The sequence below is a fragment of the Pantoea sp. B566 genome (assembly GCF_024793925.1).
GTDB lineage: Bacteria > Pseudomonadota > Gammaproteobacteria > Enterobacterales > Enterobacteriaceae > Pantoea > Pantoea ananatis.
The window spans coordinates 1,382,493-1,496,830 of record NZ_JANUQL010000003.1; the positions used below are offsets into that span (position 1 = coordinate 1,382,493).

At 54.8% G+C, this 114,338-nt stretch carries 105 protein-coding genes, 6 tRNA genes and 2 other RNA genes (1 of these 113 only partly in view); 51 read left to right on the plus strand and 62 right to left on the minus strand.

Annotation, left to right across the window (positions count from 1 at the left end):
- The 9 genes from NYE92_RS08030 to NYE92_RS08070 form a co-directional block, all read right to left on the minus strand.
- Positions 1-573: the 5' portion of a fimbrial protein gene (locus NYE92_RS08030; RefSeq protein ID WP_217268014.1), read on the minus strand. It extends 6 nt beyond the left edge of the window; 573 of the gene's 579 nt are visible here — the first part of the coding sequence; it begins with the start codon at positions 571-573; its stop codon lies beyond the left edge, outside the window.
- Positions 574-631: 58 nt separating this feature from the next.
- Entirely contained in the window at positions 632-1,381 is a 750-nt protein-coding gene (locus tag NYE92_RS08035; protein WP_013026601.1) for a molecular chaperone, read from the minus strand.
- A gap of 57 nt (positions 1,382-1,438) precedes the next feature.
- Positions 1,439-3,913, minus strand: coding sequence for a fimbria/pilus outer membrane usher protein (locus NYE92_RS08040; protein WP_259018847.1), 2,475 nt, complete (start codon positions 3,911-3,913; stop codon positions 1,439-1,441).
- 42 nt (positions 3,914-3,955) lie between these two features.
- On the minus strand, positions 3,956-4,492 hold the full coding sequence (locus tag NYE92_RS08045) for a fimbrial protein (protein ID WP_014605327.1): 537 nt from the start codon (positions 4,490-4,492) through the stop codon (positions 3,956-3,958).
- Positions 4,493-4,567: 75 nt separating this feature from the next.
- A complete protein-coding gene (locus NYE92_RS08050; protein WP_013026604.1) occupies positions 4,568-5,143 on the minus strand; it encodes a fimbrial protein in 576 nt (191 codons plus the stop codon).
- Between the two features lie 1,023 nt (positions 5,144-6,166).
- Positions 6,167-6,535 carry a hypothetical protein gene (locus NYE92_RS08055; RefSeq protein ID WP_015699796.1) on the minus strand — a complete coding sequence of 123 codons (369 nt, stop codon included), beginning with the start codon at positions 6,533-6,535 and terminating at the stop codon, positions 6,167-6,169.
- A gap of 56 nt (positions 6,536-6,591) precedes the next feature.
- On the minus strand, positions 6,592-7,125 hold the full coding sequence (locus NYE92_RS08060; protein WP_014594232.1) for an RES family NAD+ phosphorylase: 534 nt from the start codon (positions 7,123-7,125) through the stop codon (positions 6,592-6,594).
- Between the two features lie 321 nt (positions 7,126-7,446).
- Positions 7,447-7,776, minus strand: a complete 330-nt coding sequence (locus NYE92_RS08065; RefSeq protein ID WP_015699794.1) for an STN domain-containing protein — start codon at positions 7,774-7,776, stop codon at positions 7,447-7,449.
- Positions 7,777-8,158: 382 nt separating this feature from the next.
- Positions 8,159-8,398 (minus strand): hypothetical protein, encoded by a 240-nt coding sequence (locus NYE92_RS08070; protein ID WP_013026608.1) that lies wholly within the window; start codon positions 8,396-8,398, stop codon positions 8,159-8,161.
- Between the two features lie 265 nt (positions 8,399-8,663).
- On the opposite strand from NYE92_RS08070, the gene NYE92_RS08075 reads away from it, so the two are divergent.
- The gene (locus NYE92_RS08075) at positions 8,664-9,884 is read left to right on the plus strand and encodes an MFS transporter (protein ID WP_072404082.1); all 1,221 of its coding nucleotides are present in this window, start codon (positions 8,664-8,666) and stop codon (positions 9,882-9,884) included.
- A 32-nt stretch (positions 9,885-9,916) separates the two neighbouring features.
- Here NYE92_RS08075 and NYE92_RS08080 read toward each other — a convergent pair whose 3' ends face one another.
- The 5 genes from NYE92_RS08080 to NYE92_RS08100 all read right to left on the minus strand — a co-directional run bounded on the left by NYE92_RS08080 (position 9,917) and on the right by NYE92_RS08100 (position 13,864).
- Positions 9,917-10,792 carry an SMP-30/gluconolactonase/LRE family protein gene (locus tag NYE92_RS08080; protein ID WP_014605323.1) on the minus strand — a complete coding sequence of 292 codons (876 nt, stop codon included), beginning with the start codon at positions 10,790-10,792 and terminating at the stop codon, positions 9,917-9,919.
- Between the two features lie 467 nt (positions 10,793-11,259).
- Positions 11,260-11,541, minus strand: a complete 282-nt coding sequence (locus tag NYE92_RS08085; protein ID WP_014605322.1) for a lipoprotein — start codon at positions 11,539-11,541, stop codon at positions 11,260-11,262.
- Positions 11,542-11,799: 258 nt separating this feature from the next.
- The gene (locus NYE92_RS08090; protein ID WP_013026612.1) at positions 11,800-12,609 is read right to left on the minus strand and encodes a hypothetical protein; all 810 of its coding nucleotides are present in this window, start codon (positions 12,607-12,609) and stop codon (positions 11,800-11,802) included.
- 9 nt (positions 12,610-12,618) lie between these two features.
- Entirely contained in the window at positions 12,619-13,071 is a 453-nt protein-coding gene (locus tag NYE92_RS08095; protein ID WP_064374155.1) for a universal stress protein, read from the minus strand.
- Between the two features lie 7 nt (positions 13,072-13,078).
- Entirely contained in the window at positions 13,079-13,864 is a 786-nt protein-coding gene (locus tag NYE92_RS08100) for an IclR family transcriptional regulator (protein WP_013026614.1), read from the minus strand.
- Between the two features lie 150 nt (positions 13,865-14,014).
- On the opposite strand from NYE92_RS08100, the gene NYE92_RS08105 reads away from it, so the two are divergent.
- The 3 genes from NYE92_RS08105 (at position 14,015) to ypdK (ending at position 16,921) form a co-directional block, all read left to right on the plus strand.
- Entirely contained in the window at positions 14,015-15,616 is a 1,602-nt protein-coding gene (locus tag NYE92_RS08105; RefSeq protein ID WP_064374156.1) for an MFS transporter, read from the plus strand.
- A gap of 6 nt (positions 15,617-15,622) precedes the next feature.
- Entirely contained in the window at positions 15,623-16,651 is a 1,029-nt protein-coding gene (locus NYE92_RS08110) for an HlyD family secretion protein (RefSeq protein ID WP_014605319.1), read from the plus strand.
- 198 nt (positions 16,652-16,849) lie between these two features.
- On the plus strand, positions 16,850-16,921 hold the full coding sequence (gene ypdK / locus NYE92_RS08115) for a membrane protein YpdK (protein WP_006120362.1): 72 nt from the start codon (positions 16,850-16,852) through the stop codon (positions 16,919-16,921).
- A 50-nt stretch (positions 16,922-16,971) separates the two neighbouring features.
- Here ypdK and alaC read toward each other — a convergent pair whose 3' ends face one another.
- Together alaC and NYE92_RS08125 are read right to left on the minus strand one after the other, a co-directional pair.
- Positions 16,972-18,207 carry an alanine transaminase gene (gene alaC / locus NYE92_RS08120; RefSeq protein WP_013026618.1) on the minus strand — a complete coding sequence of 412 codons (1,236 nt, stop codon included), beginning with the start codon at positions 18,205-18,207 and terminating at the stop codon, positions 16,972-16,974.
- 117 nt (positions 18,208-18,324) lie between these two features.
- Complete coding sequence (locus NYE92_RS08125; protein WP_064374157.1) at positions 18,325-18,849, minus strand: GNAT family N-acetyltransferase; 525 nt, start codon at positions 18,847-18,849, stop codon at positions 18,325-18,327.
- A gap of 265 nt (positions 18,850-19,114) precedes the next feature.
- Here NYE92_RS08125 and NYE92_RS08130 point away from each other — a divergent pair, with 265 nt between their 5' ends.
- Positions 19,115-20,785 (plus strand): sensor histidine kinase, encoded by a 1,671-nt coding sequence (locus NYE92_RS08130; RefSeq protein WP_026021025.1) that lies wholly within the window; start codon positions 19,115-19,117, stop codon positions 20,783-20,785.
- Positions 20,782-21,510 (plus strand): LytTR family DNA-binding domain-containing protein, encoded by a 729-nt coding sequence (locus tag NYE92_RS08135; RefSeq protein ID WP_013026621.1) that lies wholly within the window; start codon positions 20,782-20,784, stop codon positions 21,508-21,510. The genes NYE92_RS08130 and NYE92_RS08135 overlap by 4 nt, the downstream gene beginning before the upstream one ends.
- 53 nt (positions 21,511-21,563) lie before the next feature.
- Here the strand turns inward: NYE92_RS08135 and glk are convergent, their stop codons facing one another.
- Both glk and NYE92_RS08145 read right to left on the minus strand, forming a co-directional pair.
- The gene (gene glk, locus NYE92_RS08140; RefSeq protein ID WP_014594240.1) at positions 21,564-22,529 is read right to left on the minus strand and encodes a glucokinase; all 966 of its coding nucleotides are present in this window, start codon (positions 22,527-22,529) and stop codon (positions 21,564-21,566) included.
- Positions 22,530-22,691: 162 nt separating this feature from the next.
- Positions 22,692-24,344 carry a thiamine pyrophosphate-binding protein gene (locus NYE92_RS08145; RefSeq protein WP_064374158.1) on the minus strand — a complete coding sequence of 551 codons (1,653 nt, stop codon included), beginning with the start codon at positions 24,342-24,344 and terminating at the stop codon, positions 22,692-22,694.
- Between the two features lie 219 nt (positions 24,345-24,563).
- On the opposite strand from NYE92_RS08145, the gene mgrA reads away from it, so the two are divergent.
- Together mgrA and NYE92_RS08155 are read left to right on the plus strand one after the other, a co-directional pair.
- The gene (mgrA, locus tag NYE92_RS08150; protein ID WP_259018850.1) at positions 24,564-25,553 is read left to right on the plus strand and encodes an L-glyceraldehyde 3-phosphate reductase; all 990 of its coding nucleotides are present in this window, start codon (positions 24,564-24,566) and stop codon (positions 25,551-25,553) included.
- Between the two features lie 152 nt (positions 25,554-25,705).
- Entirely contained in the window at positions 25,706-26,068 is a 363-nt protein-coding gene (locus tag NYE92_RS08155) for a DUF2502 domain-containing protein (RefSeq protein ID WP_064374160.1), read from the plus strand.
- Positions 26,069-26,124: 56 nt separating this feature from the next.
- On the opposite strand, the gene NYE92_RS08160 is transcribed toward NYE92_RS08155, so the two are convergent.
- Both NYE92_RS08160 and NYE92_RS08165 read right to left on the minus strand, forming a co-directional pair.
- On the minus strand, positions 26,125-26,802 hold the full coding sequence (locus NYE92_RS08160) for an O-methyltransferase (RefSeq protein ID WP_019106046.1): 678 nt from the start codon (positions 26,800-26,802) through the stop codon (positions 26,125-26,127).
- 117 nt (positions 26,803-26,919) lie between these two features.
- Positions 26,920-28,161: an Nramp family divalent metal transporter gene (locus NYE92_RS08165; RefSeq protein ID WP_013026627.1), complete on the minus strand. Its 1,242-nt coding sequence runs from the start codon at positions 28,159-28,161 to the stop codon at positions 26,920-26,922.
- 361 nt (positions 28,162-28,522) lie between these two features.
- Between NYE92_RS08165 and NYE92_RS08170 the strand changes: the two genes are divergently transcribed.
- Both NYE92_RS08170 and NYE92_RS08175 read left to right on the plus strand, forming a co-directional pair.
- A complete protein-coding gene (locus tag NYE92_RS08170; protein WP_014594244.1) occupies positions 28,523-29,713 on the plus strand; it encodes a NupC/NupG family nucleoside CNT transporter in 1,191 nt (396 codons plus the stop codon).
- Positions 29,714-29,938: 225 nt separating this feature from the next.
- Complete coding sequence (locus NYE92_RS08175; RefSeq protein WP_259018851.1) at positions 29,939-30,700, plus strand: nucleotidyltransferase domain-containing protein; 762 nt, start codon at positions 29,939-29,941, stop codon at positions 30,698-30,700.
- 143 nt (positions 30,701-30,843) lie between these two features.
- Here the strand turns inward: NYE92_RS08175 and NYE92_RS08180 are convergent.
- Positions 30,844-30,919: transfer RNA gene (locus NYE92_RS08180), tRNA-Ala, on the minus strand.
- A gap of 46 nt (positions 30,920-30,965) precedes the next feature.
- Positions 30,966-31,041 (minus strand) — tRNA-Ala (locus tag NYE92_RS08185).
- A gap of 360 nt (positions 31,042-31,401) precedes the next feature.
- Between NYE92_RS08185 and NYE92_RS08190 the strand changes: the two genes are divergently transcribed.
- Entirely contained in the window at positions 31,402-32,190 is a 789-nt protein-coding gene (locus tag NYE92_RS08190; RefSeq protein WP_013026630.1) for a formate/nitrite transporter family protein, read from the plus strand.
- A gap of 112 nt (positions 32,191-32,302) precedes the next feature.
- Positions 32,303-32,656 carry a YfeC-like transcriptional regulator gene (locus NYE92_RS08195; RefSeq protein WP_024471562.1) on the plus strand — a complete coding sequence of 118 codons (354 nt, stop codon included), beginning with the start codon at positions 32,303-32,305 and terminating at the stop codon, positions 32,654-32,656.
- 125 nt (positions 32,657-32,781) lie between these two features.
- On the opposite strand, the gene gltX is transcribed toward NYE92_RS08195, so the two are convergent.
- Positions 32,782-34,200, minus strand: coding sequence for a glutamate--tRNA ligase (gene gltX, locus NYE92_RS08200; RefSeq protein ID WP_029569055.1), 1,419 nt, complete (start codon positions 34,198-34,200; stop codon positions 32,782-32,784).
- A 270-nt stretch (positions 34,201-34,470) separates the two neighbouring features.
- Here gltX and NYE92_RS08205 point away from each other — a divergent pair.
- From NYE92_RS08205 to NYE92_RS08235, 7 genes are all read left to right on the plus strand, one after another.
- Positions 34,471-34,546: transfer RNA gene (locus NYE92_RS08205), tRNA-Val, on the plus strand.
- A gap of 47 nt (positions 34,547-34,593) precedes the next feature.
- Positions 34,594-34,669 (plus strand) — tRNA-Val (locus NYE92_RS08210).
- A 47-nt stretch (positions 34,670-34,716) separates the two neighbouring features.
- Positions 34,717-34,792 (plus strand) — tRNA-Val (locus tag NYE92_RS08215).
- A 4-nt stretch (positions 34,793-34,796) separates the two neighbouring features.
- A tRNA-Lys gene (locus NYE92_RS08220) sits at positions 34,797-34,872 on the plus strand.
- 31 nt (positions 34,873-34,903) lie between these two features.
- A non-coding RNA gene (locus NYE92_RS08225) (RtT sRNA) lies at positions 34,904-35,035 on the plus strand.
- A gap of 43 nt (positions 35,036-35,078) precedes the next feature.
- Positions 35,079-35,210, plus strand: a non-coding RNA gene (locus tag NYE92_RS08230) — RtT sRNA.
- A gap of 119 nt (positions 35,211-35,329) precedes the next feature.
- Entirely contained in the window at positions 35,330-35,680 is a 351-nt protein-coding gene (locus NYE92_RS08235; protein WP_013026633.1) for a FlxA-like family protein, read from the plus strand.
- Here the strand turns inward: NYE92_RS08235 and NYE92_RS08240 are convergent.
- Positions 35,677-36,597 (minus strand): LysR family transcriptional regulator, encoded by a 921-nt coding sequence (locus NYE92_RS08240; protein ID WP_015699782.1) that lies wholly within the window; start codon positions 36,595-36,597, stop codon positions 35,677-35,679. The genes NYE92_RS08235 and NYE92_RS08240 overlap by 4 nt on opposite strands.
- 95 nt (positions 36,598-36,692) lie before the next feature.
- Between NYE92_RS08240 and NYE92_RS08245 the strand changes: the two genes are divergently transcribed.
- On the plus strand, positions 36,693-37,700 hold the full coding sequence (locus NYE92_RS08245) for a bile acid:sodium symporter family protein (RefSeq protein WP_013026635.1): 1,008 nt from the start codon (positions 36,693-36,695) through the stop codon (positions 37,698-37,700).
- Positions 37,701-37,755: 55 nt separating this feature from the next.
- Here the strand turns inward: NYE92_RS08245 and NYE92_RS08250 are convergent, their stop codons facing one another.
- The 3 genes from NYE92_RS08250 to zipA all read right to left on the minus strand — a co-directional run bounded on the left by NYE92_RS08250 (position 37,756) and on the right by zipA (position 41,060).
- On the minus strand, positions 37,756-37,974 hold the full coding sequence (locus tag NYE92_RS08250) for a DUF3820 family protein (RefSeq protein ID WP_013026636.1): 219 nt from the start codon (positions 37,972-37,974) through the stop codon (positions 37,756-37,758).
- A 1-nt stretch (position 37,975) separates the two neighbouring features.
- The gene (gene ligA / locus NYE92_RS08255; protein WP_014594249.1) at positions 37,976-39,994 is read right to left on the minus strand and encodes an NAD-dependent DNA ligase LigA; all 2,019 of its coding nucleotides are present in this window, start codon (positions 39,992-39,994) and stop codon (positions 37,976-37,978) included.
- Positions 39,995-40,061: 67 nt separating this feature from the next.
- A complete protein-coding gene (gene zipA, locus NYE92_RS08260) occupies positions 40,062-41,060 on the minus strand; it encodes a cell division protein ZipA (RefSeq protein ID WP_014594250.1) in 999 nt (332 codons plus the stop codon).
- Positions 41,061-41,278: 218 nt separating this feature from the next.
- Between zipA and cysZ the strand changes: the two genes are divergently transcribed.
- The 5 genes from cysZ (at position 41,279) to crr (ending at position 46,231) form a co-directional block, all read left to right on the plus strand.
- The gene (gene cysZ / locus NYE92_RS08265) at positions 41,279-42,040 is read left to right on the plus strand and encodes a sulfate transporter CysZ (protein WP_013026639.1); all 762 of its coding nucleotides are present in this window, start codon (positions 41,279-41,281) and stop codon (positions 42,038-42,040) included.
- Positions 42,041-42,185: 145 nt separating this feature from the next.
- Positions 42,186-43,154, plus strand: coding sequence for a cysteine synthase A (gene cysK, locus NYE92_RS08270; protein WP_013026640.1), 969 nt, complete (start codon positions 42,186-42,188; stop codon positions 43,152-43,154).
- Positions 43,155-43,542: 388 nt separating this feature from the next.
- Complete coding sequence (gene ptsH / locus NYE92_RS08275) at positions 43,543-43,800, plus strand: phosphocarrier protein Hpr (protein ID WP_003848868.1); 258 nt, start codon at positions 43,543-43,545, stop codon at positions 43,798-43,800.
- A 160-nt stretch (positions 43,801-43,960) separates the two neighbouring features.
- Entirely contained in the window at positions 43,961-45,688 is a 1,728-nt protein-coding gene (ptsI, locus tag NYE92_RS08280) for a phosphoenolpyruvate-protein phosphotransferase PtsI (protein WP_013026641.1), read from the plus strand.
- 42 nt (positions 45,689-45,730) lie between these two features.
- Entirely contained in the window at positions 45,731-46,231 is a 501-nt protein-coding gene (crr, locus tag NYE92_RS08285) for a PTS glucose transporter subunit IIA (RefSeq protein WP_013026642.1), read from the plus strand.
- Positions 46,232-46,280: 49 nt separating this feature from the next.
- Here the strand turns inward: crr and NYE92_RS08290 are convergent, their stop codons facing one another.
- The 10 genes from NYE92_RS08290 to NYE92_RS08335 all read right to left on the minus strand — a co-directional run bounded on the left by NYE92_RS08290 (position 46,281) and on the right by NYE92_RS08335 (position 55,062).
- Complete coding sequence (locus NYE92_RS08290; protein WP_013026643.1) at positions 46,281-47,633, minus strand: ATP-binding protein; 1,353 nt, start codon at positions 47,631-47,633, stop codon at positions 46,281-46,283.
- Positions 47,630-48,310 carry a response regulator transcription factor gene (locus tag NYE92_RS08295; protein WP_013026644.1) on the minus strand — a complete coding sequence of 227 codons (681 nt, stop codon included), beginning with the start codon at positions 48,308-48,310 and terminating at the stop codon, positions 47,630-47,632. Before NYE92_RS08295 ends, NYE92_RS08290 begins: the two co-directional genes overlap by 4 nt.
- 179 nt (positions 48,311-48,489) lie before the next feature.
- Positions 48,490-49,371 carry a cysteine synthase CysM gene (gene cysM, locus NYE92_RS08300; protein WP_028725107.1) on the minus strand — a complete coding sequence of 294 codons (882 nt, stop codon included), beginning with the start codon at positions 49,369-49,371 and terminating at the stop codon, positions 48,490-48,492.
- A 118-nt stretch (positions 49,372-49,489) separates the two neighbouring features.
- Positions 49,490-50,578: a sulfate/thiosulfate ABC transporter ATP-binding protein CysA gene (cysA, locus tag NYE92_RS08305; RefSeq protein WP_013026646.1), complete on the minus strand. Its 1,089-nt coding sequence runs from the start codon at positions 50,576-50,578 to the stop codon at positions 49,490-49,492.
- A complete protein-coding gene (cysW, locus tag NYE92_RS08310) occupies positions 50,568-51,443 on the minus strand; it encodes a sulfate/thiosulfate ABC transporter permease CysW (RefSeq protein WP_013026647.1) in 876 nt (291 codons plus the stop codon). The genes cysA and cysW overlap by 11 nt, the downstream gene beginning before the upstream one ends.
- On the minus strand, positions 51,443-52,276 hold the full coding sequence (gene cysT, locus NYE92_RS08315; protein WP_014594252.1) for a sulfate/thiosulfate ABC transporter permease CysT: 834 nt from the start codon (positions 52,274-52,276) through the stop codon (positions 51,443-51,445). The genes cysW and cysT overlap by 1 nt, the downstream gene beginning before the upstream one ends.
- Positions 52,277-52,278: 2 nt before the next feature.
- Complete coding sequence (locus tag NYE92_RS08320; protein ID WP_015699780.1) at positions 52,279-53,292, minus strand: sulfate ABC transporter substrate-binding protein; 1,014 nt, start codon at positions 53,290-53,292, stop codon at positions 52,279-52,281.
- Between the two features lie 207 nt (positions 53,293-53,499).
- Positions 53,500-54,120: an RpoE-regulated lipoprotein gene (locus NYE92_RS08325; RefSeq protein ID WP_015699779.1), complete on the minus strand. Its 621-nt coding sequence runs from the start codon at positions 54,118-54,120 to the stop codon at positions 53,500-53,502.
- A 65-nt stretch (positions 54,121-54,185) separates the two neighbouring features.
- On the minus strand, positions 54,186-54,647 hold the full coding sequence (locus NYE92_RS08330) for a DUF2919 family protein (RefSeq protein WP_109706557.1): 462 nt from the start codon (positions 54,645-54,647) through the stop codon (positions 54,186-54,188).
- Positions 54,637-55,062 carry a GNAT family acetyltransferase gene (locus NYE92_RS08335; protein WP_006117810.1) on the minus strand — a complete coding sequence of 142 codons (426 nt, stop codon included), beginning with the start codon at positions 55,060-55,062 and terminating at the stop codon, positions 54,637-54,639. The genes NYE92_RS08330 and NYE92_RS08335 overlap by 11 nt, the downstream gene beginning before the upstream one ends.
- A 209-nt stretch (positions 55,063-55,271) precedes the next feature.
- Between NYE92_RS08335 and amiA the strand changes: the two genes are divergently transcribed.
- Positions 55,272-56,117 (plus strand): N-acetylmuramoyl-L-alanine amidase AmiA, encoded by an 846-nt coding sequence (gene amiA, locus NYE92_RS08340; protein WP_029568366.1) that lies wholly within the window; start codon positions 55,272-55,274, stop codon positions 56,115-56,117.
- A 48-nt stretch (positions 56,118-56,165) separates the two neighbouring features.
- Complete coding sequence (hemF, locus tag NYE92_RS08345; RefSeq protein WP_013026653.1) at positions 56,166-57,080, plus strand: oxygen-dependent coproporphyrinogen oxidase; 915 nt, start codon at positions 56,166-56,168, stop codon at positions 57,078-57,080.
- 98 nt (positions 57,081-57,178) lie between these two features.
- Here hemF and maeB read toward each other — a convergent pair whose 3' ends face one another.
- Positions 57,179-59,458, minus strand: a complete 2,280-nt coding sequence (maeB, locus tag NYE92_RS08350; RefSeq protein ID WP_013026654.1) for an NADP-dependent oxaloacetate-decarboxylating malate dehydrogenase — start codon at positions 59,456-59,458, stop codon at positions 57,179-57,181.
- 360 nt (positions 59,459-59,818) lie between these two features.
- Between maeB and tal the strand changes: the two genes are divergently transcribed.
- Positions 59,819-60,769, plus strand: coding sequence for a transaldolase (tal, locus tag NYE92_RS08355; RefSeq protein ID WP_014594257.1), 951 nt, complete (start codon positions 59,819-59,821; stop codon positions 60,767-60,769).
- A gap of 63 nt (positions 60,770-60,832) precedes the next feature.
- Entirely contained in the window at positions 60,833-62,833 is a 2,001-nt protein-coding gene (tkt, locus tag NYE92_RS08360) for a transketolase (protein ID WP_019106053.1), read from the plus strand.
- Positions 62,834-63,055: 222 nt separating this feature from the next.
- Here the strand turns inward: tkt and NYE92_RS08365 are convergent, their stop codons facing one another.
- The gene (locus tag NYE92_RS08365) at positions 63,056-64,417 is read right to left on the minus strand and encodes a 2-hydroxycarboxylate transporter family protein (protein ID WP_014594259.1); all 1,362 of its coding nucleotides are present in this window, start codon (positions 64,415-64,417) and stop codon (positions 63,056-63,058) included.
- Positions 64,418-64,722: 305 nt separating this feature from the next.
- Between NYE92_RS08365 and NYE92_RS08370 the strand changes: the two genes are divergently transcribed.
- From NYE92_RS08370 to ampH, 3 genes are all read left to right on the plus strand, one after another.
- Positions 64,723-66,360, plus strand: a complete 1,638-nt coding sequence (locus NYE92_RS08370) for a sensor histidine kinase (protein WP_042677250.1) — start codon at positions 64,723-64,725, stop codon at positions 66,358-66,360.
- Positions 66,350-67,036 (plus strand): response regulator, encoded by a 687-nt coding sequence (locus NYE92_RS08375; RefSeq protein ID WP_013026659.1) that lies wholly within the window; start codon positions 66,350-66,352, stop codon positions 67,034-67,036. Before NYE92_RS08370 ends, NYE92_RS08375 begins: the two co-directional genes overlap by 11 nt.
- Positions 67,037-67,248: 212 nt before the next feature.
- Entirely contained in the window at positions 67,249-68,412 is a 1,164-nt protein-coding gene (gene ampH / locus NYE92_RS08380) for a D-alanyl-D-alanine-carboxypeptidase/endopeptidase AmpH (RefSeq protein ID WP_014594262.1), read from the plus strand.
- On the opposite strand, the gene NYE92_RS08385 is transcribed toward ampH, so the two are convergent.
- Entirely contained in the window at positions 68,409-69,476 is a 1,068-nt protein-coding gene (locus tag NYE92_RS08385) for a DUF1176 domain-containing protein (RefSeq protein WP_014605307.1), read from the minus strand. The two genes, ampH and NYE92_RS08385, sit on opposite strands and share 4 nt — an antisense overlap.
- Before the next feature lie 489 nt (positions 69,477-69,965).
- Here NYE92_RS08385 and NYE92_RS08390 point away from each other — a divergent pair, with 489 nt between their 5' ends.
- The 8 genes from NYE92_RS08390 to NYE92_RS08425 are packed head-to-tail and all read left to right on the plus strand — an operon-like array spanning position 69,966 to position 77,886.
- Positions 69,966-70,796 (plus strand): DeoR/GlpR family DNA-binding transcription regulator, encoded by an 831-nt coding sequence (locus NYE92_RS08390; RefSeq protein ID WP_013026662.1) that lies wholly within the window; start codon positions 69,966-69,968, stop codon positions 70,794-70,796.
- Positions 70,797-70,807: 11 nt separating this feature from the next.
- Complete coding sequence (locus NYE92_RS08395) at positions 70,808-71,788, plus strand: substrate-binding domain-containing protein (protein ID WP_259018853.1); 981 nt, start codon at positions 70,808-70,810, stop codon at positions 71,786-71,788.
- A 2-nt stretch (positions 71,789-71,790) separates the two neighbouring features.
- A complete protein-coding gene (locus NYE92_RS08400; protein WP_013026664.1) occupies positions 71,791-73,296 on the plus strand; it encodes a sugar ABC transporter ATP-binding protein in 1,506 nt (501 codons plus the stop codon).
- Positions 73,289-74,278, plus strand: coding sequence for an ABC transporter permease (locus tag NYE92_RS08405; RefSeq protein WP_024471243.1), 990 nt, complete (start codon positions 73,289-73,291; stop codon positions 74,276-74,278). The genes NYE92_RS08400 and NYE92_RS08405 overlap by 8 nt, the downstream gene beginning before the upstream one ends.
- Before the next feature lie 14 nt (positions 74,279-74,292).
- Entirely contained in the window at positions 74,293-75,345 is a 1,053-nt protein-coding gene (locus NYE92_RS08410) for an ABC transporter permease (protein ID WP_259018854.1), read from the plus strand.
- On the plus strand, positions 75,345-76,037 hold the full coding sequence (alsE, locus tag NYE92_RS08415) for a D-allulose 6-phosphate 3-epimerase (protein WP_015699768.1): 693 nt from the start codon (positions 75,345-75,347) through the stop codon (positions 76,035-76,037). Before NYE92_RS08410 ends, alsE begins: the two co-directional genes overlap by 1 nt.
- Complete coding sequence (gene alsK / locus NYE92_RS08420) at positions 76,034-76,930, plus strand: allose kinase (RefSeq protein ID WP_259018855.1); 897 nt, start codon at positions 76,034-76,036, stop codon at positions 76,928-76,930. Before alsE ends, alsK begins: the two co-directional genes overlap by 4 nt.
- On the plus strand, positions 76,927-77,886 hold the full coding sequence (locus NYE92_RS08425) for a ribokinase (RefSeq protein ID WP_015699767.1): 960 nt from the start codon (positions 76,927-76,929) through the stop codon (positions 77,884-77,886). The genes alsK and NYE92_RS08425 overlap by 4 nt, the downstream gene beginning before the upstream one ends.
- 44 nt (positions 77,887-77,930) lie before the next feature.
- Here the strand turns inward: NYE92_RS08425 and nudK are convergent, their stop codons facing one another.
- The 3 genes from nudK to NYE92_RS08440 form a co-directional block, all read right to left on the minus strand.
- Positions 77,931-78,509, minus strand: coding sequence for a GDP-mannose pyrophosphatase NudK (gene nudK / locus NYE92_RS08430; protein WP_013026669.1), 579 nt, complete (start codon positions 78,507-78,509; stop codon positions 77,931-77,933).
- A gap of 155 nt (positions 78,510-78,664) precedes the next feature.
- Entirely contained in the window at positions 78,665-80,137 is a 1,473-nt protein-coding gene (ansP, locus tag NYE92_RS08435) for an L-asparagine permease (RefSeq protein ID WP_014605303.1), read from the minus strand.
- 272 nt (positions 80,138-80,409) lie between these two features.
- Positions 80,410-80,682 carry a DUF1471 domain-containing protein gene (locus NYE92_RS08440; protein ID WP_013026671.1) on the minus strand — a complete coding sequence of 91 codons (273 nt, stop codon included), beginning with the start codon at positions 80,680-80,682 and terminating at the stop codon, positions 80,410-80,412.
- Between the two features lie 253 nt (positions 80,683-80,935).
- Here NYE92_RS08440 and narQ point away from each other — a divergent pair, with 253 nt between their 5' ends.
- The 3 genes from narQ to acrD all read left to right on the plus strand — a co-directional run bounded on the left by narQ (position 80,936) and on the right by acrD (position 86,728).
- Entirely contained in the window at positions 80,936-82,624 is a 1,689-nt protein-coding gene (gene narQ / locus NYE92_RS08445; RefSeq protein ID WP_259018856.1) for a nitrate/nitrite two-component system sensor histidine kinase NarQ, read from the plus strand.
- A 189-nt stretch (positions 82,625-82,813) separates the two neighbouring features.
- The gene (locus NYE92_RS08450; protein ID WP_259018857.1) at positions 82,814-83,446 is read left to right on the plus strand and encodes a response regulator; all 633 of its coding nucleotides are present in this window, start codon (positions 82,814-82,816) and stop codon (positions 83,444-83,446) included.
- A gap of 165 nt (positions 83,447-83,611) precedes the next feature.
- A complete protein-coding gene (gene acrD / locus NYE92_RS08455; RefSeq protein WP_014605301.1) occupies positions 83,612-86,728 on the plus strand; it encodes a multidrug efflux RND transporter permease AcrD in 3,117 nt (1,038 codons plus the stop codon).
- A gap of 129 nt (positions 86,729-86,857) precedes the next feature.
- Here the strand turns inward: acrD and ypfM are convergent, their stop codons facing one another.
- Entirely contained in the window at positions 86,858-86,992 is a 135-nt protein-coding gene (gene ypfM, locus NYE92_RS23260) for a protein YpfM (protein ID WP_022623485.1), read from the minus strand.
- A gap of 312 nt (positions 86,993-87,304) precedes the next feature.
- Between ypfM and NYE92_RS08460 the strand changes: the two genes are divergently transcribed.
- The 3 genes from NYE92_RS08460 to NYE92_RS08470 are packed head-to-tail and all read left to right on the plus strand — an operon-like array spanning position 87,305 to position 89,013.
- The gene (locus NYE92_RS08460) at positions 87,305-87,673 is read left to right on the plus strand and encodes an ArsC family reductase (RefSeq protein WP_014594275.1); all 369 of its coding nucleotides are present in this window, start codon (positions 87,305-87,307) and stop codon (positions 87,671-87,673) included.
- 1 nt (position 87,674) lies between these two features.
- Positions 87,675-88,802, plus strand: a complete 1,128-nt coding sequence (dapE, locus tag NYE92_RS08465) for a succinyl-diaminopimelate desuccinylase (protein ID WP_259018858.1) — start codon at positions 87,675-87,677, stop codon at positions 88,800-88,802.
- Positions 88,803-88,824: 22 nt separating this feature from the next.
- On the plus strand, positions 88,825-89,013 hold the full coding sequence (locus tag NYE92_RS08470; RefSeq protein WP_013026677.1) for a YpfN family protein: 189 nt from the start codon (positions 88,825-88,827) through the stop codon (positions 89,011-89,013).
- 35 nt (positions 89,014-89,048) lie between these two features.
- On the opposite strand, the gene ypfH is transcribed toward NYE92_RS08470, so the two are convergent.
- From ypfH to dapA, 6 genes are all read right to left on the minus strand, one after another.
- A complete protein-coding gene (gene ypfH / locus NYE92_RS08475) occupies positions 89,049-89,729 on the minus strand; it encodes an esterase (protein WP_014605298.1) in 681 nt (226 codons plus the stop codon).
- A 73-nt stretch (positions 89,730-89,802) separates the two neighbouring features.
- Complete coding sequence (locus tag NYE92_RS08480) at positions 89,803-91,770, minus strand: tRNA(Met) cytidine acetyltransferase TmcA (protein ID WP_078829249.1); 1,968 nt, start codon at positions 91,768-91,770, stop codon at positions 89,803-89,805.
- Positions 91,767-92,633, minus strand: coding sequence for a neutral zinc metallopeptidase (locus NYE92_RS08485; protein WP_013026680.1), 867 nt, complete (start codon positions 92,631-92,633; stop codon positions 91,767-91,769). The genes NYE92_RS08480 and NYE92_RS08485 overlap by 4 nt, the downstream gene beginning before the upstream one ends.
- Positions 92,634-92,764: 131 nt before the next feature.
- A complete protein-coding gene (purC, locus tag NYE92_RS08490) occupies positions 92,765-93,478 on the minus strand; it encodes a phosphoribosylaminoimidazolesuccinocarboxamide synthase (protein WP_014605296.1) in 714 nt (237 codons plus the stop codon).
- 146 nt (positions 93,479-93,624) lie between these two features.
- The gene (gene bamC / locus NYE92_RS08495; protein WP_259018859.1) at positions 93,625-94,656 is read right to left on the minus strand and encodes an outer membrane protein assembly factor BamC; all 1,032 of its coding nucleotides are present in this window, start codon (positions 94,654-94,656) and stop codon (positions 93,625-93,627) included.
- Between the two features lie 14 nt (positions 94,657-94,670).
- Complete coding sequence (gene dapA / locus NYE92_RS08500; RefSeq protein WP_014594282.1) at positions 94,671-95,549, minus strand: 4-hydroxy-tetrahydrodipicolinate synthase; 879 nt, start codon at positions 95,547-95,549, stop codon at positions 94,671-94,673.
- Between the two features lie 143 nt (positions 95,550-95,692).
- On the opposite strand from dapA, the gene NYE92_RS08505 reads away from it, so the two are divergent.
- Together NYE92_RS08505 and bcp are read left to right on the plus strand one after the other, a co-directional pair.
- Positions 95,693-96,274, plus strand: coding sequence for a glycine cleavage system transcriptional repressor (locus NYE92_RS08505; protein ID WP_089517136.1), 582 nt, complete (start codon positions 95,693-95,695; stop codon positions 96,272-96,274).
- A 142-nt stretch (positions 96,275-96,416) separates the two neighbouring features.
- Positions 96,417-96,884, plus strand: coding sequence for a thioredoxin-dependent thiol peroxidase (bcp, locus tag NYE92_RS08510; RefSeq protein ID WP_014605294.1), 468 nt, complete (start codon positions 96,417-96,419; stop codon positions 96,882-96,884).
- Between the two features lie 37 nt (positions 96,885-96,921).
- Here the strand turns inward: bcp and NYE92_RS08515 are convergent, their stop codons facing one another.
- The 3 genes from NYE92_RS08515 to NYE92_RS08525 all read right to left on the minus strand — a co-directional run bounded on the left by NYE92_RS08515 (position 96,922) and on the right by NYE92_RS08525 (position 101,601).
- On the minus strand, positions 96,922-97,992 hold the full coding sequence (locus tag NYE92_RS08515; protein WP_013026686.1) for an AI-2E family transporter: 1,071 nt from the start codon (positions 97,990-97,992) through the stop codon (positions 96,922-96,924).
- Between the two features lie 242 nt (positions 97,993-98,234).
- Complete coding sequence (locus NYE92_RS08520) at positions 98,235-100,190, minus strand: glycoside hydrolase family 127 protein (protein WP_259018861.1); 1,956 nt, start codon at positions 100,188-100,190, stop codon at positions 98,235-98,237.
- Between the two features lie 10 nt (positions 100,191-100,200).
- On the minus strand, positions 100,201-101,601 hold the full coding sequence (locus NYE92_RS08525; RefSeq protein WP_064352285.1) for an MFS transporter: 1,401 nt from the start codon (positions 101,599-101,601) through the stop codon (positions 100,201-100,203).
- Between the two features lie 248 nt (positions 101,602-101,849).
- Between NYE92_RS08525 and NYE92_RS08530 the strand changes: the two genes are divergently transcribed.
- Positions 101,850-102,668 (plus strand): AraC family transcriptional regulator, encoded by an 819-nt coding sequence (locus tag NYE92_RS08530; protein ID WP_259018862.1) that lies wholly within the window; start codon positions 101,850-101,852, stop codon positions 102,666-102,668.
- Positions 102,669-102,720: 52 nt separating this feature from the next.
- Here the strand turns inward: NYE92_RS08530 and NYE92_RS08535 are convergent, their stop codons facing one another.
- The 7 genes from NYE92_RS08535 to NYE92_RS08565 form a co-directional block, all read right to left on the minus strand.
- Positions 102,721-104,301, minus strand: coding sequence for a sensor domain-containing diguanylate cyclase (locus NYE92_RS08535; RefSeq protein WP_105078826.1), 1,581 nt, complete (start codon positions 104,299-104,301; stop codon positions 102,721-102,723).
- 155 nt (positions 104,302-104,456) lie between these two features.
- Positions 104,457-105,287, minus strand: a complete 831-nt coding sequence (locus NYE92_RS08540; RefSeq protein WP_028715449.1) for a phosphodiesterase — start codon at positions 105,285-105,287, stop codon at positions 104,457-104,459.
- Between the two features lie 11 nt (positions 105,288-105,298).
- On the minus strand, positions 105,299-106,285 hold the full coding sequence (locus NYE92_RS08545) for an ABC transporter ATP-binding protein (RefSeq protein WP_110015587.1): 987 nt from the start codon (positions 106,283-106,285) through the stop codon (positions 105,299-105,301).
- Entirely contained in the window at positions 106,282-107,097 is an 816-nt protein-coding gene (locus NYE92_RS08550; RefSeq protein WP_013026694.1) for an ABC transporter permease, read from the minus strand. Before NYE92_RS08550 ends, NYE92_RS08545 begins: the two co-directional genes overlap by 4 nt.
- A complete protein-coding gene (locus NYE92_RS08555; RefSeq protein ID WP_110015588.1) occupies positions 107,094-107,975 on the minus strand; it encodes an ABC transporter permease in 882 nt (293 codons plus the stop codon). Before NYE92_RS08555 ends, NYE92_RS08550 begins: the two co-directional genes overlap by 4 nt.
- Positions 107,975-108,997, minus strand: a complete 1,023-nt coding sequence (locus NYE92_RS08560; RefSeq protein ID WP_014605289.1) for an ABC transporter substrate-binding protein — start codon at positions 108,995-108,997, stop codon at positions 107,975-107,977. The genes NYE92_RS08555 and NYE92_RS08560 overlap by 1 nt, the downstream gene beginning before the upstream one ends.
- Complete coding sequence (locus tag NYE92_RS08565) at positions 108,981-110,006, minus strand: substrate-binding domain-containing protein (protein WP_013026697.1); 1,026 nt, start codon at positions 110,004-110,006, stop codon at positions 108,981-108,983. The genes NYE92_RS08560 and NYE92_RS08565 overlap by 17 nt, the downstream gene beginning before the upstream one ends.
- 352 nt (positions 110,007-110,358) lie before the next feature.
- Between NYE92_RS08565 and NYE92_RS08570 the strand changes: the two genes are divergently transcribed.
- Positions 110,359-111,822, plus strand: coding sequence for a M48 family metallopeptidase (locus NYE92_RS08570; RefSeq protein ID WP_014594290.1), 1,464 nt, complete (start codon positions 110,359-110,361; stop codon positions 111,820-111,822).
- A 5-nt stretch (positions 111,823-111,827) separates the two neighbouring features.
- The gene (gene arsC / locus NYE92_RS08575) at positions 111,828-112,175 is read left to right on the plus strand and encodes an arsenate reductase (glutaredoxin) (protein WP_013026699.1); all 348 of its coding nucleotides are present in this window, start codon (positions 111,828-111,830) and stop codon (positions 112,173-112,175) included.
- Here the strand turns inward: arsC and hda are convergent.
- Complete coding sequence (gene hda / locus NYE92_RS08580; protein ID WP_014594292.1) at positions 112,172-112,948, minus strand: DnaA inactivator Hda; 777 nt, start codon at positions 112,946-112,948, stop codon at positions 112,172-112,174. The genes arsC and hda overlap by 4 nt on opposite strands.
- A gap of 32 nt (positions 112,949-112,980) precedes the next feature.
- Positions 112,981-114,264: a uracil permease gene (gene uraA / locus NYE92_RS08585; RefSeq protein ID WP_029568381.1), complete on the minus strand. Its 1,284-nt coding sequence runs from the start codon at positions 114,262-114,264 to the stop codon at positions 112,981-112,983.
- Positions 114,265-114,338 lie beyond the last annotated feature (74 nt).

Consider the following 114,338-nt stretch of genomic DNA (forward strand, 5'->3'; position numbering starts at 1 on the left):
GTACTCCATGCCAATGTTGATAACGGCCTGCCACTCGCCCGCTTCCAGCGGATCGCGGTTACGCCAGAGCTGTGCTTTGAGTACCAGGTCATTGCGCCCCTCGGCAAGCGGAACGGGTTGGCTTAACAGGCCGGGAATCAGGAGGTTACCCAAAGGATCCTCCATGCGCAGAGAAAGACCGGATGCGCCTTTTATGCTGAAAAATCGCGCATCATCATTGGCCCTGTCGCCGAGGAGACGCAGTCTGACCGAGCGCTGATCGGCGAGCCATAACCTGTGGCGCAGGTCCTGTGGGGTGCCAGAATGCCGGGCGCCGCTGGGACAGTGATCCAGTACGAGATGAATATCCACGGGCACAGTGACATCGCCTGTCTTGTTTAACGCCGCCAACGCAACAGGGCTGAGCGTAATATGCTGAACCTGAGATTCCGGCATTAATACACAGGGCGAGGTGATCAATGAGCCTGAGGCCTGCAACATTCCTCTTAGCGTATTTTCCCACCGGGCTTCCCGTCCGTGAGCTCGCGGGAACGTGGATATCAGCGGCACTGCGATCAGGGTTATTGCCATCATGTGTTTCCATCCGACATAGAGTTCAGACGCTCGCACTATCACTATTCTGTCTCCTTCTTCAGTGCTGAGTGACAGCCACGGGATCGGCCCGACATACCGAGCCCTGGCAGAGAAAGGGCAGAACAGGTTTTCCACCAAAATCATTAATGGTGATAATTTGCGGATCGCGGGAAACCGAGGACTTCACCGTCTCGCTCGACATCGGGGCGATCATGACGGGCACAAAGCTTTTCTCAACAGCACGGTTGCCTTTACTGATGATCCCCAGCAACGTCATGTAATAAGGTGTTGGGTTCTCCACGCGGAAACCGCCTTTCACTTTGTGCAGGACTAACTGATCATCATGGCGGCTGAAGCGCTCAGGGGTGATGCTGGCTGGTCGATAGAACAGTTTGATTCGGGTCTGCAGGGCCAGTTGCAACACGTTGGCGCGGTCGCTGCGCGGCGGAATTTCCCGGACGCTGAAATAAAACACACTTTCCCTGTCCTGCGGCAGCGAGGCGGAAGAGGGCAACGCGGTAATGCGAATGACGCTCTTTGCGCCCGGCTCCACGCGCTGCACGGGCGGCGTGACCCTGAGATAGTTGGTGAGCTTATTGCCCTGTGCATCTTCCAGCCAGGCCTGAGCCAGATAGGGCTCTTTCTGATTGTCGTTGCTGATATTCAGGATGAGATTTTTTTCGCCTCCGTTAAAAATGGCGCGCGTGCGATCAAGGGCAATGGCGGCCTGCGCTGTTTGCCCTGCCAACGTCGCCAGCACACTCGTTATCAACAGTAATGCCCACCTATCCTTGCGTCTTTTCATCATCTCGTTTGCACCTTGTATACGTTTGCTTTCAGATCCCAGACAGGCTGCATGGGAAGGTTACTCGCAGGGCAGCAGCAGTTGACTGTCGGGGATGAGTGACGGAAGCGTTGTCCGGCACTGTGCCTTGTCGCCCCAGAACAGCGTCAGCACCTCGTCGGGTTTAACCCCTGAAATCCAGGCTAAGCCCCCTTCACTCACCATGCCTAACTCCTGATCTTTTGCATTGCGCACGCTGGCCCCGAAAGGAGGAAAAGTGCCGTCAGCCATCGCGACAGTCGCCACGACTTTCGCACCCTTGAGCACGTCAAAACGGCGGAAACCAATCGCCCCTTCGGTCAGTGAAACTTCCGCAACGGGCGCGCTACTGATTTCGATGTCATCCGGCAACCGATTCACATCTACCTTGACCGTGGCGCGATAGTAGCCGGGTACGGAGGGTTCTACGGCCAGGCCAAATCGGTTGGTCATGCCATTACGGCCCACCGGCACATTCGCCACGCCATCGGTGCTGACCAACACTCGGGTGCCTCCTCTGACGCTGCTGCCATGGAGCGCGCCCCCTTCGCTGGTCGCTGTCAGGCCGCCGCTAATCGACAAGCCCGCTGAGGTATAGCCGTTCTGCTGCCAGCCCAGATTGGCGGTGATGTCTGCAGCCGTTCCTGTGTGGCTGTACAGCCCGCTCGCCTGGGTCGTGATGCTCTCGCTTTTTCCGCTTCGCGTTCCGGCCGACAGGCGATAACTGTCACCGTTTTCCAGGCGTTCATACCATCCTGCGGTTTGGCTGTAAGTCTGTTGACTCCAGTTGCCGTTGTAGCTGGCCGTCCCCTGACCAAAAGGAACACTTATCGTTAGCCAGAGCGCATCATCCTTACGGCCGTAATCGCGCGTTCGCACGGCGGAAACGGTGGCGGACAGATTGCGCCAACGGTTCAGATCGAAATAACGACTGGCAGAAAGGCTGTAACGGTCGGCACGCGGGCGATCCCAGTACGTCTGGTGAGACCAGCTCAGGTAGGCAGAAAGGTTGAGATCCGTAAAACTTTTGCTCGCCGTAACGGTATAAAGTTCTTTACTGCTGCCCGTTACGCCATTGCGATAGCGCGCGTCAAGGTACTCCGTCATGGTCATGTAATTGCGTTCGGAAAAACGGTAGCCCGCAAAGGTCAAATCGCTGTTGAAGTCGTCAAAGCGCTTTGAATAACTCAAACGGTAGGAACGGCCCTGTAAATGTCCCCTGTCCGGTAACGATGTTGCAGACTGGGTGATATCCGCTGAGAGCGCACCAAACCGGTAAAGATCACGAGCCACACCAATGGCCAGACTGTGATAGTCCGCAGAGAAAATACTCCCGCCATACAGTGACCAACTGTTAGCCACGCCCCATGATATTTCGGCGGTGCCAAATGTCGGCCCTTGCACATGGTGGTGGAAATCGGAGGGTCGCCCGGTGGCCAGCTTGTAACGCACCTGGCCCGGCCGGGTCAGATAGGGCACGGTGGCGGTGGTGACCTGAAAGTGTTGTACGCTACCGTCCTGCTCTTCCACCTTTACGTCCAGTTGCCCACTCACCGCACTGCTGAGTTCCTGCACGCGGAACGGTCCTGCCGCCACCATGGTTTCGTAAATGATCCGTCCCTGCTGGCTGATGATGACTTTGGCATTGGTGCGTGCAATGCCGCTCACCTCCGGCGCGTAGCCGCGCAGCCTGGGGGGCAGCTGGCTTTCATCGCTGACCAATGACGCGCCGGTGAAGCGCCATGTATCAAAAATATCCGATCGAAGATAATCCTCACCCAGGGTGAGTTTTGCCATAAGCGACGGCAGCGCGCGATAAAGGTAAAAGCGACTCCAGTCGATACGTTGGGTCGTGCCACCGCTGGAGCCGCCGGTCTTGTTGTAGTTAGCCTGCCAGTCGCCTCGCAAACGCCAGGGGCCGCTGTTTGCACCGAGCGTACCGGTGGCACTGGCTCGCTGTGACTGACTGCCGTGTACCGGACGGGTGAAGCTGGTATTGATGTTATAATCCAGCATTACCCCCGGTACGCCATTCTCCCAGCGTGAAGGCGGCAGCCAGGTGGCATCCTGATATTCGAGCCAGGCCTGGGGTACCGAAATATAGAGCGACGAGGTTGAAAGATCGCCGCGCAGCCTGACACCGTCCAGCGCGGAAAAATCAGCGCAGTCGTCATTATGGTCAAAGCTTATCTTTGCCAGCGCATCGTGCTTAAGACCGAGTAACTCAACCTGCTGAGGCGTCAGACAGGCCTGCACTTCTTCGGCACCTTTCTTCTCTTTAAACACCACCTCCTGTTCAATGATATTCCGCTCATTCAACCGAAGTGTGAGACTATAGGTACCCGGCATGATGTAACCCGCACGGGCGAAACGGGATAAATCAATATTATTTCGATCTTCGGCATCAAGAATGTCAGTATTAAATTCAACAGCGCGTGTATCGCCGCAATAACCCGACATCGTTATTAAAACGCTAAAAAAAAGACAATATCGATGTAATAGTTGTGGTTTACCCATTTACGTTATCTTTTGTTATAGCGAATCGTGCAAGAAAGGGATTTACTGATAACTCAGCATAAAACGTATTGCACCCGCCCAGTCGCCTTCTATATAGAATTTTCCATCCGGAACCACCTGCATAACATAATCAAACTGATGTTCATTCTGACTCAGGACAACGCTGTGCATAGGTATGCCCGGCAATGCCTGCTCGCCGTCACTGTCAGTCACTTTGAGTGCAATCCCTTTGGCCTCGCCCCTCAGCGAAAATAAAGAGGGCGCGTGAGAAACCGCCTCACCTGAAAAGGTGAACGCTATGCTTCGCCATTTATCTTCATCTCTAAGATCACAATTCACTAAGCGAATGGAAAATCGTTTTTCATTGAGCCCATTATTATTCTCTACGATATGCGGCGTAAGTGAATCGAACACAAATTCTTGCCAGACATCTTCAGTATGAATATTGCACGCCGATGTCAGAATCTGACCATTAACGTAAACACGGCCCTGCCCCTCATCTTTAATCGGGGACGCCTGGACAGTGAAATGGCAAATAAAAAAGATGAATAGCGTCAAACGCAAATAAACAATATGCATCCTGTTTATGCCTGTAGATAACTCCCCTACCCGGTCATGAGCTGACCGGGTAGGGGAAACGTTTGTGATCAGCTCTTAGTCATACGCCAACGTAAAGTCAGCAATCGAGGTAAACTCACCGGATTTAATCGCATTATTGTCGTCCAGTCCCTGCAGATAGGCAGAGAATGCCAACGTATTATTGCCTTCAATTAAGGTACGGGCTTCACTGGAACCGCCAACGGGAATAATTGCGCTGGACGCGTCGGTGATCACCACGCCCGCACCGGATGCGGTGCCCATAATGCCGAACTTATTATTATCTGTGGAGCCATCGGATTTTACTGCAGCCGTTCCACCGAAGGTCACTTTCACCGTTGGCGAGGTGATAACAGTGTTACCATTGCCATCGTCGGTGCTGTTCATGCGGCAGTTTTCCAGATCAATAGTGAAAACTTTTGGGCTGGATGTTCCTTGATCTTCTAGCTGTCGAGCTGAAATCTGGCCCAGTTCAACAGTTTGTTTTTCGCTGTCACTCCCGATGGAACATGCAGCATCAATGATATGACCATGGAAAGTGATTTTTCCCTGTCCCTGATTGGCCGCATGCGCACCTGTTGCGCCCATTCCCAGAGCAAGCATCAAAACCACTGCAACTTTATTAATTTTCATACCTATTTAATCCCGTTAATTGATTAATGCAATAACAAATAAATATCATCAAACAGATCAATATCTATTTAACAAATATTTATACATTTAACAAAAGCATAGAAATTAATTAAAAACACACCTTAAAACTGGCAAAGCCAATTATGCATTGGAGTTTTTGATTTACAAACAAAATAAAGAAATTAAATGTATATACGATCTTTAATACTAATTTAATCTTGCCGCAAAGTAGATAAAACCAGATAAATTTAAACTATAGTTTATTATCTCATTAAAGTGTAAAAATGTAGAATTAAAGATCGAAAAGTAAAATACATCAGAGTTACATATTAAGTGAGACGAATATTCTTAAGGGCATCTGCTTTCTTCTCAAAGTGATAACATTCCCAATATAGATTCGTGCGCGCACAGCACGCGTTCGTTATGATGACGCCCATGTCAAAAAATTATGACTTGATACAAACCACACGGTTAATAATTATTCCGGATAATATTATCCTTTTTCGAAATTATTTCATTGCACCTGACCTCCGCTTGTGAAAAATCCGATCGTTTCCAGCTCCGCCAGCGGCATTTTACCTGCGGATGTGATTTTAAGGCGTACCCTGCGCCGGGCACATTGCATGATGCCGCGGTTGGCGAAAGGCCGGTTTTATGACGACATAGTAAAGCCCCCAAACCACATTGATTCGTTAAAAACATTCATAAATAAAAAAATAGTTTCTGAGGGGCATGTTTACAGTCTGGCAGGAAAATGCCGGTTAAAGCGCGTGACGTGCCGGGCGCAAATATCGGCAGGGATAGCGAGCATAACGTCCATCCTTTCTGTGATTTCCGGACACAGGCTTTAGTAAAGCTAAAGTAGGGTATTTTCGGTTAAAGAGTGGAAAAGCGTATAATTGTGAACGGCGTTATAAATATGAATTATGAAAATAGAAAAGCATTGCTTTTTTAGTTGTTTTTAAGGCAACTGACAGTGAAATCAGATTATCCATTTTGATCAAAACATTAATTTGTCAGGGTTCATCCGCGTTTACAGAGTTGCACCGCCACGCGATCCAGCGCGCGGTCATAACTGGCCCGCTCCGCCGCACTTAAAAACCCCTGGACTTTCACCCACCGGGCACTGTCTTTGCGCACCTGTGCAATGTCCTGCCACAGCGCGCGGGCTTCTGGCTGCGTGAGCTGGCGCGCTTTCCGGGCTTTGCCGATATCGGCCTGTAGGACATCGGCACGCATAACAATGTGCGCCTCACGCACGTCCGTCATGCTGCCAACTGGCGCCGCCATCAGCTGATGCTGCACATTGAGGTCGCATCCCGGATAATCTGGCGCTGTCGCCAGGGCCATTAATGGGAGGAGCGAGCACAGCAGCAGAGAAGCGGTTCTCATGTTATTCACCTGTCTGAAGGGTTTCAGAGGGGAGGTTTTCGGCTGCACTGCACCCGTTATAATCCCCATTTGGGGCCATTCTGTGAAAGCGTGATCGTAATGGGTTTGCCGCATACCGCAACGCATGGCGCATTCTCTGTATTCCAGCGGAACAGACAGAGGTGCCAACCGCCGGGAATCATACGGGAACAGTCAATTATCCCATCGGCGCCTAATGCTCTTGCTCTGTCCGCATTTTCCCAGGCGTCCGGCGTTTGTCCCTGCTGCAGCGCGGGACGCCAGGGGCGATTCGATAGCTCGGGGATAATTCCCATTTGCAGACAACGCGCTTTATCCCGCTGATCGACAACCCTGGCCCCCATCACGCGTAGCGGAATGAGCACGCGCGGTAAGCCATCTTCCCGCATGTAACCTGAAACCGCGATTACAGACCATTCAGGCCTGGGGCTCATATATAACGCTGATTGCCCCTGCCGATGATAACGACCAGCACTTTGCAGCCCGGGCGCAGCGAGGACAGCCCGGGCATTCTCAGATAACACCGCGCGATAAAACTGGCCCGCAAGGGGCAAAAAAGCGTCAGGGTTCATCGTTCTCACCTTTTAACGTGCCCGTGAGGCATTCAGGCGGGTTAGCCTAAATGCTCTCAACGCTCCGCTGCGGGCCCCAGTGGTGTTTTTTGGCAGAGGGCGGATTGCACCGCTCCTGTGTACCCGGCAAATAAAAGTGACCGTCTGTTGAGCGTGGCGTGCCACCGGGACAGCCCGCCATCCCGCGTTGCCCGTTCTTTCCTGGAAGGCCACTTCCGCCATTGCTGTCCGCTCCGCCATGACCGGCGTAGCAGGCTGACACGGATAAGAGCCACACCATTCCTGTTAGCGCCGCTAAGTTACGCATATTCTTCGCCCTGATTATTCAACGGTGATGGTGTCCGGTTTTTGCGCCACGATGGTAAGTGAGGTGCCTTTAATCGCCTGACTGACCGCTTCCCGAATCGTCATGGTTCCCTGCACAGGATTGACGTGGACAGCGCCGGTTCGTGACAAGTCCGTCTCAATAAAACAGCCAGATGCATGGGCTAACTGCTGTGCCGTTTCGTCAAAGCGTGGGAAATTTATACTGTAAGTCCCTTTGACGTCACATTTACCCAGAGGAATGTGACCATTGGATGAAGGGCTGCATGCCGTAGCGAGGATAGCGAGTATCATTACGCCAAGGCACTTGAGGGGGACTGAATTCATAAACCTCTCCGGCAGGGAAAACAGGCATTCATTATTCCCACAACGGGTGGAGCCTGTCAGCAGGGGGAATATGTCTGAGTGTGATCACAGGTCCGCGGGCGTCTTTCATCCGATTCTTTGAACCGCCCCGTCCTGCGTCAGACTCACCAGAGCGCGGGCCGCAGCATCGGGAAGCGCCACAGCGCGAGACAGATCAGAATGTAAAGTGAAACGGCAGCCGGGTCAGGGAAGAGAGATCACTGGGGGAGATGAGGAGGTCGATGCCATCCCTGGCTTTACCACGATTTTACGGTCAGTTTTCAGGTGTGCTGTACGCGTTACGATTACGCGCTGTGCGTTACGCTGAACCGTACCGGGCGTGGAACCCTTTCCTGTCAGAGCCTCATGCCCATTGTTGCTGCTGATTGACAAGATATTGTGGTTGATTGATCGCCTTGCGCGCAATCCAGTAGAGCAGAACTCGCTCATCGTCGCTGTCACGATCCGCCATTGACAATAATTTTAGCGCCAGCGTAGATTTCGTGACAGGCTGCTGCTCTGTGCTCAATTCGATCACTGCCTGACCGATAATGCAGCAAACTTCATCCTCACTGGTGATGGATTCATATGTCCGGTCTTTCATATTTCCTCCTGTTGAATGGACTTTAAGCCTGGCAAAAAAACACGCAACCTGCCGGTAAAAACCGCTACCTGTAACATTCCCTTACGTCTGTTTACCTGAACTCATCACATGGTTAGTCTGGTTACGTTTATCGCGCCTGCCATTCATGCCGCTCTCACGGCATTTCATTCCATTCTGCATTCCGTTCATGCTCTTTTCCCTCCCGCGCGTCAGGCATTTGTTTAATCTGGCCGCAGTTTCCAGTTTTCCTGTGGGAGTAAAAATAATGAATGAGCGACAACAGGCTGTTGGTCAGCGTACACGCTGGTTAACCCTTTTCGGCACAGTGATTACCCAGTTTGCGTTGGGATCGGTTTATACCTGGAGTTTGTTTAACGGTCAGCTGTCGCAAAAGCTGGCGGCATCGGTGAGCCAGGTGGCCTTTTCATTTGGATTACTGAGTCTGGGCCTGGCGGTAGCCTCTTCGCTTGCCGGTAAGCTGCAGGAACGTTTTGGTGTCCGTAAGGTGACGATTGGCGCGGGATTAATGATGGCGCTGGGCTTATGGCTGACTTCACATGCCGATAACCTGGTCATGCTGTACCTGAGCGCAGGCATTCTACTGGGGCTGGCTGACGGCGCAGGTTACCTGATGACATTGTCTAACTGCGTGAAATGGTTTCCTGAACGTAAAGGGATGATATCCGCCTGCGCGATTGGTGCCTACGGCCTGGGCAGCCTGGGTTTCAAATTTATCTGTGGAGCGCTACTGGCTGAGTTTGGGCTTGAAAAAACCTTTATTCTCTGGGGGTTATTAGCCATGACGATGATAGTTATCGGTGCGCTGATGATGCGCGATGCGCCATTGCAACGTTCGTCAACGGCGCAACATCAGGCAACCCGCAATTATACGCTCGCTGAGTCAGTGCGCCTTCCGCAGTACTGGATGCTGGCGCTGATGTTCCTGACGGCGTGCATGAGCGGGCTTTACGTCATTGGCGTCGCCAAAGATATCGGGGAAGGCCTGGTGCACCTCAGCACTCAGACAGCGGCTAACGCGGTCACCGTCATTGCCGTCGCTAACCTGAGTGGTCGGTTGGTGCTGGGCGTCCTGTCGGACAAAATGGTTCGTATCCGGGTTATTTCCCTGGCCCAGTTGATCGCTCTGACAGGCATGAGCGTATTACTGTTTACGCACATGAACCAGACCACCTTTTTCCTGTCGCTGGCCTGTGTCGCTTTCAGCTTCGGCGGCACGATTACCGTGTTCCCTTCGCTGGTCAGTGACTTTTTCGGCCTGAATAACCTGACGAAAAACTATGGTCTGATTTATTTGGGGTTCGGCATTGGCAGCGTGTTGGGATCGCTGGTTGCCTCACTGTTTGGCGGTTTTACCGTGACGTTCAGCCTTATCATGACGCTATTGGTCATGTCCTTACTGCTGTCGCTCACTATCCGGATGCCGCAGAGTCAGTCCGGGAGCGCGCCGTTGCTGCAACGCCAGTAATTTCAGAGGCCAGGACAGCCTGGCCTCCCTTTTTAGCCGCGAAACAGCGGTTCCGCCATGCCGGCCACGTCCAGCTCAACCGCGAAAATATCTCCCGATTCCGGATAACGTTCCCGATCTTCTTTACTGAGATTTTCTCGTGAACTGGTGATATACAACGTCTTTAACTCGCTGCCGCCAAAGGCCACCATCGTTGGCCATTTAACCGGCAGCCTGATCTCATCGACGATTTCACCACTCTGAGGATGGATGCGCACAACCCGGCCGCCATCGAAGAGTGCCGACCAGTAAAAACCTTCGCTGTCTACCGCTGCACCATCGGGTAAACCGCCGCTGGCGTCAAAACGTCGAAAAACCTCCCGCTCGCCCGGTTCGCCCTGCGCATCCAACGGATAGCGGTAAAGCACTGCATTGGGCGTATCCGTGTGATACATCCATTGGCGATCGGGGGAGAATGCCACGCCGTTTGAGATCTTGATATCACGCGCTTTCACCTCAAGTTTCAGGTCTGGCGTCACACGGCACAGCAAACCGCCGTTTTTATCCTGTGGCTCCCACAAGCTGCCGCACCAGAAATTGCCCCAGGGATCGACACGTCCGTCATTGAACCGGCTTTTCTCCGCGATACCGGGATTATCAGCCACTTTTTTCTGTGGTTTGCCCTGCTCATCCAGCAGCCACACGCCACCGCGCAGCGCGGCGATGATACCGCCCTGTTCACGCAAGCCTATGCACCCTACCTCCTCCTGCTGAGGAAAGGTCGTCAGTTCGCCACTAAGGGGATCAAAACGATGAATCGCCGGTGCCAGGATATCAACGCACCACAATACCTGCTCCTTTACCGACCAAAGCGGGCATTCCCCTAACTCCGCCTGAAGTGGCAGAATATTTTTTACCTTGTGAGCCATGTTTGCCTCCCTTTATAGACCTGCTAATAATGTAGCTCCGATTTCCCCAACCGGGACAACGCTTTTCTTACTTGTTTTTAAGACAGGTCTTACGCATATTAGCGCTTATTCATCCTGTTCTGATTGGAATAGTCAGATTCTTTATCCGCCACCGCCCATTTTGAAATATAAAGAAATAATTATCGAAGTAACTCTACACTGGCTACATGTTTACTCCACTATTTCAGCGTAATATTTTAAGCATCGAAAAAGTGGAGATGTCGTATGAAAGCATTAAGTACCACAGTCCTGTCCACAGTATCAGCGGGTTATTTTATCAGCGGGTCAAAAATGATATCAGGGCAGGATAGCGACAGGCGGCAACAGGAAAGGATGTCCGCCAGATATGAGAAAAACTGAAGGGCAAAGATTTCACACAGCATAATATAAAAAAGAAGGTGGGATTCAATCCCACCTCGTTTTATTCGTTAACTCTTCACCGCGTAATTACACTGATACCAGGTTTTCTTCAGGCCTGGTATTGTGCTGTCCTGAGCAGGCAGATTTTCTACCTTATCAAAACCCTTATCCATGCAGTATTTCGCCACATCAATTTCCATGGCATCGCGATTAACTTTTGACGGATCGAAACGGTACTGTACCGTATTTGAGGAGGTGTCTTCATCGACCCGCTCAAACGCCCCGGGTTTGCTGGCGGTACAGCCGCTCAGCAAAATAAGTGCCAGTGCACCAATAAGTGTTTTTTTCATTTTTCCCTCACATTTTGACGCAGTGTAAGGTGCTGCAAAATGCGTATCTATAGGAATAGTACGCGACTGTCGCGTATTTACGAAGTTTTACCAATTGATTCAATACGGTTAAACAGTTGGCATAATGTGCCATTAAACTGCGAAACTGCATCTAACGAGAAACAGTCAAAGCACAACACCAGGTATGACTCTACTAATAAAAAGCCTCACTAAAAAAAAGCCTCTCAATTTAGCCCGCGTTAAGCGGGCTTTTTTTGCTTATCCCTCACCGGAAAGCGCAATCATTCTACGAAGCAGATTCGCGGCCTGCTTGTCCGGGAGTGCGAGAATTGCACTGTAGAGATCGATGGACATGGCACACATTGAAGAGCGGTCCACTGCCGTGTCTGCTGGCATATTGAGCTGCTGCAGCTTGTCGCCCCATTTCTGGTAAAGGCGATCAACAATATTCTTCAAATCATCCTGAGCCTGATCGCGATCCATCGGCTGTTCTTCCGCCAGGCTGTTAAGCAGCAAATATTCAGTGGCTTCCGCCTCTTTTTGGTTCAGCGCGGCCGGCAGCGTTTTTGCCAGATTCACGCCGCCCTTTACCTGCGGATAGAGAAACTGAAAACAGAGGCCGGGATCGCGTTTATTTAGCGCCTGCATTTCTTCGACAGAAACGCCAATGTAATTAACGATGGCATGGTTTGACGCGCGCATCAGACGCTGATTAATCACATCCGTCAGCCAGCCTCTCAGCTCGCCAACGGCCTGAATCATGGGTTCCCCTTCACGCAGTTTGTGGGCGAGTTCGCGTGTCAGTAATTGCCACAGGGCCGGTTCCTGAGTACGCAATACCCGATAGACCGTTGCCTGCGCCATATAGTCCGCAGCCCGTTCGTAGCGTTTTTCCTGCTGTTGCTGAGGCAAAATCCACTTGAACAATAAAATATTCGACAGGATGAGCGGCAGGATAAACAGGACGATGCCCTGCCAGACGCGCAACCGGGTCGTTCTGACCAACATAAAAATGATAATCGCCAGCAGCACAAAGGCCACCAGCGTAATTAAAAGCAGGGAAGTCATACTACGTTGTTAATCCTTACGCACATCAATCAGTACCGGGCAATGCGCGCGTTCAACAACGGCCGCACTCACAGATCCTTTCAATAAACGGTTAAAGGGAGACAAATGGCGTCGCCCCATAATAATCATGCTGGCGTTTAACTGTTGCGACTGCGCCACAATCGTGTCCGCCGCTTCGCCGGCCAGTATCATGCCCCGCGCCTTGATTCCAGCCTGCAATAAGGGGGCCAGCGCATGGCGCACCACCATTTCAGCGGTATTCTGTTCATCCTGAGCCGCGACAAAATCCGCCGGATCTTCACCTGCATCAATATCGATAGGCTGGTTGCAGGATGAATAAGCGGGATCGATGCAGCATAACACCATCACTTCTGCACGATGTGCCAGCGCTTCTTCAATCGTCAGGGAAATCACTTTCTTCGCAACGGGGGTGTTATCAATAGCCATTAAGACTGTTTTCATCGGGACGTTATCCTTCAACAGCGGCGATTTTGCCAATTTCGCGAATCAGCGCCTGTTTACATTGCAGCATTTCCTCACGATAACGTGCCTCGTGTTTCTTAAAACGTGCCGTAGGCACCAGTAATGACACCGCAAAGCGGCCGAAGATCGTATCCAGCGCGAAAGCCATGGTTGAAACGCCTTCAAGCGTTTCACCGCGATCGTAGGAAATACTGGTTTTACGCACCTCGTGAATCATCTGCAAAAGCGCCGCCAGCGTTTTAACCGTTTTATCGGTCAGTTCGCGCCAGTCATCGCCTACCCTCGCCTGCACGTCGGCATCGCTTTCCAGCGCCAGCAATGCTCTGCCGCCTGAGGTGCTGTAAAGCGGCAGATCCAGTCCGATGCGCGGCACCACACGCAGCTCGCGTGACGCCACAACATAATGTACAACCGCCAGCTGTGAGCCGCTTGCGCGGGCCAGCGATACGGTTTCATTGGTATCGGCAGAGAGTTTTTCCAGCAGGGGTTTCACTAAATCCACCACATCCGTGTTGACGCTGGACAGCAGTTTCAGCAAAGCCGGCCCCAGGCGCAGCCCGCCCGCCCCGCTGCTTCGCACCAGCTCTGCGCTATCCAGCGCTGCCACGATACGTTGTACGGTGGAACGCGGCAGATCGACCACCTGCGCAATCTCGCCCAGGCTCATGCCACCGGGATGTTCGCCTAAGGCATTAAGAATTTTTGCCGCCCGGGCAATCACCTGAATGCCGCCCGTTTTTTCATCCTCGCGGCTGGATGATTGATGAGTCATAGCGTCGTCCTTTTTGAGCTGACTTACTGTAACCCGAAAAGCGCACGTTTTACAGCATGTACCGCATTGCAATACAGCATATTGCCATGTAATATCGCCGCGATGTATCGCATTGCAATACATCGAACCATAATAATGAGAGCGCCTGCTATGACAACCCGGCCCGGCAATGCGCCGACGCTGCATCCCTTTACCCTGCGACTGGCATTAGGCCTGCTTGGCGTCTGGATCGCCGCACTGACCTCAGGCCTTAACGATCGGGTCAGTGATATCGCCCTGGCCGATATTCGTGCCGCGCTGGGCATCGGCTACGACCAGGGTAGCTGGATTATTTCTGTTTATCAGGCCGCCGAAGTCGCCGCCATGATGATTGCGCCGTGGTTTGCCGTGACGTTTTCCCTGCGCCGTTTTTCGCTGATCATGTCCGCCGGTTTTTTATTATCCGGCGTGCTGCTGCCGCTGATGACGAACCCTGCTCTGTTTATTGCCTTGCGCGTCGTGCAGGGCCTGTTTGGCGGCGCGCTTCCCCCGATGCTGATGACCGTCGCGCTGCGATTTTTGCCCCCTCCGATTAAGCTTTATGGCCTGGGCGCCTATGCGCTTACCGCCACGTTTGGCCCGAACATGGCCGCCTCGCTGGCGGCCTTTTGGACAGATGAAGTCAGCTGGATGTTTGTGTTCTGGCAGGTCGTGCCCGGCATGCTGATTGCCCTCGTATTGATGGCCTGGGGATTACCTCAGGATCCCCTGCGCACCGAACGGTTTCAGCAGATCGACCTGTTTGGCATGCTTACCGGCTGTAGCGGCATGGCGCTGGTCGTTCTGGTGCTCACGCAAGGCGAACGGCTCGACTGGCTGGATTCGCAGCTCATTGCGGCCATGCTTCTTGCGGCGTTGCCGCTACTGATTGTGTTTTTGATTAACGAGTGGTTTCATCCGCTGCCGCTGTTTAAGTTGCAGATGCTGAGGCGGCGTAATTTGATGCACGGCTTGCTGGTACTGGCGGGCGTACTCATTGTGTCACTGTCCGGCTCGGCGCTGCCCTCAACCTATTTTGCTCAGGTTGAGGGGTTCCGTATTGCCCAGTTTGCGCCGCTGGCCTTAACCATCGGCTTACCGCAGCTGATTATCGCGCCCTTTATCGCCGCCCTGCTGAATATTCGCTGGATCGACTGTCGCTGGGTGCTGTCGCTCGGCCTGGGGTTGCTTATCGCCGCTTGTCTGCTCGGCATGCAGATCACCACCGGCTGGGCGAGAGAAAACTTTTGGCTGATTCAGGCCTTACAGGCCGCGGGCCAACCGATGGTCATTTTGCCGGTCCTGATGAGCGCCACCAGCGTCGTTGCCCCGCCGGAAGGCCCGTTCGCCTCGGCGATGTTTAATACCGTCCGGGGATTCTCCAGCATCGCCGCCTCAACCCTGGTGTCATGGTTCGTCAGCCATCGTGAGCAGTTTCACTCCAGCATCCTGATTAATCAGGCGGCCAGCAGACCCTGGCTGATGACGGCCCCCGACAGCGGCCAGGCCAGTGGCCGCTATCCGCTTCTGCCAGACGGCAGCGCAAGCTCTGTTGAAAACCTGCGTGCTTTCGCCACCCAGGTCAAGCACCAGGCGCTGGTGCTCGGCCTGAGTGATACCTGGCTGCTGCTGATCGGTTTTGCGCTGCTGCTGCTGCTGATCACTGCTCTGCTACCCAAGCGGGTCTGGCCGCCACAAACCTTGATCCACTCTGCAACCTCCACGTCGGGATAACTGAATATGCGTGCTTTAGTAATGAGAAAAACCCTGCTGCTTTCACTGCTGCTGCTGGTTTTACTGGCGATGGCGCTGGCTGTCTGGGCGGTCATGACCCGTAACGATCATCGTACTAATGATGCCTGGGTGAATGCTGATTACACCATCGTCGCGCCAAAAGTGTCCGGCTATGTCGCCCATATCGACGTGAAGGATAACCAGCAGGTGGCGGCGGGCGAACGCTTAGCCACGCTGGACGATCGCGATTATCGCGTGGCGCTTGAAAGCGCCGAAGCTGATTTGCAGGTCAGTGAAGCCAAACTGTTGAGCAGCCAGGCACAGCTGGAGCAACAGCAGTCAGTTATTGCGCAGCAAAAGGCCAGCGTCGCGGCCAGCCAGGCCACGGCTCAGTATGCCGGTCAGAGTGCTGAACGTTATAACCGCCTTTATAAAAGCGGTACGGTGGCCGCAGACGAGCAGCAAAAAGCCAGTTCTGCACAGCGTTCGGCCACGGCCACGGTGCGCCAGAGCGAAGCGGCGCTGGCTGCCGCCATTAAGCAGGTTGGCGTATTGCAGGCGGCCGTCAGGTCGTCACAGGCCGATGTCGCCGCGGCGAAAGCCAACGTCGATCAGGCACGTCTGAATCTTTCCTACACCCGTATTGTGGCGCCGGTGGCAGGCATGGTGGGACAGCGTACGGTGCGGCTGGGGGCCTGGGTTTCCGCTGGCACGCGTCTGCTGGCGGTTGTACCGCTGCAGCAAACCTATATCACAGCCAACTATCTGGAAACGCAGCTGAAAGATGTTCGCCCCGGGCAACCCGTGCGCATCAAAGTGGATGCGTTACCCGATCAGGTCTTTACCGGCCATGTTGACAGCATTGCACCCGCGACGGGCGCGACATTCTCGGCGATTTCTCCCGACAATGCGACCGGCAACTACACTAAGATCGTTCAGCGCTTGCCGGTGAAAATTGTGCTGGATAAAGGGCAGCCGAATCTGGCCCAGTTACGTGTCGGGATGTCCGCCGTTCCGGAAATTAACACTCAGTAAAAAATGTGAACAAACTCTCAGAACCAAACTATTTCTTTTCGGTCTGAATACGCGTAGATTAGCCCCGATCCTGTACTGAGTTATTCAGTTCGTCCGGGAAACCGTTGACCGTTGACCTGAACGGCGGCCTTATCCCTTCTGTCCGCGTTGCGCTGGATCGGGATCGCCAATATCGTAACCGCTCAGAGGAGTTCGTGTGTGAAATATGCATTGATGGGAATTTCTTTCTTCGTACTGCTTTGGGTCGGCACCTTTGTGCTGATGCTGTAGTTTCTGCAAGCAGTCCGTAGGGGGCGACAGACGGTCGCCCCAGTGGCGTACTATATTTGTTCTTCCATGCTTTTCACGCTGCCTGGCAGAATGCCGTCAGCACGAAACATCGCTTTAATCCCTCTTACTGCCTGACGAATACGATCGCTGTTTTCAATCAGCGCAAAGCGGACATGCGTGTCACCGTAATCACCAAATCCCACGCCTGGCGAGACGCAGACTTTCGCCTCCTGCAGCATATGCTTGGCAAATTCCAGTGAACCGAGATGAGCGTAGTGGTCAGGTATTTTTGCCCACACGTACATAGAGGCTTTAGGGATATCAACCATCCAGCCCGCTTCGTGGAGCCCTTTTACCAGCACATCGCGACGGCGTTTATATTGCTCGGCAATATCACGCACGCATTGCTGATCGCCTTCCAGCGCCGCAATCGCCGCCACCTGCAAGGGCGTAAAAGTCCCGTAATCGTGATAGCTCTTGATACGTGCCAGCGCAGCGACCAGTTCTTTGTTCCCGACCATAAAGCCAATGCGCCAGCCTGCCATGTTGTAGCTTTTAGACAGGGTAAAGAATTCGACTGCCACATCGCGTGCACCCGGCACCTGCATGATAGAAGGCGCTTTCCAGCCGTCATAAACGATATCGGCATAAGCCAGATCGTGGATCACCAGGACGTTATACTGCTTCGCCAGCGCAATCACGCGTTCGAAAAAGTCCAGTTCGACGCATTGAGACGTCGGATTCGAGGGAAAGCCCAGTACCATCATCTTGGGTTTGGGATAGCTTTCCCGGATGGCACGCTCCAGCTCATTGAAAAAATCAATGCCTTCCACCAGCGGTACAGAACGCACCTGGGCACCGGCGATCACTGCGCCGTAGATATGAATAGGATAACTGGGGTTAGGCACCAGCACCGTGTCGCCGTGATCGAGCGTTGCCAGCATCAGGTGGGCCAGGCCTTCTTTGGAGCCAATCGTGACGATAGCTTCAGATTCCGGATCGATATCAACCTGATAACGCTCTTCATACCAGCGTGAAATCGCGCGGCGCAGACGAGGAATTCCCCGCGACGTCGAGTAACCGTGCGTATCTTCGCGTTGTGCCACCTGGCACAGTTTTTCTACGATATGAGGCGGCGTCGCCCCATCAGGATTGCCCATTGAAAGATCAATGATGTCTTCACCGCGCCGACGCGCAGCCATCTTCAGTTCAGCGGTGATGTTAAATACGTAAGGCGGCAGGCGTTCAATGCGTGAGAAACGACGGGTTGTGCTGTTATCAGCCATGATATCCTCTGGAAAACGTTAGCGCCCGGACCGTCCGAGCGACGCTGGTCACTGCGGTGACCACAACAAGAACATAACGTGCCAATAACAACTTTGTCGATAGGAGCAGAAAATTTTTTATATTTGCGGATGGAGCCGCTCAAGCAGCCAGTCATTCACCCAGCGGTCATTTAACAGATAATTATGTTGTAGTGTGCGCTGTAGCGTGAAGCCATTTTTTTCCAGAATCCGACGTGATGCCCAGTTCCCCTCCACCACCATCGCCTTGAGTTTGAGGAAATCAGCATCAAACAAACACTCACACAGTGCCTCCAGGGCTTCACTGCCAAAGCCCTGGCCGCAGTGGCGATGCAGCAGCATGTAGCCGATCTCGGCCTGGCGGGCAGGCTGCCACTCCGGCGTGCAGCCCAGTAGGCCAATGGCCTCTCCGCTATCGCGCCGCCTGACGACCAGACACAACATGTGAAAGCTGCCCACCTGCCAGGGTGCCAGACGTTGGGTGAAACGTTCACGGATATCATCTTCGTCGGGAATCTCACTCACCCACTTCATCGTATCGCGATCTTCATGCACAGCCCTGAACAGTTGCCAGTCTTCAGGGCGTAATGTCGTTAGCGTCAAACGTGAAGTCATTACCTGCATACTCTACTCCCGAGCGATGGCTTAAACGAGGATAACGGCGCGAATCACCTTGTCAGGCGTCCGCGCCCTGCCCCAAATTCAGCGAGGAATAATCTGTTCCCCTTTAATGCACTCAACATTTCCGCTTTTCCCTGTTTTAGATAAATTGATCTAAAACATGAACAGCCGCGCTGACCGTCAGGCATGCTGGCGCATCATCATCACATTTTTTATCATGGCGTTCTTTAACATAGCTGAAGAGTCGCCTGTGACTTCACACTTTAACATGCTCCTCGCCGTCTTTGATCGCGCCGCGCTGATGCTGATCTGCCTGTTTTTTTTGACGCGAACCCGGCCTTTTCGTCAGCTGTTACAAAAGGATGAGCATACCTCGCTGGAAAAAGCCGCCGTCATTGCGATTTTTTCCCTGTTCGCCTTATTCAGTACCTGGTCAGGCGTTAACGTGGAGGGATCACTGCTTAACGTGCGGGTGATTGCGGTGATGGCGGGCGGCATTCTCTTTGGCCCCTGGGTGGGAATTGCCACAGGCGTGATTGCCGGCCTGCACCGCTTTCTGATTGATGTTCATGGCGTTACCTCTGTGCCTTGCCTGATCACCAGCATCATAGCCGGGATCGTCGCGGGGGGAATCAACCGTCGGGTGCAGCGCGAACGGCGCTGGTTGGTAGGGATTCTGGGCGGTATGTTTTGTGAAAGTCTGACGATGCTGCTTATAGTGCTATGGGCCAAACCTGTCGCGCTGGGGCTGGCAATTGTGTCTGAAATCGCCCTGCCGATGATTCTCGGCGCCTCCAGCATTGGCTTAATCGTGTTGCTGGTGCAGAGCGTAGAGGGCGAGAAAGAGGCCATTGCAGCGCGTCAGGCCAAGCTGGCGCTGGATATTGCTAACCAGACGCTGCCGCTGTTCAGGCAGGTGAACAGCGATTCACTTCGCAACATTTGCGATATTATCCGGCGGGAAATCAAAGCGGATGCGGTCGCCATGACCAATAAACAGAAGATTTTGGCCTATGTTGGCTATGGCGAGCACAACTATCAGCACGGCGATGACGGTATCAGCCCCACCACGGCTCAGGCGATTCACAGCGGAAAAATCATCATTAAAAACAATGATGAAGCCCATCGGACAAAAGACATTCATTCAATGATCGTCATTCCACTGCGGGAAAAAGGACAGGTTACCGGCACCTTAAAAATCTACTATCGCCGTGCGTACCGTATCACGGGTTCACTAAAAGAGATGGCCGTGGGCCTGTCGCAGATTATCTCCACCCAGCTTGAAGTTTCCCGCACCGAGCAGCTGCGAGAGATGGCCAATAAAGCGGAACTGCGTGCGCTCCAGAGTAAAATAAATCCGCATTTCCTGTTTAATGCGCTCAATGCGATTTCATCTTCTATCCGCCTTAATCCGGATACGGCGCGTCAGCTGGTCATTAACTTATCGCGTTATCTGCGTTACAACCTCGAACTGAATGACGATGAGCTGATCGATATTAAAAAAGAGCTGTGGCAGGTAAAGGATTACATCGCCATTGAACAGGCTCGCTTCGGCGACAAGCTGACGATGATTTATGACGTGGATGAGGATTTGCATTTCTCGCTGCCCAGCCTGCTGATTCAGCCGTTGGTCGAAAACGCCATCGTGCATGGCATTCAACCCTGTAAAGGTAAAGGCGTGGTCACACTGAGCGTGCGCGATTTGGGCGACAAGGTCCGCATTGCCGTGCGGGATACAGGACAAGGCATTAGCGATGAGGTGATCGACAAGGTCGCGCGCAACGACATGCCGGGCAATAAAATCGGTCTGTTAAACGTGCATCACCGGGTCAAATTGCTTTCGGGCCAGGGGCTGCATATCGTGCGTCATCAACCCGGCACAGAGATTGCCTTTACGCTGGGCAAAAACGGACAGCCACTGGTGGGGAATCTTGCATGAAAGCCATCATCGTAGAGGATGAATTCCTTGCCCAGCAAGAGCTGAGCTGGATGATTCAGCAGCACAGTAAAATTGACATTGAAGCCTGCTTTGATGACGGACTCGACGTGCTGAAATATCTGCAACAGCACCGGGTTGATGTGATCTTTCTCGACATTAATATCCCGTCTCTGGATGGCATGTTACTGGCGCAGAATATCCATCAGTTCGTTCACAAGCCGCTCATTGTCTTTATTACCGCCTGGAAAGAGCATGCGGTCGAGGCCTTTGAGCTGGAAGCATTTGACTATATTCTCAAGCCCTATCATGAGTCACGTATTATCACGATGCTCAACAAGCTGGAAGCCAGCTGGCAACAGCAGCATACGATTACCCAGGCACCGAGTGCGCAACATGCTCTCACGGTTAACCTGATCAAAGATGAGCGCATCATCGTGACCGACGTAAACGATATTTACTACGTTGAAGCCCACGAAAAATTAACCTTCGTGTATACGCGCCGCGAAGATTACGTGATGTCGATGAACATCAGCGAATTTTGCGCACGCCTGCCTGAACAGCAATTCTTTCGCTGTCACCGCTCGTACTGCGTCAACCTGAATAAGATCAGAGAGATTGAACCCTGGTTCAATAATACTTATCTGCTGAAGCTAAGGGACAAGGATTTTCAGGTGCCGGTCAGTCGTAGCAAGGTCAAAACCTTCCGGCTGCTCATGCGTTTGTAGGGGAATGGCGGAATGGACACAGCCCTTCCCACCGGGAAGGGCAACGGCAGGCATTAGATAATGCGGCCCAGCGTTTGGCGCAGGTGCGCGCCAGCGCCTAATAATCCGGGTTGATCGTGGGTGATCATATAGACCGGAATCGTGGCGACATAATCGCGAAAGCGCCCTTTGTCTTCGAAGGCCGCCCGGAAGCCCGACGATTTGAAGAACTCCAGGAAGCGCGGCACGATACCGCCCGCGATGTACACTCCACCGAAGGTGCCAAGGTTCAGGGCCAGGTTACCGCCGAAACGTCCCATAATCACGCAGAACAGCGACAGTGCACGACGGCAGTCGGTGCAGCTGTCAGCAAGCGCACGCTCACTCACTTCTTTGGGCTTGAGATTTTCGGGTACGCGATGATCGACTTTCACAATCGCCCGATAGAGATTGACCAGCCCCGCGCCGGACAGAACGCGCTCGGCCGACACATGGCCTAGCTCTTCCCGCAACACTTCGAGGATTTGATCTTCTTCTTCGCTGTTGGCCGCAAAGTCAACATGGCCGCCTTCGCCGGGCAGACTGACCCAACGCTTATCAACATGGACCAGATGACTCACGCCCAGCCCGGTACCCGCGCCGTAAATGGCCACAGGCTTATCCTTGATCGGCTCTTTGCCACCAAACTGGATGACATGTTCCGCACCCAGCATAGGGATGGCCATGGAAACCGCTGTGAAGTCGTTAATAATTTCCAGGTGTTCAAAACCGATGTTTTCTTTGAGCTTTTTGGTCGAAAATGCCCAGTCGTGGTTGGTCATCTCAACCCAGTCATCGGTAATCGGGCAGGCAATGGCGATACAACCGTCTTTGATATCCTGCTTTTGTTCATCAAGATAGTGGCGGATGACGGCTTCGAGGCTGTCGTAGTCTGATGTTGCGAATGTTTTGGCCTGGGAGATGCTGCCGTTTTCCACCTCACACAAAGCGAGACGGGCATTGGTGCCGCCGACATCGCCGACCAAGGCATAAGTTGTCATTCTTCTGGTGCTCCGCTTGGGGGTCTTAAAGAGTTGGAGGACACTATAAAATCCTGCCGATAAAACAACAACGCTCACCGAAGTTATTGGTGAGCGTCTGACTCGTGTGTGCAACAGCCTAACCGCGTTAGGCTGGCCTGCACAGAGGCAACTTTCCGAATCTCAACCGCCGTTGCGCTGGCTCAGGCAGGCTGAGACTTTGCGCAATAACGGCGGAAGGTCATCTTTTTGCATCACCACTTCAATAAACGACAGCCTGCGCTGCTGTGTGAGCTGCGCCATCAGCGCCTGGAGCTGCACGGTTTCACTGATGCGCCAACTCTGCGCCTGGCATTCCAGGCTCATCGCCTGCGGCAGCGCTGTCCAGTTCCATTGGGCAATATCATTATAACGTTGCGCGGCGCCGTGAATCGCCCGCTCCACAGTATAGCCTTCATTGTTTAGCAGAAAAATGAGGGGATGCTGTTGATCTCGCAGCATGGATCCTAACTCCTGGATGGTCAACTGGGCCGAACCGTCGCCAATAATCAGGATAACGCGCTGCCCGGGCCAGGCCGTTTGCGCACCAAACGCGGCGGGTAATGTATAGCCGATAGAGCCCCAGAGCGGCTGCACTAAAAGCTGTGCCCCAACGGGCAACCGCAGAGATGCGGCACCAAATGCCGCCGTTCCCTGGTCCGCCAGAATAATATCGCCAGGCTGCAGAAACCCCTGCATTGCCTGCCAAAAAGCAGACTGGCTGATAAGGGCGGCGTCGGGAACCGGCTCTGCCGCCCGTGGCGCACAGGCGGCCTGCCAGCCTGCCCCCAGGCGTTCGAAGACAGGCAGCAGCGCCTGCAATGCCTCTGCCATCGACAACGGGGCAAACGTCTGTCCCGCTACGCTCGCGCTGTGCGGCTGAATATCGATAAGTCGTGCCTGACTGAACTGCTGCGTAAAACCCGCCGTAATGGTGTCGGTAAACCGCACGCCAGCACAAATCGTCACGTCCACCTCTTCAATTTGCTGCCGCACATCACCTTCACTGCCTTCGCCGGCATAGGTACCGACAAAGCCCGGCTGCTGTTCATCCAGTACACCTTTACCCATTAACAACGTGGCACAGGGAAACGCACGTCCTGCCCGTAAGGCCGCCAGCGCCGGCTGCTGTTGCCAGCGCTGGGCAAGAAAATCGGCGAGCAGCGAAACCCGCTTCGCAGGTGCCAGCAACCGCTCTGCCGCCTGCTGAAATGCGATGCGCACCTCATCAGACGACGCGGTAGTGGGCATTAGCGGCTGATCAGGCGCAGAGGTTTGCCGCTGTGCAACGTCAACCGGCAGCATTAAATAGCCCGGACGATGCTGCTGAAGTGCAGTAAGTATAATCCTGTCGATTTCAGCCGTGGCATTGTCAGCCGTCAACGCTGCCGTTGCGGCGCTGACCTCCTTCGCCATTCGGATGAAGTGACCGAAGTCCCCGTCTCCCAGCGTATGATGCACACAATCCCCCTGCTGCATCGCCTGGCTTGATGGCGCGCCCACGATGTGGATGACTGGCAGGTATTCGGCAAAGCTGCCCGCCAGACCATTAATGGCGCTGAGTTCTCCGACGCCAAAGGTGGTCAGCAAGGCGGCTGCGCCCGTGCATCGCGCGTAGCCGTCTGCGGCGTAAGCGGCGTTCAGCTCATTGGCGCATCCCACCCAGCCAATATCCGGGTGCGCAATAACGCGGTCCAGAAACTGCAGATTGTAGTCACCCGGTACGCCGAACAAATGCCTGACGCCGCACTCCTGTAAGCGAGCCAACAGATAATCACCAACCGTAAAATCGGACATAGCGAATTCCTTTGAGGGGATTGTTCTGATAAGTATCTGACATGGCGAAAATTTGGCGAGAATGGCAGCAAATTTAGCCGATGTATTGCATGGCAAGCCCGCGTTACGACCGTGCATTATTCCGTGAATATGCGACTTCACACGAATTAATACTGAGTGTAAGCGTATACACTGAGGCGGTTTTGGCACATTTATTTGTTTTTTACTCAGGACCTTACTATGACAGCTTTCCCTCATCCGGACCGATATCAGCATATGCAGTGGCGTCGCAGTGGGCGCAGCGGCCTGAAACTTCCCGCGATTTCACTGGGCCTGTGGCATAACTTTGGCGACAACACGCAACTGGACGTGAGCCGTCAACTGCTGCGCCACGCGTTTGACCACGGCATTACGCATTTCGACCTGGCGAATAACTACGGCCCGCCTCCCGGCTCCGCCGAAGTGAATTTTGGCCGCATCATGCGTGAAGATTTTCAGGCTCATCGCGATGAACTGATTATTTCGACCAAAGCCGGTTATACCATGTGGGAAGGTCCTTATGGCGACTGGGGCTCCCGAAAATATCTGGTCGCGAGCCTGGACCAGAGCCTGCGTCGGATGGGGCTGGAATATGTCGATATCTTCTATCACCACCGTCCGGATCCGGACACGCCGCTAGAAGAAACCATGCGGGCGCTGGATCATGTGGTCAGGCAGGGTAAAGCGCTGTATGCGGCGATTTCAAACTATCCCGCGGAACGGGCGGCCGACGCGATGGCGATTCTGCGCGATCTGGGCACGCCGTGCCTGATCCATCAGCCTCGTTATTCGCTATTTGAACGTACACCGGAACAGGGATTACTTCAGACGCTGGATGCGCATGGAGCAGGCTGTATTGCGTTCTCGCCGCTGGCGGGTGGCGTGCTGACCGATCGCTATTTGCAGGGCATCCCGCAGGATTCTCGCGTTGCCAGCGGCAGCAAATTCCTGAACGAAAGCCAGCTTACTGACGAAAAGATGGAAAAAGTTCGCAGGCTTAATGCTATTGCGCAACAGCGCGGCCAGAAGCTGGCACAGATGGCGCTGACGTGGGTACTGCGCGATCCCCGCATTACCTCGGTACTGATAGGCGCGAGTAAAACGGCGCAAATCGATGATGCCCTACAAATGCTGAGTCAGGCGCCCCTCAGGGATAATGAACTGGCCGCAATTGAGTCCGCGCTGCTGTAACCGCACCGCCTGGTTCGCCAGGCGGCTGCGCCAGAAAACTCTCAAACCTTGAGCTTTAACGGTTTTTCAGACGGCTTCCACAGGTTTCTCCGGCCTGATACCGACAAAATAGCGTATCAGCAGCGGAGACACGCTGCCGTCAGGAGAAAATCATGATACGTGGAATCTTACTGGCTGCCGTTGTAGCCATGTTAATGCCGCTGGCAATGCACACCGCTCAGGCCTCAGATACATCCGTGCGTCTCGCGCCCGGCGTAACGCTTCATCTGGGCGATCGCGATCGCCGAGGTTATTACTGGGACGGTCACCACTGGCGTGAGCCGCGCTGGTTTAACGATCGCTATGCTTATAAAGAGCGTCGCTGGTGGCGACACGAAGCGTGGCGACGTCATCAACAGTGGGAACGCGAACGCCGCTGGCACGCACGCGACAGACAACATCGCTGGGAGCATGAGCATCGCCACTGGCACGCTGAACGCCGCGAACACCATCGCTATCCTGAACGCTATCGCTAAAGCGCGCCTGTTAGCCCGTACGGGTTGGCAGGCCACCTGAGGTGATAGTGCCAGCTCTACTTCACTCTGGCCATGACAAAGCCATCCCAGCCCTTTTCGCCTACGGTTTGAATCGCCGTCGCGTCCAGCCGGGGATCGCTGGCAAGCAGTTGGAAAAATTCACGCACGCCCTGCACGTTGCAGTCTGTGGACGTCCCCTCTGTTACCGCCCCGCCTCGTACAACGTTGTCGGCAATAATGACCGTGCCGGGGCGCGCCAGAGTGACTGCCCAACGCAGGTAGTGCGGATTGTTTCGCTTATCCGCATCAATAAAGATCAGGTCGAACGGCCCCTGCAGTTGAGGCAGCACGTCCAGTGCTGCACCGAGACGCAGATCGACACGTTCGGCCAGCCCTGCACGGTGGATGTTCTGCCTGGCAACCTGCGCATGATGGCTGTCAGCTTCGAGAGTGGTAATTTTACCTTCCGCACCCAGCGCCTGAGCCATCCAGAGGGTGCTGTAACCTCCCAGCGTGCCAATTTCCAGCACGCGTGAGGCATTAATCATTTTGATAAACAGCCCGAGCATCTTGCCTTGCAGGGCAGAAACATCGTGAGCAGGCAGCCCCGCCTGACGGTTGGCGACAAGCGCGGCTTGAAAATGGCTATCGGCAGGAATAAGTTGCTGAGAAAAGTAGTCGTCGACCGCAGCCCATTTTGGCTGGTCTTCTGAAGGATAATCCGGTGTCCGCATCGTTCCGCTCCTGAATCAACAAGACAGAAGAAAATATAAACGGATACGGATAAAGCTCAAGGCAACAGGCTTTAAAAGCTAAAGATGGGCTGCCTGACGGGTTGCCAGGCAGCGACATTACATTCCCATCATCTGGCCGATCAGCAGATAGGCGTTAAGACTCACCACCAGCACCACGATGACGCGGCCGGTGTTTTGCATCAGCCGTGAATTGACCAATGCCTCGCCCATCAGCTCACGGTTGCCGGTGAAGGCCAGCAGCGGAATGAGAGCCAGCGCGATACCAAAGCTCAGTAACACCTGACTCATGACTAACACGCGCGTGGGATCCCAGCCGGCCCAGATCACAATAAACGAAGGCACCATGGTTACTGCGCGTCGCACCCACAGCGGAATATAGAATTTTATAAATCCCTGCATGACCACCTGTCCGGCCAGGGTGCCCACCACGGTAGAAGACAGCCCCGCCGCGACCAGGCTTAAGCCAAACACTGTGGCGGCAGCGTGGCCCAGTAACGGCTGCAACGTGGTGTAAGCCTGATCGAGCTCGGCAATCCCGCTGTGGCCGCTAAAATGGAAGGCGGCAGCGGCCGTGGCCATCATCGCCAGATTGACAAATCCCGCAATGGTCATGGCAATGGCGACATCAAGCTTGGTGGATGAATAGCGCCGGGCCTGACTGTCACTGCTTTTTCCCTGGGTCAATGCAGAATGCAGATAAATCACGTGCGGCATAATGGTGGCGCCCAGCACACCCGCAGCAAGAAAGACCGCATCCGCGTTGGGCAGAGACGGCAGCGCCATGCCTGTCACCAGTTCACTGACCTTGGGCTGGGAGAAAAACAGCTCCACAATGTACGCTGCCGCCACAAACAGCAGCAGGCCACCAATCACCAGCTCCAGCGGCTTTTGCCCACGGTTTTGCAGCATCAAAATAAGCACGGTGGCCACGCCGGTAAGCACAGCGCCCTGCATCAGGGACACACCCAGCAGCAGTTTAAAGCCCAGAGCGGCACCGATAAATTCTGCGAGATCGGTCGCCATCGCGATGATCTCCGCCTGTACCCAATAGAACCACACCGCCGGACGGGGAAAACGATCGCGGATGTGTTCCGCGAGGTTTTTGCCCGTCGCAATGCCCAATTTGGCTGACATCAACTGGATAAGCATCGCCATGATATTGGCCCATACCACGACCCAAAGGAGCTGGTAACCGTAAGCAGCACCCGCCTGGATATTGGTCGCAAAGTTGCCCGGATCGATATAGCCGATAGCGGCGATAAACGCGGGCCCCAACAGGGCGAGTTTCACTTTTCTTGCTCCGCGAGCGGCGCGCTCGGCGGCACGGCTTTCAAACATATTGGCTACCCTGTCGTTGGTTTACCTGTGCAGCTTAAAGCGACACAGGTGCAAGTGAAATGCGGTTTTAGTAATCAGTGTAATAGATAGTGCTATAAAGTATAGCCATTGCTATAAATTGGAGGTGCAGAATGCCTCAAGGTCAGGCGCAATTCCCCTACTCTACGTGTTGTTTAAATTACAGACAATAGGTTTAAGTGAATATGATGTGAACAATTTGGTTACAGGGCGTGATCGGTGAGAGTATTCTGAGAAAATTGGCGATATTTAATACTTATATTGTGGTGGAGATCTCGTTTTTCGGTAAGCCGTTACATAGAATACGCAGCAAAATACAATCCTCCTCAAATTTGGAGCAATCATGTCCCATATTTTGCAGTTTCTTTTAGCACTAGTGGTCGTTGGCGTGCTGGCCCTGCTGGTCAGCCACGACAGAAAAAGTATTCGGGTTCGCTACATCGTACAGCTTCTGGTTATTGAGATCGTTCTGGCATGGTTCTTCCTGAACTCGGAAGCCGGTCTGGGATTCGTCAAAGGATTTGCCGGTTTCTTCGATCATCTTCTGAAATATGCCGCTCAGGGTACCAACTTCGTGTTCGGTAACATGAATGATAAAGGCCTGGCGTTCTTCTTCCTGAACGTATTGTGCCCCATCGTGTTCATCTCAGCCCTGATTGGTATTCTTCAGCACTTCCGCATCCTGCCATGGGTCATCCGTGGAATTGGTACCGTGCTGTCTAAGATCAACGGCATGGGCAAACTGGAATCTTTCAACGCCGTAAGCTCTCTGATTTTGGGACAGTCTGAGAACTTTATCGCGTACAAAGATATTCTGGGCAAAATGTCTCAACGCCGTATGTACACCATGGCGGCCACTGCGATGTCGACGGTTTCCATGTCTATCGTGGGCGCTTACATGACCATGCTGCAACCTAAGTATGTTGTCGCTGCGCTGGTGCTGAATATGTTCAGTACCTTTATCGTGCTGTCGCTCATCAACCCTTACCGCGTTGACAGCGAAGAAGATCTGCAACTGCAGGATCTGCATCAGGGTCAGAGCTTCTTTGAAATGCTGGGCGAGTACATTCTTGCCGGTTTCCGCGTCGCCATCATCGTTGCAGCCATGCTGATCGGTTTTATCGCACTGATTTCGGGCCTGAACGCGCTGTTTGACTTCATCTTCGGCGTGACCTTCCAGGGCGTGCTGGGTTATGTCTTCTACCCCTTTGCGTGGGTGATGGGCGTGCCATCAGGCGAAGCCCTGCAGGTCGGCAGCATCATGGCAACCAAACTGGTTTCCAACGAGTTTGTAGCCATGATGGATCTGCAGAAAATTGCCGGTCAGCTGTCACCGAACGCGGAAGGCATCCTGTCAGTATTCTTAGTCTCATTCGCCAACTTCTCGTCTATCGGCATCGTCGCTGGCGCCATCAAGGGACTGAACGAAGAGCAAGGTAACGTGGTTTCACGCTTCGGTCTGAAACTGCTGTACGGCTCAACGCTGGTCAGCGTGCTGTCTGCGGCGATTGCAGGCCTGGTACTGGCATTCTGAGTTCGCGTTCTGCCCACATTAAGGCGAGTCAAACGACTCGCCTTTTTTGTCACCCTCCCATCCATAACCCCTTGTCCGCCGGAACCTGAGTGCCGGGCAAGAAAGTTGACCCCATCTGTCGCCCTGATAAATACTGCCCTTGTCTGCTAAGCGGAAGATCTCGCGGTTTACCACGCACCTCCGCATCGTTCAGTTATCGACTGTGTTTGCCATACAGGAGCCATTATGAGTCTGGATCCACAGGGTTTTATTGTTACCCTGCTCTTTGCAGACGTTCAGCCCGCGTTTCAGGCTGTCATTGACGATGCCCTGGCCCACCTGAGCGCTAACTATCGGGATAGCCTGCACAGCGTTTATCTTTACGGCAGCGTAGCGTCGGGAAGCGCCGTTGAGGAAGAATCTGATTTGGACCTGTGCCTGATATTCCGCCATTCACCTGATCGGGCGCAGCAAAACAGCCTGGCCGCTCTGAAAAAGGCGCTGGCCGTAAAGCATCCGGTAGTGAGTAAAGTCGATTTTGATATCGGCACGCTCGATGAGGCCCGCGCGCCGGAGAACAGCCTTTCCTGGGGATTCTGGCTGAAGCACCATTGCCGTTGTCTCTATGGCCAGGATCTCTCTGCGCTTTTTGGGCTTTACAGGCCATCCCGCGCGCTGGCTTGGGCGATAAACCGCGATGTCACAGAGGTGCTGAGCGAGTATGCAACGCGTCTGTCCCGCGCCAGCCAGCCCTGGCAGCAGCGGCCACTTCAGCGCGCGGCTGCCAAAAAGCTGATTCGCGCCACCAATATGTTACGTAAAGATAGCGACACGGACTGGCCGCGCAGCCTTGAGGAGCACGTTGAGCGGTTCGTTGCGCGTTATCCGGGGCGTGAAGCGGCAATAGCCTTCTTTTTCGCAGAAAGTCAGGCACCACGGGCGACGGCTGAGGCGTTTATTCTACAGCTTAATGACTTCCGTCGATGGCTGACGCAACAATTAGGCTGAATTCAGGCACAACGCCAGGTGATAAACGCCTGCTGTGTTGCAGAAAGATAACGTCAAAGAGGATAAATCGCACAGGCACGCTATATACGCTTGTGTGTGGATTGACGAAGAGAAATATCAGAAAGGCTGAGAAGCCAGAGATTTGGTGGAGATAAGCGGGTTCGAACCGCTGACCTCTTGCATGCCATGCAAGCGCTCTCCCAGCTGAGCTATACCCCCACATCTGGAAATCATTTTTTCAGTGCCAAACTTTTGGGAAGAAGTTTGGTGGAGCTAAGCGGGATCGAACCGCTGACCTCTTGCATGCCATGCAAGCGCTCTCCCAGCTGAGCTATAGCCCCGAACCGAAAAAACCGTCGTGTTAAGCGACGGACGGCATAATATGCAACCCCCCATGGAGTGTCAACGGCAAAATCACATTCTGTGTTTGATCGCTGAAAAAGACGGCAAACTCAGCGTGATGACGTGCGTTTGTTTCTCTCCTGCCCTTGTTAACATCGTGAAAGGAGCCTGGTTGAAGAGTAACTTTTTATCGGCAGTTAAGTTAATTCACGGTTAAATATGTTATGGGAATTATCTTGTCTTCCCGGTAATGTCGTGTAAAACTTAGCCCGCTATCTAATACGGCTGCATGGTTTTCTCCAGCGCACCGTTCTTCAACCAGGCGTTTTCGCTCCAATACTAAAATCAATAGAGAATATATGTCGCTGCATACACCCAAAGAGATCGCCCAACTGGCGATTCAGGCTGGCGTGGCAAAAAGCCATGCTTCCATTAGCTCCTTAATCATTCTTGGCTTCATGGCAGGTGCCTTTATTGCTACAGGTTTCTTGCTGGATGTTCATGTCATTAACTCTCTCCCTGCTGACTGGGGCTCATTTGGCGGCTTCTTAGGGGCTGCGGTGTTCCCGGTGGGATTGATCCTGACCATTCTGGCCGGTGGCGAACTGTTAACCGGTAATATGATGACGTTGCCTGTTGCCTGGTTTGCACGCCGTATTAGTGGCTACAGCGTATTACGCAACTGGTTCTGGGTAACGATTGCCAACTTCCTTGGCAGCATCGCTATCGCCTGGTTCTTTGGCCACATGCTGGCCATGACCGAGGGTGATTACCTGAAAAAGACGCTGGCGATTGCGAATGCCAAAGTCCATGCCGATTTCCTGCATGCGTTCATTTCTGGCATCGGTTGTAACTGGCTGGTATGTCTTGCCGTGTGGCTGGCCTTCGCCAGTAAAGATGTGGTCGGCAAAATTTTCGCGATGTGGTTCCCGGTCATGGCGTTTGTGGCCATTGGTTTCCAGCACGTTGTGGCGAATATGTTCATTATTCCTGCTGCGATCTTTGCCGGACAGATGAGCTGGGCTGAATATTTGCCTAACTTCGTGGCGGTATTCTTAGGTAATGCCGTCGGCGGTGCCGTTTTCGTTGGTCTGGCTTACTTCCTCGCTTTCCGCCCCGCAGCCGAGCAGCCAAGCACTGCGCAATAAACAATCCCCTGCCTTTTGTTGAGAGACAAAAGGCAATTTCGTTTCCTGTTACTTTCACGCGTTACGATTTGCTGTAATATGTATGGCTAATGTATTGAACAGGGACAGCATCGTGAAAAAGGAATGGCTAACTCCGGAAGAACTGGCAATCGAAACGGGCTACAGTCGGCAGACGGTGAACAAATGGATCAAACGCGAGAACTGGACGACCACGCCAAAACCCGGCGTTCAGGGCGGAAAAGCCAGACTGATTCATATTGATGAACGCGTGAAAAGTTTCATTCAGTCGACGCGCAACCTTAATGAACCCACGGCAAATTATACTCCCCCACCGAATTCATTACCTGCGTTATTGATAAGTTCTGTCCAGCAAATGAGTCAGAACGAGCAAGATCAGCTCACGGCGTTGATTTTGCGGGAAGGGATAAAAGGTGTGCTTGACCGACTGGGCATTCACGAACAATAAAAAAACCGGAAGCGCGATGCTTCCGGTTTTTTTTCGTCTCAGACAATCACGTCCCGCGGCCTGGCCTTCATCGGTTAATGCCAGAAAGCGCTCGGCCGCAAGCCGCCTCTCGTGGAAGAGAACGGTTACTGGCTCTGTGCTTCACGCTCAGCAATAAAGGCCAGTGCTTTTTCAATACGCTCAACGCTGCGGCTACGGCCAATGGCTTCCACCGTCACATCCAGTCCGGGAGACTGACCGGCGCCGGTGACGGCGACGCGCAGCGGCATGCCGACTTTGCCCATGCCCACACCCAGCTCATCCGCGCTCTGCTGAATAGCCTGATGCACCGTTTCTGCATTCCAGTCAGTCAATGCGACCAGCTTGTCGCGAACCACTTCCAGCGGCTGACGCGCGACTGGACGTAAATGCTTTTTCGCGGCATCGGCATCGAATTCTGAAAAATCCTGATAGAAATAGTGACACGATGCGGCCATCTCTTTCAGCGTCTTGCAGCGCTCGCCCAGCAAGGTCACCAGCTTTGCCAGTTCCGGGCCAGTGCGGGTATCAATGTTCTGCTGTTCAATATGCCACTGCAGATGGGTTGCCACGTACTCAGGCGGCAGCGCATTAATATAGTGGTGATTTAGCCACTGCAGTTTTTCGGTATTAAAGGCGCTGGCCGATTTACTGACCGCGTCCAGGCTAAACAGCGCCGTCATCTCTTTGACAGAGAAAATTTCCTGATCGCCATGTGACCAGCCCAGACGTACCAGATAGTTAAGCAACGCCTCTGGCAGATAGCCGTCATCACGGTATTGCATCACGCCTACTGCACCATGACGTTTAGACAGTTTCTTACCGTCGTCACCCAGAATCATCGAAACGTGGGCATAAACCGGTACCTGTGCGCCTATCGCCTTCAGGATATTGATCTGACGCGGGGTGTTGTTGATGTGGTCTTCACCGCGCACAACGTGGGTGATGCCCATATCCCAGTCATCGACCACGACGCAGAAGTTGTAAGTCGGTGAGCCATCGGTACGGCGGATAATCAGATCGTCCAGCTCCTGGTTACTGAACTCAATCGGACCGCGAATCTGATCGTCAAAAATAACAGAGCCTTCCTGTGGATTACGGAAGCGCACTACATGCGGCTCATCAGCGGCATGATGCTCATGGCTGTCACGGCAGCGGCCGTCATAGCGGGGTTTTTCGCCGTTGGCCATCTGCGTTTCACGCAACGCTTCAAGACGTTCTTTCGAGCAGTAACATTTATAGGCAGTACCCGCTTCCTGCATTTCATCAATGACGGCGTTGTAGCGGTCGAAGCGTTTGGTCTGGTAATAAGGGCCTTCATCCCAGTCCAGGCTCAGCCAGTTCATCCCATCCATAATAGCTTCGATGGCTTCCGGTGTAGAACGCTCAAGATCGGTATCTTCAATGCGCAGTACAAACTCGCCCTGATGATGACGGGCAAAGAGCCATGAGTAGAGTGCGGTACGAGCGCCACCTACGTGTAAGAAGCCGGTAGGGCTTGGCGCGAAGCGAGTTTTGATTTTCATTCAGTATTGCCTTAAATGCGCAGGTTCGTTGTCTGGATGACAAAAAACGGGTTAGACGCGAAAACAGTGCGCATATTCTAGCATCTGATGATGAATCCTCAATGCATGCAAGACAGCAGAGCGGCAGCAAAGCCTGTATTTCTGCTAAGAAAACCAGCACATTGGATAAAATCCCTACGGGATGTTTAAAATTAAACCGAACGCACAATTATGTTTTAAAAAGCGTTGACTCAAAATCAACTATCCCTATAATGCGACTCCACACAGCGGGGGTGATTAGCTCAGTTGGTAGAGCATCTCCCTTACAAGGAGGGGGTCGGCGGTTCGAACCCGTCATCACCCACCACTCTTAAGAAGGTTTAAGGTGGCCCGCAGTGACAAGAGATAAGATATGGGTGATTAGCTCAGTTGGTAGAGCATCTCCCTTACAAGGAGGGGGTCGGCGGTTCGAACCCGTCATCACCCACCACTCTTAAGAAGGTTTAAGGTGGCCCGCAGTGACAAGAGATAAGATATGGGTGATTAGCTCAGTTGGTAGAGCATCTCCCTTACAAGGAGGGGGTCGGCGGTTCGAACCCGTCATCACCCACCACTTCGGGTCGTTAGCTCAGTTGGTAGAGCAGTTGACTTTTAATCAATTGGTCGCAGGTTCGAATCCTGCACGACCCACCAATGTTGAAAGGCGCCCTAAAGGCGCCTTTTTGCTGTGCGTAAAACGTGCGGGATGAGAACCTGCCGCAGGTTCGACTGAATCGCAAAGCGGTTCAGGCTGATGCGTCAGCATCACCCGCAGGGCGAGGCCCACCGGGCCGAGGCAATCCTGCACGACCCACCAAATTTAGAAAAAAGCGCCTTCAGGCGCTTTTTTCGTTTCTGTGCGCCAGTGTCTATAGTGCAGGATGAGAACCTGCTGCAGGTTCGACTGAATCGCAAAGCGATTCAGTCTGATGCGCCAGCATCACCCGCAGGGCGAGGCCCACCAGGCCGAGGCAATCCTGCACGAGCCACCAAATTTATCCGCCCTGACGCCAGACTGTAAGAATCTTTTCGTAAAATTAACATTTTGGGGCATTAAGCTTTTGCGGCAAGCGTCCGATAACCTAAAACGTCTATTTGCAAGGAGATCATAATGACAACGATATTAACCAGCACGCCGAGTATCGGAAGCAGCAGTTCATCAGACACAACCAACTCAAGTGATACCGCATCACAAATCGCCAGCCTGAATAAGCAGATTTCTCGTCTCAACGACCAACTGAAAAGTTTGGGTGACGATAAGACGATGACCACAGAGCAGAAAAAGAAGCAGCAAGATACGATTAAGGCACAAATCCAGGTTTTAGAAGCGCAAATCCAGCAGTTACAACGCAAAGAGCAACAGAAAGCTGAAGCAAAGCAGGCGCAAAAAGAAGGTAATACTGCATCTGCAGATGGCGTTAACCGCCCGACGCAGACCAATCAACTCGATGTCTATATCTAAAACGCCGGTCTTGACTCGCGTTGTTGCGTCAGCAATCTTGCCTGCTGACGCACCTCCTGCCAGATCGCTTCGGCCGCTGGCGTTAATGAGCGATTTTTACGCTTAATTAAAGTCAGGGTGCGATTGATCTCCGGATAAAGACGGCGCACCGTCAGCGCCCGTCCTGCCGGAAGCGGTAACGCTAGCGCCGGTAAAATGCTAATCCCAATGCCGGCATCGACCATAGGAAACAGCGTTGCGGGATGGCCGATCTCCTGAACGACATTAACGTTGATATTTTGCTGGCGTAAAGCCGCATCAATTAATACCCGGCTGCCTGAAGCGTAATCCTGCAGCACCATCGTCCTGCCGTCCAACATAGACCACTGCGCCTGTGCTACCTCGCCAAGCGGATCGTCCTCACGACACAACAGCAAAAAAGGTTCATCCAGAATAGCGCAGCCGTCAAAATCGGTGTCGTTAAGCGGTCCGATGACGATGCCAAAATCCACTTCAGCATTGCGGACGCTTTCTAACACCCACTGCTGTACGCGGTCGTGCAAAATGATTTTTATGTCCGGATAGCTATGCTGGCTGGCAGCAAGGCACTGCGGCATCAGGTGCGCAGAGATGGTCTGACTGGCCGCGATTCGCACCGTGCCACTGCGCTGTTCACCGTAGCTGCGAATATCAAGCAGCGTCGTGTTTATCTCTTCGAGCAGCCTTTCCATGCGGGAGGCCAGCTGTTGGCCCGCCTCGGTCAGCACGACTTCGCGCGTCGTCCTGTCCAGCAGGCGAACGCCAATTTCATTTTCCAGCTCTTTTATGCTGTGGCTTACGGCCGACTGGCTCAGACCAATAGCCTGCCCTGCCTGACTAAAACCGCCGTAATGCGCTACAGCAACAAAGGTGCGTAGCTGACGCAAAGAGTAATTCATCGATTTCTCACATAGATTAATCTAATAAATCAATTTTATTTCTAAACCCACATCGCGCACAATCACCTCAGCCTAAATTTAACCGGATTTTAACGATGGGATTTTTACGTATAGACCCAATGATGATAAAGCTTATCATCACCGTATTATTGGCCTCTTTTATTCCTGCCAGAGGTCATTTTGTTGACTTTTTTCAGTACCTGACCACCGCCGCGATTGCGCTGCTTTTCTTTATGCATGGCGCCAAATTGTCGCGGGAAAAAATCATTGCCGGTAGCAGCCACTGGCGGCTCCATCTCTGGATTATGTGCAGTACCTTTGTGCTGTTCCCGGCTATCGGTATGTTAATTGTCTGGTGGCATCCGGTAAAAGTTGGTGCCGAGATTTATACCGGCTTCCTCTATCTGTGTATTTTACCGGCCACGGTACAGTCAGCTATCGCCTTTACCTCAATGGCGGGCGGAAACGTTGCTGCCGCGGTCTGTAGCGCCTCGGCATCTTCCCTGCTGGGCGTATTTATCTCTCCCCTGCTGGTGAATCTGGTTATGGACGTTAACAACAGCGGACCGGGTGATGGCCTTGAGCAGGTGGGTAAAATCATGCTGCAGCTGTTGGTGCCTTTTGTTTTAGGCCATCTGTCACGTCGCTGGATCAGCGGCTGGGTGGAAAGAAACCGGAGTCTGATTGGTATTACGGATCAAACCTCTATTCTGTTGGTGGTCTATTCCGCCTTCAGTGAAGCGGTGGTAAACGGCATCTGGAAACGGGTTGGCGTTGATACGCTGCTGTGGATTCTGGCGGGATGTCTACTGCTGCTGACTATCGTTCTGTTGATTAACTACTTTGCCTCTCGCCTGTTTGGCTTCAGCCGTCAGGATGAGATCGTTGTCCTGTTCTGTGGTTCCAAAAAGAGTCTGGCAAACGGTGTGCCGATGGCGAACATTCTGTTCCCCGCCAGCGCCGTGGGCATTATCGTCTTGCCACTGATGATCTTTCATCAGGTGCAGCTGATGGTGTGTTCGTTTATTGCCGGGCGTTATAAGAAAACCAATGCATTGCAGGCTAAAAAAGATAAAGCCGCCGTGGTGGAATCGCAGAAATAACCGAAACGCGTAGAAAATCGCTGCCTCGTTTGCTCAATATAACGAGGCAGCGTAATTACTCACCGCGCTTCAGGGGCTTCACCAGGCCTTCCAGCCCCTCAATTTTAATCGTCAACGTCAGTTGCATCAGCTCACCTAAACGTCCTGAAGGAAAGTCGCCACTGCGGGCGAACCACAGCAGGTAAGGTTCAGGCAAATCAATCAGCACCCGGCCTTTGTATTTGCCAAACGGCATGACCGTGTTAGCTATTTCAACCAGATACTGTTTGTCCATGTCAGGCTCCCAGCAGACGAATCATTTCAGCTTCATCGATCACTTCGATGCCCAGTTCCTGCGCCTTCGCCAGTTTTGAACCGGCCGCTTCGCCCGCGATAAGCAGATCGGTTTTCTTCGATACGCTTCCACTGACTTTCGCGCCGAGTTCGGTAAGGCGCGCTTTCGCGTCGTCACGGTTCATCTGTGACAGCGAGCCGGTGAGCACCACGGTTTTGCCTGCAAACGGACTGTCAATCTCTTCCGCTTTAACCACCATCACCTGGGGCCAGTTGATACCAATGTCTTCGACCAGCTGGCGAATCACGTCGCGATTGCTCTCTTCTTCCATAAAGTGACGTACGTGCTTCGCCACCACGGTGCCCACATCCTGCACTGCGATCAGCGCGTCCAGATCGGCATCCATTACCTTTTGCAGCTCGCCAAAGTGGTTAGCCAGGTTAGCCGCGGTCGCTTCGCCAACCTCGCGAATACCGAGCGCATACAGGAAACGCGCCAGCGTAGTGGATTTGGCTTTTTCCAGGGCGTCGACCACATTCTGCGCCGATTTCGCCCCCATCCGATCCAGGCCGGTTAAGGTTTCACGGGTTAATCGAAACAGGTCTGCCGGCGTCTTGACGTACTCTTTCTCTACCAGTTGATCGATAATCTTATCGCCCATCCCCTCGACGTCCATGGCGCGGCGCGAGACAAAATGTTTCAGCGCTTCTTTACGTTGAGCACCACAGATCAACCCGCCGGTACAGCGTGTGACAGCTTCGCCTTCGACGCGTTCAACATCGGATCCGCATACCGGACAGTGGGAAGGGAACAGGATTTCACGCGCGTCTTCAGGGCGTTCGCTGACAACGACATTCACCACCTGAGGAATCACGTCACCAGCACGGCGAATCACAACTTTATCGCCAATACGCAAACCAAGACGTTCTATCTCATCGGCGTTATGCAAGGTCGCATTGCTGACCATTACGCCAGCGACCTGCACCGGCTCCAGGCGCGCCACAGGCGTAATCGCGCCAGTGCGGCCCACCTGGAATTCAACGTCGCGCACGACGGTCATCTGCTCCTGAGCGGCAAACTTAAAGGCTACCGCCCAACGCGGCGCACGGGCGACAAAGCCCAGCTTCTCCTGCAGATCCTGAGAATCGACTTTGATCACGACGCCGTCGATGTCAAACCCCAGTTCTGCACGCTGCGCGTCAACCTCGTGGTAAAAGGCCAGCGCTTCATCCACGTTATGAACCAGACGAATACGATCGCTGACCGGCAAGCCCCACGCTTTAAACTGTTGCAGACGCGCCATATGGCTGCGCGGCATCTCGCCACCTTCCAGCAGGCCAATGCCATAACAGAAAAACGTGAGTGGTCGTTTTGCCGTAATACGGGGATCGAGCTGGCGCAGTGAACCCGCCGCGGCGTTGCGCGGATTGGCAAAGACTTTACCTTCGGTGCGGCGCGCTTCCGCATTCAGCTTTTCAAAGCCGTTTTGCGTCATAAACACCTCGCCCCGCACTTCGACGCGGGCAGGAATGTTCTCGCCTTTGAGCCGCAGTGGGATCGCGCGGATTGTCCGCACGTTGCTTGTAATATTCTCGCCAGTCGTACCGTCACCGCGGGTTGCCGCACGGGTTAACAGTCCGTCTTCATACAACAGGCTCACGGCCAGGCCATCCAGTTTGAGTTCACAGCAGTAGACCAGATCGTCACTGCTTTTTAGCCGATCCTGCACGCGCTTGTTAAATGCTCTGAAGCTGGCTTCGTCAAAGGCATTATCCAGTGACAGCATGGGCACTTCATGCCGGACCTGCTCAAACACCATTAAGGGAGCCGCCCCGACGCGCTGCGTAGGTGAGTCAGGCGTAATCAGGTCAGGATGCTGTTCTTCAAGCTCGCGTAGCTCGCGCATCAGGCGATCATATTCCGCATCCGGTACTTCCGGTGCGTCCATAACGTGATAAAGGTATTCATGATGGCGCAGCGTCGTGCGCAGTTCGGTGATGTGTTCCTGGACGGATTTCATATAACCCCATCAGATAAAAAACCCCCGACAGGCGGGGGTTTATCATAACAAATTGAAAAAGTGTGGATTAGTCCCGGGATTCAACCACATCGCGGATACGCGCTTTGTAGGTTTCCAGTTTTTGTGGCGTCATCATACGGCGCTCGTCATCGAGAACCACACCGCCCACATCGTCCGCAATACGCTGTGCGGACTGTAGCATCAGCTTAAAGTTTTGATTCGCATCGCCATACGACGGCACCATCATAAAAATAGACACGCCGGGCGTGGTGAAATCAGTCATTTCATCCGGATTGAACGAGCCAGGTTTCACCATATTGGCCAGGCTAAACAGCACAGGGCCGCTGCCCGCCGGGCTGAGGTGACGATGGAAAATATTCATTTCACCAAACTGAAAACCGGCCTGCAAAATCCCCTGTAACAGGGCTTCACCATTTAGCTGACCACCGGAATGGGCGGCGACATGCAGAACCAGCACCGCTTCTTTCGGCTTGCTGCTGGTTGCAGGGCGCGCTTCAGGTTGCTTAGGCGGCGGCGGGCTGACGACCTCAGGCGCGGGTTCAGGCTCAGCCTGATAAACGGGATTGGGCTGAACGCTATCCAGCGGGTCAGAATCCAGCAGAGGATCTGCCTGTACCGGTGGCGCAACAAAGGTTGGCTGAGGCGCGGGCTGTTGGCGTGCAGGCGCTGGCCGCGGCTGTGCGGATTCAGGCTTAGGTGCTGGCGCAAACAGGGGATCGCTTTCCGGCGCTGATGTGGCAGGCTGACGTGCACGCTGTGGCGTTACAGGCGCGTGCTGCTCGTCTGGCTGCGTATCGCGAATATCATCGAAGTGAGGTTCCTGATGGTCGCGGGCATGGCGCACACGCACTTCACCCACGCCGTCATCAACGTCGTCGGTAAGCGTCTCATCATCATGTTCATCACGTTGTTTCAAACGTTTGTGCGGGCGATCGCGGAACACTGAAGAGCGCTCTTTACGGCTGGTCCACAGTCCGTGAATAAGAAGCGCTATAATGGCGATCGCGCCAACAACGATTAATATCAGACGCAAATCCTGCATCATTGTATTCTCTGTTGTTCCAATACCTTGCCACCGCGGCAAACTTTATTCTCTAACTGTATTTGCCCTGCCAGATAAGTGCAAGTCTGTGCAGTATTTTCTCACAAATAAGATAGACCACCCACGCTTTTTCGCTGTTTTTTTACCCAAACGGCACCTGGAGAGGTGAAAAAGCCAGGTTATAGTAGACGCGCCTTACCATCTTCAGGAGAACGGGCTTTATGGTTGTCAACAATTCGGTTTCCGCTTTTAACGGTTTGCATTACTTCAGCGAGGGCTGGAAGCTGGTCAGATTGCCCGGTATTCGACGCTTTGTGATTATCCCTTTACTGGTCAACATCCTTCTGCTGGGCGGGGCTTTCGTGTGGCTTTTTTACCAGCTTGATAGCTGGATCCCGCAGTTAATGTCCCACGTTCCCGACTGGCTGCAGTGGCTGAGCTATTTGCTGTGGCCGCTGTCGGTGATTTCCGTGGTACTGGTGTTCAGTTATTTCTTTTCCACCCTTGCCAACCTGATTGCCGCCCCCTTTTGTGGGCTACTGGCCGAACAACTGGAAGCCCGCCTGACCGGGAAACCGCTACCTGACAGCGGCTGGGTAGGCCTGCTCAAAGATGTTCCCCGCATTATGAAACGCGAATTGCAGAAGCTGGGCTACTACCTGCCACGCGCGCTGGGCTTACTGCTGCTCTACTTTATTCCGGGCTTTGGGCAGACCGTCGCGCCCGTTTTATGGTTTATGTTCAGCGCGTGGATGTTATCGATTCAGTACTGTGACTATCCTTTCGATAACCACAAGGTGGGTTTTCAGCAGATGCGCCAGGCGCTGCGTCAACACAAGACGGCAAACATGCAGTTTGGTGCACTGGTCAGCCTGTTTACGATGATTCCGGTCGTTAATCTGGCCATTATGCCGGTAGCTGTTTGTGGCGCAACGGCAATGTGGGTCGATCGTTATCGTGCGAAGCTTGCTCGTGGCACCTGAGCTAAATCATCAACTATCCTTATGCAATTTTTGGCAGGTCTTATTGCCATGAGACATATAGATATATGATTTCTTTCCTTCCGCCAGAAAGAAGAACAGGTATGCTCTGAGGGTTCCCAATAATTCATACAGTTAAGGACAGGCTATGAGCAAGATTTATGAAGACAACTCTTTAACAATTGGTCATACGCCGCTGGTTCGACTGAACCGCATCGGTAACGGCCGCATCCTGGCGAAGGTGGAGTCCCGTAACCCGAGCTTCAGTGTGAAATGCCGTATCGGTGCCAATATGATTTGGGACGCGGAAAAACGCGGTATTCTTAAGCCTGGCATTGAACTGGTTGAGCCGACGAGCGGCAACACCGGCATCGCGCTGGCCTACGTGGCGGCGGCACGCGGCTATAAACTGACGCTCACCATGCCGGATACCATGTCTGTTGAGCGGCGCAAGCTGCTGAAAGCGTTAGGCGCAAATCTGGTGCTGACCGAAGGCGCAAAAGGCATGAAAGGTGCCATCTCAAGAGCTGAAGAGATTGTTGCCAGCGATCCAGACAAATTCCTGCTGCTGCAGCAGTTCAGCAACCCGGCTAACCCGGAAATTCATGAAAAGACCACCGGCCCGGAAATCTGGGAAGATACGGATGGCGAAGTGGACGTGTTCATCGCCGGTGTGGGTACCGGCGGTACCCTGACCGGGGTAAGTCGTTACATAAAAAACACCAAAGGCAAAAAAGAATTGATCACGGTCGCGGTTGAGCCAACCGACTCACCGGTCATTGCCCAGGCAATGGCGGGCGAAGAGTTGAAACCCGGCCCCCACAAGATTCAGGGGATCGGTGCTGGCTTTATTCCAGGCAACCTGGAGCTGTCGCTGATTGACCTGGCAGTGGCTATCACCAACGAAGAAGCTATCTCCACTGCACGTCGTCTGATGGAAGAAGAAGGCATCCTGGCCGGTATTTCATCTGGCGCCGCCGTTGCCGCCGCGCTGAAGCTGCAGGAAGATGAAGCTTACGCCAATAAAAATATCGTCGTGATTCTCCCCTCTTCCGGCGAACGCTATCTCAGTACTGCCCTGTTTGCCGATCTCTTTACCGAAAAAGAGCTGCAATAGCCCGAAACGGGTGCGGATAAATGCCTAAAAAGCACCCGGATGGGTGCTTTTTTGTGGCCCAGATCTCACTTTCACCATGTCGCAGATTGATTTCACTCACGTGGCTCTGGTATTTAGACTGCCAATTATTTCGAAGCCTGAAATTAATCCTCCTTTGAAGTGGATCAAGCTGAGTCAAGATTCAGATTTAGTGAAAGGGCAAATCACGGCATAATTAACCGGTGACGTGCTCAAATCGCTTTTTGACACTCAGCGGGAATGAAAGACTCATTCAAGCGCATTGTTAGACAGTAAGATGTATACCCGCGCACCTTCACAGGCTAAAGTTAGGGCTCCAGGCTAGACTTTAGATCCATAACACTAATCCTGAAAAAGTTGGGGAAATAGAATGTTCCAGCAAGAAGTTACCATTACCGCACCAAACGGACTGCATACTCGCCCTGCTGCGCAATTTGTCAAAGAAGCTAAAGCCTTCCAGTCAGAAATCACTGTCACCTCCAATGGTAAATCTGCCAGCGCTAAAAGCCTGTTTAAGCTGCAGACACTGGGTCTGACCCAGGGCACCGTTGTGACCCTTTCTGCGGAAGGTGAAGATGAGCAAAAAGCCGTAGAGCATTTAGTTAAGCTGATGGCGGAACTGGAGTAATCTCCTTTCTGCACCGCTTTAAAACGACTCTTCTGCGCCATTGCGTGCAACATCTTGATCGCGGACAAACTGTCCGCGTTATTGCTTTCGTAGAGTACGTGTCCCACGACTATGGCAATGCAACGAGTCCAGTCAGCCATCGTGATTAAAAGGTAGGGTTATGATTTCAGGCATTTTAGCATCACCAGGTATCGCTTTCGGCAAAGCTCTGCTGCTGAAAGAAGACGAGATCGTCATCAACCGTAAAAAGATTTCAGATGATCAGGTTGAGCAGGAGATCCAGCGCTTTCTTCAGGGCCGCGGCAAAGCGGCTGAACAGCTGGAAGCCATTCGCATCAAAGCCAGCGAATCCCTGGGTGAAGAAAAAGCAGCGATCTTCGAAGGCCACATCATGTTGCTGGAAGATGAAGAGCTGGAGCAGGAAATCACCGACCTGATCAAAAAAGATCACGCAACTGCCGATGCCGCGGTGAATTCCGTGATTGACGCTCAGGCTAAAGCGCTGGAAGAGCTGGATGATGAATACCTGAAAGAGCGTGCGGCGGACGTGCGCGACATCGGTAAACGCCTGCTGCAAAATATTTTAGGTCTGCACATTGTCGATCTGAGCGCAATCCAGGACGAATCTATTCTGGTGGCGAAAGATTTAACGCCGTCAGAGACCGCACAGCTAAACCTGAAAAAGGTGCTGGGCTTTATTACCGACCTGGGTGGTCGGACGTCGCACACGTCTATCATGGCGCGTTCGTTAGAAATCCCTGCGATCGTCGGCACCGGTAACGTGACCACCTCCATTAAAAACGGTGACTTCATCATTCTGGATGGCGTGAACAATGCGATTCACGTCAATCCGTCTGACGCCGTTCAGGAAGAGCTGAAAGCGGTTCAGAACCAGTACCTGTCCGAAAAACATGAACTGGCTAAGCTGAAAGATCTGCCCGCGGTAACTCTGGATGGTCATCAGGTTGAAGTCTGCGCCAACATCGGCACCGTGCGAGATATCGCCGGCGCAGAGCGTAATGGCGCTGAAGGTGTCGGTTTGTATCGCACCGAGTTCCTGTTTATGGATCGCGATTCGCTGCCGACCGAAGAAGAGCAGTTCCAGGCGTACAAAGCCGTTGCTGAAGCGATGGGCTCGCAGGCCGTTATCGTGCGTACCATGGACATTGGCGGTGATAAAGACCTGCCTTACATGAATCTGCCAAAAGAAGAGAACCCCTTCCTCGGCTGGCGTGCTATTCGTATCGCGATGGATCGTAAAGAGATCCTGCATGCTCAGCTGCGCGCCATTCTGCGTGCCTCCTCGTTCGGCAAGCTGCGTATCATGTTCCCGATGATTATTTCGGTCGAAGAAGTCCGCAGTCTGAAAGCCGAGCTGGACATGCTTAAAGCGCAGTTACGCGAAGAAGGCAAAGCGTTTGATGAGTCAATCGAAGTCGGCATTATGGTCGAAACGCCTGCCTCAGCCGTGATTGCCCGCCACCTGGCTAAAGAAGTCGACTTCTTTAGCATTGGGACAAACGATTTGACGCAGTATACTCTCGCAGTAGATCGTGGTAATGATTTGATTTCGCACCTGTATAACCCAATGACACCGTCAGTGCTGAACCTCATCAAGCAAGTTATTGATGCGTCTCATGCTGAAGGTAAATGGACTGGCATGTGTGGTGAGCTGGCAGGTGACGAACGTGCTACACTACTGTTACTGGGAATGGGGCTGGACGAATTCAGCATGAGTGCCATTTCTATCCCTGGCATCAAGAAAATTATTCGTAATACACATTTCGAAGATGCGAAGGCGTTGGCAGAGCAGGCACTGGCTCAACCTACGGCGGAAGACTTAATGAACCTGGTTAACAAGTTCATTAAAGAAAAAACGCTCTGCTGATCCACGAGATGCTGGCCCCAAATTACTGCTTAGGAGAAGATCATGGGTTTGTTTTCTAAACTTTTTGGCGAAAAAACAGATAGCGCTGGGACAATTGATATCGTAGCGCCTCTGTCAGGCGAAATCGTGAACATTGAAGACGTACCAGATGTGGTGTTTGCAGAAAAAATCGTGGGTGACGGTATTGCGATCAAACCAAGCGGCAACAAAATGGTTGCTCCGGTTGACGGGACTATCGGCAAGATTTTCGAAACCAACCACGCATTTTCAATCGAATCAGATAACGGCATTGAGCTTTTTGTTCACTTCGGTATTGATACCGTTGAACTTAAAGGCGAAGGCTTCAAACGTATCGCTGAAGAAGGTCAGAAGGTTAAAAAAGGCGACGTGGTTATTGAGTTCGATCTGGCGCTGCTGGAAGAGAAAGCGAAATCAACCTTGACGCCTGTTGTCATCTCCAACATGGATGAAATCAAAGATCTGACGAAGCTTTCTGGTCAGGTCATTGTGGGTGAAACCCCTGTGATTCGCATCAGGAAGTAAACGAAAAACGGCACCTGAGGGTGCCGTTTTTTTATGTTCGTTTTCCGCGTTAATCCGGCTGCCAGCGCGGCAAACGCAGCGTGAGCTCCAGCCCGCCTTCCGGTCGGTTAACGGCGTGCACTTCCCCATGATGCGCCAAGACCACTTTACGTACGATAGCCAACCCCAGCCCGTAACCTTTGCCCATCAGCGGAGAATTCACGCGTACAAACGGGTCAAAGATACTGGAAAGTTTGGTTTCTTCCACACCCGGCCCCTGGTCACGTACGTGAATAGCCAGCCACTGCGATTCCACCTTCAGGCTCACATGAATACGTTGTCCCGGCAGCGAGAAGCGCAGCGCATTGCGTAATACGTTTTCAATGCCACGGCGGCACAGTTCCGCATTGCCACGCACCGTATGATCGGCGCGCTCATCAACGTCATACACAACATCCACACCGGGGATCTGCGCTTCATAACGTAAGTCTGTCACCACCGCCTCCAGCAATCCCGCAAGGTCAAAATAGTGTTCTCCCGGCATGCTTTCGTGTTCTGCACGCGCCAGAGTCAACAGCTCGCCGATCATCTTATCAAGCCGTTGCGCTTCTTCGTCAATGCGATCCAGTGAGGTACTGACATTCTCTGGCCTTTGACGTGCCAGCCCGGTGGCCAACTGCAGGCGAGCAAGCGGTGAGCGCAGTTCGTGAGAGATATCATGAAGCAGCGCCTCACGCGCCTTCACCAGCGTATCCAGCCGTTCTACCATGGCATCGAATGCCTGAGCCACGCTCGACAGCTCATCGTGGCGTTTACGCAGTGCCGGATAAAGCCGGACGCGTAAATCCCCATTAGCCACGCGCGAAAACCCTTCGCGTAGCTGTCGCATTGGCCGGGTCAGGTTCCAGGCCAATAGCAAACTGAACAGCAGCCCTACCGAGCCAGCAAAAATAAACATGGGTTCAGGTATGTTCAGAAAGTTGTGTGGTCGCCCTTCCCGACTCAGCTCACGCATTCCTCTGAGGTCGTACATCAGTTCATAATCGTTGCCGTCTGCACCCTTTACCTGACGCACCAACCGATTGGGGAAAAACGATTTATCAGTGGTATCGGAAACCGGCGGCGGCGCGCTGACGGCGGGCTGAAGGTCATCAACAGGACTTATGCTCAGGAACTGGCGTTCCTCAGGCGTCCACTCTGCTGTCATCACCTTGAGTGCGGCTGGCCCTTCACGTTCCAGCACGGACGTGGCTGATGCCATTAACACATCCGCCAGACGCTGTGTTACCTGGAGTTCAGGCGGATGGTGGCGGGTTCCGGAAAGTGAAAAACCCAGCCAGATAAGCTGGCTGATGATGAAAAATACCAGCCAAAAGCCCAGCAGGATTTTCCAGAACATGCGTCCGCGATAGCTGTGACTCATCGAATGCGATAGCCAATGCTGCGAACGGTTTCAATCGTAATGCTCTCCGCCGTGAGCGCACTGAGCTTCTGACGAATATTACTGATGTGAACATCCACGCTGCGATCGTAAGCTTCGCGCGGTCGGCCCAGACCTTTTTCTGACAGTTCGTCTTTCGTCACTACCCGGTCGGGTGAACGCAGCAGCAAATCGAGCAGGTTAAATTCTGAGGCGGTCAGGTCAAACGTTTTGCCCTTCCACTCCGTAATCCGCCTGGCAGAATTAAGGGTGAGCTCGCCCCACTGCAGTATCTCTTTTTTGTCCTGCTGCGGTGCAAGCTCCTCAACCCGGCGCAGGACCGCGCGCAAACGCGCAACCAGTTCACGGGGATAACAGGGTTTGGGCATATAGTCATCCGCGCCCATTTCCAGCCCGATGACCCGATCAATATTATCGCCTTTGGCGGTCAGCATAATTACCGGCAGGCGGCTTTGCTGACGTACCTGGCGCAGCACGTCGGTGCCACTCATATCGGGCAACATAATGTCCAGTATCATGGCGCTAAACTCCCCCGACAGCGCTCCCTGAACCCCGGCACTGCCGGTTAACACCAGCTGAGCGTCAAAACCTTCTGTTATCAGGTATTGGCTTAACATGGTGCCTAACTCTACGTCGTCATCTACCAGCAAGATTTTCATTGTTATCTCTCATGCGTAACTGGCGCTATTTTGAACCGAGCCAGCGTAATGCGCAGCCGGTTTTACGCGATCCTTACAGATGCGACTAAGCATAGTGCCAACTCCGGTAAATAAAAAAGGCTTATGCGCCCTGGTGGGCAACACACGCCTTTTTTAACGCATCGGTATTGAGGAGGACGCTACTGATAAATTCCGGTTGAGAGATAGCGATCGCCCCGGTCGCAGACGATAGCCACCACCACACTCCCCGGATTCGCCCGGGCGATGCGCAGTGCGCCAGCAACCGAACCGCCGGAACTGACGCCGCAGAAGATGCCTTCACGTCGCGCTAACGCGCGCATGGTTTCTTCGGCTTCCTGCTGTCCCATATCAATGATGTCATCCACCAACTCAGGGCGATAAATGCCCGGCATGTAAGCCTGGGGCCAGCGGCGGATGCCGGGAATGCTGCTGCCTTCGGTAGGCTGCAGGCCAATCACTTTAACGCCGGTCTGGTGATCCTTTAAAAACCGGCCTACGCCAGTAATGGTTCCCGTGGTACCCATGCTGGAAACAAAGTGGGTCATTCGCTGTTTCGACTGCTGCCACAGCTCAGGCCCGGTGGTTTGGTAATGGCCGAGCGGGTTATCCGGGTTATTGAACTGGTCCAGTACCCTTCCTTCGCCCCGTGCCGCCATCTCCTGAGCCCGATCGCGTGCGCCTTCCATCCCCTGCTCGCGGCTAATCAGCACCAGTTCTGCGCCGTAGGCGCGCATCGCATCCTGCCGCTCCTGACTCATGTTGTCGGGCATCAGCAGCCGCAGCCGATACCCCTTCATCGCGGCAATCATCGCCAGCGCAATGCCGGTATTGCCACTGGTGGCTTCGATCAACTGGTCGCCCGGCGTAATGTCGCCGCGCAACTCGGCCTGGTGGATCATCGACCAGGCGGCCCGATCTTTCACTGAACCGGCAGGGTTATTGCCTTCCAGCTTAAGCCAGACTTCACTGCCGTTGTCAGGCGCCAGGCGCTGTAATCTGATGAGCGGCGTATTGCCGATGGTGTCTTCCAGAGTGGTCACGATGCATTTCCTGGCAAAACCCTCTCCGCCCTGATCCAGGCCACAGCCCGGGTTATCGCGGTATTCAGGTCATTAAAAAGGCGGGACACTGTCCCGCCCTGCGTGAAAAAAGAAAATATCAGGCGCTGTGTGCAAAGGCAACCGCCCGTAACGGTGTCGCGCCCTGGTACAGTCGGGCCTGCTGCAGCCCCACGAACAGGCGCTCGCCGCGCAACGGCGCGGTCTGTTCACCGTCAAAGACCAGCGAGAAGGGCTCGCTCTGCCATCCCGTTGGCTGCACCACCAGCTGCCAGAAGTGACCACGAGGACTCACTTCTAAGACCTGAACGGGCAGCGGCGTTTCCAGGCTACTTCTGCGCGAAACGTCGATTTCCCACGGGCGCAGGAACAGATCGACCGCGCCCTGATGTGCAGAGGTATAGCCTAACGGCCAGTGGTGCGCCCCGACATGGAACTGAGAACCATGCACTTCACCGTCGAAGCGGTTAACCTCACCCAGGAATTCCAGCACGAAGCGCGTGGCGGGATCGCGCCAGACTTCATCCGGCGTCCCCACCTGTTCGATGCTGCCCTGGCTCATCACCACCACGCGATCGGCCACTTCCATCGCCTCTTCCTGATCGTGGGTGACGAACACGCTGGTGAACTTCAATTCTTCGTGCAGCTGACGTAACCAACGGCGCAGCTCTTTACGCACCTGAGCGTCCAGCGCACCAAAGGGCTCATCCAGCAACAGGATTTGCGGTTCCACGGCCAGGGCTCTTGCCAGCGCGACGCGCTGCTTCTGCCCCCCCGAAAGCTGGGCCGGGAAACGGTTCGCCAGATGGGAAAGCTGCACCATCTCCAGCAGGCGCGTGACGCGTTTTTTAATTTCCGCACTGGACGGACGCTCACGGCGCGGCAGCACGGTCAGGCCAAAGGCAATATTGTCGAAGACCGTCATATGACGGAACAGCGCATAGTGCTGGAAGACAAATCCGACCTGGCGATCGCGGGCGTGCAGGCGGCTGACATCGTGGTCGTGAAAACGAATCTGACCGCTGTTCTGATGTTCCAGTCCAGCAATGATGCGCAGCAGCGTGGTTTTACCGGAACCGGACGGCCCCAGTAAGGCCACCATCTGGCCAGACGGAATATCCAGTGAGATATCGTTCAGCACCGCTGTGCGACCAAAGGATTTGTTGATCTGGTTAATCTCAATGCTCATGATTGTCCTCCAGTTGCAGGCGTTTGTGCTGTTGCTCTAAACGCCATTGCACAATGCTTTTCAGAAACAGCGTCACGATTGCCATCACGGTCAGTAAGGCTGCGGCAGTAAAGGCGCCCACCGTGTTGTAATCCTGATGCAGTAATTCAACCTGAAGCGGTAAGGTGTAGGTTTCACCGCGAATAGAACCCGAAACCACGGAAACCGCGCCAAACTCACCAATCGCGCGGGCGTTGGTCAGCACGACGCCATACAGCATGGCCCAGCGAATATTCGGCAGCGTCACGCGACGGAACATCTGCCAGCCCGAGGCACCTAACAGCACCGCGGCTTCATCTTCATGACTGCCCTGGCTCAGCATCACCGGCACCAGTTCGCGCACCACAAACGGACAGGTAACGAAGACGGTGACCAGCACCATGCCAGGCCAGGAGAACATCACCTGAATATTATGGGCATCCAGCCAGCCGCCCGCCGGGCCGTTAATGCCCCAGAACAGGAGATACATCAGGCCCGCCACGACAGGCGATACCGCAAAGGGAATATCGAACAGCGTCAAAAGCAGCTGACGTCCCGGAAAGGTAAAGCGTGTCACCAGCCAGGCCAGCAGCGTGCCGAACACTAAATTCACCGGCACGGTAATCAATGCGACCAGCACCGTGAGCCATATGGCATGGAGCATGTCGCTGTCGGTCAGATTGCTTAAGGTGACGCCCAGCCCTTTATGCAGGGCCTCCCAGAAGATGGACACCATCGGCACGACCAGCAGCAGCAAGGATATCAGCGCACCGATACCAATAAGCAGCCACTTGGCCCAGTTAACAGGCTGGCGGTCGGCATGATTGAGTTGCGAAATCTCTGCCATTAATGGCCTCCCAGACGACGACCAAAGCGGCTTTGTAAGGTGTTGATAGCGAAAAGTAACAGCAGCGATGCCGCCAGAATGACCGAGGCAATGGCGCTGGCTGCCGGATAGTCAAACTCCTGCAGGCGCACGAAGATCATCAGCGAGGTCACTTCGGTTTTCCAGGCGATGTTGCCGGCAATAAAGATTACCGCACCAAACTCGCCCAGGCTGCGGGTAAACGACAGCGCGGTGCCCGCGAGTAAGGCCGGTGCCACTTCAGGCAGAACGACCCGGCGGAAGCTCTGCCAGGGCGTGGCGCCCAGCGTTTGAGCCGCTTCCTCATATTCAGGCCCCAGCTCTTCCAGCACCGGCTGCACGGTACGCACCACAAACGGAATACTGGTGAAGGCCATCGCGAGCGCGATACCGATCCAGGTATAGGAGATCTTGATATCAAAATGCGCGAACCACTGTCCATACCAGCCGTTCACGGAAAACAGACCGGCCAGCGTCAGGCCAGCAACCGCGGTCGGCAGCGCAAACGGCAGATCCATCAGACCATCGAGCAGCGTGCGGCCCGGAAAACGGTAACGCGTTAAGATCCACGCCATTAACATGCCGAATACGGCATTAAACAGTGAGGCCACACCGGCCGACAGCAGCGTGACCTTATAGGCTGCGATGAGCTGCGGATTGGTGACCACGTCCCAGTATTGCTGCAACGTCATCTGCGACAGCTGCATAATCAGTGCGCTGATTGGCAGCAGCAGCACCAGACAGGTAAAGAGCAGGCTGGTGCCCAGGCTGAGACCGAAACCGGGCAGGACGCGTTTTTGGCTGGCTGCAAACATGATCACCGCCCCGCCGCTAATAACTGGTCTAGCTCGCCACCGCTGGCGAAATGGGTTTTCATCACGTTATCCCAGCCGCCAAAAATGTCTTCAACACGAAACAGGTTCGTGGCAGGAAAACGGGCTTTTTGCTGCGCCATTAACTGCGGATTGTTCACGCGGTAATAGAAATCCGTAATAATTTTCTGCGCCGCAGGAGAATACAGCCAGGTCAGATAGGCTTTCGCTGCATCGGCTGTTTTATTCTGCTCGACGTTTTTATCTACCCAGGCAACGGGAAACTCCGCGAGAATATCGGTTTTAGGCACCACGACTTCGTAGTCGTCTTTGCCGTACTGGTTGCGGATGTTATTCACTTCAGACTCAAAACTGATCAACACATCGCCCAGACCGCGTTCAGCAAAGGTGGTCGTAGCACCTCGGCCACCGGTATCGAAGACTTCAACATTTTTCAGAAATTTTGTCATAAAAGCGCGGGTTTTAGCCTGATCGCCCCCGTCAGCGTTGCTGGCGGCGCCCCAGGCAGCAAGATAGGTATAACGTCCGTTGCCCGAGGTTTTGGGATTAGGAAAAATCAGCTTCACATCGTCACGGGTTAAATCGGACCAGTCGTGAATCTGCTTTGGGTTTCCCTTGCGCACTAGGAACGCCATGGTGGAGTAAAACGGCGAACTGTTATTCGGCAGGCGGGTTTGCCAGTCGGCAGGGATCAGTTTGCCTTTATCGTGCAGCACCTGCACATCGGTGACCTGGTTATAGGTCACCACATCGGCACGCAGGCCTTGCAGGATCGCCAGCGCCTGTTTGGATGACCCGGCATGGGACATCTTAATGGTCAGCTTGTCGTCAGGATGGCTGGCATCCCACTGGCTGACAAAAGGCGCATTCAGGGCGACAAATAATTCACGTGCGACATCGTAAGAGCTGTTCAACAGCTCGGTCGCGTTTGCGGCACCGGCCAGACTCAGCGACAGTGCGAGTCCGCTCACGATTTTTTTCATCGCTGGTAAGGTCATGGTTCACCCTGAGGAAATTTGATGCAGATCTCATCTGCTGATACAGCAGTTTATTTATAACTCAGCGTAAACCCGTAACGGTTTTATATATCGTTTGCTGATTTCAAAGTCGAAAAAGGCATAAGGCGGCGGGAAAAGACAGACGAAAAACAGAATTGGACGCGCAGGGCCGGTTATGCCCTGCGGTTGAGCGGTGTGAAAAAAGACTTAGCGCTGCCAGACAATTTTGCTGAGCGTCCAGCTCTTGAGTGTGTCATCCGACGGCATCAACCCTTCTGGCCCGTGCCAGGTTCCGCTGTAGACATAGCGAAGATGCTGACTGTTGGGCGCGCGGCACTCCACGTCACGGTTGTCCAGTCCGCTCGCCAGCACGCAGTTATTGAAGGCTTTGTCGAATTTGGCGCTGAACGCGTCACCGATTTTGCTGCCATCGGCGCTGGCGATACGGCTGTCCAGCACCTCAACGCGATCGACCTGCGTCTGACCATAAATCACCAGCATCACTTTGCCGTCATCCATAGCCTGCCAGAACGACACCACCTGGCCGTTATGGCCGCGCATGCCCTGACGCAGATCGTACTTGCCTTTTAACCCCTCTTTTATGGCGGCTTCGGTCATGGCCGTTGAGCCATTGATGCCGCCCACGCCCTGCTCTGTGGCCGTAAGCGAGGAACCAAACCAGTTCCACGGCAGCGCGGCAGACCAGTGATAGCTCAGTGGATTCCACCAGCTTACCTGCTGGCTGCTGTTAGCATCAGTACCGGAGGAACTGGCACACCCACTGACCAGCATGGCCACAGTCAGTAACGTGTAACGAACAGCTTTCATGAAAACTCCTGTTAATAAAAGAACATTAAGGCAGAACTGATTGGAGTCGCAAAGCGGCAAAAAGTTTATTCAGCATGCGGTTGGGGTAAAAAGCAGGCGCGAAGCCGAACGCTGCTGAATAACCAGAGCAGCGCGAGCAGATCGAATAGCGTCAGTAACAGGGGAAGCGGTGAACTGAGGAAGTCCGCCAGATACAGCTGTACGCCTTGCCAAATCAGGTTAATTGCGACGGAAAGCATCAACACCTGACGCCAGCTGCGCCACACTCGGGGCAGACGCGAACGATAGCCGGTCAGCAGCAGGCCCGCCAACGCCGGTAAGCCAAGCGCCAGCCCTACCCAGAAGGCCTGGCGATCGGGGTAAAAGAGCGCCAGAAGATCGTTTCCCTGCTGGCGTGAGGCGCCAGCCATGATCAGCAGCAGCCAGGTACGCGACTGCAGCAGCAGAATCAGCCAAAAAAGAAACGGCAGACGCAGCTGACCTTTATCGTCGTACTCTTCAGGCGGCCAGACGGAATTAATATTCACGATCTTCGATTAAACGTTTACCCAGCAACACCACATCGACCGTTTCATAGTCGAGTTTTTCATAGAAGGCGACGACCTGATCGTTTTCTTCACGTACCATCAAATGGATTTTTGGGCAGCCGCGCGCAATGAGTTTTTTTTCAAGCCGGTTCATCAAGGCATTGGCAAAACCACGCCCCTGATAATCAGGATGCACGGCCAGATAGTAGGCCGCCCCGCGATGCCCGTCGTAGCCGCCCATGACCGTTCCGACAACTTCACCGCCCACTTCAGCCACCAGAAAAAGATCGGCGTCGTGATGCATTTTACGTTCGATATCCAGTTCCGGATCGTTCCACGGGCGTAACAAATCACAGCGTTCCCAGAGCGTGATTACTTCTTCAAAGTCTTCCTGGCGGAAGGTGCGGATTTCCATCTTCTTTTCCTGCTATTTACCACAATTTGCTGATTATCACGCTTTCTTCGTCGGGCGCAACCCTCCCCACTGGCGGCAACGTTAAAAAAAAGGGATTTGGCTGTTAGTGGGCTGAAATACAAAGTAATAACCTGAAATGCTTGAAAGATCGCCCTGGCGCTAACGTTACGCTATAACACTTTGCATGATTGTTGCTTATGGACCTGCACATGCATTTGCTTAAACGTTTGATTCACCGCCGCCAGCTTCTGCTGTCAGGACTGGCGCTGGCTGTTTTGTCCCCGCGCGCCGTACAGGCGAAAGAACAGCAGGCTTCGCTCTCTTCCCGTCACTCCTCACCCAAGCCACCCGCCAGTAACGGTAAACGCATTGTGATGATCGATCCGGGGCACGGCGGGATTGATTCGGGTGCGGTGGGCGAAGAAGGCGCGGAAGAGAAACATATTGTCTTAGAAATCGCCAACAACGTGCGCCGTGAGCTGCAGTCCCATCCGCGCATTGAAGTGCGGCTGACGCGCGACAGCGATCACTTTATTCCGCTTTATCAGCGCGTGGAAATTGCCCATCAGCATGGCGCGAATCTGTTTATGTCCATCCATGCCGATGGCTACACCAGCCCGGATGCCAACGGCGCCTCGGTCTTCGCCCTGTCCAACCGCGGTGCCAGCAGTAGCATGGCGCGCTATCTGTCAAACAGAGAGAACGATGCCGACAAGGTCGGTGGTGCAAAGGTGGAAGCGCAGGATCACTATCTGCAGCAGATCCTGTTTGACCTGGTGCAAACGGATACCATTAAGAACAGCCTGACGCTGGGTAAACATGTGCTGGATCAGATCCGGCCGGTGCACCACCTTCACAGTCAGCACACCGAACAGGCCGCTTTTGCCGTATTAAAATCGCCGTCGATTCCCTCGGTACTGGTGGAAACCTCGTTTATCACCAACCCACGGGAAGAGCAGCTATTGGGCACCAGCGCGTTTCGTCAAAAAATCGCGTCGGCTATCGCCACGGGAATAATCAACTACTTTGATGAGTACGATCGCCGAATGTCATAATGAATCAGCTATAATCACGTCCAATTTTTACCAAGAGAAGCTCATCACATGCCAGATATCTCCCGTGTAAAAACGTTCCTGTTGGATTTGCAGGATGAGATTTGTCGCAAGCTGACCGCCGAAGACGGCGGTGCCCATTTTATTGAAGACAGCTGGCAGCGCCCCGGCGGTGGCGGCGGACGAAGCCGCGTGCTGCGTGATGGCGCCGTCTTTGAACAGGCCGGCGTCAACTTTTCGCACGTTCATGGCGATCAGATGCCCGCGTCCGCTACCGCGCATCGGCCTGAACTGGCCGGGTGCAGTTTTGAAGCCATGGGCGTGTCGCTGGTGATTCATCCGCACAATCCCTATGTGCCGACCAGCCATGCCAACGTCCGTTTCTTTATTGCCGAAAAACCGGGTGCCGAGCCTATCTGGTGGTTTGGCGGCGGCTTCGATATGACACCGTTTTACGGTTTCGAAGAGGATGCGCTGCACTGGCATCAGACGGCTTTTGATCTCTGCCAGCCTTTTGGCGAGGACGTGTACCCGCGCTTTAAAAAGTGGTGCGACGACTATTTCTACCTGAAACACCGTGACGAGCAGCGCGGGATTGGTGGGCTATTCTTCGATGATGTTCATCTGCCTGGCTTTGAAAAAAGCTTCGCGCTGATTCAGGCGGTGGGCCGGGGATTCCTGGACGCCTATCAGCCCATCGTGGCGCGCCGCAAGTCGTTGCCGTTTGGCGAGCGTGAACGTCAGTTTCAGCTCTATCGTCGTGGTCGCTACGTGGAATTTAATCTGGTGTGGGATCGCGGCACGCTGTTTGGCCTGCAAACCGGAGGCAGAACGGAATCGATTCTGATGTCTCTGCCGCCTCTGGTACGCTGGGAATATGATTATCATCCTGAGCCGGATTCGCCAGAGGCCGCGCTCTACCGCGATTTTCTGCCGGTGAAGAACTGGCTTAACCTGCCCGAGTGACGTTCGTCTTCCTGCCCCGCGTAACGGGCAGGAAGACAAAGTTAACAGCGCTTTCATGCGCGAAGGTGAAAATCGGGGCTGCATGCGGCCCCGTTGTGTTACAGCGGCTGGGTTTGTGCTTCTACCACCGCCAGCGCCACCATATTAACGATGCGCCGCACGGAGGCGATGCGGGTGAGTACGTGCACGGGTTTGGTCATCCCCATCAGCACCGGCCCCACCGTCACGCCGTCAGCGTGCGAGACGCGCAGCAGGTTGTAGCTGATTCGTGCCGCCTCCACGTTGGGCATAATCAACAGGTTGGCGCTGCCTTTCAGCGGGCTGTCGGGCATGATCTCCCGACGAATGCTCTCTACCAGTGCCGCATCGCCGTGCATCTCGCCGTCAATTTCCAGCTCAGGTGCGCGCTGCTGCACCAGCGCCAGTACGTCACGCATTTTTCGAGCGCCAGGAGAATTTGAGGTGCCAAAGCTGGAGTGCGACAGCAGGGCAACCCGCGGTTCAATACCAAATCGCCGCACAGTTTCGGCCGCCATTAACGTGATGTCCGCTAACTGCTCGGGTGTGGGATCTTCATTTACGTAGGTATCCGCAATAAAGGTGTTGCCGTGCGGCAGCAGCAAGGCATTCATGGCCCCTGCCACTTTCACATCGGAACGCAGGCCCAGCACTTTCTCCACAATCTCGTAGTGCTCGTTGTAATCCCCGATGGTGCCGCAGATGAGCGCATCCGCTTCACCGCGATAAACCATGATGGCCCCAATGAGCGTCGGATTACCGATCACCGCTCGCTGTGCCTGCTCGGGCGTTACGCCGCGCCGCTTCATCATCTGGTAATACTCGTTCCAGTATGCTTTAAAACGGGGATCGGATTCGTTGTTGACGATTTCGAAATCCTTTCCGGCTTCAATCTTCAGCCCCTGCTTTTCAAGGCGCATCGCGATAACGTTCGGGCGGCCTATCAGAACAGGTTTTGCCAGCCCCAACGACACTAATTCCTGCGTCGCATGCAGCACCCGAACCTCTTCCCCCTCTGCCAGCACCACGCGCTTCGGCGCTTTGCGCGCCTGAGAGAAAATCGGTTTCATAAACAGATTGGTTTTATAGACGAATTCCGTGAGCTGTTCGCGATAGGCGTCGAAGTCGCTAATGGGCCGGGTCGCCACACCGGAATCCATCGCCGCTTTCGCCACCGCCGGGGCGATCTGCACAATTAACCGGGGATCGAAGGGTTTGGGGATCAGATATTCCGGGCCAAAACTCAGGTCCTGATCGCTATAGGCCGAAGCCACCACATCGCTCTGCTCCGCCTGCGCCAGCTCGGCTATCGCGTGCACCGCTGCCAGCTTCATCTCTTCATTGATGGCCGTTGCGCCAACATCCAGCGCTCCCCGAAAGATAAACGGAAAGCACAGGACGTTATTCACCTGATTAGGATAGTCAGAACGGCCGGTGCAGATAATGGCGTCGGGCCGCACGGCCTTAGCGAGCGGCGGCAGAATTTCTGGCTGCGGATTCGCCAGCGCCAGAATCAGTGGATCGCTGGCCATGGTTTTGACCATGTCAGGCGTCAGGACGTCCGGGCCAGAGCAGCCCAGAAAAATGTCGGCGCCTTCAATAACCTCGGCCAGCGTACGTTTTCCCTGATCCTCAACCGCATAGTCGGCCTTGGTCTCCGCCATATTGGGCTCGCGCCCACGGTAGATCAGCCCTTTTGAATCGCACACCTGAATATTGTGCTTCTGCAAACCCAACGCGACCAGCAGATTCATGCAGGCAATCGCCGAGGCGCCCGCGCCGGAGACCACCAGCCGCACGTCGGAAATCGCCTTCTTGATAATACGCAACCCGTTTAACACCGCCGCCGTGCAGATAATCGCCGTGCCGTGCTGATCGTCGTGGAACACCGGGATTTTCATGCGTTGCCGTAGCTGCTGCTCAATGTAGAAACACTCTGGCGCTTTGATATCTTCCAGGTTGATGCCGCCGAAGGTGGGTTCCAGCGCCGCGACGATCTCAATCAGCTTATCGGGATCGTGCTCATCGACCTCAATATCAAAGACGTCAATACCGGCAAACTTCTTGAATAAAACGCCCTTGCCTTCCATCACCGGCTTACCGGCCAGCGCACCAATGTTGCCCAAGCCCAGCACCGCCGTGCCGTTAGAAATGACCGCCACCAGATTACCGCGTGCGGTGTATTTATGGGCGGCCAGAGGATCGGCGGCAATTTCTAAGCAGGGTGCGGCGACGCCGGGTGAATAGGCCAGGGCCAGATCGCGCTGGGTGGCCAGCGGTTTAGTGGGCGAGACCTGAATCTTGCCGGGAGTGGGATACTGGTGAAAATCGAGCGCACTTTGCTTCAGTTGGTCATCCATTTGACATCCTTCTTCGCCAGGTAAGTGAACGCCCAGTATAGAAAGCAGACAACCACAAAGCGGTGAGGCGCTTCAAAGAACCTCATTTCTTAAGGCACAGATTGTTACAGTCTGGTCTGCGTCATTTGTCATGGCTGCTATTCTTAATAACCGGGCAGTCGTTATCCGCAGAAATGTCATCTCGGATGATTGCGCGCTACCCCCATCGCACAACATTCAGAGAAAACGCATTTTCACTGCACCCTGTCTGTTGCAAGGTGGTGAGTCGGCGTTACTGCGACCGGTAATGTCTGCACTGATTAGGGCACGAGGCCAGAGGTGTTCCCTTTCGTTACAACGTTTTTTTCAAGGAGTGTAGAAATGAACCAGCTTGAAGCCCTTAAACAGTTCACTACCGTGGTGGCTGACAGTGGCGATATCGAATCGATTCGAAATTATCACCCACAAGATGCGACCACCAACCCCTCGCTTATTCTGAAAGCATCTGCTCTCCAGCCTTACAAACACCTGATTGATGACGCCATCGACTATGCGAAAAAGCAGGGCGGCAGCAAAGAGACGCAGATCATCAACGCCAGCGACAAAGTGGCAATCAATCTCGGTATGGAAATCCTGAAAAGCATACCGGGCCGTGTTTCGACCGAAGTGGATGCGCGCCTCTCCTTCGATCGTGGCATGTGCGTCACGAAAGCGGAAAAGCTGGTTCGCATGTATGAAGAACACGGCATTGACCGCTCACGCATCCTGATCAAACTGGCTTCCACCTGGGAGGGCATTAAGGCGGCTGAAGAACTGGAAAAAAATGGTATCCAGTGCAACCTGACCTTGCTGTTCTCCTTCGCGCAGGCCCGTGCCTGTGCCGAAGCCGGTGTTTACCTGATTTCACCTTTTGTGGGCCGTATTTACGACTGGTACAACACCCGCAAACCGATGGACCCGTATCACGTGGATGAAGATCCCGGCGTGAAATCCGTACGCCGCATTTACGATTACTACAAGAAGCACCGCTATGACACCATCATCATGGGCGCCAGCTTCCGTAAAGTTGAGCAGGTGCTTGCCCTGGCCGGTTGTGACCGCCTGACGCTTTCGCCTAACCTGCTGGAAGAGTTGCAAAACAGTGAGGAGCCCGTAGAGCGCAAGCTCGAACCCTCAACCGAATGTTTCCACCAGCCTTCCCCGCTGTCCGAAGCCGAATTCCGTTGGGAACATAATCAGGACCCGATGGCGGTAGAGAAACTGGCAGACGGTATTCGTCAGTTCGCCGTTGACCAGCAAAAACTGGAAGATGTGCTGGCAGCGCGCCTGTAGTTTTCCCCCTCTTTTACCGGGCGGGAGCACTCCCGCCCTGATGCTTAACAAGGGAGACCCTTTATGTCCTCACGCAGAGAGTTGGCTAATGCGATTCGCGCATTAAGTATGGATGCGGTACAAAAAGCAAAATCAGGTCATCCTGGTGCGCCAATGGGCATGGCTGATATCGCCGAAGTCCTGTGGCGCGATTTCCTCCAGCACAATCCAACCAACCCCGCCTGGCTGGATCGTGACCGCTTTATCCTTTCAAATGGCCACGGCTCCATGCTGCTGTACAGTCTGTTGCACCTGACCGGATACGATCTGCCGATTGAAGAACTGAAAAACTTCCGCCAGCTCCACTCTAAAACGCCGGGCCACCCGGAAATTGGCTATACGCCAGGCGTGGAAACGACCACAGGTCCGCTGGGCCAGGGCCTGGCGAACGCCGTTGGTCTGGCGATTGCTGAGCGCACGCTGGCGGCCCAGTTTAACCGTCCCGATCACGATATCGTCGATCACTTCACCTATGTTTTCATGGGCGACGGTTGTCTGATGGAAGGCATTTCTCATGAAGTCTGCTCGCTGGCCGGTACGCTGGGCCTGGGCAAACTGATTGGCTTCTACGATCACAACGGTATTTCTATTGATGGTGAAACCGAAGGCTGGTTTACCGACGATACGCACAAACGCTTTGAAGCCTATAACTGGCATGTGGTGGGTGAAATCGACGGTCATGACGCCGATGCGGTTAAAGCCGCGATTCAGGAAGCGCAGAGCGTCACCGACAAGCCTTCACTGATCATCTGCCGTACGGTCATTGGCTTCGGCTCACCGAATAAAGCCGGTAAAGAAGAAGCCCACGGCGCGGCGTTAGGCGAAGAAGAAGTGGCGCTGACCCGCAAGCAACTGGGCTGGAACTACCCGGCGTTTGAGATCCCCAAAGAGATTTACCAGCAGTGGGATGCCAAACAGGCCGGCGCTGAGCGCGAAAAAGCCTGGAACAACAAACTGGCGGCCTATAAGCAGGCTTATCCAGAGCTGGCCGCCGAATACGAGCGCCGGATGAACGGCGGCATGCCGGCAAACTGGGAAGCGGAAACCGCGAAGTTTATTGCCGAGCTGCAGGCCAATCCGCAAAAAATTGCCAGCCGCAAGGCCTCGCAGAATGCCCTGGAAGCCTATGGCAAACTGCTGCCAGAGTTTCTGGGCGGTTCTGCCGACCTGGCACCGAGCAACCTCACCATCTGGTCTGGCTCAAAATCCATCAAAGACGATCCGGCCGGAAACTACATCCATTACGGCGTGCGTGAATTTGGCATGACGGCGATCGGTAACGGCATTGCCCACCACGGCGGCTTCGTGCCCTATACCGCCACCTTCCTGATGTTCGTTGAGTATGCCCGTAACGCGGCGCGCATGGCGGCACTCATGAAGGCCCGGCAGATTATGGTGTATACCCATGACTCCATTGGCCTGGGCGAGGACGGCCCGACCCACCAGCCGGTTGAGCAAATTGCCAGCCTGCGCGTGACGCCAAACATGAGCGTATGGCGCCCCTGTGACCAGGTGGAGACGGCAATAGCCTGGCAGGCAGCGATTGAGCGCCACCATGGCCCGACAGCGCTGATCCTGTCGCGTCAGAACCTGGCTCAGCCTGAGCGTACCGCAGAGCAGGTGGCTAACATCAAGCGCGGCGGTTATGTGCTGAAGGAGTGCGACGGCACGCCAGACATCATCCTGATTGCGACCGGCTCCGAGGTAGAAATAACCCTGGGTGCCGCGACGAAGCTGACAACTGGCGGTCACAAGGTGCGCGTGGTTTCACTGCCCTCCACTGACCTGTTTGACGCACAGGATGCCGCTTACCGTGAGTCGGTGCTGCCTTCTGCTGTTAAAGCGCGCGTGGCGGTAGAAGCAGGCATCGCCGACTACTGGTATAAATATGTTGGCCTGGACGGTGCCATTGTGGGCATGACGACCTTCGGCGAGTCGGCGCCGGCCGAGAAGCTGTTTGCTGAATTTGGCTTTACGGTGGAAAACATCGTCAGCCATGCAGAAGCACTGCTGAAACCCGCATAATCTACTTGCTGCTGAGCGACCTGCTGCTTTGCCTCAGGTCGCCTGGCCAACACGACGTGCCAGCCCTGCGCTGGCACGTCGCTTTTCTGAACGCCTGCTTTCGTCTCTCTCAGCCTCTCCCGCTTTCTCAGCCCTACTCCCGGCAAGGGATTCAGGCTATCTCACGCCTGCACCGTTCGGGAGCCATGCTGCTTTGCGAGCGCTTCAGTCGGCGTAACAGGTTTACTTGAGAAAATGGCTCAGTAATAACAACGAAAGCGAAACGTTAATGGCCCCGCCGATGCGCGTGGCGATCTGCGCAAACGGCATCAGGCCCATGCGGTTACCGGCGGTAAGAATCGCCACATCGCCCGTACCGCCCTGCCCACTCTGGCAGCAGGAAACAATGGCAACATCGATGGGATGCATGCCAATCTTTTTCCCGACAAAGAAGCCCGTTGCGACCAGCGCACTGACCGTGCTGATAATCACCAGCAGGTTGGTGAGCGTAAACGCGGTAACCAGAATATGCCAGGGCGTGATGGCGACACCGACGGCAAACAGAACCGGATAGGTTACCGCCGTGCGGAAGAAGCGATAGACCACCTGAGAACCGGCCAGAATACGCGGAGAAACCCCATTCACCAGTTTTACCAGCACGGCCAGGAACAGCATCCCTACCGGCGCAGGCAGTCCTGTCAGCTTCTGCCCTAACATCCCTACCATATAGAGCAGCACCGCCAGCAGCGCCCCGGACGCAATCGCCGTCACGTCAACTTTACCGGAGAAAACGGACTGCAGCGGCTCGGGTTCAACATTGGTCACGTTTGGCATCAGCTGGCCTTCCCCGGTGAGGTGCGGATAACGTTTACCCAGTTGGTTCAGACAGCCGGAGATAATAATGGCGGTCACGCCACCCAGCATAACCATGGGCAGGATGCGGCCCAGCGCCACGCCCTGATCCATATGGAGCAATGCCGCATAGCCGATGGAGAGCGGAATGGCACCTTCACCGACGCCTCCCGCCATAATGGGCAGAATGATGAAAAAGAAAATCTGGAAGGGTTCCAGCCCCAGCGCTAAACCCACGCCCATGCCGACAATCATCCCCACGATTTCACCACAGAGCATGGGGAAAAAGATGCGCAGAAAGCCCTGGATCAGCACCGTGCGGTTCATGCTCATGATGCTGCCAACAATGATGCAGCAAATGTAAAGATAGAGAATATTGGTCGATTTGTAGAATTGCGTCGTGGACGTTACCACGATGTCGGGAAGCAAACCGTAGTACACCAGCGCAGAAGGAATAAAGGTGGCGCAGATAGCCGCTGCCCCTAAACGCCCCACCACGGGCAGGCGTTTGCCAAACTCTCCGCAGGCAAAGCCAAAAAAGGCCAGCGTGGCGACCATGACCACGATATCGCTTTTTAGCGTTCCACTCAGGCAGTCTACCGCAATGAGCGCACCGGCCAGCACAAACAGCGGCAGAGGAATAATCCCGACTTTCCAGTTATCCATAATATGCCACCACTGCTCTTTCAGGGTTTTCCTGCGCGGTGAACGGGTCAGCGTGTCAGACAGAAAAGAATTATCAGGTGAGCTCATTATTATCCTCTTTGCGTCATCGTTTTTTTTCAGGATGCCGGGAAAAAAGGCGGAATTACGTGAAGAAGAAGGTATCTGGCATAAAGTTTTAATGGTGTTATTTCCAGAGCGTGATCCGCATCGTGATAATCGCCGTGGTGTTTATGGTTTTTATTCCCCGCTGCCGTTATTCAGCCTTTCAAGGGGCTTTTTTAGCCTAGATAATCGATAAAAATCACTATTTATCAAATAATTAAACCGATGTAGTTCCTATTGTTAAAAAGATGATACATTGAAGTTATTATTCCAAAATACGTGTGACAGTCATGAAGTTGTCATTTCAAACGAAGCTGTTTCTTTCGCTCGTGGTTTTTTCGTCTGTCCTGTTCGTGTTACTGGGAAGCTATTATTACGTCAGCATCACCCGGCAGCTTTATCAGGCGATGAGCATGCGCGCGAAGGTTCAGGCAGACGAGATCGCGCTGATTCCGGAACTGAAAAAAGCGGTGGCGGATCGTGATATCACGACCATCAATGTGCTGATGAAGGCTATAGCCCGGAAAAGCGATGCCAGTTTTATTGTGATTGGCGATAACCAGGCCCTGCATCTTTTTCACTCGGTGACGGCGGACCGAATTGGCAAACCGCTGGTGGGCGGCGATAACGCAGCGGTGCTGGCAGGGAAAAGTATCACCACCATTCGGACAGGCGGCCTGGGAATGTCACTGCGAAGTAAGGCACCCATCCTCAACGACCGCGGCCAGGTCGTCGGTATTGTTTCCGTTGGCTACCTCGCCCGCTATCTGGATGCCATCACCTTCAGCAACATGATCAACCTGTTGATCGTGGCGGCGCTGGTGCTTATTGCCCTGTTTATTTTCTCCTGGTTTTTTACCTGCAATATTAAAAAACAGATTTTCTCGCTGGAACCGCGCGAGATCGGCCTGATGGTCCGCCAGCAAAAAGCCATGATGGAATCGATCTATGAAGGCGTCATTGTTATCAATGAACAACTGCGGATCGAAGTGATTAATCAGGCTGCCCGCAAGCTGCTGGGACTGTCACAGTCCGCCGAGGCGCTGCGCGGCGAGTCTGTCAGCCAGATCGTCTCCCCGGTGCCCTTTTTATCGCAGCCCGTGATGCTGGAAAAAGATACCCACGATGAGATTTGCCAATTTAACTCGCTGACCGTCATCGCCAGCCGGGTGCGTATCATGCTGGAGGACGCGCTAATGGGATGGGTGATCACCTTTCGCGATTTTAACGACATCGATTCCCTCAGCGCCCAACTCAGCCAGGTGAAACGTTATGTCGATAACCTGCGCATCATGCGTCATGAACAGCTTAACCGCATGAACACGCTTTCCGGGCTGCTGCACATGGGGCGTTTTGACGAAGCGATTGGTTACATTGAAGCGCAGTCCGAGCACGAGCAGGAGTTGCTGGACTTTGTCTCGGCTCGATTCACTTCGCCTCTGCTGTGCGGCTTATTACTGGGCAAAACCGCGCGCGCCAGAGAAAAAGGCGTCATTCTCCACTTTGATCCCGCGTGCCTGATGGATAAGCCGTTTCCCGCGCTTTCCGATGCCGAACTGATTTCGGTCATTGGCAACCTGCTGGACAACGCCATTGAAGCCACGCAGCGCGCCCCGTTGCCTCATGAACCTGTTGAAGTACTGATTAAACTCAGTACCCGTGAGCTGATCATTGAAGTGGCGGATCGCGGCGTGGGCATTACGCCGGCAATCCGCGAGCGCATGTTTGAACGTGGCATGACCACCAAAACCCGAGGCGATCACGGCATCGGGTTGTATTTAACCGAAAGCTATATTACCCGTGCAGGGGGAACCATTGAGGTCAGCGACAACGTGCCCCGTGGCGCGGTGTTCTCGCTGTTTATCCCCTGTGCGCAAACCAACAGCTGTCCCGTAACGGAAACGGAGAACGTCCGCGATGCAACATGATCCTGTTACTGTCCTGATTGTTGAAGATGAGCCTGAACTGGCTCAGCTTCATGCAGAACTGATTGGTAAGCACCCTGAGCTCAGGCTGGTCGGCATAGCCAGCTCCCTGGCAGAAGCCAGACAGCAGCTTGAACTGACCGCGCCACAGTTGGTGCTGCTGGATAACTACCTGCCTGACGGCAAAGGCATCACCCTGATTGGCGATCCGTTGCTGGCCAACGCGAACTGCTCCATTATTTTTATTACGGCGGCCAGTGATATGGATACCTGCAGCCAGGCCATTCGCAACGGTGCCTTTGATTACGTGCTTAAACCGGTATCCTGGAAACGCCTTAACCGCTCGCTTGCCAACTTCATCGCCTTCGCAGACCAGCAGCGCACATGGAAAATTGTCGATCAGAAAAATGTCGATGTACTGTATCAGTTGCAGGCGAAGAACTACCCGCACGATAACGGCAGCAAAGGCATTGAGGAAAATACCCTGGCCCGGGTTCAGACACTGTTTACGCCCGCCACAACGCGCCTTTTTTCGGTCGATGAGGTGATGACAGAAACCGGGCTCAGTAAAACGACCGCCCGCCGCTACCTGGAGCACTGCGTGGAAACCGGCTTTCTGACGGTCGAAATGCTGTATGGCAAGGTGGGCCATCCCCGGCGCATGTACAAACGCACCTGACCGAACGGGTGTCCCGCGCTCGCCCTGCGCCAGTTCAGTCAGGTGGCTTTCAGGGGCAAAATGCGGCGCCAATCCCATGACGTCACCGGCCCGTCTGGCCCGCATGCTGTAATCCGAAACAAAAAAAACTGTCCTTTGCTCTTCCCGTCATCCGCAAACTGATTACTATAGGTTTTCACCCGATTCCTATAGCGAAGCCCTCTCCGTTGAAAATGCGCACTCCTTACGTACTGGCTCTACTGGTTTCTTTGCTTCCCCTTAAAAGCATGGCGCAGGTTGCGCCCGATCCGTTGCTGGCATCCCAAATTGTTGACCGCTATGCGGAGCATATCTTCTATGCCAGCGGTGCTACAGGCATGGCGCTGGTCGCAATAGATGGTAATCAGCGGGTTTTCGCCAGCTTTGGTGACACGCGGCCAGGAAACAATATTCGCCCCCAAAAGGATTCGTTAATTCGTATTGCCTCACTCAGCAAGCTGATGACCAGTGAAGTCATGGTGAAGATGGCCGAGCGCGGGGAGATTCGCCTTGACGATCCGCTCAGTAAATATGCACCGCCCGGAAAGCGGGTGCCCAGTTTTGATGGTCAGCCCATTCGGCTGATTAACCTGTCTACCCATACCAGCGGTCTGCCGCGAGAGCAGCCCGGCGGCAAACCCCATCGTCCGGTGTTTGTCTGGCCGACACAGAGTGAACGCTGGCGTTGGTTAAACACGGCCAGCCTGAAAGCCGCCCCCGGCACCAATGCGGCCTATTCCAATCTCGGTTATGACCTGCTGGGCGATGCGCTGTCGCGCGCGGCCGGTAAGCCTTATCCTGCCCTGCTGCAGCAGTTAATTACCCGTCCACTGGGGATGAAAGACACCACCTTTACGCCGTCACCTGAGCAGTGCGCACGCCTGATGGTGGCGGAAAAAGGCGCCAGCCCCTGTAATAACACGCTGGCGGCCATCGGCAGCGGTGGCGTATATTCGACGCCTGATGATATGGGCCGCTGGATGCAGCAGTTCCTCAACTCCTCGGTAAATCACCGTACGCCACAGATCGACCGCCTGCAGACGCTGATCTACCGTCGCGACCAGTTGCATAAAGTTGACGGCATGGACGTGCCGGGCAAAGCCGACGCGCTGGGAATGGGGTGGGTTTATATGGGGCCGGCCAACGGTCGCCCTGGCATTATCCAGAAAACCGGTGGCGGCGGCGGCTTCATCACCTATATGGCGATGGTTCCCCAGCAAAACGTCGGGGTTTTTGTGGTCGTTACCCGCTCGCCTCTGACGCGCTTTACGCCGATGAGTGACGGCGTAAACAACCTGCTCGCTGAGCTGGTGGGCAATCAGAACGGCTCGCCGATGATGGTCCAGGCGATTCCTTAACCGCTCACCGCTGATGAGGCTGACTGGCTCACCCAAAGCGTGGGCCAGTCGTCACTGCTGTGCCAGGCATCGCAGGTTGACTCCTCGGCATACTCGGCTAAAACAAAATGCTCGCCGTCAAACTGCCAGCGGGTCGCGGTACCACAGTCGCCAAGTCCGCGTCCTTTGCCAAAGGTATAGAGCTGCCCGCTTGCCGCATCATAATCTGCGTTAATCAGCTCCAGCTGGCGCTCTGATGCGCCCGGCGGGGTAAAAGGCAAGGTCAGCGTAATCCCACGCGCCACATAGGGCGGCGCACGCGTTACTTCAAAAGCCAGATCGATCACGTTATATGCGCCCATTTCACAGCTGACCAGCAGCAGCGCTTTTTTGTCTGTCAGCGGCGAGACGCTGACTTCGCGGCGCAGGGGATCAAGGGAACAGGTATCCGAATTTACCCGCCACGTTCCGTAGTCGATCAGCCCGCTGGTCTCGTCACGCGTCAGTGGCGCAGGCGCAGCCATCGCCGGCGGCAGTTGCGGTACGGCCGGTGCGGCCGGGACGCCGGTTCTTCCTCCGCGCCTGACCCAGGCACTCATGCTATTCACCCGGCCCTGCACATCGTCCATAAATAACAACGCGGCTTTCATACCGCGCAACGAAATCTGCGGACCGGCATTGAACGTCAGCTGCAGGCTTTTCGCATCCATGGTCAGTTCAAGAAATTCGTTAATGGCGATAGGATTGCTGGTAGCAAGATGGTGTGGCTCAACCGTCCAGTGCTTGAAGTCAGGCCGCAGCCGACGTTGATCGACTAAAAGATTATCTTGCAGCGCCGGGCCGGGCAGCGCGCCGCTGTATGCGCTGCCGTAATCGATGCGCAGTAACGGTTTGTCATCGGATCCCGCACTGCGGGAAAGCGTCATAACCAGGCCCTGGTCGCCAGGTATGCTGCGCGCAACGCAATGCGCCGCATTATTGCAGGTGAGTTGCCAGTCAGAAAACAGCTTCTGTACCGGATCAGCCTGAGCAGCGGCAACCATAAAAACAGACAACGCAAACAGCGATTTCATCCCATACCACATTAAGAAAATCGAACCCCAACTTCTTTGAGTGGAAGATGATAGCGCAATAGCGCACGTCACGAGGGCCGCATTCTGTGAAGTGCTCAGCAAGCGCAGCTAACCGACTAAAAAACATCCGCTTTACAACAAAAGAAAGGCGGTGATCTCTGCAGAATAGTCATCATGCTGTTTCACTCTGTTGCGCTCAATCGGATTCGTCGGACATTCCCGCCAGTCGAATCGGTCAAATACACATAAACGGTCAAAAACAGGCATGTTATAGTCGCCACAGGTGCAGGCATAAAAGCCTGTCAGCCCTGTTTCTTACGGTTAAATAGCCCTAATTTAGTGATATCAGTCACGTCTTTAATATACCTATTACATAGTTTTTCATAAAAACCCAACAAATATCTCTTTACGCACGCTGTGAGAAGAGTGACCTGCGTAGCCACGCTCAGGCCACATTTTTGCCGCGTGCCTTCCAGTACTTTATAACCCTCGGAGGCCAGCATGTTGCCGATTGAACGCCAGCAGAGAATTATTGATGAATTAATGCGTAATGGACGCGTGATTGTCGCTGAACTGACCGCCTTATGTCAGGTTTCGCAGGAAACGATTCGTCGGGATTTAGCGCAACTGGAAAAGAAAGGCATACTCCAGCGAAGCCATGGCGGCGCTGTTCCGGTTAAACAATATAATGCAGCCATTCAGATAAATAACCGGGCCATTAATGAGTATGAATTATCTTTCCGGCAGCGAATTAATGAACATGTCGATGCCAAAATGACCATTGCTAAGCGGGCGCTGGGGTTTATTAGCCCAGGTGATTGTTTATTACTCGATAGTAGTACCACGTGTTTTTATCTGGCCCGACAGTTACCGGATATTGAATTAACTGTATTAACTAATTCTTTACGCATTGTGCAGACCCTGGCGGCGCGCAGCAGTATTCGCACAATCTGCCTGGGTGGCGAATATTCCGATCGCTATGAAGATTTTCACGGCATCGTAACTGAACAACCGTTAAAAGAGTTTCAAATAAATAAAATCTTTTTTTCCTGTAGCAGTTTGGGCAACGACGGTTATTTACGCGAGGGGAATGAACATAATGCACATTTAAAACAACAACTCATTCTGGCAGCTGAACGCAAACATTTATTAATGGATAGCTCTAAGTTTCTTCGGCCCTCATTCGCGCGTGTTTGTCATTATCGCGATGTGGATTTTCTTATTACCGACCAGTTAAAAGATAAAGAGCTGGAACAGGAACTGGCGTGGAACGGGGTAAATATTATCGACTGTTCACAACGGCCTCAGTCCGTGCAGCTTATTAATCAATAAATGGAGTCACTATGAAAAAACAGCTTATCGCCTGCTCCCTGATCGCGTTATTCGCATTCCAGGCTCAGGCAGCAGAAAAAATACGTATGGGCATCGTGGTGAAAATTGGCGGTATTCCATGGTTCAACGCGATGGAAGCCGGGATTAAAAGTGAAGCGGCGAAAAGCGGCATAGATGCATGGATGGTCGGACCCACCGCAGCCGATCCCGCCTTGCAGGTACGCGCTATTGAGGATTTGATTGCGCAGAAAGTCGATATCATTGGCGTGGTCCCCAACGATCCTAAAGTCCTGGAGCCCGTCTTACAGCGGGCGCGCGATGCGGGCATCAAAGTGATTACCCATGAATCACCGGGTCAGAAATTCGCCAACTGGGACTTTGAGTTAGTGGATGCAGCCACGCACGGCATCAACCATATGAAAGCGCTGGCAGCCTGTATGCACGATGATGGGCAATACGCCATGTACGTTGGCAGCCTGACGGTGCCGCTCCACCAGCAGTGGACCGACGCCGCGCTGGCGTATCAAAAACAGCATTATCCCAAAATGCAGTTGGTCACCGACAAATTTGGCGTAGGCGAATCGCTGGATGATTCTATCCGTACCACCAACGAGCTGATGTCTAAATATCCAAATCTGAAAGGGATTTTAGCCTTTGGCTCACAGGGCCCTATCGGCGCAGGCCGGGCCGTAATGAACCGCAATAAGGTTAACCAGGTGTGCGTCATCGGAGCCTTCAGTCCGGGCCAGGGCGCGCAGCTCGTCAATCGGGGCGCGATCAAAGGCGGCTATATCTGGAATCCCCATACGGCCGGTGAAGTGTTTGTCCGTCTTGCCGAGATGATGGAGAAAAACACGCCCATTAAAGATGGCATGACCATTGAGGGATTAGGCAAGGTCCGGGTCGATGACACGACACATACCCTTCTGGGCAATAACACCGAAAGCCTGGATAAAACCAACCTGCCGAAACTGATTAAGCTGGGGCTGTAGAGATGAGACCTGTCGCACCGCAGACGCTCGTGACGTTAGATGCGTTGTCGAAAACGTTTGGTGGTCATCGTGCGCTGAGCGATATTTCGCTGACGCTGCTGGCCGGAGAAGTGCACTGCCTTGCCGGGACGAATGGTTGTGGCAAAAGCACGCTCATTAAGGTGATTTCAGGCGTTCATGCGCCGGATGAGGGCAGCGAGATCCGTCTGGGCGAAGGGGAAATTTTGCCCCGCCTCTCAACCCAGCAGGCCAGAGACTTTGGTATACAGGTGATCTATCAGGATCTGTCTCTGTTCCCTAACCTGAGCGTGGCCGAAAACATTGCGTTTGAACACAACCTGCGTGGCCTGTTCGGCTGGCATCAGCGTAAAAGGCTGCATGCCAGCGCCCGACGTATCGTTGACGAGCTTCAGTTTGAACTCGATCTCAACGAGAAAGTGGCGCACCTCTCCATTGCCCAGCGGCAACAGGTCGCGATTTGCCGGGCACTGGTTGCCGATGCCAGGCTGGTGATCATGGACGAACCCACAGCCTCGCTAACCCGTACAGAAGTGAATCAGCTGCTGCGCACGGTGCGCTATCTCAAACAGAAAAACATCTGTGTGGTGTTTGTCAGCCATCGACTGGATGAAGTACTGGAAATCTCCGATCGGGTGACGGTTATTCGCGATGGCCGCAGGGTTGGCAGCTGGCCAGCACAGGACATGACGCCGCACCGTCTGACGGAACTGATGACCGGACAGAAGCTGGAATATCCGTTGAAAAACGTCACGCGCAGGCGCGATCGCGTGTTGCTGGAAGTCGAGCACCTCAGCCGGAGCGGGCAGTATCACGACGTGAATTTTCGTTTGTACGAAGGCGAGGTGCTGGGGCTCTGTGGCCTGCTGGGTTCGGGTCGTACCGAGCTGGCTCTGTCGCTATTTGGTATGACCCAGCCCGACAGCGGCAAGATTTGGCTGGACACGAAACCGGTACGCTTCCGTAGCCATGAAGACGCCATCAAAGCCGGTATTGGCTATGTCTCAGAAGACCGTCTGACGCTGGGGCTGGTTCAGCAACAGTCGGTGGCCGATAACATGGTGTTGCCGATTCTCGATAAGCTGCAAAACCGCTTTCACCTGATTGATGAATACCGTAAGAATAGGCTGATCTTGCAGTGGATTCAGCAGCTTGGCGTCCGGGTTGCCGATCCCGAGCAGGCAATTTCCACGCTTTCCGGCGGCAACCAGCAAAAGATTGTTTTAGCCAAGTGGGTACTCACTCAACCTCGCCTGTTAATTCTTGACTCGCCCACCGTCGGCGTCGATGTCGGCGCGAAGGCCAGTATTTACCAGCTGATCCACGAACTGGCGCGAGAAGGCTTATCGATTATGTTGATTTCCGATGAAGTCCCAGAGGTCTGGCACAACTGCGACCGCATTTTGCATTTCCGTGAGGGGACGATCCATGCCGAATACCAGCCAGACCGAGTGCAAGAACAGCAACTGGCGGAGGTCATCAATGCCTGACTTATCCCGTTTACGTCCTCATTCCAGCCAGGGCTGGCTGACCTGGGTTTTACTGCTGTTTATTGGGGTGTTTTCGCTGTCCAGCGACCAGTTCCTCAGCGTACAAAACCTGCTGGATTTAGCCGAAAGCTATGCGGTCACCGGCATCTTCGCACTTGGGCTCTTTGTGGTGCTGGTCACCGGCGGCATCGATATCTCCTTTGCTGCCGTGGCCTCGGTGGTGCAGTACTTCATCGCCACCCTGTTTATACGCTATCAGTTTGATCACGCCCTGCTGAGTATTGGCCTGGCGGTGGCCTGCGGCACGCTGTTCGGCATGATCAACGCCTGGCTCATTACCTGGCTGCGGGTGGTCTCCATCATCATCACGATCAGCATGCAGTCGCTGCTGTTTGGGCTGCTGATGTGGTCAACCGGCGGACGCAGCCTCTATCAGTTGCCTGAATGGTGGATCACCCTTCGCAGCGTGCTGCCGTTTGAGTGGCAGGGCCAGACGTTTCAGCTTGGCCTGCCCCTGCTCGTCCTGCTGGTCATCGCCACCCTGACGGCCGTGTTACTCAACAAAACGCATCTGGGCCGCCAGCTTTATGCCGTGGGCGGTGATGCGGAGTCCGCGCGGCGCATCGGGATTCGCGTTGGTTTGATTCACCTCTTTGCCTACGGCTGGCTGGGGGCGATGGCGGCCATTGGCGGACTGGTGCAGGTTTATCGCATGGGTGAAGTGGTGCCAAACGCGTTGGTCGGCGGTGAACTGGATGTGCTGGCTGCCACCGTGCTGGGTGGTGCCAGCCTGATGGGCGGAAAAGGCACGGTCAGCGGCACCTTAATGGGGGTTTTCCTGATCGCCATTTTAAAGAACGGCCTCAACCTGATTGGCGTATCCAACTATTTCATGAACATCGTGGTCGGTGGCGTGATTATGGTCGCCATCGCCGTCACGCACTATAAAAAGCGCAAAGAGACTGACGTCAGCTTTGTCTGATGGGAGAAGCACACATGAAACTTTTATCTGCGTTGAAACCTGACGGTACCAATACCGGCCTGCTGCTGCTCATCGCGTTTGCGCTGGCGCTGTTCAGCATCCTGCTGCCCGGCCGTTTTTTTACCGATTCCACCTTTCTCAGCATGGCCTTTCAACTGCCTGAGCTGGGCTTGCTCACCCTGGCGATGTTTATTGCCATTCTGAGTGGCGGATTAAACCTGGCGATTATTACCACCGCCAACCTGACCAGCCTGTTCATCGCCTGGGTGCTACTCGGCATGTTGCCAGACGGGGCGGGAACCGGTCAGCAGTTGGCCTGGCTGCTGCTGGCGGTGCTCGGTGCCATGTTGATTGCTGCACTGATTGGCCTGATCACCGGCGTGATGGTAACCCGCATCGGTGCCCATCCCATTCTGGTGACCCTGGCCACCATGATTACCCTCAACGGCATCGGCATCTGGCTGACAAAAGGCGCCGCGGTGAGCGGCATGCCGCCGGTGGTGCGCGCACTGGGCGCCGACACGCTGCTGGGCATTCCTCTGCCGCTGTGGGTCTTTTTCGTGGCCGCAACGCTGCTGGCGGTGTTCCTGGGGAAAACCCGTGCAGGTAAGTGCATCTATATGGGCGGTAGCAACATTAATGCCACCTGGTTTAGCGGAATTAATACGCATCGCATGATCGTGCTGGTGTATGTGATTTCCAGCCTGTTGTGCGTGCTGGCGGGGCTGGTCATGATGGCGCGATTTAACTCTGCGCGTATGGGCTATGGCGATGCGTACCTGCTGCTGACCGTGCTGGCCATTATTCTTGGCGGCACCGATCCCAACGGCGGTTTTGGCCGTGTGACCGGCGTCGTGCTGGCGCTGATTGCCCTGCAGATCCTCTCAACCGGCTTCAACCTGATGAATATCAGCCAGCACGTCAGCCTGGCGATGTGGGGCGCAGTACTGATTGTGGTGCTGGCCGTGAAACAGGGTAAAGCCCGACTCAATGAACGCCGTGCCATGAAGCGCAGCAAGCGCCTGAGTGCGGTACTGAATCCTCTGACTGAGAAAAAGGAAGTATGATGCGAATTCAAATCTCCCCGTCGTTGATGTGTATGAACCTGATGGAGATCAAGCAGCAGTTGGCTGTGCTGAACACCCGCGCTGACTTCCTGCATGTTGATATCATGGATGGTCACTACGTCAAAAATATCACGCTCTCACCGTTCTTCATTGAGCAAATTCGCCCGCACACGCCGGTGGCTATCGATGTGCATTTGATGGTTGAGCAGCCCACCGATTTTATTGAGGCAGTCGCCAACGCCGGAGCGGACTATATTTGCCCGCACGCAGAGACGATCAATCGGGATGCCTTCCGGGTAATCAACCTGATTCGCAGTTTGGGGAAAAAACCGGGCGTGGTATTGAACCCCGCCACGCCGGTGTCCTTTATTCATCATTACCTGCATCTGCTGGATAAGATCACGGTGATGACGGTGGATCCGGGTTATGCCGGGCAACCCTTCATACCGGAAATGGTGGAGAAGATTCGGGCACTCAGTGCGTTAAAACGCGCCCACGGCCACCACTATTTGATTGAGATCGATGGCTCCTGTAATCAACGCACTTATCGCACCCTGCTGGAAGCCGGAGCGGAAGTGCTGATTGTCGGCACCTCGGGCCTGTTCAACCTGCATGACGATCTCTCCACCGCCTGGACAATGATGCGCGACAGTATTGATGCCGCGCAGGGACTGGCGCAGGAGTCTGCATGAAATCACGCTGGCTTGGCATTGATATTGGCGGCACCAGCACCCGTTTGCAGCTGATGGAAGAAGGCCGGAACTGGTGCGGCTTCCGTAAAGTGTCGACCGCCAGTTGGTCGCAACAGGCGGATGCGCTGGTCGCGCTTGGGGATCTGATTTGCGAAACGCTGGAGGCGCAGCCGGTAAGCGGGGTGATGCTTGGCCTGCCCGGCATTCTCAGCCGTGACCGCCAGCAGGTGATCTCGCTGCCCTTTATTCAGGCGCTGGATCAACAACCCGTCGTGGCACGGCTCAGCGCGCGCCTTGGTGTACCGGTTGCCATGGATAAAGATGTGAACCACCTGATGCTGTGGGATCTGCTGCAGCTGGAGACGTTACCCAATAATGCCGTGGGGTTATATCCCGGCACCGGTCTGGGTAACAGCCTGTGGCTGGAAGGCCGCTTTTATCATGGTCATCATGGCGGCTCAGGCGAGCTGGGCCATATTCCGCTGGCGAACAACGACCTGCCCTGCCCGTGCGGCAACCGGGGCTGTGCCGAAACCCTGATATCCGGTCACTGGCTCAGCACCTGGGCGGCAGCACAACAGCCGGATACGGGGATTTCGCAACTCTTTACCCGGCATGGCGATCACCCTGATCTGCGGGCGTTTGTGCAGCGGCTGGCACAGCTGATCGCCAGCGAAATGAACATTCTGGATCCCGAGTACCTGATTCTGGGCGGTGGCGTACTGTCGATGGCGGATTTTCCCTTGGTGCAGTTGCGCAGCACCATTCAGCAACATTTGCGACCGCCCGTTACGCGCCAGGGTTTAAAAATCGTTTTCAGCCATGCAACCGATCACACGGGCTGTCGCGGTGCCTGTCTGGCCGCCGAGCGCTGTTTTGGAGGGAAAAAATGAAAGGCAAAGTGTGCGTGTTCGGTTCCTTCAACCTGGATATCGTGGCAGGCATGGCCCGCTTTCCGCTACCGGGTGAATCGTTAATTGCCCAGCACAGCATGATGGGGCCCGGCGGCAAAGGCGCGAATCAGGCCACCGCCGCGCTTCGTGCGGGCGCCCGGGTGCACTACATCGGCAAAGTGGGCAACGACGACTTCGGCATATTTGCCCGCCGGCATCTGGAAAAAACCGGCTTTGATGCCATTACGCTGTTCACCTGCAAAGAGAAACCCACCGGCAATGCGTTGATTTACGTGGCCGGTAATGACGCTGAGAATATGATTTCTGTTTATCCTGGGGCGAATCTCACCGTCAGCGCAGCGGAAGTGACGCGCTGCAGGCCGACTGTTGCCGCGGCGGATATTTTGCTGGTACAGCTGGAAAATAATCTGAGCGCGATTCAGCGCATGATCGATCATGCCCGGGCGGCAAATACCTTTGTCATCCTTAATCCGGCACCGTTTCAAAAAATCAGTGACGCTCTGCTGGCAAAGGTCGATCTGCTGACGCCCAACAGTACCGAAGCCATGCTGCTGACCGGCGTGAAGGTCACGGACCTCGCCAGCGCCCGGCAGGCCGCCCTTGTGCTGCACCGCAAGGGCGCACGTCAGGTAATTATTACCCTGGGTACGGCGGGGGCCTTACTGTCTGACGGGCAACAGCTGCTGCATATTCCGGTGTTTCCCGCCACGCCGCTTGATACAACCGGCGCGGGCGATGCCTTTAACGGTGCGCTGGCTGCCCGGCTGGCCGCCGGCGTTTCTCTGGAACAGGCTGCACTGTTCGCCGCAGCGTTTGCCTCCCTGTGCGTTGAACGACAGGGAGCCGCTCATGCTATGCCCGCTTATGCCGATGCACTGGCACGCCTGCAGGCGCACCCGGAATGCGTGGCCGAAAGCGTGCTGGCCTGCGCGTAACATTCAGGCAGAGGCGCCTGGTGGCGCGTCTGCTCTGTACTCCATCAGAGCGTGAGCCAGCCTGCAATAAGCGCATGCTGCAATAACATAATGGTTTTGCCATCGCGGATGCGCCCCGCTTTCACCCACTGCATGGCCTCAGGAAACGTGATTTCCAGCACGTCGATGGCTTCATCCTCTACGCCGCCGCCCGCATTTTCCCGCAGCGCGTCGTGGTATTCAGCCGCAAAGAAATGCACCAGCTCGGTCACGCCGCCCGGCGACATGTAAACCGAATAGAGGGTTTCCACCTCGCCCACCGCATAGCCGGTTTCTTCAATGGCCTCTTTGCGAATGCAGTCTTCAGGCGAGTCATCATCCAGCAAGCCTGCACAGGCTTCAATCAACATACCGTCTTCATTACCGTTAACGTAGGTGGCAATGCGGAACTGGCGCGTCAGTACCACGCTGTTCTTGTCACGGTTATACAGCAGAATGGTGGCACCGTTGCCGCGGTCGTAAACTTCACGCTTGTGACGCACGAGTTCGCCCCGGTTGTCGGTAATCTCATAAGTGATATTACGCAGGACAAACCAGTTCTCTGACAGCAGCTTATCTTTGATGATGTTGATCTTGAAGGACATGGACGCTCCGCAGCGACAGGAAGGGAGCCTGAGATAATAGGACGTACGTTAAAAGAACACTATCTGAATTACGGGCCTTGCGCACGTCATCGTCCATCCTCACAGGCAAAAAAAATGCCAGCACGCTGGCTGGCATTCTATGCGAAACGTCTCGGTTACGACGATTTACCGTCGTGCTCGTGATGATCGTGTTCGGTCGCTGCGATGGCGTTCACACGCTTACGCACGCCAAACCAGCCCAGTACCAGAATCACCGCAATCAACGGAATGGAGGCGATAGTATAGGTGCCGTTTGGATAGTCGAACGCCATCAATACCAGCACGCTGAACAGGAACAGCAGCGTCAGCCATGAGGTAAAAGGCGCGCCTGGCAGCTTGAAGCTGACGTCGTCTGCCTTGCCTTCTTTGATCGCTTTACGCAGGCGTAGCTGGCAAAGCACGATAAAGCCCCAGGAAGAGATAATGCCGAGTGACGCCACGTTTAATACGATCTCAAACACCTGAGACGGCACATAGTAGTTAAGCACCACGCCGATGATATAGACGCCGACGGTCACCAGAATCCCGGCATAGGGCACCTGCTGGCTGCTCATTTTAGACATGAACTTCGGTGCGGAACCGCCCATCGACATTGAGCGCAGAATACGGCCGGTCGAGTAGAGACCGGAGTTCAGGCTGGATAACGCCGCACTCAGCACCACAATATTCATAATGCTGCCAATGTAAGGCACGCCCAGCTTAGAGAAGAAGGTCACAAACGGACTTTGCCCAGCCTGGTAGGCATTCCACGGCAACAACATCACTAACAGCACCACGGAACCGACATAGAACAAACCAATACGCCAGATAACGCTGTTGATCGCCTTCGGCAACATGGTTTCCGGATCTTTACACTCGCCTGCTGCCGTACCGACCAGTTCAATCGAGGCGAAGGCAAATACGACGCCCTGCACCAGCACCAGCGCCGGCAACAGACCGTGCGGGAACAAGCCGCCGTTATCCGTGATCAGGTGGAAGCCGGTTGCATTTCCATCAAGCGGTTTACCCGTGCCGAGGAACACGACACCGACAACCAGGAAAATGACAATCGCCAGCACTTTGACCAGCGCGAACCAAAACTCCATTTCGGCGAACCACTTTACGCCGATCATGTTCATGGTACCGACAATCGCCAGCGCCCCTAACGCAAATACCCACTGCGGCACATCACCAAACGCGCCCCAGTAATGCATATAAAGCGCAACGGCAGTGATATCCACAATCCCGGTCATGGCCCAGTTAACAAAGTACATCCAGCCCGCCACATAAGAGGCTTTCTCGCCCATGAACTCACGAGCATAGGAGACAAAGCTTCCGCTGCTGGGACGGTGTAAAACCAGTTCGCCCAGTGCGCGCAGGATGAAGAATGAGAAGATACCGCAGACCAGATAGATGATGGCGAGGGCCGGACCTGCCGCCTGTAAACGGGCGCCTGCGCCCAGAAACAGCCCCGTACCGATGGCTCCCCCGATGGCAATCATCTGCACGTGACGATTGCCCATGGCCTTCTTATAGCCGGAGTCGTGGGAATTGAGCCAGCGTCGTTTCGCAGCGCGCATGTCCGCTGCGGATTTCTTTGTAGATTTCATAGCCTTCCTGTTTGTCCTGACCATAAGTCATAGCGCATCCAAACGATTGCGTTCAGCACTGCGAAATGGGTTGTCTTCCTCTGTGCGTCCGCCTGTGAGTTTACGGAAAGCGGCGCGGGAATTTACGGCGATGAATCCTAACCGTTATGTAACATCGAAGCAAAATATACCGAGGGGATATGCGGGACGATTTGTAAAAAATTTTTCTGAGATCACAAAAAAACCGGCCATTGGCTGGCCGGTAAACACTACAGGGATGGAATAGAGAGGGTTTAGCGGTAAATCTCTGCGGTGCCGGTCCAGAGGCTGGAATCACCCGGCGTGTTCACACCGATGACCCGGAAATGGCTGGCGCCTTCGGCTTTCGCCTGTTGTGAAAGCTGGCGAGTCACATCGTCAAGTGAACCATTTACGCTGGAAACAGAGACGCTGCCGATTTTTTGCAGATCCTGTGCCTCGCGTTGGTCCACCGCCGTGGCGGCCAAGGTAGAAAATGACGCAGTGGCCAACAGGGCGGCGGTGAGGTAAGCAGGTAATCGTTTCATAAATACTCCTGTACTCGCGTTGGTCGCTGTGGTTAAACACGTAATTGATTATTGGCGAGGCAATGCAAGGCAACCTTTGTGAGTTGTAAAGCTGTGCGAGTAATGGTCGGTCTGACGTCGGTATTCCTGGGAAACGTCAATCTGGGTGAGTAAAGCTGCTGAACGGTCTCATTTCGGGCTATTTCATGACAGGTCACCTGGCGTCCTCTGCCACCTCTTTTATCCTTCCCTGTTACTGAAGGGGTTATTTGCTGTGATTGTTAAACGCTCTGTTACCCGAAGTATTGCGCAGTCTTTAACGCTGATTGTGTTGCTGGCTTTGCTGACAACCGGTCTGGCTCTGCTCACCCTTTCCAGCAGCCTGCGTGACGCGGAAGCCATTAATCTGGCCGGTTCGCTACGGATGCAGAGTTACCGGCTGGCCTGGGATGCCAGGCTGGAGCCTCGCCTGCTGGTAGCGCATCTGGCGCAGTTCCAGCACACCCTTGATGCCCCCGTTTTACAAGGCCTCGACCGCCCCTGGGTGCCACATAAAGTTATTAACCACTATCAACGTTTGCGCGCGGGCTGGCCGGAGTTAGCTCAGCATCTTGATGCCGATGCAGCAGAAGCCTGGCAGCTTCAAATGCCGGTCTACGTGGGGGAAATCGATCGCTTTGTCCTGGAACTGCAGCGTTATGCTGAACTGAAAATGCGGGTGGTGGCGATCAGTAGCCTGACGGGCCTGGTGGCGATCGTGGCGCTGGCGTTGATGACGATACGCTTTACCCGTCAGCAGGTCGTTAAGCCGCTGAACGCGCTGGTCACCGCCAGTCGTTATGTGGAAAAGGGCAATTTTGCGTTCCCGCCTCTGCACGTCCAGCAGCAGAATGAACTTAAGGTGCTGTCACACACCTTCAGCAGCATGGCCGCCCAGTTGCACGCGCACTATCAGCTTCTGGAGCAGCGGGTCCGCGATAAAACCCGGGATCTGACCCAGGCAAACCGCACGCTTTCGCTGCTCTATCAGAGCTCTCAGATTTTAACGCGCGGCCCCCTGCATCCGGCTCTGTTCGACAGCGTGTTGGCCAGCGTGCTTGCCAGAGAAAAGCTTGCGTTTATCCGCATGGAAGGTGAGCAGTTTACCTTTGAGTCCGGGCAAATCGCCCCTTCTCAGGCCTGGCATCAGTTACCCTTGCAGCAGGGCGATCACCCTATTGGCACCCTGCACTGGCAAACGACTGTTACGACGCCGCCTGCAGCATTAATGCAGAGCCTGGCGGCAATGCTGGCCCGGTCAGTCTGGATCTGGCAGACCCAAAAACAGCAGCAGCAGATGCTATTAATTGAAGAGCGCGCCACCATTGCACGCGAGCTGCATGATTCGCTGGCTCAGGCACTGACCTACCTGCGTATTCAACTGACGCTGCTGCGGCGCACTGTCGATGCGCGCGATCGGTCAGCACATGACATTATTGCCGAATTCGATCTTGCGCTGGCTGAAGCTTACCGTCAGCTCCGTGAGTTGCTTGCCACCTTCCGTTTAACGATTGAAAAATCCGATCTGATGGCCGCACTGCACGCAATGATCGCCTCCTTGCAGAAGCAGTCTGAGGCCGACATCCATTTCACCTGCCAGCCAGGGCTTGAGGCGCTGGATGCTCAACAGCAGGTACACGTACTCCAGATTGCCCGCGAGGCGCTGCTTAACGCCATTCGCCATGCAAATGCACAGATGATTACCCTCGACTATCAGCACACAGATGAAGGCGAACATATACTGAGCGTGACGGATGATGGTATTGGGATCGGCACGACAGAGGAACCGCAGGGGCATTACGGGCTGACGACCATGACGGAGCGGGCTGAACGGCTAGCCGGATCCTTACAGATTACGGCACAGCCACGTGGAACACGTGTCACACTGCGTTTTCCATCGCGTCCGGCGCTGCCGCGTGAGTAGTGCTGTTGCCCGCCATTGTGTATTTTAATAACATCCTGAGATCATACAAGATGTGGCAGATCAACACCTGAAGGCAGAATTAACCATTACAATCAACATTCTGCGCATCACCATTCTGGAACGGTCTGGAAAGCCGATCGTTCGTACTGCCCGTATCGCCGTCTGACATCCAGTGCACAGGGAGCTAACATGGCACAACCTGCTTTAACCATTATGATCGTGGACGATCATCCCCTTATGCGCCGGGGCATCCGCCAGCTACTGGCGCTGGAGCCGCAGTTGCAGGTCATCGCTGAAGCCAGTAACGGGACTGAAGCGCTGGCGGAAGCCCGCCGTCTGACACCGGATATCATCCTGCTCGATCTCAACATGAAAGGGATGTCAGGGCTGGATACGTTAAAAGCGCTTCGTCATGAAGGCATCAGCTCACGTATTCTGGTGCTGACGGTCTCTGACGCGCGCAGTGACATTTACGCCCTGGTGGATGCAGGAGCGGACGGCTATTTACTCAAAGACAGCGAACCCGAAATCTTGTTGCGCCAGGTCATGCAGGCCCTACAGGGTGAGACGGTGTTTAGCGATGCGGTAAGGCACGCTCTGTCCATGCGACATAACAGTGACGATCCCTTCCGCTTGCTGACCGAACGCGAACGCGGCGTGATGCAGGAAGTGGCGCGGGGCTTGTCTAATAAAGACGTGGCTCATGCACTTCATATCTCGGAAGAAACGGTGAAGGTCCACATTCGTAATGTCCTGCGCAAACTTGATGTACGTTCACGCGTTGCTGCAACAATTATGTGGATTGAGCGCCGAAACAGTTGATAAAAAACGCGCAAACTTACACATTCTCTACAATTTCTCCACTTTTCAAACCCGCCTCGCACGTAAAGTAGAGTCCTACCCGTGCGTGGTTTGCGTGGATTTTCCTGTGCGTCACGCGCTGCATCGCTCATATTAATAATAAAAGCAGTGAGGAGTGTCGGTTCAATGTCGAATTTCTTTATCGACCGCCCAATTTTCGCCTGGGTTTTGGCTATTTTATTATGTCTTTGCGGCACGCTCGCCATTATTTCACTTCCTGTTGAGCAATATCCCGATCTCGCCCCGCCCAACGTGCGTATTACCGCCACTTATCCCGGCGCCTCAGCGCAAACGCTGGAAAATACCGTCACCCAGGTTATCGAACAGAACATGACCGGTATCGATAACCTGATGTATATGTCCTCCAACAGCAGTAATACCGGCCAGGCGCAAATCACCCTCACCTTTACCGCAGGTACCAATCCTGATGAAGCCCGTCAGCAGGTTCAGAATCAGTTGCAGTCGGCCCTGCGCCAGTTACCTCAACCTGTGCAGTCACAAGGGGTGACCGTCAATAAAACCGGCGACAGTAACATTTTGATGGTGGCGTTTGTCTCAACTGACGGCAGCATGAACAAACAAGATATTGCTGATTATGTCGCCAGTAATATTCAGGAGCCCTTAAGCCGTATTGATGGGGTGGGTGAAGTGGATGCCTACGGTACGCAATATGCTATGCGCATCTGGCTCGATCCCTACAAGCTGACCGCCTATGCCCTGACCACCGATGATGTGGTCAATGCCATCAAATCCCAGAATACCCAGGTTGCAGTGGGCCAGGTGGGCGGGCTACCGGCCGTCAATAATCAGGCGCTGAACGCCACCGTGAACGCGCAGGCGATGCTGCAAACCCCCGACCAGTTTAAAGCGATTACCCTGAAGAATAATCCCGATGGCTCCGTGGTGACGCTAGGCGATGTCGCAACGGTGGCGCTCGGCGCTGAAAAATACGATTCCCTCAGCCGCTATAATGGCCAGTCCGCCTCCGGCCTGGGCATAAAACTGGCCTCCGGTGCCAACGAGATGAACACCGATAAACTGGTGCGGGCGCGGCTGGATGAATTATCACACTATTTTCCGCACGGGCTGGAAGCGAAAATCGCGTATGAAACCACGCCCTTTGTTAAAGCCTCTATCACCGACGTGGTCAAAACCCTGCTGGAAGCAATTCTGCTGGTATTTGGCGTGATGTATCTGTTTATGCAGAACTTCCGGGCCACGTTAATCCCTACCATCGCGGTGCCCGTCGTGCTGCTTGGCACCTTTTGTGTGATCTTTGCCTTCGGCTACAGCATCAACACCCTGACCATGTTCGCTATGGTGCTGGCGATAGGCCTGCTCGTGGACGATGCGATTGTGGTCGTGGAGAACGTTGAACGTATCATGAGCGAGGAAGGGATCTCGCCGCGCGCTGCCACCCGCAAATCGATGGGGCAAATCCAGGGGGCACTGGTCGGAATTGCGCTGGTACTCTCCGCCGTATTTATTCCTATGGCCTTTTTTGGTGGCACCGTCGGGGCAATCTACCGCCAGTTTTCGGTGACTATTGTCTCCGCCATGATCCTGTCGGTGTTGGTCGCGATGATCCTGACACCCGCCCTGTGTGCCACGCTGCTTAAGCCCATCGCCAAAGGGGAACATCACGGCGAGCGCGGCTTCTTTCGCTGGTTTAACCACCATTTCAACCGCAACGCCGACCGCTATCAGCGTGGTGTCGCCCACATTCTGCGCACGGGCGGCCGCTGGCTGCTGTTGTATGTGGGGATTATTGGCATCATGGCGTTCCTGTTTCTTCATCTGCCTTCGTCTTTTCTGCCCCAGGAAGATCGGGGCATGATTTTGACCCAGGTCCAGCTTCCCGCCGGTTCCAGCATGAATCAGACCTCGGCGGTAGTGGCAAAAGTGGAAAAGTACTACCTGACGAAAGAGAAAGATAACGTGCTGTCGGTCTTCTCAACGATCGGTTCCGGCCCTGGCGGGAACGGGCAGAACGTCGCGCGTCTGTTTATTCGTTTGAAAGACTGGGGTGACAGACCCGGGGCCGATCGCACGTCGTTCGCCATCATTAAGCGCGCCGGAAAAGCGTTCAAACACATCAATGAGGCCACGGTCATTGCGAGCAGTCCGCCGGCGATTACCGGTCTGGGCAGCTCATCGGGCTTTGACCTGGAAATACAGGATCATGGCGGCATCGGGCATGACAAGCTCATGGCGATGCGCGACATGCTGCTCGACAAGGCCAGCAAAGATAAGCTCCTGTCCCGTGTCCGTCATAACGGCCTTGATGACAGCCCGCAGTTGCAAATTGATATTGATGAGCGCAAAGCCCAGGCGCTGGGCGTATCACTGGATACCATTAACGACACGCTAGCCACTGCCTGGGGCTCAAGCTACGTGAACGACTTTCTGGATCGTGGACGGGTAAAAAAAGTGTATGTACAGGCTGATGCGCCCTATCGCATGCTGCCCGGCGATATCGATAAATGGTACGTGCGTAACAGCAGTGGCACCATGGTGCCCTTCTCGGCATTTGCCACCAGCCGCTGGCAAACCGGTTCACCGCGTCTGGAACGCTATAACGGATACTCCTCCCTGGAAATCGTGGGGGAAGCCGCAGAGGGCGTGAGTAGCGGTACAGCGATGAATGAAATGGAGAAACTGGTCGAATCCCTGCCGCTTGGCGTGGGTTTCCAGTGGACGGGGGCATCCTATCAGGAGCGGTTATCGGGCTCTCAGGCACCCGCGCTGTATGTGGTTTCGCTGCTGGTTGTCTTCCTCTGCCTGGCAGCCCTGTATGAAAGCTGGTCGATCCCGTTCTCTGTCATGCTGGTCGTCCCGCTTGGCGTGATCGGTGCGCTGATTGCCACCTGGACGCGCGGGCTGGAGAACGACGTCTATTTCCAGGTGGGCTTGCTGACCGTGGTCGGGCTTTCGGCCAAGAACGCCATCCTGATTGTCGAGTTTGCTAACGAGCTTAACAGTAAGGGAGGTGAACTGATTGAATCGACGCTGGCGGCGTCACGCCAGCGCCTGCGGCCGATCCTGATGACGTCGCTGGCCTTTATCTTCGGTGTGCTGCCGATGGCGATCAGCAGCGGCGCAGGCTCCGGCAGTCAGCATTCTGTGGGAACGGGCGTGATGGGCGGGATGATTTCTGCCACGATTCTGGCCATTCTGTTTGTGCCGCTGTTCTTTGTGCTGGTGCGTCGCCGCTTTCCCCTGAAAGAGAAGCATCGGGACTGATTAACCCGCTTTCCTGACGGCGCCTCAATCAGGCAAAAAAAACGGCCTCTGTTCGCAGCGGCCGTTTTATTCGTGTGTGTGGTCAGAATTACAGCAGAGGGGAAAGTGCCCTGCTTTTCTCCTCACGTGTTACTTGTTGCGTAACATCGCTTCGATGAATTCTTTCCAGTTCCCCATTTCGGTGTCAATCATAGAACCCTCTCTTATTGTAGTGGCAATATTACGCCTTTTTTTTCGCCTGGTGAATACGTTTACACCTGTCATTACTATCGGCAAAGGCGACAAAAAGCTGAGTATTTTCTGATTTGCTGGCTGACGCACACTTCAGCAAGGGCCTAAGCTGACAGGTTTTAATGCGGTTTTGACCAGGACGTAGCCTAAAAATCACAATTAAGGAAATTCTTAATTCCGAAATGATAAACCGCGAAATCATTAGAGGCAAAACTGAAACCGTTTACCCCCGACGGGAAACGCCTCTGTGCAGGGTATTTTTCGATACAGGCGCGATCGGGCGGATGCTGCATCAGATCACACTATGGTAAACTCCAGAGCTAATTTTAATGACAGGAGCAGGCGATGAGCGCGCAGTGGGTCATGTTTGGGATTAAAAATTGCGACACGATTAAAAAAGCACGTCGCTGTTTAGAGGCGGCGGGCGTGGACTATCGCTTCCATGATTATCGTGCTGACGGCCTGACCGGTGACCAGCTGCAGCAGTTTATCGACGTACTGGGCTATCAGGATCTGCTCAACACGCGCGGCACGACCTGGCGTAAGCTACCCGAGGCAGAGCGCGAGGCCATCACCGATGCCGCCAGTGCAAAAGCGCTGATGCTGGCCCAGCCTGCTATCATCAAGCGCCCTGTCCTGCGCGCACCCGACGGCTCGCTGCTGCTGGGCTTCAGCGAATCTCTTTACCAGAATCGTCTTCAGGAGAAGTCATAATATGTTTTGTCCGGTCATTGAGCTGACGCAGCAGCTTATTCGTCGCCCTTCTCTCAGCCCCGATGACGCCGGATGTCAGGCGCTGCTGATCGCACGCCTGGAAGCGATAGGTTTCCACATCGAAACCATGAACATCAACGACACGCTGAATTTCTGGGCCACGCGCGGCGAAGGCGAAACCCTGGCGTTTGCCGGCCACACCGATATTGTTCCCCCGGGCGATGCCAGCCGCTGGATTAATCCCCCGTTTGAACCCACCATCCGCGACGGCATGCTGTTTGGGCGCGGTGCAGCGGATATGAAAGGCTCGCTGGCCGCCATGGTTGTTGCCGCCGAGCGGTTTGTCGCCGTTCATCCTCATCACAAGGGGCGTCTGGCATTTTTAATTACGTCTGACGAAGAAGCCAGCGGCGCGAACGGAACGGTAAAAGTGGTTGAGCGCCTCATGGCGCGTAACGAGCGTCTGGATTATTGCCTGGTCGGAGAACCTTCCAGCAACGAAGTCGTGGGTGACGTCGTGAAAAATGGTCGTCGTGGCTCCATCACCGCGAACCTGACCGTGCATGGCGTACAGGGCCATGTAGCCTATCCTCAACTGGCGGATAATCCCGTGCACCGTGCTCTGCCGGCGCTTAACGAGCTGGTCGCCACGGAATGGGATCAGGGTAACGCCTTTTTCCCGGCCACCAGCATGCAGATCGCCAACATTCAGGCGGGAACCGGCAGTAACAACGTCATCCCCGGCGAGCTGTTTGTGCAGTTCAACTTCCGTTTCAGTACGGAACTCACCGATACCCTGATTCAGCAGCGTGTCGCAGAAATGCTGGACCGCCATCAGTTGCGTTACACCATTGAGTGGAAGCTTTCCGGCCAGCCATTCCTGACCTCACGCGGCAAGCTGGTTGATGCCGTGGTCAACGCCGTTACGCACTATAATGAAATTAAGCCGCAGTTGCAGACTTCTGGTGGAACCTCTGACGGACGTTTTATCGCTCGTATGGGCTCGCAGGTGGTGGAACTGGGTCCGGTGAATGCCACGATTCACAAAATTAACGAATGCGTGAAAGCATCAGACTTACAAATGCTGAGTCGGATGTATCAACGCATCATGGAACAATTGATCGCCTGACAGCGAGGGAAGGAGCGGGCCTATGGAGTTTATTAAAGATTACTGGTGGATCCTGGTGATCCTGCTGATGGTGGGCGTGTTAATGAACGTCTATAAAGATCTGAAACGCATCGATCATAAAAAATTTATGGATAACAAACCCGATCTCCCGCCTCATCGTGATTTCAACGACAAGTGGGACGAGGACGACAACTGGCCGAAGAAAAAATAACGGTCATGCGCCCCCGCCATCGCGAGGGCGCGCGGTTACATCATCATAATGACATCGTCATCGCCAGGTTTTGCCCCGCCTGAGGCTTCATCGAAGTAACGTTTGGGCACGGTATACTGCAAATGATGCAGCGCAAAATCCATGCTGCGCTGATCGATGGCATGCGCCAAATCCTCTACGATATTCAGCGTGACATCACCGCCCAGCGCGGTTAAACGCTGTTCCGCCTGTTGCGCCTGCATCAGCGGGATATGGTCATCATAATCACCATGGATCAGATGCACGGTAGTCCGCGTGCTGGCCTTTTCCGGTAGCGTCACAAAGCGACCGCTAAAGGCAACCGCCCGGCCAGCCAGATCGTCGTGGGCTTTGATGCCTTCCAGCACCATGCTGGCCCCCTGCGAAAACCCCACCAGTGCCGTGGCTTCGGGACGCACCCCGCTTTTCTGCTGCCAGTGACGCACCGACTCGACAAACTGCGGCATGCTGCTGTCTACACAGGCCTGCTCGCTTTTATCATGCAGGCCGGCTTCGTTAAACCATTGACCGCCCGGCCCCGGCGATCCCACCGACACCACCAGCGCCGCCGGAAACGTTTTAGCAAACCAGCTGCCAATTTGGCCCATCGCGTCGGGATTGTCCCCCACGGCATGATAAAGCAGAAACAGCTGGGCAGCCTGAGTGGGCTGCTGAACAATTACATATTTCAGTGTCATATCGACCTCCTGCGACTACTCTACGCCCCCGGGCGCAGGATGATAGTGGGAATATTTGAATGTCTTGGTGGATTTATTGCAATTGCTCGCGCAACGCTTCGCCTTCTCTGCCGGGTAACGCCAGTAGCGCAGCGGCGGCTTCAGCGCGTAAGGCCGTAATCAGCATCTTGCGTCCGTTGAGCCGGGCAGACTGAGCCAGTTCAGCCAGGCTGGTGTCAGCGTTCACCGCCTGTCGCAGGAGCGGCAAAGGCTGCTGGCTGATGCCAACCAGCCGCTGAAGTACCGCCAGGCTTGCTTCCAGCGGGCGTTGCGCCCAGGCAAAACCGGCGGCCAGCCAGGCATCGCGCCGGGTAAACGCGTGGTCACAGGCTGCCGGTAGCGGCAGGTCCAGCGGAATGTGCGGTCTGAGCAGCGGCCAGTCACGGGCCAGGCTTCCCTCCGCCTTCTGCTGCAGCGCTTTGCCGGCCGTCGTCAGCCCCAGCACGGCCATCGCCGCATAACAACCGCTGCTGGCTTCTCGCTGACTGCCAATTCGCGCCAGCGTAAAGCCACAGGCTTGCCAGAAAGCCCAGAGAGGTTCAGTGTAGCCAAAGCTGACCGAGAGGTAATCATATCCGGCGGCATCCGCGCAGGCGGCGGCCACCAGTTGCTGGCCGATTCCCCGGCGGCGCGCAGGTGCGGCAATGGCAATCCGGCTAATTCGCAAGGCGCGCAGCGTGGCGGCTTCCGTCAGCCCGGCGTGCGCGGCCAGCGACTGCGCCACCAGATTACCGCGAGGCCGCCTGTGGCCCGCCCATACCGCTTGCGCCAGTTCATCCGTCAGCCCGCCCTCTTCTACCAACCATAGCGCGCCCTGTAGCGCCGGAACCTCGCCCGCCAGCCACAGATGCATGCCTGGCGCATCCAACAGGCGACGCAGATCCAGCGGTGAGGTGCGGTAATGCGCACTGGTCAGCAGTTGGTAAGCCGCCTGCTGGGCGGCGAAATCAGACGCCTCTGCTCGCCGGGGCGCACGCTCCTCCAGGGACGGGGTTTCAGCGGCATCCTCAAACAGCAGAGCCCGGTTGAGCCAGTGTTCCAGGGGATCGTGGCGAGCCCAGCGTAACGGTTCGTCCAGCGTAAAGTAGCGCACCTGCTGCAGCTCAGCGCAGAACTTGAGCATAAAGCCACGGCCGCTGCCTTCGTAACCCTGAATGGTCGTTACCAGCAACACGCGCGGGAAACGTGCTACCAGCGCATGGAGCAGCGGAGCGGGAATGGCCGCGGCTTCATCCACGATGAGCCAGTCAAACTCGGGCTGGTCGGGCAGCGCCAGAATCGCATCCGGTGCCATAAACCGATAATGTTCTCCGGCGAAAGAGGCTAACACTGTGGTGGTAATTTTTGCCGGTGCGGTTACCAGGCAGCGCGTATTCTGTCGCGCCAGCATGCCTGCGAGCGCCGATTTGCCTCTGCCGCGCGCGGCGGTGATGACCGCCACGCCAGCAGAAAAATGCGTCAGCTCTTGCAGAATGCTTTGCTGCTGACTCGCGGCCTGACAGTGCCAGGCCGGCCGAGACGACCAGTTGGGCAGCGCGAGCGGCTGCGGCTGCTGATGCAACAGCGCCTGCTGATCGTCTTCCGTCAGGCGTTGCAGGTGATGGACAAAATGGGGCGTGGCAATCGGCTCGCTGACATCAGCCCAGCGCAGGCTGTCCGCATCGGGCTGCTGCGCCCAGCGCGCCCAGGGGGGCACTAACAGAAGCAGCCAGCTACCGGCCGTCAGCGTTCCGGCCAGCGCCGCCAGCGCCTCGGCATGGAACCCCTGGCGGGCATCAAACACGGCATGATGGAATTCACGCCCCAGCAGCGTACGAAATGCGGTCGGGGCGCAGTGCGTGCCGGTTTCCGGTGGGTTATCGCTCAGCCACAGCCAGTCGCCTTCCAGCGTCTGGCTCCATGAGAGCGCGGTGTCCCGGCACCAGTCGGCTTCGCCGCCGATCACGGCCAGCCGCCGTATACCGGCGGCCTGCATGGCACAGGTCGCTGCTTTCAGGTTCATCCTTTAAGAGCAAAGGTGTCGCACTGGCCAGGGTTACCGCTGTCGAATCCGCGTTTGAACCAGGTATACCGCTGCGCGGACGTACCATGCGTAAAGCTGTCCGGCACAACCCGGCCCTGGGTTTTCTGCTGCAGACGATCGTCACCAATGGCTTCGGCTGCGTTTAACGCTTCCTGTAAATCCCCCACTTCGAGGATTTTTTCCTGTTCCATATAGTGGCCCCAGACGCCCGCAAAGCAGTCGGCCTGAAGCTCCATTTTCACGGACAGTTGATTAATCTGAGTCTGGCTGGCCCCCTGCTGCATCTGACGTACCCGGGGTTCAATGCCCAGCAACTTCTGCACATGGTGGCCGACTTCATGCGCAATGACATAGCCCTGGGCAAAATCGCCGCCTGCCCCAAGCTTGTTTTTCATTTCGTCATAGAATGACAGATCGATATAAACAGTCTGGTCTGCCGGGCAGTAAAAGGGCCCCATAACAGACTGTCCGGTGCCGCAGCCGGTGCGCGTAGCGCCGCGATACATCACCAGCTTCGGCGGCGTATACTGTTTGTTCATCTGTTTGAACAACTTGTCCCAGGTGTCTTCGGTTGTCGCCAGCATGACCGACGTAAACTTTGCCGCCTCATCCTGATTCGGGTTGGCGGTGCGCTGCTGCTGCTGTTGGTTGCCCGATGTCACCTCGCCCCCGGTCAGCAACGGGGTCAGGTCATAACCGTAATAACCCGCCACCGCGACCAGAATCAGCATGATAATGCCCGCCTTGCCGCGTGGCAGAGGAATGCGTCCTCCCCGGTTACCGGATGACTGATTACGGCGATCTTCGACATTGTCGCTTTCGCGACGTCCTTGCCAGCGCATGGTTTTTGCTCCCTGTGGCGTATTAACTCAGATGGCATGATTTTAGATGCGTGACGGCGCAATCACCAGCTTTACACCAAAATGAAAAAGGAGAGCCTGCGCTCTCCTTTTCGTGACCTGCTGAGCGTTACTCAGTCAAGTTTGACGCCCAGGCGACGGGCTACCGCTTCATAGGCTTCAATCAGGCCACCCAGGCTCTGACGGAAACGGTCTTTGTCCATTTTATCCAGGGTTTCTTTGTCCCACAGGCGCGCACCATCGGGTGAGAATTCGTCCCCCAGTACCACTTCGCCGTTGAACAGGCCAAACTCCAGCTTGAAGTCCACCAGAATCAAACCAGCCTTATCAAACAGGTTGCTCAGTACGTCGTTGGCTTTATAGGTCAGCTCACGCATACGGGCCAGATTCTCTTTGCTGACCCAACCAAAGGTTTCGCAGTAAGATTCGTTAACCATCGGATCGTGTTTAGCATCGTCCTTCAGGAACAGGTCGAACAGCGGCGGGTTCAGCACAATCCCTTCTTCGACGCCAAGACGCTTCACCAGCGAACCGGCCGCACGGTTACGGATTACGCACTCGACCGGGACCATGTCCAGCTTTTTCACCAGCGCTTCGTTATCTGACAGCAGGGCTTCCATCTGTGTCGGGATGCCCGCTTCCTGCAGCTTCGTCATGATGAAATGGTTGAACTTGTTATTCACCATGCCCTTGCGATCAAACTGCTCAATGCGGGCGCCGTCGCCTGCTGATGTATCGTTGCGGAATTCAAGTATCAGCAGATCCGGGTTATCGGTGCTGTATACGGTTTTCGCTTTACCGCGATACAACTCAGCTCGCTTTTGCATCTTATTTAACTCCAAACATGAAAGATCCGGTTCTGAGGCAGGCATTTTGCGTTGATTGCCGTGACGCAATCGATTACCTCGTCTCGCGCTATTATGCCAAAAAACGAAATAAAAAGGCCGGAGAATCTCCGGCCTGGGGTAATTTTTTATTTGTTCATTGCGGCCTGGAACACTGCCACGAGCGCGTCGTTTTGCGCCTGCGTCAGCACATGGCCTTTAGGATCAATAAATTGCAGACTGGTACGGTTGTCGAGGTCGCCAACCTGAACCTTGTAATCGCCGTTTGGCAACTCAGGATCTTTGGCGCCCACGCTGTCCCAGGTGCTGCTGCCCGGCGCTTTGTAGGTCACTTTCATGCTGCCGGTTGAGCGCGTGCTGTCGGTGACGTCCATTCCTACACGGCCCATGGCCGCAGGCAGACGCTGCCAGGCAACATTGAAAGGCGTGCGTAACACCAGCATAGGCAGGCCGGTGTCGTCGGCACCGCTTTGCACATCAATCGCACCACTGACGCGGCCGGCGGCAGCGTTTTCATTCGCGGTGGCGATCTTGTCCATCCCTGCGGCGATGTCGTTCAGCATCTGCGCGGTATAACGCTGAATCTGCACTGGCGAGGTCACGCTGTTGCCTTCCTGCTGCAGCTCCAGCAGACGGACGGTCAGGACCTGCTGATAACTCTGCGACTGAACGCTGATTTGGTAACGACCACGGTACTGCTTATCTTCGTCTGCACGGTTCCACTGTACCCAGTCGGTGGTCAGCTGTTGTCCGGCGTCATTACGGGAAGCGATCGGGAAGTTATTAGACTGGACGACACCCACAACCTGCGACCAAATCGATCCGCGGCTGTTATCAAACATCAGCACACCAGTGTTATTACTGAACTGGGCGCGTGAGCCGTTCATCAGAGCCAGAGGCTGGGCTGGTGGACGAATATCCAGCTGCTTGCCAACCGGCGCTTTGCTGGTTGAAGGCGGAATATCGTATTCCCCGTTCTGGACAGGCAGAATCATGCCCGACGGTGCCTTCAGCTCCCGCAGACCACTGGCCTGCAGGTAGGACTCATCACCGCTGACCTGGCGTTTGTAACGCTGATCGTTCGAACAGGCCGACAATAGCATCAGGGTGGAAAGCCCCACCACTGTTGCAATCGTTGACCGCTTTACTGAGTAATTCATTCAAACTCCCTAAATTATCGCAAACCCGCTTTCACCAGCGCCTGCTCCACTTTCGGCTGTGCAACCGCAGTCAGTGGTGTCATTGGCAGACGCAGCGTGTCATTAGCGATTAATCCTAGCTGTTTTGCCGCCCATTTAACCGGGATTGGATTAGGTTCACAGAAAAGCGTCTGGTGCAGGTGCATCAGACGCTGATTGAGACGGCGAGCTTCAACGAAATTACCCTGCTGTGCGAGCCTGCACAGCTCGGCCATTTCGCGTGCTGCTATGTTAGCCGTCACCGAAATGACGCCTTTGCCGCCCAGTTGCATAAAGTCCAGTGCGCTGGCATCGTCGCCGCTCACCAGGATGAACTCATCATTAACCAGCTCTTGGATCTGGCTGACACGGGATAAGTTCCCCGTTGCCTCTTTGATTCCGATAATATTTTTGATTTCGGCGAGGCGGGCAACAGTTTCCGGCAACATATCACAGCCGGTGCGCGAAGGTACGTTATACAGCATTTGTGGCAGGCTGGTACTGTCGGCAATCGCTTTAAAGTGCTGAAACAGGCCTTCCTGCGTGGGGCGGTTATAGTAAGGTGTGACGGTGAGGCAGCCAATAACGCCAGAATTTTCAAAGCGTTTGGTTAGAGAGATGCCTTCAGCGGTGGCATTCGCACCGGTTCCGGCAATCACGGGAATACGCCCATCCGCCAGTTCCAGGGTTTGCAGCACGACATCACCATGTTCGTCATGGCTCAGCGTGGCAGACTCGCCGGTGGTGCCGACGGAAACGATCGCCGCCGTACCGCTGGCGACATGGTAATCAATCAGTTTTCTCAAACTCGCACGGCAGACATTACCTTTGTCATCCATCGGCGTAACGAGTGCAACAATACTTCCCGTAAACATTGGCGATCCCCTCGACAAACAAGTGCTTCATGGTACGTTTTACACTTAGGGAAAAGCAAGCAAGCTCCGCTATTCCCGCGCTTGTCAGCAGTTTTTTTTATGTTTACCTTATGGTTATTAGCAAATGCACAGGGAATCCTATTTTGCAGCAATCTCAACCCCACCACTTGGTGATCACCGCACTGGGTGTTGACCGCCCGGGTATCGTCAATACGATTACCCGTCACGTCAGCAGTTGCGGTTGCAACATCGAAGACAGTCGCCTTGCCATGCTTGGGGATGAATTCACGTTCATTATGCTGCTGTCCGGTAGCTGGAACGCCATTACGCTGATTGAGTCAACGCTGCCGCTTAAAGGCGCAGAGCTGGAGCTGCTCATCGTGATGAAACGCACCCATGCGACCGCCCGCCCTCCGATGCCGGATACGGCGTTTATTCAGGTCGAAGTCGCTGACTCACCGCATATTATTGAGCGCTTTACGGATTTAACGGACAAGCACCTGATGAACATCGCTGAACTGGTGTCACGCATTCAGCCAGCCCAGCACGACAGGCCCGCTACGCTCTATATTCAGATGACGGCGCACAGCCCGACGCGGAGCGATGGTCCGGCCTTTGAACAGGCCTTTAATGAATTATGCCAGGAGCTTAACGCGCAGGGTTCGTTGCGTCTCTACAGCCTGAGCGATGCCGATAATCGTGAACTGGCCGCACCTGGCAGGTAAAGACGAGCGCCCCCGTGACTGTTCTGCTACGTTAAAAGTGCAGTCAGGTGAGGAATACGTCTGAAACAGATAATTTTCCATTTGGCAGTTTCTCGCCTCTTGGTGTATTAACCACAGCATGAACTCAAAATGGAGAGATGTGATGAATCCACTGAAAGCCGGTGATACCGCACCGAAATTTAGCTTGCCCGATCAGGATGGCGAACAAGTAAATTTAGCCGACTTCCAGGGGCAGCGTGTTCTGGTCTATTTCTATCCAAAAGCCATGACGCCGGGTTGTACCGTGCAGGCATGCGGTCTGCGTGACAACATGGATGAACTTAAAAAAGCTGGCGTCGAGGTGCTGGGGATCAGCACGGATAAACCCGAAAAGCTGTCACGTTTTGCAGAAAAAGAGCTGCTTAACTTCACGCTGCTGTCGGACCAGGAGCATCAGGTTTGCGAGCAGTTTGGCGTCTGGGGTGAAAAAACCTTTATGGGGAAAACCTACGACGGCATTCATCGCATCAGTTTCCTGGTGGATGCGAATGGCAAAATCGAAAAGGTGTTCGACGATTTCAAAACGTCAAACCACCACGACATCGTGATGGACTACCTCAAGTCAGCCTGATGTCTTCAGGGCGCGGCATCGTCCGCGCCCTGAACGTTTAGCGACTCAGCGTTTCATCCAGCGGGGCTTCAGGCCACGCGTGCACCACCGCCTTGACCAGGGTGGCGAGCGGAATCGCAAAAAACACGCCCCAGAATCCCCACATTCCGCCAAAGATCACCACTGACAAGATGATCACCAGCGGATGCAGATTGACCGCTTCTGAGAACAAAATCGGCACCAGCACATTGCCGTCCAGTGCCTGAATCACCAGATAGACGGTTAACAGCGTCCAGAACTCGCTATCAAGCCCCCACTGAAACAACCCTACGCCAATAACCGGAATGGTGACCAGCATCGCGCCGATATAGGGGATCAGAACCGAAACCCCCACTAATACGGCCAGCAAAAGCGAGTAGTTAAGGCCGAGGAACATGAAAGCCAGCCAGCTGGCGATCCCGACCACCACCATTTCCAGCACCTTGCCGCGAATGTAATTAGTAATTTGCTGATTCATCTCCTGCCACACTTCCCCTGCCAGCCCGCGATTGCGCGGCAGCACGCGCCGAACGGCGTTCAGCATCTGCTCTTTGTCCTTCAGCAGGAAGAACACCATGAGCGGCACCAGCACGAGATAAATCATCAGGGTCATCAAGCCTACCAGCGAGGCCAGGGAATATTTCACCAGCGAATCGCCTACCCCGCTAAGACGACCGCGCAGGTTTTCAACGATGACGTCGATGATGCCCGCATCGACCAGGGCGGGGAAACGTCGGGGTAAACCCGCCGCATACAGATAGAGCTTGTTCAGCATGTTGGGCAGATCCCGCGTCAGGTTGATGCCCTGCTGCCAGGCGACGGGGGCGACAATCAAGACCAGAACCAGCAGAATCCCGGCAAACAGCACCAACACGATGCTGGTCGCCCAGCTCCGCGTACAGCCAATGCGTTGCAGCCGTACCGTCGGCCATTCAAGCAGGTAAGCGAGAACCAGCGCCACCAGCAAGGGCGCCAGCAACCCACTCAGAAAGAAAAGAATGCAGAATCCCGCCAGCAGAATCACCAGCAGGCCAATCGCCTGCGGATCGCTAAAACGGCGTTTGTACCATTGAATCAATAAAGCCAGCATGCCGTTGGGTCCATAACGTCAAAAAGGGCCATGATTGTACCGGATATTCTGGTGCGGGAAAGATGTGAAAAGCAGTCTGTGGCCTGACAGCTTTCGTTGACCGGGCGATGGCGGGCCTGCACGGCCCTGTTAACGGGAGTTTGAACCTGGCTGAGGCTGTCCACTGGCAGGCGAATCGCCACCGATTCTATTCACAGCGGGCCGAACGCCTTTCCGGCCCGCTGTCGGTCAATGTTCTGGGGTCAGGCTTCGTTTACCCAAATACGCATCTCCCCTTCTCCCCGGTTCGCCCAGCAGAACCAGGGGATAAACGTTAACGTCTGGCTCTGCGGTGCAGCCGGTGCGCGGTCGTAGTTCCACAGCGGCTGTTGCGCTGGCTCGTGGGCGGTCTTTTTCACCCCTTCAGCCTGGATTACTACCTTGTGCGCAAAGACGCCTTTCCCTTCAAAGGTGTTGAACGCCGCAGACGCGGGCAGCCATACATTGTGTAACTGCTCGCCGTTATCGGCCTGCTCCAGGCAGTAGACTATCGGCCCGCGCTGGACAGCCACCTTACCCGCCACATGACGCACGAGAGGATTACCGTACACCCGGCGCACCGGCATCGGAAGCGTTAGCGTGAGCGTGTCGCCCTCCTGCCAAATCCGTTCAATGTACAGGTAGCCTTTGCGGGCGCGATCCGTCACCACCTCACCGTTACAGCTCACCTGCGGCGCCTCGCACCAGTCAGGCAATCGTAACGCCAGCGTATGTTTTACGGGCTGGGTGGCATCGACAGAAATCGTGACCGTTTCCTCCCAGGGAAAGTTACCGCTGATACGGATACCCAACGTGCGATCGCCGACGGGCACATCAACCCGGTTGCCGACGTAGAGATTGATAAAGAGCGCATTCGCGTGCGGCGTATAGATATAGTGACCGAGCGAGGTCAGTAAACGCGCGATGTTCGGTGGGCAACAGGCACAGCCAAACCAGCGCTGGCGCACCGGTTTCACATGATCGTAAAGATGGTTGAAATGCAGGGTTTTCGGCTGCACCTCCAGCGGATTGACGTAGAAGAAATGTTTCCCGTCCAGCGCCATACCGCCCAGTACCGTATTATACAGCGCGCGCTCCATCACATCGGCGTACTGGCTGTCGGCTTCCATTTCCAGCATACGTCTGGCAAACATCATCAGGCCAATGGACGCGCAGCTTTCGGCATATACCGTGTCATTGGGTAAATCATAATCGCTGCTGAACGCCTCACCGCTGCTTTGGGAGCCGATTCCGCCCGTAATATAAAGCTGCCGCTGAGCCATGTTGTGCCACAGCCGCAGGCAGTCCTGACGCTTTCCTTCGTCCTGACTCAGACGCGCGAGGTGCGCTACGCCGGTCATCAGATAAACAAACCGCACCGCGTGGCCCACTGCGTGCTGCTGTTCGGCAAGAGGCTGATGCGCCTGGCTGTAAGCCTTGTCCTTCACCATCCATGCCGGGCCATAGGTATGCCAGTAGGAAGTCTGACCGCGTTTCTCGTACTCAATATCATAGAAGTGAGGCTGGGTGCCGCGCTGCGTGACAAACGTATTCACCAGCGCCAGATAGCGTGGTTGCTGAGTCACTTCATACAACCGCATCAGCGCCAGCTCGATCTCGGGATGGCCAGGATAACCATGCAGCTGATGCTCCTCAGGGCCGAAGACGCTGTCGATATGGTCGGCGAGCCTGCACACCACCTCCAGTAAACGGCGTTTGCCGGTCGCCTGGTAAAATGCCACGCCCGCCTCAATCATGTGCCCGGCGCAGTAAAGCTCGTGGCACTCGGCAAGGTTGGTCCAACGATCTTGCGGCGCTTTCACGGTGAAGTAAGTGTTGAGATAGCCATCCTCGCACTGCGCCGCCGCGATCAGCTCAATCACCTCATCGGCCGTTTTCTCCAGTTCCGCGTCAGGCTTCTGGCAAAGCGACCAGGCCACCGCCTCCAGCCATTTCGCTACATCGCTGTCCTGAAACACCATGCCATAGAATTCCCCGTCCTGCTGGCCAGCCGCGATGCGAAAGTTTTCGATGGCATGGCTGGGATCGGCTTCTTCGATCCGATCGTTAAGCGCCTCCCACTGATAAGGAATGACCACCTCCCGCACCAGTTGTTGATACTTACCGAGAAACGGATCGTGGATAGTCAGCTTATGCAGATCGACTTCATTGACAGACATCTTACTCTCCTCAAGACGGAACATGGCGAATACGCAGGTCGTGGGCGATCTGCGCCATCATCGGGTTAGTGAGCTTGCAGGCGCGGATGGTGAATGCCAGCAACAGGTGGAACAGCGCCGGTAACAGGGTTTCCGTGGCGGTAATACCGTGCAGGGAAGCAGCCGTCTGATTGCCGATCCCTGGCTTATAAGCCACGATGACAAACAGCAGGCTGATAATGACGGCGCTGGAGGCCCAGGCAAGCTTGATAAAGAACAGGTTAAACGCGAAATTCATGCCCGACGAGCGGACACCGTTTTTCCATTCGCCGTAGTCATCAGCAAAGGCCATTAGGGCAAAATGCAGCGGCAGAGTGAACCCGAGGATGATGCCATTACTGAGGATCACCACCAGCCACAATATCTGCCATGACGGCCCGACCGGCAGGAACCACATCATGACTGCGAGTGCGGCCAGCACAAGGTTGGTCCAGTAATACAGCCGGACGGTGTCAATGCGCCTGGAAAGCGGGTTCACGATCACCGCTCCCACAATGGAGGCTAACGTCACCATGGTAAAAAACAGCGACGTGAAAGCCGTGCTGCCCTGTAACACATAGGTAATGAAGTACATGTAGCCGCCGCCGCGAATGTTAAACACGTTAATCAGCAAAAAAGACATCACCAGCATCAGCAACAGCTGATCGTTTTTGCGTAGCCCGGCCAGATGCTCACGCAGGGTAAATTTGCCCAGGCTGTCCAGCGGTACGCGCTCGCGGACCCAAAAGAAGCAACACAGGAACATCACGACCGCCAGAGCGCACAGGATACCGACGCCAGACTGATAGCCCAGGGCCGCATTCCCCTTACCCAACACCGCGACCAGCCACGGCAGCCCTACCGAAACCAGAAACCCGGCCACCCCGCACAATACAAAGCGCCATGACTGGCAGGCCAGCACTTCTGTGTGGCGGGTGGTCATGGTGTTGATCAGCGCGCAATAGGGCACGTTGATGGCGGTATAGCTGACAGAGAGCAGCAGATAGGTGGCAAACGCCCAAACAATTTTCATGTCCATGCTGACGGCGGGCACGGTGAACGTCAGCGCACCAATGAGGCCAAGGGGAACGGCCACCCAGAGCTGCCACGGGCGGAAGCGCCCCCAACGGCTATGGGTTCTGTCGGCAATGACGCCCATCACCGGATCGGAGACCGCGTCAAACACGCGCAGCACCATAAACAGGGTGCCGACCAGCGCGGGCGTTAAGCCAAACACATCGGTGTAGAAAAACGTCAGGAAGTTGGTGATCAGGCAGGTGATCACCGTGCCACCGGCGTCACCCAAGCCGTAACCTATTTTCTCTCGCAGGGACAGCGCACTCTGCGTAGCCGACGGGCTAAGATCGGCCTGAGCGATAGTCGTAGAAGTCATTTAAAATGCCTCATGCAGGACAGAGAGGATTGCCCGCTTTATGCCGGGCTTATTGGTGTTTTAGCGCTTAACCCGATTTATTTTGTCAGGAATCCGTTCACCAACAAGAGCACAAAAAAGTATAAAAACGGGGTAATTCCGACCTGTGAAGCAAAGTGTGAACTGGATCAGGTACATGTCTTTTTTTTAGTTAATAATCAGAGAGAAAGACATTTATTACCTCTGTAGCAGCGGGAAAATGAATAACGATGTTCGAATTATCCATAACGTTTCCGATACAGGTGCAAAATGGCGGGCTGTTTATTTCGCGCGGCGTGGGAACCCATCCTGCACGCAGGCTGACCTCCTGGGAGATCATTTTCGTTGAACGCGGGCAGTTAACGATTCGGGAGGATGGCGAGCTGTTCAGCGTGCAGGCGGGCGAAAGCCTGCTGCTGAGGCCAGGGCATTTGCATGTGGGGGAAGGGATTTTTCCGGCCGATCTGAAATTTTACTGGCTGCATTTTGACTGGCAGAAACAGCCTGAGCAGCATGGCTTACACCAGGCACTGCTCCACCTTCCCCAGCATACTCGTGTTGGCGATCCGGCCTATATCATCGCCCTGTTCCGGCAGTTCCTCAGCGAGCAGGAAAACATTCATCGCAGCGTCGCACTGGAATGTATTTTACTGCTTATACTGCAGCAGCTCGCGGCTCCGGCGCTGCACGAGGATGTTGTCGACAGCCCCGGCGTTGACCTGGCCTGGAAAGCCAATCAGCTTATTCGCACGCAGTATCACCTGGCGCTTTCAACCTCCACGCTGGCGAAAACGCTGCATTGCAATGCCGATTATCTGGGACGTGTTTACCGGCGCGTGTTTCGCCTGACGCTGACGGAAGCCCTTCACCGGCAGCGCGTATTAATGGCAGAAAAGCTGCTGATCGGCGATAAGCTGCCGTTAACCGAGGTAGCGCGTCAGTGTGGGTTCAATGATGTGGGCTATTTCCGTCAGATATTCCGTAAGCATTCAGGCTTAACACCTGCCAGCTGGAAGCGACGCTACTGCCGCGAGCATATCAATTCCTGATGGCTCGCCCGGATTGCCGGGCGGGCCAGAAACCGTTAGCGCACAGTCTTGATCAAGAGGCTTTTACGCGTTTGGCAACCACGGTGCAGTTGCGACCGCTGTTCTTAGCCTGATACAGGGCATCGTCAGCCCGCTTCAGGCTGCTTTCCAGCGGCCGCCGCCGGGCATCCCATTCCGCTACGCCGATGGAAATCGTGATATGGCCGACCGCCTCGATAGCGTTATCCGCGATGCTGATGCGAATGCGCTCGGCCGTCGCCTCAGCTTCTTTCAGAGGCGTGTTAGGCAACAGCATTAAAAACTCTTCACCACCGTTACGGCAGACCACATCCGACTGCCGGGCGCTCTGTCGTAGCGTCTGCGCCACCTGCCGAATCACCCGATCGCCGACGTCGTGTCCCCAGTTGTCATTGACGCTTTTGAAATGATCGATATCCAGGGCGAGCACGGCAAAAGGCTGGCGCATCGTCTGGTAGTAATCGAGTACCGCGTTAAGCCCGCGGCGGTTGAGTAACAGCGTTAGCGAATCGGTCTGCGCTTCCGAACTCAGGCGACCAATTTTGTCCTGTACCAGCCCAATACCGGTTAACAGCGCCCGTTTAACCTGGGCGGCCTCAAAGTACCATGCCCGAATGCCGCCAATTTCGTAGGTGGCGCTTGAGGCATCAATCTTGCTGGCCTTGCGGGCCAGTTGCCAGAGCGGCATGGCAATCATCCGTGCCAGAATGACCGCCACCAGCAAGGTCAGTAAGGCAAAGGGCACTGAATGCTTCAGGACTTTCAGGAGCAACCCCGACAGCGGTTGCAGCGTGACGTCGACAGGTTTCAACGCCACCACCATCCAGCCCGTCGTGGGGACGATGGCGTAGCCGGCCAGCCGGGTCGGTTTGTCGGGCTCAGTTAAGACCAGCGAGCCGTTATCTTTTTCCTGACGTTCCCGATCGCTCATCAGTGGCGACATGGTTTTGCCCACCATCTGGCGGTTCTGGTGATACAGCACCTGATTATCGCCGTCGAGAACAAATACGCTGGTGCCGTCGCGATAAAACTGTTCACCCAGCAGCGCATTCAGAATACTTTTCTTTTTCAGGTAAATCGTCCCGCCAATATAGCCCAGATAGCGTCCCTGGTTATTCCAGATGGGCCATGAGACAAAAATCAGCAGGTTATTGGCGGCAGAGAGTGTCGGTCTGCTAATCAGCGGTTGCCGGGTCTGCAGCGCTTCGCGGGCCGCATCGCTGGTCAGATGCATCCCGGTTAAGGTCAGCGATTCGGGAGAAATTGCGCGCACCGTACCCGTTTCATCCACCACGGCGACCGAGTTAAAACTGTCGGTCTGCTCACGTAGACGGTTCACTTCCGCTTTGAGCAGTGCCTCATTATTGAAATCTTTTCCCAGTAAATTAGCACTGAAGTGCAACTGGGACTGCGCCAGCCGGAAAAAGACTTCGCTGGTGGAGGCCAGTTTGGCAGCGTAAGCGCGGTTAGCTTCCAGGGTGCTGTCGATCAGCACCATGCGTTGCACACGCCAGGTTGCATATAAATTATTGGCAAGCGTGATGACTATGCTGGCAATAACCAGCAGCGCAATAAGCGTGCGTAAGTCCGCCCGGGGACGGAAATTTATGAGCATGGCGGGAACGCCACAGTGCAAAGATTCATTTTGCTGTGCCTGACTCTGTTGTTTTTATCGTGATTGCGGTCCTACAGCGTGTAAGTTTACACGCTGTAGGACAATTTGAGCAGGTTTAAGCGCGGCATTAACCAAAAAGTCAGCCCGTATGGCTTTTAATCGATTAACCCGTTTTGATCATAAAAGGGCCAGGGGCCATCATAGTCTCCAATCGCACACTGATGCGTGGTCATTCCCTGCTGCGGATGCCAGCGATGCAGTAAAAATCCTGCCGGTTCCAGCATGAAGTTTGCCGGGCCATCCGGTTGCAGATCCAGCGCAACCTGATGAGATACGCCGGGGGCAATGCAGGCCAGCGTACCGGCAAAGCGGGTCTGAATCGCGCGGTGTACATGGCCACACAGCACACGTTCGACCTGCGGATGACGACTGACGATCGCCGCCAGCGCATCAGGGGCGCGTAAACGCTGGCGATCCATATGATCGATACCGCAGACAAAGGGCGGATGATGCAGCATCACCAGCGCGGGGCTGTCCGGTGACGCGGTCAGTGCGGCATCCAGCCAGTCAAGCTGCTGTTCATCAAGCTCGCCCCACGGCTGCTGCGGCACGCTGGAATCGAGCGCCAGTAGCTGAACCCCCTTAACCTCCCGTTGCCAGTTGAGCGTCGGGCCCTGTTGCAGATAGGGATGATCGGGAAACGCCGCCCGTAGCGCCTGGCGATCGTCATGATTTCCCGCCATCAGGTAAAACGGCAACGCCAGGGTGGCCAGCGCCTGCCGCAGCGTCTGATACTCTTCTGCCGTACCAAAATCCACCAGGTCGCCGGTTATGACCACCGCATCGGGCCGGGGCGTCAGGCCATTCAGGGTTGCGATCGCCCGTAACAGGGCATTATACGTATCGACTTTTTTATACGACAGACGACCGTGCGCTTTAATATGCAAGTCGCTGATTTGAGCAATCAGCACAGGTTTAACGGACAAACGTTGACTCCTTAAAGGGTAAATTCGAGTGCGGCCTGCTTAGCCAGCGACCAGCTCACTCGCTGCCCGGCGTGCCAGGTTTCCCGTGCGTGACGTTCAACCTGAATCGGCTTGTCCAGCCCGATATCAATCATCAGGCGTTGAGACGCGCCGAGAAAGGTGCTGGCAACAATGCAGCCGTGCTGCGCATAGCGGCCTTCGTCTGCCAGCAGCACATCCTCTGGTCGACAAAAACGCACCGGATGGCCTTGATCGTCACGTGCGATGCAGTTAATCGCGCCAACGAAATCCGCCACAAAACGCGAGGCCGGACGCTGATAGATGGCCTGCGGCGTATCGATCTGCACCAGGCGCCCCTGCTCCATGACGGCGATACGATCGCCAAGCGCCATAGCTTCCTGCTGATCGTGAGTGACATACACGGCGGTGATAGCCAGCTTTTTTAACAGGCCCCCGATTTCCAGACGCAGACGCTCACGCAGTTTGGCATCCAGCGCCGCCAGCGGTTCGTCAAACAGCAGCACTTTAGGCCGTGCCGCCAGCGCTCTTGCCAGCGCCACGCGCTGTTTCTGCCCGCCGGAGAGCTTGTCGATATGACGATGTGCCAGTGACGTGAGATCGACCAGTTCCAGCATCTCATTGACCCGGGCCTCACGCTCGTGGCGCGGAATGCCCTGCACTTTCAACCCATAGGCTACGTTCTGCGCCACGTTAAGCGTGGGAAACAGGGCGTAGTTTTGAAACACCATTCCTACGTTACGCTTCTCAATAGGCAGGTCGGTCACGTTGCGATCGTCAAACCAGACTTCACCCGGCGCGTCAGTGCTCTCCAGCCCACTGATAATGCGCAACGTTGTCGTTTTGCCACAGCCGGACGGGCCCAGCAGAACCAGGGTTTCCCCTGCGCGTACGCTAAGATCCAGCGGGTGCAGCGCCTGATGGTGATGAAAGCGACGCGCACAGCCGCGTAGCGTGACGTTAACCGCATCAACAATCATGCTTTTTCCTCCCTTGGTTGTTGGCGAGACTGGCGTTCAAGCCAGTGATTACAGGCGTTGAGCATCAACAGCAGCGGTAGAATCATTAAAATAAAGATCAGGGTATAAGCAGAACCGACTTCCAGCCGCATCGAGGCGTAGCTGTCGGCCAGGCCCACTGGCAGGGTTTTGGTCAGTGGCGTATGCAACATCCAGGTGATATTAAATTCGCCTACCGATAACGTAATTACCATAAAGGCCCCGGCGAGAATGCCGTTGCGGCAGTTGGGAACCACCACGGTGAAAAAGCGACGCCAGAAGCCGGCCCCGAGGCTGGCGGCAGCCTCCTCCAGTCGGGGCAGTTGTATCGCCTGCATCACCGCCAGTACCGGGCGGATCATAAACGGCAGCGTAAAAAGGACGTGACCAATCAGGATAAACACCCAGCTGTCACGCAGGCTGCTGAACTGGCCATACAGCAGGATAATGCCCAGTGCGGTGGCCAGGCCCGGAAGCGCCACCGGCAACATCAGGCACTCTTCAATGCGCGATGCCCAGCGAGAGGGCGATTTCAGTAAGCCCCAGGCGGCCGGTACGCCGATCGCCACGTTGACGATCAAGCAGCTGACGGCAATGAGCAACGACAGCCAAAAGGTGTCGCTGTACATCTCCCAAACCTGCGCCACCCATTTCAGCGTCAGTCCGCTGCGCAGGCCAACAAAATAGTTCTGCGTCACGCCCGCCAGCATAGACAGGATCACCGGCACAATCATGAACAGTGCAGTCAGTGTGGTGATCGCGACCTGCAGGTAAAACAGCCCACGGCGCTTCATGATGACGGCTCCTGTTTTGACTGGGTGAGTACGCGCGCCAGCATTAAGCCAGCCCAGGCGACAGCGCCCATGACCACCGATAACGCCGCCGCCGTGGCGAAGTTAGCGTAGTTGGTGAATTCGCCATAAATGGTCAGCGGCAGCACACTCAGGTCGGTTCCCAGGGTAAACGCGGTGCCAAATGCGCCCATACTGGTGGCAAAGCACAGCGCACCGCTGGAGAGCAGTGCCGGTTTAAGTCCCGGCACGATCACATCCCAGACAATGCGCCACTGGCTGGCGCCTAACGAACGGGCGGCTTCTTCCAGCGAGCGATCCAGTTTTTCACTCGCGGCCACCAACGTCACAATGGCGCGCGGCAGCGAAAAGTAGAGATAACCAATGAACAGCCCGGTGAGTGAGTAAGCCAGCGTCCAGCGCTCATCAAACAGGCGCAGGCTGATCTGCGCCAGCACGCCCTGTCGTCCTGCCAGCATCACCACTAAAAACCCCACCACCACGCCGGGAAACGCCAGAGGAAAGGTCAGCAGTGCCAGCAGAGTGCCGCGTCCGGTGAAACGCTGGCGAGCGAGGAAGCACCCTACGACGGTGGCGATGACCAACGTCAGTAGCGTTACCGTCAGCGACAGCAGCACGGTATTCACCAGGCTTTGCAGATACTGCGGCTGGGTAATTACCGTCCAGTAGCCACTGTGATGTGTGCTGCGATCCGGCGTCATGCCCATCTGTAATAATCGGGCAAAAGGTAACAGCCAGAACGCGGCAAAAAACAGTAAGGCTGGCAGCAGCATCCATGGCCAGTTTGCCCCCTGCTCGCGTCGGCGTGACCGGTGGCGCGTTGCCACCGGTAAATCGCTGCGGGCGTCAGACGCTGCCATTACCGAATCTCACTCAAGTAGCGGGCAGAGAAGGCTTTCTGTGCATCGGCCATCTGCTGATAGTCCACGGTATGCGCGCGCGCGTAATCACTGTCTGGCAGGAAGCGCTTTTTGGCCTCGGCAGACATGGCTGAAGGCCGTACCGGGCGCAGATAGGCATTGGCCCAGATAGCCTGGCCTTTATCCGACAGCACGTAGTCCATGACTTTTTTGCCGTTAGCGGCGTGCGGGGCGTTTTTCACCAGGCTGATGACATAAGGCACCGTGACCGTCCCTTCCTGCGGGATCACGAACACCACATTGGCATGATCTTTATATTTGGCGCGATAAGCGTTGAAGTCGTAATCCAGCAGAATGGGGATCTCGCCGGAGATCACCCGGGCATAGGCCGTCTGTTTCGGCACGACAGGCTTGTTCGCCTGCAACTTTTTAAACCAGGTCAGCGCGGGAGTGAAGTCCTGCATACTGCCGCCTTTGGCCTGATTCACCGCCACGGCGGCCACGTAACCCACAAACGCACTGGCCGGATCGAGATAGCCCACCATCCCTTTGTATTCTGGCTTCAGCAGATCGTCCCAGGATGTTGGAATGGGTGCACCGCCCAGCGCATCTACGTTGACCATAAAGCCCATCGTGCCGGAATGCAGCGCAACCCATTTCCCTTCCGGATCTTTCATGCCTGCCGGCACCTGATCCCAGTTGGCCGGCTTATAGTCAGCAATCACGCCTGCCTGAGCCGCCTGGATACCAAAGCTGACGCCGTAATACACCACGTCGGCAACGGGATTATCTTTCTCGGCGACCAGTTGAGCCAGTGCCTGCCCGGAGTTCTTGTTGTCCTGCGGCACCACAATGCCGGTATCTTTTTTGATGGCCTGAAGCTCGGTCGCCCAGTCTGCCCATTCAGGTGGACAGTTGTAGCAGATAGCATTCTCAGCAGCCTGCACCAGCTGGCTGGAAAATGCACAGGCGGTGAAGAGCGCCGCCCTGGCAAGCACGGTGATTTTATTGTGTGTAGACATGATGGTTCCCTGATGTTGACGAATGAAAGACTGCAGCGATGCTCTCGCCTGAACGCAACCAGTGGTCCAGCAGGCACGAGTCATCATGAGAGGGTTGAAGAAGCATATCGATGGCACAGGCACCTAACCGATCGCTGGGCTGTACCACGCTGGCCAGCGAGGGTGAAAGCTGTTCGCCTATAGCAATGCCGTCAAACCCCATGACCGACAGCTGGTGCGGGACCTGAATGCCGGCACGGGCGGCCGCGCCCAGCAGGCTGATCGCCAGGAGATCGTTACTGCAGATGACGGCGGTCAGTGGGTCCGGGCTGTTGATCAGCGGTAAAAGGGGCTCGAATCTGGATTGGGTATGGCTGGGCATATCAATTAGCGCCCTCGGGACAAATCCTGCCTGCTGCATCGCATCGCAATAGCCAAGATAGCGCTGACGGGCACGATCCGACTGCAGCATCGGTCCCGCCGCCATCACGATATGCTGATGACCCAGCGCAATAAGGTGCGCCGTGGCTTCGGCCATTGCGCGGCGGTTATCGACATAGACACAGCGCCAGTTTTGCTGTTGCGGCACGTTATGCGCCAGAACAAAGGGCATTCGCGCCTCTGCCAGCGGGGCTAATACGGTGCTGCTGTCCGCGTCGGAGACGGTCAGCACCATGCCCGCGACGCGCTGGCGCAGCATATGTTCAATCATGGCGGCTTCACGCTCTGGCTGGTAATCGGTCGTGGCCACCAGCAGGCCATAGCCCGCCAGACGCGCCTGTTGCTCCATGGCCTGAAGCTGCAAGGCAAACACCGGGTTACTGAGCGAAGGCAGCAAAACGCCCAGCGTCGTGGAGCTTTGCGTACGGAGCTGGCGCGCAATGTGGTTAGGTCTGAAACCCAGTTGCTCCGAGGCCTCCAGCACTTTTTTCAGCGTGCCGGGCTTAAGCAGATGGGGATCGGAAAAGGCACGCGCCGCGGTTGCTCGCGAAACGCCGGCCAGAACCGCCACGCTGATTAAATCACTCATTTCACCCCCGGTTAATCGATAATGAGATCGATCTCATTGGCGCTTAACCTAACGGGGTTGTGTGACATCAACATCACGGGAAGATGACATTGCGGTGACAGCGGTTCACCACGTCGTCAATGCGCGGGCAGCAAGACGAATGCCTTTTTCTGACTACTGATACAGGGCGGTTGGGGTTGGCAAGCACCCGATAAGCCCGGAAGGGGCAATGCGCCAATCCCGACTACCATAACGCCATTTCATTCTTCCCTGGCTGTGGTTAAGATACGAAGACCGTAGCGCTGTTGATGAAAAAACAGAACATTTCCGCTGCTTACCTGTCCAAATCAGGGATTCATTACAGGATTAAGGCATGTTGAACCGGTTTAAAAAGACGCTGCTTGCTGCGCTACTCCCTGCACTGATGTTATCCGGCCCGTTGACCGCCCGTGCGGATATCAGTGATTCGCTGCCGGATATGGGGACCACGGCAGGATCGACCCTGTCGATTAATCAGGAGCTACAGATGGGCGACTTCTACGTCCGCCAGCTCCGCGCCAGTGCCCCGCTGATTAACGATCCTTTGCTGAATCAGTACATCAACCAACTTGGGCAGCGGCTGGTTTCGCATGCGGACGCCGTTAAAACGCCCTTCCACTTTTTCCTGATTCAGAACGATGAGCTCAACGCCTTCGCCTTCTTTGGTGGCAACGTGGTGTTGCATGCGGCCCTGTTCCGTTTTACGGATAACGAAAGCCAGCTGGCCTCAGTCATGGCCCATGAAATCTCCCACGTCACGCAGCGCCATCTGGCGCGGGCAATGGAAGATCAAAAACGTAATGCCCCGCTCACCTGGGTGGGCGCGCTGGGTTCAATTTTACTGGCGATGGCCAGCCCACAAATGGGCATGGCGGCATTGACCGGTACGCTGGCCGGCACCCAACAGGGGATTATCAGCTTTACCCAAAATAATGAACAGGAAGCCGATCGCATCGGTATTCAGGTGTTACAGCGCGCCGGTTTTGACCCGCAAGCCATGCCCAACTTCCTGCAAAAACTGGCCGATCAGAGCCGCTTTTCTTCGAAGCCTCCGGAAATCCTGTTAACCCATCCCCTGCCTGACAGCCGTCTTGCCGATGCGCGCAACCGTGCGAACCAGATGCGTCCGGTGGTGGTGCAGTCGTCTCAAGACTTTTATCTGGCCAAAGTGCGGTCCTTAGGCATGTATTCGACTGGCCGTAACCAGTTAACGGACGAACTGCTTACGCAATATGCTAACGGTAATTCCCGCGAACAGCTGGCCTCGCAGTACGGTAAAGCTGTGCAGTTCCTGCAGGCTAAAAGCTTTGGTGAGGCGAAAAGGATCGTGGCACCGTTACTGGCGAAACAACCTGAAAATGTCTGGCTGCTGGACCTGATGACTGACATTGATATCGGCCTGAATCAGCCGCAGCAGGCGATAGCGATGCTGACCGCGACCCAGGCCTCAAAAACCAGCCCGGTCGTCCAGTTGAACCTCGCTAATGCCTATGTGGAAGCGAAACAGCCGGCGAACGCCAGCCGCATTCTCAACCGCTATACCTGGACCCATAAAGACGATACCAACGGATGGGATCTGCTGGCCCAGGCTTCCGCGCAGCAGGGGCTGACAGATGAGGAGCTCTTTGCCCGCGCCGAAAGTCTGGCGCTGAGTGGCCAGCTGGATCAGGCCATTAGCGCCCTAAGCCGGGCCAGTTCACTGGTGCCGCTCGGCAGCCTGAAACAGGCCCGTTACGATGCCCGCATCGACCAGCTACGCCAGCTCCAGCAACGCTTTAAGCAGTATCAACGAGGATAAACAGTATGGTGACCTTTTATCATAATCCGCGCTGCAGCAAGAGCCGGGAAACCCTGGCGCTGCTAGCAGAGCGCGGCATCGCCCCGGAGATCGTGCACTATCTGGACACGCCGCCGGATCGCCAGACGTTACAGATCCTGCTGCAAAAGCTGGGTATGCAAAGTGCCCGTGAGTTAATGCGTCGTAAGGATCCGCTTTATGCGGCGCTGGGGCTGGATCGGCCTGACATCGGGGAAAGCGCGTTGCTGGACGCGCTGCTGGAAAATCCCAAACTGATTGAGCGACCGATTGTGATCAACGGCGATCGCGCCCGCCTGGGACGTCCGCCAGAAGCGGTACTGGAAATCCTTTAGAGGCCAAGGGTTTCTTTTACGAAGGGAATCGTCAGCTTACGCTGGGCGCTAATGGATGCGCTGTCGAGACGATCCAACGTATCAAACAGCGTGCGCATTTCTCGGTCAAGGCGCTTTAGCAAAAAGCGCCCGACGTCTTCAGGCAGTTCAAATCCCCGCAGTCCGGCGCGCAGCTGTAAAGCCTGCAGTTTATCCTCATCGGAGAGCGGCTGTAGACGATAAATCTGCCCCCAGTCGAGGCGCGATGCCAGATCGGGCAGATGCAGATTGAGCTGACGCGGAGGACGATCGCCGGTAATAAACAACCGGGTATTTCCGGTTTCCAGAATACGGTTATAAAGATCGAAAATCGCCATTTCCCAGGCCTCTTCTCCCGCAATGCACTGAATATTATCGATGCAAACCAGCGGCAGTTGCTCCATGCCTTCCAGCACGTCCGGGACAAACCAGGTGCGTTTATCGAGCGGCACATAGCCCACGGCTTCGCCGCGTGCAGACATTTCAGCGCAGGCGGCATGCAGCAGATGGCTGCGACCGCCCCCTTCACGAGACCAGAAATAAAGATAGCTGCCATGTTGCTGGCTAAGCGCACCCTTAATCGCGGCAATAAGCGAGGGGTTTTCACCCGGCCAGAAGCTGGCGAAGGTTTCGTCGTCAGGTAAATAGAGTGGCAATGACAATTGTGCCGGCGTGTTCAGAAGCACCTCAGCAAGAGAACAAGCAAAAATCGGGGCAAGTCTATCATAGTTTTCGGCCAGAGATGAATCGGGCATCCCTGCCCGACTTTTGACCGCTGACGGTGGGATTACGGCTCGCGGTTGTCTTCCGCATCCAGAATCACTTCTTCTGGACGCAGGAGGGAAATGACGCGAAAAATTAAAGCCAGCGCAACGCCGACCAGCGTGGCCAGCGCCATGCCTTTCAGCTCGGCAGCCCCGATATGCACTTTCGCCCCGCTGACGCCAATAATCAGGATAACGGAGGTCAGAATCAGGTTTTGCGCTTTGTTGTAATCCACTTTGGACTCAATCAGGACACGGATACCTGACGCGCCGATAACGCCATACAGCAGCAGGGATACGCCGCCCATCACCGGCACCGGAATCGCCTGAATAGCGGCCGCCAGTTTGCCGACGCAGGAGAGTAAAATCGCGAAAATGGCCGCGCCGCCAATCACCCAGGTACTGTAAACGCGGGTAATCGCCATGACGCCAATGTTTTCGCCGTATGTCGTGTTCGGGGTGGATCCAAAGAACCCGGAAATGACCGTCGATAAGCCATTGGCGAACATGGAACGATGCAGTCCGGGATCGCGCACCAGATCTCTTTTAACGATATTCGCCGTCACGACCAGATGGCCCACATGCTCGGCAATGACCACCAGAGCGGCGGGCAGAATGGTCAACATGGCAATCCATTCAAAGCGCGGCGTATAAAACGTCGGCAAGGCAAACCAGTGCGCCTGTTCAACACCGCTCCAGTCCACGATGCCCATGAAGGCGGAAAGCGCGTAACCGGCCAGCACACCGATCAGGATAGGAATGATCGCCATAAATCCACGGAATAAAACCGATCCAAAAACGGTAACCGCCAGGGTCACCAGCGAAATCAACACGGTTGTGCCGTTTGGCGACTGGCCTTCGGCTGGAAGCAGCCCCGCCATATTCGCGGCCACGCCAGCCAGTTCCAGACCAATGACGGCAACGATGGCCCCCATTGCTGCTGGCGGAAACATCACGTCCAGCCAGCCTGTTCCGGCTTTTTTAACGATCAGCGCGACAAGGCAGAACAACACGCCACACAGAATAAAACCGCCCAGCGCCACTTCATAACCCAGCGGCAGCAGGAGCAACACGGGTGAAATAAAGGCAAAGCTGGAACCCAGATAGGCGGGGATTTTTCCCTTACAAATAAACAGGTACAGCAGCGTGCCGATACCGTTAAACAGCAATACCGTCGCCGGATTGATGTGGAACAGAATTGGCACTAACACGGTGGCGCCAAACATGGCGAACAGATGCTGCAGGCTGAGCGGAATCGTTTGCAGTAATGGCGGCCGTTCGCTAACGCCGATAGCGCGACGAGTCATTAAAAGTCCCCTTGAGTGAGTGGTCTGTTTTCAGGCAAAAAAAAGCCGACTCTCTGGTCGGCTGGTTCATTTCT

What these genes read in the sequence shown, in the direction of transcription:
- NYE92_RS08085 (WP_014605322.1), bottom strand. Translation starts at nt 11,541, where the DNA reads ATGAAAAAAACACTTATTGGTGCACTGGCACTTATTTTGCTGAGCGGC.
- NYE92_RS08390 (WP_013026662.1), top strand. Translation starts at nt 69,966, where the DNA reads ATGTTGCCGATTGAACGCCAGCAGAGAATTATTGATGAATTAATGCGT.
- NYE92_RS08480 (WP_078829249.1), bottom strand. Translation starts at nt 91,770, where the DNA reads ATGAACCTGAAAGCAGCGACCTGTGCCATGCAGGCCGCCGGTATACGG.
- alaC (WP_013026618.1), bottom strand. Translation starts at nt 18,207, where the DNA reads ATGGCTGATAACAGCACAACCCGTCGTTTCTCACGCATTGAACGCCTG.
- NYE92_RS08155 (WP_064374160.1), top strand. Translation starts at nt 25,706, where the DNA reads ATGATACGTGGAATCTTACTGGCTGCCGTTGTAGCCATGTTAATGCCG.
- nudK (WP_013026669.1), bottom strand. Translation starts at nt 78,509, where the DNA reads ATGTCCTTCAAGATCAACATCATCAAAGATAAGCTGCTGTCAGAGAAC.
- NYE92_RS08065 (WP_015699794.1), bottom strand. Translation starts at nt 7,776, where the DNA reads ATGAATTCAGTCCCCCTCAAGTGCCTTGGCGTAATGATACTCGCTATC.
- NYE92_RS08290 (WP_013026643.1), bottom strand. Translation starts at nt 47,633, where the DNA reads ATGAGTCACAGCTATCGCGGACGCATGTTCTGGAAAATCCTGCTGGGC.
- NYE92_RS08090 (WP_013026612.1), bottom strand. Translation starts at nt 12,609, where the DNA reads ATGACTTCCCTGCTTTTAATTACGCTGGTGGCCTTTGTGCTGCTGGCG.
- NYE92_RS08335 (WP_006117810.1), bottom strand. Translation starts at nt 55,062, where the DNA reads ATGGAAATCCGCACCTTCCGCCAGGAAGACTTTGAAGAAGTAATCACG.
- maeB (WP_013026654.1), bottom strand. Translation starts at nt 59,458, where the DNA reads ATGGATGACCAACTGAAGCAAAGTGCGCTCGATTTTCACCAGTATCCC.
- NYE92_RS08375 (WP_013026659.1), top strand. Translation starts at nt 66,350, where the DNA reads ATGCAACATGATCCTGTTACTGTCCTGATTGTTGAAGATGAGCCTGAA.
- ansP (WP_014605303.1), bottom strand. Translation starts at nt 80,137, where the DNA reads ATGAAATCTACAAAGAAATCCGCAGCGGACATGCGCGCTGCGAAACGA.
- cysK (WP_013026640.1), top strand. Translation starts at nt 42,186, where the DNA reads ATGAGCAAGATTTATGAAGACAACTCTTTAACAATTGGTCATACGCCG.
- NYE92_RS08550 (WP_013026694.1), bottom strand. Translation starts at nt 107,097, where the DNA reads ATGAAGCGCCGTGGGCTGTTTTACCTGCAGGTCGCGATCACCACACTG.
- NYE92_RS08170 (WP_014594244.1), top strand. Translation starts at nt 28,523, where the DNA reads ATGTCCCATATTTTGCAGTTTCTTTTAGCACTAGTGGTCGTTGGCGTG.
- dapE (WP_259018858.1), top strand. Translation starts at nt 87,675, where the DNA reads ATGTTTTGTCCGGTCATTGAGCTGACGCAGCAGCTTATTCGTCGCCCT.
- NYE92_RS08240 (WP_015699782.1), bottom strand. Translation starts at nt 36,597, where the DNA reads ATGAATTACTCTTTGCGTCAGCTACGCACCTTTGTTGCTGTAGCGCAT.
- NYE92_RS08425 (WP_015699767.1), top strand. Translation starts at nt 76,927, where the DNA reads ATGAAAGGCAAAGTGTGCGTGTTCGGTTCCTTCAACCTGGATATCGTG.
- hemF (WP_013026653.1), top strand. Translation starts at nt 56,166, where the DNA reads ATGCCAGATATCTCCCGTGTAAAAACGTTCCTGTTGGATTTGCAGGAT.
- NYE92_RS08535 (WP_105078826.1), bottom strand. Translation starts at nt 104,301, where the DNA reads ATGCTCATAAATTTCCGTCCCCGGGCGGACTTACGCACGCTTATTGCG.
- NYE92_RS08095 (WP_064374155.1), bottom strand. Translation starts at nt 13,071, where the DNA reads ATGAAAACAGTCTTAATGGCTATTGATAACACCCCCGTTGCGAAGAAA.
- hda (WP_014594292.1), bottom strand. Translation starts at nt 112,948, where the DNA reads ATGCCCGATTCATCTCTGGCCGAAAACTATGATAGACTTGCCCCGATT.
- NYE92_RS08100 (WP_013026614.1), bottom strand. Translation starts at nt 13,864, where the DNA reads ATGACTCATCAATCATCCAGCCGCGAGGATGAAAAAACGGGCGGCATT.
- NYE92_RS08040 (WP_259018847.1), bottom strand. Translation starts at nt 3,913, where the DNA reads ATGGGTAAACCACAACTATTACATCGATATTGTCTTTTTTTTAGCGTT.
- NYE92_RS08125 (WP_064374157.1), bottom strand. Translation starts at nt 18,849, where the DNA reads ATGCAGGTAATGACTTCACGTTTGACGCTAACGACATTACGCCCTGAA.
- NYE92_RS08075 (WP_072404082.1), top strand. Translation starts at nt 8,664, where the DNA reads ATGAATGAGCGACAACAGGCTGTTGGTCAGCGTACACGCTGGTTAACC.
- NYE92_RS08405 (WP_024471243.1), top strand. Translation starts at nt 73,289, where the DNA reads ATGCCTGACTTATCCCGTTTACGTCCTCATTCCAGCCAGGGCTGGCTG.
- mgrA (WP_259018850.1), top strand. Translation starts at nt 24,564, where the DNA reads ATGACAGCTTTCCCTCATCCGGACCGATATCAGCATATGCAGTGGCGT.
- bamC (WP_259018859.1), bottom strand. Translation starts at nt 94,656, where the DNA reads ATGAATTACTCAGTAAAGCGGTCAACGATTGCAACAGTGGTGGGGCTT.
- NYE92_RS08055 (WP_015699796.1), bottom strand. Translation starts at nt 6,535, where the DNA reads ATGAGAACCGCTTCTCTGCTGCTGTGCTCGCTCCTCCCATTAATGGCC.
- ptsH (WP_003848868.1), top strand. Translation starts at nt 43,543, where the DNA reads ATGTTCCAGCAAGAAGTTACCATTACCGCACCAAACGGACTGCATACT.
- uraA (WP_029568381.1), bottom strand. Translation starts at nt 114,264, where the DNA reads ATGACTCGTCGCGCTATCGGCGTTAGCGAACGGCCGCCATTACTGCAA.
- dapA (WP_014594282.1), bottom strand. Translation starts at nt 95,549, where the DNA reads ATGTTTACGGGAAGTATTGTTGCACTCGTTACGCCGATGGATGACAAA.
- NYE92_RS08515 (WP_013026686.1), bottom strand. Translation starts at nt 97,992, where the DNA reads ATGCTGGCTTTATTGATTCAATGGTACAAACGCCGTTTTAGCGATCCG.
- NYE92_RS08135 (WP_013026621.1), top strand. Translation starts at nt 20,782, where the DNA reads ATGAAAGCCATCATCGTAGAGGATGAATTCCTTGCCCAGCAAGAGCTG.
- NYE92_RS08190 (WP_013026630.1), top strand. Translation starts at nt 31,402, where the DNA reads ATGTCGCTGCATACACCCAAAGAGATCGCCCAACTGGCGATTCAGGCT.
- NYE92_RS08525 (WP_064352285.1), bottom strand. Translation starts at nt 101,601, where the DNA reads ATGACTTCTACGACTATCGCTCAGGCCGATCTTAGCCCGTCGGCTACG.
- alsE (WP_015699768.1), top strand. Translation starts at nt 75,345, where the DNA reads ATGCGAATTCAAATCTCCCCGTCGTTGATGTGTATGAACCTGATGGAG.
- NYE92_RS08395 (WP_259018853.1), top strand. Translation starts at nt 70,808, where the DNA reads ATGAAAAAACAGCTTATCGCCTGCTCCCTGATCGCGTTATTCGCATTC.
- NYE92_RS08235 (WP_013026633.1), top strand. Translation starts at nt 35,330, where the DNA reads ATGACAACGATATTAACCAGCACGCCGAGTATCGGAAGCAGCAGTTCA.
- NYE92_RS08320 (WP_015699780.1), bottom strand. Translation starts at nt 53,292, where the DNA reads ATGACCTTACCAGCGATGAAAAAAATCGTGAGCGGACTCGCACTGTCG.
- NYE92_RS08035 (WP_013026601.1), bottom strand. Translation starts at nt 1,381, where the DNA reads ATGATGAAAAGACGCAAGGATAGGTGGGCATTACTGTTGATAACGAGT.
- NYE92_RS08555 (WP_110015588.1), bottom strand. Translation starts at nt 107,975, where the DNA reads ATGGCAGCGTCTGACGCCCGCAGCGATTTACCGGTGGCAACGCGCCAC.
- ypfH (WP_014605298.1), bottom strand. Translation starts at nt 89,729, where the DNA reads ATGACACTGAAATATGTAATTGTTCAGCAGCCCACTCAGGCTGCCCAG.
- arsC (WP_013026699.1), top strand. Translation starts at nt 111,828, where the DNA reads ATGGTGACCTTTTATCATAATCCGCGCTGCAGCAAGAGCCGGGAAACC.
- gltX (WP_029569055.1), bottom strand. Translation starts at nt 34,200, where the DNA reads ATGAAAATCAAAACTCGCTTCGCGCCAAGCCCTACCGGCTTCTTACAC.
- NYE92_RS08565 (WP_013026697.1), bottom strand. Translation starts at nt 110,006, where the DNA reads ATGAGTGATTTAATCAGCGTGGCGGTTCTGGCCGGCGTTTCGCGAGCA.
- NYE92_RS08165 (WP_013026627.1), bottom strand. Translation starts at nt 28,161, where the DNA reads ATGTTTGAAAGCCGTGCCGCCGAGCGCGCCGCTCGCGGAGCAAGAAAA.
- NYE92_RS08130 (WP_026021025.1), top strand. Translation starts at nt 19,115, where the DNA reads ATGCTCCTCGCCGTCTTTGATCGCGCCGCGCTGATGCTGATCTGCCTG.
- NYE92_RS08080 (WP_014605323.1), bottom strand. Translation starts at nt 10,792, where the DNA reads ATGGCTCACAAGGTAAAAAATATTCTGCCACTTCAGGCGGAGTTAGGG.
- zipA (WP_014594250.1), bottom strand. Translation starts at nt 41,060, where the DNA reads ATGATGCAGGATTTGCGTCTGATATTAATCGTTGTTGGCGCGATCGCC.
- NYE92_RS08250 (WP_013026636.1), bottom strand. Translation starts at nt 37,974, where the DNA reads ATGGACAAACAGTATCTGGTTGAAATAGCTAACACGGTCATGCCGTTT.
- tal (WP_014594257.1), top strand. Translation starts at nt 59,819, where the DNA reads ATGAACCAGCTTGAAGCCCTTAAACAGTTCACTACCGTGGTGGCTGAC.
- NYE92_RS08400 (WP_013026664.1), top strand. Translation starts at nt 71,791, where the DNA reads ATGAGACCTGTCGCACCGCAGACGCTCGTGACGTTAGATGCGTTGTCG.
- NYE92_RS08105 (WP_064374156.1), top strand. Translation starts at nt 14,015, where the DNA reads ATGACAACCCGGCCCGGCAATGCGCCGACGCTGCATCCCTTTACCCTG.
- ligA (WP_014594249.1), bottom strand. Translation starts at nt 39,994, where the DNA reads ATGAAATCCGTCCAGGAACACATCACCGAACTGCGCACGACGCTGCGC.
- NYE92_RS08520 (WP_259018861.1), bottom strand. Translation starts at nt 100,190, where the DNA reads ATGTCTGTCAATGAAGTCGATCTGCATAAGCTGACTATCCACGATCCG.
- NYE92_RS08385 (WP_014605307.1), bottom strand. Translation starts at nt 69,476, where the DNA reads ATGTGGTATGGGATGAAATCGCTGTTTGCGTTGTCTGTTTTTATGGTT.
- ampH (WP_014594262.1), top strand. Translation starts at nt 67,249, where the DNA reads ATGCGCACTCCTTACGTACTGGCTCTACTGGTTTCTTTGCTTCCCCTT.
- NYE92_RS08050 (WP_013026604.1), bottom strand. Translation starts at nt 5,143, where the DNA reads ATGAAAATTAATAAAGTTGCAGTGGTTTTGATGCTTGCTCTGGGAATG.
- NYE92_RS08045 (WP_014605327.1), bottom strand. Translation starts at nt 4,492, where the DNA reads ATGCATATTGTTTATTTGCGTTTGACGCTATTCATCTTTTTTATTTGC.
- NYE92_RS08450 (WP_259018857.1), top strand. Translation starts at nt 82,814, where the DNA reads ATGGCACAACCTGCTTTAACCATTATGATCGTGGACGATCATCCCCTT.
- NYE92_RS08145 (WP_064374158.1), bottom strand. Translation starts at nt 24,344, where the DNA reads ATGTCCGATTTTACGGTTGGTGATTATCTGTTGGCTCGCTTACAGGAG.
- NYE92_RS08365 (WP_014594259.1), bottom strand. Translation starts at nt 64,417, where the DNA reads ATGAGCTCACCTGATAATTCTTTTCTGTCTGACACGCTGACCCGTTCA.
- cysZ (WP_013026639.1), top strand. Translation starts at nt 41,279, where the DNA reads ATGGTTGTCAACAATTCGGTTTCCGCTTTTAACGGTTTGCATTACTTC.
- purC (WP_014605296.1), bottom strand. Translation starts at nt 93,478, where the DNA reads ATGCAAAAGCGAGCTGAGTTGTATCGCGGTAAAGCGAAAACCGTATAC.
- NYE92_RS08160 (WP_019106046.1), bottom strand. Translation starts at nt 26,802, where the DNA reads ATGCGGACACCGGATTATCCTTCAGAAGACCAGCCAAAATGGGCTGCG.
- cysT (WP_014594252.1), bottom strand. Translation starts at nt 52,276, where the DNA reads ATGTTTGCAGCCAGCCAAAAACGCGTCCTGCCCGGTTTCGGTCTCAGC.
- glk (WP_014594240.1), bottom strand. Translation starts at nt 22,529, where the DNA reads ATGACAACTTATGCCTTGGTCGGCGATGTCGGCGGCACCAATGCCCGT.
- cysW (WP_013026647.1), bottom strand. Translation starts at nt 51,443, where the DNA reads ATGGCAGAGATTTCGCAACTCAATCATGCCGACCGCCAGCCTGTTAAC.
- tkt (WP_019106053.1), top strand. Translation starts at nt 60,833, where the DNA reads ATGTCCTCACGCAGAGAGTTGGCTAATGCGATTCGCGCATTAAGTATG.
- cysA (WP_013026646.1), bottom strand. Translation starts at nt 50,578, where the DNA reads ATGAGCATTGAGATTAACCAGATCAACAAATCCTTTGGTCGCACAGCG.
- NYE92_RS08530 (WP_259018862.1), top strand. Translation starts at nt 101,850, where the DNA reads ATGTTCGAATTATCCATAACGTTTCCGATACAGGTGCAAAATGGCGGG.
- NYE92_RS08060 (WP_014594232.1), bottom strand. Translation starts at nt 7,125, where the DNA reads ATGAACCCTGACGCTTTTTTGCCCCTTGCGGGCCAGTTTTATCGCGCG.
- NYE92_RS08560 (WP_014605289.1), bottom strand. Translation starts at nt 108,997, where the DNA reads ATGTCTACACACAATAAAATCACCGTGCTTGCCAGGGCGGCGCTCTTC.
- NYE92_RS08325 (WP_015699779.1), bottom strand. Translation starts at nt 54,120, where the DNA reads ATGAAAGCTGTTCGTTACACGTTACTGACTGTGGCCATGCTGGTCAGT.
- NYE92_RS08175 (WP_259018851.1), top strand. Translation starts at nt 29,939, where the DNA reads ATGAGTCTGGATCCACAGGGTTTTATTGTTACCCTGCTCTTTGCAGAC.
- NYE92_RS08440 (WP_013026671.1), bottom strand. Translation starts at nt 80,682, where the DNA reads ATGAAACGATTACCTGCTTACCTCACCGCCGCCCTGTTGGCCACTGCG.
- NYE92_RS08070 (WP_013026608.1), bottom strand. Translation starts at nt 8,398, where the DNA reads ATGAAAGACCGGACATATGAATCCATCACCAGTGAGGATGAAGTTTGC.
- NYE92_RS08410 (WP_259018854.1), top strand. Translation starts at nt 74,293, where the DNA reads ATGAAACTTTTATCTGCGTTGAAACCTGACGGTACCAATACCGGCCTG.
- NYE92_RS08460 (WP_014594275.1), top strand. Translation starts at nt 87,305, where the DNA reads ATGAGCGCGCAGTGGGTCATGTTTGGGATTAAAAATTGCGACACGATT.
- NYE92_RS08570 (WP_014594290.1), top strand. Translation starts at nt 110,359, where the DNA reads ATGTTGAACCGGTTTAAAAAGACGCTGCTTGCTGCGCTACTCCCTGCA.
- NYE92_RS08370 (WP_042677250.1), top strand. Translation starts at nt 64,723, where the DNA reads ATGAAGTTGTCATTTCAAACGAAGCTGTTTCTTTCGCTCGTGGTTTTT.
- amiA (WP_029568366.1), top strand. Translation starts at nt 55,272, where the DNA reads ATGCATTTGCTTAAACGTTTGATTCACCGCCGCCAGCTTCTGCTGTCA.
- NYE92_RS08545 (WP_110015587.1), bottom strand. Translation starts at nt 106,285, where the DNA reads ATGATTGTTGATGCGGTTAACGTCACGCTACGCGGCTGTGCGCGTCGC.
- NYE92_RS08485 (WP_013026680.1), bottom strand. Translation starts at nt 92,633, where the DNA reads ATGCGCTGGCAAGGACGTCGCGAAAGCGACAATGTCGAAGATCGCCGT.
- NYE92_RS08245 (WP_013026635.1), top strand. Translation starts at nt 36,693, where the DNA reads ATGGGATTTTTACGTATAGACCCAATGATGATAAAGCTTATCATCACC.
- NYE92_RS08470 (WP_013026677.1), top strand. Translation starts at nt 88,825, where the DNA reads ATGGAGTTTATTAAAGATTACTGGTGGATCCTGGTGATCCTGCTGATG.
- NYE92_RS08295 (WP_013026644.1), bottom strand. Translation starts at nt 48,310, where the DNA reads ATGAAAATCTTGCTGGTAGATGACGACGTAGAGTTAGGCACCATGTTA.
- ypfM (WP_022623485.1), bottom strand. Translation starts at nt 86,992, where the DNA reads ATGACAGGTGTAAACGTATTCACCAGGCGAAAAAAAAGGCGTAATATT.
- crr (WP_013026642.1), top strand. Translation starts at nt 45,731, where the DNA reads ATGGGTTTGTTTTCTAAACTTTTTGGCGAAAAAACAGATAGCGCTGGG.
- bcp (WP_014605294.1), top strand. Translation starts at nt 96,417, where the DNA reads ATGAATCCACTGAAAGCCGGTGATACCGCACCGAAATTTAGCTTGCCC.
- ptsI (WP_013026641.1), top strand. Translation starts at nt 43,961, where the DNA reads ATGATTTCAGGCATTTTAGCATCACCAGGTATCGCTTTCGGCAAAGCT.
- acrD (WP_014605301.1), top strand. Translation starts at nt 83,612, where the DNA reads ATGTCGAATTTCTTTATCGACCGCCCAATTTTCGCCTGGGTTTTGGCT.
- alsK (WP_259018855.1), top strand. Translation starts at nt 76,034, where the DNA reads ATGAAATCACGCTGGCTTGGCATTGATATTGGCGGCACCAGCACCCGT.
- NYE92_RS08110 (WP_014605319.1), top strand. Translation starts at nt 15,623, where the DNA reads ATGCGTGCTTTAGTAATGAGAAAAACCCTGCTGCTTTCACTGCTGCTG.